Annotated in this window: 125 protein-coding genes, 28 pseudogenes and 1 riboswitch (1 of these 154 cut by a window edge); of the genes and pseudogenes, 87 read left to right on the top strand and 66 right to left on the bottom strand. The window is 66.7% G+C overall.

What is annotated here, in order from left to right:
- On the top strand, window positions 1-365 hold the 3' portion of the coding sequence (locus ACHMWU_RS02565; protein WP_396041526.1) for a hypothetical protein. 43 nt of this gene lie to the left of the window's left edge; only the last 365 of its 408 coding nucleotides appear in the window; its start codon lies beyond the left edge, outside the window; the stop codon is at window positions 363-365.
- Here the strand turns inward: ACHMWU_RS02565 and ACHMWU_RS02570 are convergent.
- From ACHMWU_RS02570 to ACHMWU_RS02585, 4 genes are read right to left on the bottom strand one after another with little or no spacing between them, the layout of a single operon-like run.
- Window positions 317-592: a hypothetical protein gene (locus ACHMWU_RS02570; RefSeq protein ID WP_396041527.1), complete on the bottom strand. Its 276-nt coding sequence runs from the start codon at window positions 590-592 to the stop codon at window positions 317-319. The two genes, ACHMWU_RS02565 and ACHMWU_RS02570, sit on opposite strands and share 49 nt — an antisense overlap.
- A 55-nt stretch (window positions 593-647) precedes the next feature.
- Entirely contained in the window at window positions 648-1,385 is a 738-nt protein-coding gene (locus tag ACHMWU_RS02575) for an IPT/TIG domain-containing protein (protein WP_396041528.1), read from the bottom strand.
- Window positions 1,382-1,768, bottom strand: coding sequence for a hypothetical protein (locus tag ACHMWU_RS02580; RefSeq protein ID WP_396041529.1), 387 nt, complete (start codon window positions 1,766-1,768; stop codon window positions 1,382-1,384). Before ACHMWU_RS02580 ends, ACHMWU_RS02575 begins: the two co-directional genes overlap by 4 nt.
- Complete coding sequence (locus ACHMWU_RS02585) at window positions 1,743-2,138, bottom strand: hypothetical protein (RefSeq protein ID WP_396041530.1); 396 nt, start codon at window positions 2,136-2,138, stop codon at window positions 1,743-1,745. Before ACHMWU_RS02585 ends, ACHMWU_RS02580 begins: the two co-directional genes overlap by 26 nt.
- Window positions 2,139-2,442: 304 nt before the next feature.
- On the opposite strand from ACHMWU_RS02585, the gene ACHMWU_RS02590 reads away from it, so the two are divergent.
- Both ACHMWU_RS02590 and ACHMWU_RS02595 read left to right on the top strand, forming a co-directional pair.
- On the top strand, window positions 2,443-3,483 hold the full coding sequence (locus ACHMWU_RS02590; RefSeq protein ID WP_396041531.1) for a hypothetical protein: 1,041 nt from the start codon (window positions 2,443-2,445) through the stop codon (window positions 3,481-3,483).
- Window positions 3,480-3,644: a DUF1801 domain-containing protein gene (locus tag ACHMWU_RS02595; RefSeq protein ID WP_396041532.1), complete on the top strand. Its 165-nt coding sequence runs from the start codon at window positions 3,480-3,482 to the stop codon at window positions 3,642-3,644. Before ACHMWU_RS02590 ends, ACHMWU_RS02595 begins: the two co-directional genes overlap by 4 nt.
- Before the next feature lie 84 nt (window positions 3,645-3,728).
- Here ACHMWU_RS02595 and ACHMWU_RS02600 read toward each other — a convergent pair whose 3' ends face one another.
- The 7 genes from ACHMWU_RS02600 to ACHMWU_RS02630 all read right to left on the bottom strand — a co-directional run bounded on the left by ACHMWU_RS02600 (window position 3,729) and on the right by ACHMWU_RS02630 (window position 7,923).
- Window positions 3,729-3,866: a hypothetical protein gene (locus ACHMWU_RS02600; protein WP_396041533.1), complete on the bottom strand. Its 138-nt coding sequence runs from the start codon at window positions 3,864-3,866 to the stop codon at window positions 3,729-3,731.
- On the bottom strand, window positions 3,863-4,741 hold the full coding sequence (locus ACHMWU_RS02605) for an Ig-like domain-containing protein (protein WP_396041534.1): 879 nt from the start codon (window positions 4,739-4,741) through the stop codon (window positions 3,863-3,865). Before ACHMWU_RS02605 ends, ACHMWU_RS02600 begins: the two co-directional genes overlap by 4 nt.
- Entirely contained in the window at window positions 4,692-4,982 is a 291-nt protein-coding gene (locus ACHMWU_RS02610; RefSeq protein WP_396041535.1) for a hypothetical protein, read from the bottom strand. Before ACHMWU_RS02610 ends, ACHMWU_RS02605 begins: the two co-directional genes overlap by 50 nt.
- Window positions 4,979-6,304, bottom strand: coding sequence for a hypothetical protein (locus tag ACHMWU_RS02615; RefSeq protein ID WP_396041536.1), 1,326 nt, complete (start codon window positions 6,302-6,304; stop codon window positions 4,979-4,981). Before ACHMWU_RS02615 ends, ACHMWU_RS02610 begins: the two co-directional genes overlap by 4 nt.
- A gap of 2 nt (window positions 6,305-6,306) precedes the next feature.
- Window positions 6,307-6,570, bottom strand: coding sequence for a hypothetical protein (locus tag ACHMWU_RS02620; protein WP_396041537.1), 264 nt, complete (start codon window positions 6,568-6,570; stop codon window positions 6,307-6,309).
- A gap of 152 nt (window positions 6,571-6,722) precedes the next feature.
- Window positions 6,723-7,325 (bottom strand): HtaA domain-containing protein, encoded by a 603-nt coding sequence (locus ACHMWU_RS02625; protein WP_396041538.1) that lies wholly within the window; start codon window positions 7,323-7,325, stop codon window positions 6,723-6,725.
- A gap of 226 nt (window positions 7,326-7,551) precedes the next feature.
- On the bottom strand, window positions 7,552-7,923 hold the full coding sequence (locus tag ACHMWU_RS02630) for a hypothetical protein (protein WP_396041539.1): 372 nt from the start codon (window positions 7,921-7,923) through the stop codon (window positions 7,552-7,554).
- Window positions 7,924-8,397: 474 nt separating this feature from the next.
- Here ACHMWU_RS02630 and ACHMWU_RS02635 point away from each other — a divergent pair, with 474 nt between their 5' ends.
- The 3 genes from ACHMWU_RS02635 (at window position 8,398) to ACHMWU_RS02645 (ending at window position 10,118) form a co-directional block, all read left to right on the top strand.
- A complete protein-coding gene (locus tag ACHMWU_RS02635; RefSeq protein WP_396041540.1) occupies window positions 8,398-8,943 on the top strand; it encodes a hypothetical protein in 546 nt (181 codons plus the stop codon).
- 201 nt (window positions 8,944-9,144) lie between these two features.
- Window positions 9,145-9,615: a TspO/MBR family protein gene (locus tag ACHMWU_RS02640; RefSeq protein WP_396041541.1), complete on the top strand. Its 471-nt coding sequence runs from the start codon at window positions 9,145-9,147 to the stop codon at window positions 9,613-9,615.
- Window positions 9,616-9,764: 149 nt separating this feature from the next.
- A complete protein-coding gene (locus ACHMWU_RS02645) occupies window positions 9,765-10,118 on the top strand; it encodes a DUF3253 domain-containing protein (RefSeq protein ID WP_396041542.1) in 354 nt (117 codons plus the stop codon).
- 10 nt (window positions 10,119-10,128) lie between these two features.
- On the opposite strand, the pseudogene ACHMWU_RS02650 reads toward ACHMWU_RS02645, so the two are convergent.
- The 5 genes and pseudogenes from ACHMWU_RS02650 to ACHMWU_RS02670 all read right to left on the bottom strand — a co-directional run.
- Window positions 10,129-10,512: pseudogene (locus ACHMWU_RS02650) on the bottom strand (DUF2510 domain-containing protein); the annotation flags it as partial.
- A 124-nt stretch (window positions 10,513-10,636) separates the two neighbouring features.
- Window positions 10,637-11,065 carry a hypothetical protein gene (locus ACHMWU_RS02655; RefSeq protein ID WP_396041543.1) on the bottom strand — a complete coding sequence of 143 codons (429 nt, stop codon included), beginning with the start codon at window positions 11,063-11,065 and terminating at the stop codon, window positions 10,637-10,639.
- Between the two features lie 112 nt (window positions 11,066-11,177).
- Window positions 11,178-12,233 (bottom strand): annotated as a pseudogene (locus ACHMWU_RS02660) (GTP-binding protein); the annotation flags it as partial.
- A 9-nt stretch (window positions 12,234-12,242) separates the two neighbouring features.
- Entirely contained in the window at window positions 12,243-12,503 is a 261-nt protein-coding gene (locus ACHMWU_RS02665; protein ID WP_396041544.1) for a hypothetical protein, read from the bottom strand.
- A gap of 16 nt (window positions 12,504-12,519) precedes the next feature.
- Window positions 12,520-13,257, bottom strand: a complete 738-nt coding sequence (locus tag ACHMWU_RS02670) for a 5'-3' exonuclease H3TH domain-containing protein (RefSeq protein ID WP_396041545.1) — start codon at window positions 13,255-13,257, stop codon at window positions 12,520-12,522.
- A gap of 112 nt (window positions 13,258-13,369) precedes the next feature.
- On the opposite strand from ACHMWU_RS02670, the gene ACHMWU_RS02675 reads away from it, so the two are divergent.
- Both ACHMWU_RS02675 and ACHMWU_RS02680 read left to right on the top strand, forming a co-directional pair.
- A complete protein-coding gene (locus ACHMWU_RS02675) occupies window positions 13,370-13,807 on the top strand; it encodes a hypothetical protein (protein WP_396041546.1) in 438 nt (145 codons plus the stop codon).
- Window positions 13,808-13,999: 192 nt separating this feature from the next.
- A complete protein-coding gene (locus ACHMWU_RS02680; RefSeq protein WP_396041547.1) occupies window positions 14,000-14,131 on the top strand; it encodes a hypothetical protein in 132 nt (43 codons plus the stop codon).
- Here the strand turns inward: ACHMWU_RS02680 and ACHMWU_RS02685 are convergent.
- Entirely contained in the window at window positions 14,128-15,285 is a 1,158-nt protein-coding gene (locus tag ACHMWU_RS02685; RefSeq protein WP_396041548.1) for an MFS transporter, read from the bottom strand. The two genes, ACHMWU_RS02680 and ACHMWU_RS02685, sit on opposite strands and share 4 nt — an antisense overlap.
- Window positions 15,286-15,374: 89 nt before the next feature.
- On the opposite strand from ACHMWU_RS02685, the gene ACHMWU_RS02690 reads away from it, so the two are divergent.
- On the top strand, window positions 15,375-15,725 hold the full coding sequence (locus tag ACHMWU_RS02690; RefSeq protein ID WP_396041549.1) for a winged helix-turn-helix transcriptional regulator: 351 nt from the start codon (window positions 15,375-15,377) through the stop codon (window positions 15,723-15,725).
- A gap of 101 nt (window positions 15,726-15,826) precedes the next feature.
- On the opposite strand, the gene ACHMWU_RS02695 is transcribed toward ACHMWU_RS02690, so the two are convergent.
- From ACHMWU_RS02695 to ACHMWU_RS02710, 4 genes and pseudogenes are all read right to left on the bottom strand, one after another.
- Window positions 15,827-16,096, bottom strand: a complete 270-nt coding sequence (locus tag ACHMWU_RS02695; RefSeq protein WP_396041550.1) for a hypothetical protein — start codon at window positions 16,094-16,096, stop codon at window positions 15,827-15,829.
- A gap of 415 nt (window positions 16,097-16,511) precedes the next feature.
- Window positions 16,512-16,811: pseudogene (locus tag ACHMWU_RS02700) on the bottom strand (DUF222 domain-containing protein); the annotation flags it as partial.
- 39 nt (window positions 16,812-16,850) lie between these two features.
- Complete coding sequence (locus ACHMWU_RS02705) at window positions 16,851-17,078, bottom strand: hypothetical protein (protein WP_396041551.1); 228 nt, start codon at window positions 17,076-17,078, stop codon at window positions 16,851-16,853.
- Between the two features lie 69 nt (window positions 17,079-17,147).
- A complete protein-coding gene (locus ACHMWU_RS02710; RefSeq protein WP_396041552.1) occupies window positions 17,148-18,146 on the bottom strand; it encodes a hypothetical protein in 999 nt (332 codons plus the stop codon).
- 496 nt (window positions 18,147-18,642) lie between these two features.
- Between ACHMWU_RS02710 and ACHMWU_RS02715 the strand changes: the two genes are divergently transcribed.
- On the top strand, window positions 18,643-19,119 hold the full coding sequence (locus tag ACHMWU_RS02715; protein ID WP_396041553.1) for a M15 family metallopeptidase: 477 nt from the start codon (window positions 18,643-18,645) through the stop codon (window positions 19,117-19,119).
- Here the strand turns inward: ACHMWU_RS02715 and ACHMWU_RS02720 are convergent.
- From ACHMWU_RS02720 to ACHMWU_RS02735, 4 genes are all read right to left on the bottom strand, one after another.
- On the bottom strand, window positions 19,074-19,730 hold the full coding sequence (locus tag ACHMWU_RS02720; protein WP_396041554.1) for an alpha/beta hydrolase: 657 nt from the start codon (window positions 19,728-19,730) through the stop codon (window positions 19,074-19,076). The genes ACHMWU_RS02715 and ACHMWU_RS02720 overlap by 46 nt on opposite strands.
- Window positions 19,727-19,861 (bottom strand): hypothetical protein, encoded by a 135-nt coding sequence (locus ACHMWU_RS02725; protein WP_396041555.1) that lies wholly within the window; start codon window positions 19,859-19,861, stop codon window positions 19,727-19,729. Before ACHMWU_RS02725 ends, ACHMWU_RS02720 begins: the two co-directional genes overlap by 4 nt.
- Window positions 19,845-20,237, bottom strand: coding sequence for a VOC family protein (locus tag ACHMWU_RS02730; protein ID WP_396041556.1), 393 nt, complete (start codon window positions 20,235-20,237; stop codon window positions 19,845-19,847). Before ACHMWU_RS02730 ends, ACHMWU_RS02725 begins: the two co-directional genes overlap by 17 nt.
- Before the next feature lie 82 nt (window positions 20,238-20,319).
- Window positions 20,320-20,838 carry an NADPH-dependent F420 reductase gene (locus ACHMWU_RS02735; protein ID WP_396041557.1) on the bottom strand — a complete coding sequence of 173 codons (519 nt, stop codon included), beginning with the start codon at window positions 20,836-20,838 and terminating at the stop codon, window positions 20,320-20,322.
- Window positions 20,839-20,922: 84 nt separating this feature from the next.
- On the opposite strand from ACHMWU_RS02735, the gene ACHMWU_RS02740 reads away from it, so the two are divergent.
- From ACHMWU_RS02740 to ACHMWU_RS02765, 6 genes are all read left to right on the top strand, one after another.
- Window positions 20,923-21,075, top strand: coding sequence for a hypothetical protein (locus ACHMWU_RS02740; RefSeq protein ID WP_396041558.1), 153 nt, complete (start codon window positions 20,923-20,925; stop codon window positions 21,073-21,075).
- Window positions 21,065-21,412 (top strand): MarR family winged helix-turn-helix transcriptional regulator, encoded by a 348-nt coding sequence (locus ACHMWU_RS02745; RefSeq protein ID WP_396041559.1) that lies wholly within the window; start codon window positions 21,065-21,067, stop codon window positions 21,410-21,412. Before ACHMWU_RS02740 ends, ACHMWU_RS02745 begins: the two co-directional genes overlap by 11 nt.
- 2,368 nt (window positions 21,413-23,780) lie before the next feature.
- Window positions 23,781-24,233 (top strand): ATP-binding cassette domain-containing protein, encoded by a 453-nt coding sequence (locus ACHMWU_RS02750; RefSeq protein ID WP_396041560.1) that lies wholly within the window; start codon window positions 23,781-23,783, stop codon window positions 24,231-24,233.
- A 159-nt stretch (window positions 24,234-24,392) separates the two neighbouring features.
- Window positions 24,393-25,667 carry a hypothetical protein gene (locus ACHMWU_RS02755; protein WP_396041561.1) on the top strand — a complete coding sequence of 425 codons (1,275 nt, stop codon included), beginning with the start codon at window positions 24,393-24,395 and terminating at the stop codon, window positions 25,665-25,667.
- A gap of 1,513 nt (window positions 25,668-27,180) precedes the next feature.
- On the top strand, window positions 27,181-27,729 hold the full coding sequence (locus ACHMWU_RS02760; protein ID WP_396041562.1) for a hypothetical protein: 549 nt from the start codon (window positions 27,181-27,183) through the stop codon (window positions 27,727-27,729).
- A gap of 1,438 nt (window positions 27,730-29,167) precedes the next feature.
- Window positions 29,168-29,599 carry a hypothetical protein gene (locus tag ACHMWU_RS02765; RefSeq protein ID WP_396041563.1) on the top strand — a complete coding sequence of 144 codons (432 nt, stop codon included), beginning with the start codon at window positions 29,168-29,170 and terminating at the stop codon, window positions 29,597-29,599.
- Between the two features lie 566 nt (window positions 29,600-30,165).
- Here ACHMWU_RS02765 and glnA read toward each other — a convergent pair.
- Window positions 30,166-31,585: pseudogene (gene glnA / locus ACHMWU_RS02770) on the bottom strand (type I glutamate--ammonia ligase).
- Between the two features lie 177 nt (window positions 31,586-31,762).
- Here glnA and ACHMWU_RS02775 point away from each other — a divergent pair.
- Window positions 31,763-32,146, top strand: coding sequence for an RDD family protein (locus tag ACHMWU_RS02775; RefSeq protein ID WP_396041564.1), 384 nt, complete (start codon window positions 31,763-31,765; stop codon window positions 32,144-32,146).
- Here ACHMWU_RS02775 and ACHMWU_RS02780 read toward each other — a convergent pair whose 3' ends face one another.
- From ACHMWU_RS02780 to lipA, 3 genes and pseudogenes are all read right to left on the bottom strand, one after another.
- Window positions 32,147-32,662: a DUF4191 domain-containing protein gene (locus ACHMWU_RS02780; protein WP_396041565.1), complete on the bottom strand. Its 516-nt coding sequence runs from the start codon at window positions 32,660-32,662 to the stop codon at window positions 32,147-32,149.
- Window positions 32,647-32,853, bottom strand: a complete 207-nt coding sequence (locus ACHMWU_RS02785) for a hypothetical protein (RefSeq protein ID WP_396041566.1) — start codon at window positions 32,851-32,853, stop codon at window positions 32,647-32,649. The genes ACHMWU_RS02780 and ACHMWU_RS02785 overlap by 16 nt, the downstream gene beginning before the upstream one ends.
- 58 nt (window positions 32,854-32,911) lie before the next feature.
- Window positions 32,912-33,837, bottom strand: a pseudogene (lipA, locus tag ACHMWU_RS02790) (lipoyl synthase).
- Window positions 33,838-33,911: 74 nt separating this feature from the next.
- Here lipA and ACHMWU_RS02795 point away from each other — a divergent pair.
- From ACHMWU_RS02795 to ACHMWU_RS02815, 5 genes and pseudogenes are all read left to right on the top strand, one after another.
- Window positions 33,912-35,174 carry a sensor histidine kinase gene (locus ACHMWU_RS02795; RefSeq protein ID WP_396041567.1) on the top strand — a complete coding sequence of 421 codons (1,263 nt, stop codon included), beginning with the start codon at window positions 33,912-33,914 and terminating at the stop codon, window positions 35,172-35,174.
- Window positions 35,171-35,818 (top strand): response regulator, encoded by a 648-nt coding sequence (locus ACHMWU_RS02800; protein ID WP_396041568.1) that lies wholly within the window; start codon window positions 35,171-35,173, stop codon window positions 35,816-35,818. Before ACHMWU_RS02795 ends, ACHMWU_RS02800 begins: the two co-directional genes overlap by 4 nt.
- 88 nt (window positions 35,819-35,906) lie before the next feature.
- Window positions 35,907-36,419, top strand: a pseudogene (locus tag ACHMWU_RS02805) (ABC transporter ATP-binding protein); the annotation flags it as partial.
- 419 nt (window positions 36,420-36,838) lie between these two features.
- Window positions 36,839-37,825, top strand: a complete 987-nt coding sequence (locus ACHMWU_RS02810; RefSeq protein ID WP_396041569.1) for an ABC transporter permease — start codon at window positions 36,839-36,841, stop codon at window positions 37,823-37,825.
- Window positions 37,801-38,004, top strand: a complete 204-nt coding sequence (locus tag ACHMWU_RS02815; RefSeq protein WP_396041570.1) for a hypothetical protein — start codon at window positions 37,801-37,803, stop codon at window positions 38,002-38,004. Before ACHMWU_RS02810 ends, ACHMWU_RS02815 begins: the two co-directional genes overlap by 25 nt.
- Here the strand turns inward: ACHMWU_RS02815 and lipB are convergent.
- Window positions 37,994-38,715: pseudogene (gene lipB / locus ACHMWU_RS02820) on the bottom strand (lipoyl(octanoyl) transferase LipB). The gene ACHMWU_RS02815 and the pseudogene lipB overlap by 11 nt on opposite strands.
- 45 nt (window positions 38,716-38,760) lie before the next feature.
- On the opposite strand from lipB, the gene ACHMWU_RS02825 reads away from it, so the two are divergent.
- The gene (locus ACHMWU_RS02825) at window positions 38,761-39,252 is read left to right on the top strand and encodes a hypothetical protein (protein ID WP_396041571.1); all 492 of its coding nucleotides are present in this window, start codon (window positions 38,761-38,763) and stop codon (window positions 39,250-39,252) included.
- Here ACHMWU_RS02825 and ACHMWU_RS02830 read toward each other — a convergent pair.
- Entirely contained in the window at window positions 39,224-39,325 is a 102-nt protein-coding gene (locus ACHMWU_RS02830; RefSeq protein ID WP_396041572.1) for a DUF664 domain-containing protein, read from the bottom strand. The two genes, ACHMWU_RS02825 and ACHMWU_RS02830, sit on opposite strands and share 29 nt — an antisense overlap.
- A gap of 59 nt (window positions 39,326-39,384) precedes the next feature.
- Here ACHMWU_RS02830 and ACHMWU_RS02835 point away from each other — a divergent pair, with 59 nt between their 5' ends.
- Window positions 39,385-39,660: a hypothetical protein gene (locus ACHMWU_RS02835; RefSeq protein ID WP_396041573.1), complete on the top strand. Its 276-nt coding sequence runs from the start codon at window positions 39,385-39,387 to the stop codon at window positions 39,658-39,660.
- 70 nt (window positions 39,661-39,730) lie between these two features.
- On the opposite strand, the gene ACHMWU_RS02840 is transcribed toward ACHMWU_RS02835, so the two are convergent.
- The 5 genes and pseudogenes from ACHMWU_RS02840 to lpdA form a co-directional block, all read right to left on the bottom strand.
- Complete coding sequence (locus ACHMWU_RS02840; RefSeq protein WP_396041574.1) at window positions 39,731-39,973, bottom strand: DUF1731 domain-containing protein; 243 nt, start codon at window positions 39,971-39,973, stop codon at window positions 39,731-39,733.
- Window positions 39,974-40,033: 60 nt separating this feature from the next.
- Window positions 40,034-40,255: a hypothetical protein gene (locus tag ACHMWU_RS02845; protein WP_396041575.1), complete on the bottom strand. Its 222-nt coding sequence runs from the start codon at window positions 40,253-40,255 to the stop codon at window positions 40,034-40,036.
- Window positions 40,249-40,620: an NAD-dependent epimerase/dehydratase family protein gene (locus tag ACHMWU_RS02850; RefSeq protein WP_396041576.1), complete on the bottom strand. Its 372-nt coding sequence runs from the start codon at window positions 40,618-40,620 to the stop codon at window positions 40,249-40,251. Before ACHMWU_RS02850 ends, ACHMWU_RS02845 begins: the two co-directional genes overlap by 7 nt.
- Window positions 40,621-40,624: 4 nt before the next feature.
- A pseudogene (gene sucB, locus ACHMWU_RS02855) lies at window positions 40,625-42,421 on the bottom strand (2-oxoglutarate dehydrogenase, E2 component, dihydrolipoamide succinyltransferase).
- Window positions 42,422-42,435: 14 nt separating this feature from the next.
- Window positions 42,436-43,816 (bottom strand): annotated as a pseudogene (gene lpdA, locus ACHMWU_RS02860) (dihydrolipoyl dehydrogenase).
- A 105-nt stretch (window positions 43,817-43,921) separates the two neighbouring features.
- On the opposite strand from lpdA, the gene ACHMWU_RS02865 reads away from it, so the two are divergent.
- Window positions 43,922-44,497 carry a hypothetical protein gene (locus ACHMWU_RS02865; RefSeq protein WP_396041577.1) on the top strand — a complete coding sequence of 192 codons (576 nt, stop codon included), beginning with the start codon at window positions 43,922-43,924 and terminating at the stop codon, window positions 44,495-44,497.
- Between the two features lie 3 nt (window positions 44,498-44,500).
- Here the strand turns inward: ACHMWU_RS02865 and ACHMWU_RS02870 are convergent, their stop codons facing one another.
- From ACHMWU_RS02870 to ACHMWU_RS02885, 4 genes are read right to left on the bottom strand one after another with little or no spacing between them, the layout of a single operon-like run.
- Entirely contained in the window at window positions 44,501-44,998 is a 498-nt protein-coding gene (locus ACHMWU_RS02870; RefSeq protein ID WP_396041578.1) for a hypothetical protein, read from the bottom strand.
- Window positions 44,952-45,875, bottom strand: coding sequence for a serine hydrolase domain-containing protein (locus ACHMWU_RS02875; protein ID WP_396041579.1), 924 nt, complete (start codon window positions 45,873-45,875; stop codon window positions 44,952-44,954). The genes ACHMWU_RS02870 and ACHMWU_RS02875 overlap by 47 nt, the downstream gene beginning before the upstream one ends.
- 2 nt (window positions 45,876-45,877) lie before the next feature.
- A complete protein-coding gene (locus ACHMWU_RS02880; RefSeq protein WP_396041836.1) occupies window positions 45,878-47,005 on the bottom strand; it encodes a leucyl aminopeptidase in 1,128 nt (375 codons plus the stop codon).
- Window positions 46,903-47,325, bottom strand: a complete 423-nt coding sequence (locus ACHMWU_RS02885; protein ID WP_396041580.1) for a M17 family peptidase N-terminal domain-containing protein — start codon at window positions 47,323-47,325, stop codon at window positions 46,903-46,905. Before ACHMWU_RS02885 ends, ACHMWU_RS02880 begins: the two co-directional genes overlap by 103 nt.
- A 102-nt stretch (window positions 47,326-47,427) precedes the next feature.
- On the opposite strand from ACHMWU_RS02885, the gene gcvT reads away from it, so the two are divergent.
- A complete protein-coding gene (gcvT, locus tag ACHMWU_RS02890) occupies window positions 47,428-48,483 on the top strand; it encodes a glycine cleavage system aminomethyltransferase GcvT (protein WP_396041581.1) in 1,056 nt (351 codons plus the stop codon).
- A 43-nt stretch (window positions 48,484-48,526) separates the two neighbouring features.
- Complete coding sequence (locus ACHMWU_RS02895) at window positions 48,527-48,685, top strand: hypothetical protein (RefSeq protein WP_396041582.1); 159 nt, start codon at window positions 48,527-48,529, stop codon at window positions 48,683-48,685.
- A 25-nt stretch (window positions 48,686-48,710) separates the two neighbouring features.
- Here the strand turns inward: ACHMWU_RS02895 and ACHMWU_RS02900 are convergent, their stop codons facing one another.
- Window positions 48,711-49,268, bottom strand: coding sequence for a DUF3043 domain-containing protein (locus ACHMWU_RS02900; protein ID WP_396041583.1), 558 nt, complete (start codon window positions 49,266-49,268; stop codon window positions 48,711-48,713).
- A 30-nt stretch (window positions 49,269-49,298) separates the two neighbouring features.
- Between ACHMWU_RS02900 and ACHMWU_RS02905 the strand changes: the two genes are divergently transcribed.
- The 11 genes and pseudogenes from ACHMWU_RS02905 (at window position 49,299) to ACHMWU_RS02955 (ending at window position 59,781) form a co-directional block, all read left to right on the top strand.
- Entirely contained in the window at window positions 49,299-50,024 is a 726-nt protein-coding gene (locus tag ACHMWU_RS02905) for a PspA/IM30 family protein (protein WP_396041584.1), read from the top strand.
- A 251-nt stretch (window positions 50,025-50,275) separates the two neighbouring features.
- Window positions 50,276-50,892: pseudogene (locus tag ACHMWU_RS02910) on the top strand (M48 family metalloprotease).
- 22 nt (window positions 50,893-50,914) lie between these two features.
- Window positions 50,915-51,484 (top strand): hypothetical protein, encoded by a 570-nt coding sequence (locus tag ACHMWU_RS02915; protein ID WP_396041585.1) that lies wholly within the window; start codon window positions 50,915-50,917, stop codon window positions 51,482-51,484.
- Window positions 51,485-51,510: 26 nt separating this feature from the next.
- A pseudogene (locus ACHMWU_RS02920) lies at window positions 51,511-52,779 on the top strand (aminotransferase class I/II-fold pyridoxal phosphate-dependent enzyme).
- Window positions 52,776-53,891 carry a glycerate kinase gene (locus tag ACHMWU_RS02925; RefSeq protein WP_396041837.1) on the top strand — a complete coding sequence of 372 codons (1,116 nt, stop codon included), beginning with the start codon at window positions 52,776-52,778 and terminating at the stop codon, window positions 53,889-53,891. The pseudogene ACHMWU_RS02920 and the gene ACHMWU_RS02925 overlap by 4 nt, the downstream one beginning before the upstream one ends.
- 95 nt (window positions 53,892-53,986) lie before the next feature.
- Window positions 53,987-54,364 (top strand): HesB/IscA family protein, encoded by a 378-nt coding sequence (locus tag ACHMWU_RS02930; protein WP_396041586.1) that lies wholly within the window; start codon window positions 53,987-53,989, stop codon window positions 54,362-54,364.
- Window positions 54,365-54,429: 65 nt separating this feature from the next.
- Window positions 54,430-55,035: a PfkB family carbohydrate kinase gene (locus ACHMWU_RS02935; protein WP_396041838.1), complete on the top strand. Its 606-nt coding sequence runs from the start codon at window positions 54,430-54,432 to the stop codon at window positions 55,033-55,035.
- Window positions 54,918-56,249: pseudogene (gene coxB, locus ACHMWU_RS02940) on the top strand (cytochrome c oxidase subunit II); the annotation flags it as partial. The gene ACHMWU_RS02935 and the pseudogene coxB, both read left to right, overlap by 118 nt.
- Before the next feature lie 144 nt (window positions 56,250-56,393).
- Window positions 56,394-58,065 (top strand): annotated as a pseudogene (ctaD, locus tag ACHMWU_RS02945) (cytochrome c oxidase subunit I); the annotation flags it as partial.
- Window positions 58,066-58,147: 82 nt separating this feature from the next.
- Window positions 58,148-58,543: a cytochrome c oxidase subunit 4 gene (locus ACHMWU_RS02950; protein WP_396041587.1), complete on the top strand. Its 396-nt coding sequence runs from the start codon at window positions 58,148-58,150 to the stop codon at window positions 58,541-58,543.
- A gap of 47 nt (window positions 58,544-58,590) precedes the next feature.
- On the top strand, window positions 58,591-59,781 hold the full coding sequence (locus tag ACHMWU_RS02955) for an Ig-like domain-containing protein (RefSeq protein ID WP_396041588.1): 1,191 nt from the start codon (window positions 58,591-58,593) through the stop codon (window positions 59,779-59,781).
- Between the two features lie 16 nt (window positions 59,782-59,797).
- On the opposite strand, the gene ACHMWU_RS02960 is transcribed toward ACHMWU_RS02955, so the two are convergent.
- From ACHMWU_RS02960 to ACHMWU_RS02990, 7 genes and pseudogenes are all read right to left on the bottom strand, one after another.
- A complete protein-coding gene (locus ACHMWU_RS02960) occupies window positions 59,798-60,007 on the bottom strand; it encodes a DUF2804 domain-containing protein (protein WP_396041589.1) in 210 nt (69 codons plus the stop codon).
- 7 nt (window positions 60,008-60,014) lie between these two features.
- A complete protein-coding gene (locus tag ACHMWU_RS02965; RefSeq protein ID WP_396041839.1) occupies window positions 60,015-60,347 on the bottom strand; it encodes a DUF2804 family protein in 333 nt (110 codons plus the stop codon).
- Window positions 60,239-60,823, bottom strand: a complete 585-nt coding sequence (locus tag ACHMWU_RS02970) for a DUF2804 family protein (RefSeq protein ID WP_396041590.1) — start codon at window positions 60,821-60,823, stop codon at window positions 60,239-60,241. Before ACHMWU_RS02970 ends, ACHMWU_RS02965 begins: the two co-directional genes overlap by 109 nt.
- Before the next feature lie 74 nt (window positions 60,824-60,897).
- Complete coding sequence (locus tag ACHMWU_RS02975) at window positions 60,898-62,625, bottom strand: cytochrome bc complex cytochrome b subunit (RefSeq protein WP_396041591.1); 1,728 nt, start codon at window positions 62,623-62,625, stop codon at window positions 60,898-60,900.
- Window positions 62,622-63,671, bottom strand: coding sequence for a Rieske 2Fe-2S domain-containing protein (locus tag ACHMWU_RS02980; RefSeq protein ID WP_396041592.1), 1,050 nt, complete (start codon window positions 63,669-63,671; stop codon window positions 62,622-62,624). The genes ACHMWU_RS02975 and ACHMWU_RS02980 overlap by 4 nt, the downstream gene beginning before the upstream one ends.
- Window positions 63,668-64,492: pseudogene (locus tag ACHMWU_RS02985) on the bottom strand (c-type cytochrome). Before ACHMWU_RS02985 ends, ACHMWU_RS02980 begins: the two are co-directional and overlap by 4 nt.
- Window positions 64,493-64,563: 71 nt before the next feature.
- A pseudogene (locus ACHMWU_RS02990) lies at window positions 64,564-65,140 on the bottom strand (heme-copper oxidase subunit III).
- A gap of 84 nt (window positions 65,141-65,224) precedes the next feature.
- Between ACHMWU_RS02990 and ACHMWU_RS02995 the strand changes: the two are divergent.
- The 3 genes from ACHMWU_RS02995 (at window position 65,225) to ACHMWU_RS03005 (ending at window position 66,681) form a co-directional block, all read left to right on the top strand.
- Window positions 65,225-65,554, top strand: coding sequence for a hypothetical protein (locus tag ACHMWU_RS02995; RefSeq protein WP_396041593.1), 330 nt, complete (start codon window positions 65,225-65,227; stop codon window positions 65,552-65,554).
- A gap of 123 nt (window positions 65,555-65,677) precedes the next feature.
- A complete protein-coding gene (locus ACHMWU_RS03000) occupies window positions 65,678-66,151 on the top strand; it encodes a hypothetical protein (protein ID WP_396041594.1) in 474 nt (157 codons plus the stop codon).
- Between the two features lie 140 nt (window positions 66,152-66,291).
- Window positions 66,292-66,681: a hypothetical protein gene (locus ACHMWU_RS03005; protein ID WP_396041595.1), complete on the top strand. Its 390-nt coding sequence runs from the start codon at window positions 66,292-66,294 to the stop codon at window positions 66,679-66,681.
- An 86-nt stretch (window positions 66,682-66,767) separates the two neighbouring features.
- Here ACHMWU_RS03005 and ACHMWU_RS03010 read toward each other — a convergent pair whose 3' ends face one another.
- The 4 genes and pseudogenes from ACHMWU_RS03010 to ACHMWU_RS03025 form a co-directional block, all read right to left on the bottom strand.
- Window positions 66,768-67,064, bottom strand: coding sequence for an Lrp/AsnC family transcriptional regulator (locus ACHMWU_RS03010; protein WP_396041596.1), 297 nt, complete (start codon window positions 67,062-67,064; stop codon window positions 66,768-66,770).
- Between the two features lie 27 nt (window positions 67,065-67,091).
- Window positions 67,092-67,418, bottom strand: coding sequence for a hypothetical protein (locus ACHMWU_RS03015; RefSeq protein ID WP_396041597.1), 327 nt, complete (start codon window positions 67,416-67,418; stop codon window positions 67,092-67,094).
- Window positions 67,396-68,334 carry a GIY-YIG nuclease family protein gene (locus ACHMWU_RS03020; RefSeq protein WP_396041598.1) on the bottom strand — a complete coding sequence of 313 codons (939 nt, stop codon included), beginning with the start codon at window positions 68,332-68,334 and terminating at the stop codon, window positions 67,396-67,398. The genes ACHMWU_RS03015 and ACHMWU_RS03020 overlap by 23 nt, the downstream gene beginning before the upstream one ends.
- Before the next feature lie 85 nt (window positions 68,335-68,419).
- Window positions 68,420-68,743 (bottom strand): annotated as a pseudogene (locus tag ACHMWU_RS03025) (exonuclease domain-containing protein); the annotation flags it as partial.
- 206 nt (window positions 68,744-68,949) lie between these two features.
- Here ACHMWU_RS03025 and ACHMWU_RS03030 point away from each other — a divergent pair.
- The 4 genes from ACHMWU_RS03030 (at window position 68,950) to ACHMWU_RS03045 (ending at window position 71,696) form a co-directional block, all read left to right on the top strand.
- A complete protein-coding gene (locus tag ACHMWU_RS03030; RefSeq protein WP_396041599.1) occupies window positions 68,950-69,183 on the top strand; it encodes a hypothetical protein in 234 nt (77 codons plus the stop codon).
- Window positions 69,184-69,269: 86 nt separating this feature from the next.
- A riboswitch (cyclic di-AMP (ydaO/yuaA leader) is annotated at window positions 69,270-69,450 on the top strand.
- A 61-nt stretch (window positions 69,451-69,511) separates the two neighbouring features.
- Window positions 69,512-69,676, top strand: a complete 165-nt coding sequence (locus ACHMWU_RS03035; RefSeq protein WP_396041600.1) for a hypothetical protein — start codon at window positions 69,512-69,514, stop codon at window positions 69,674-69,676.
- Window positions 69,677-69,696: 20 nt separating this feature from the next.
- Complete coding sequence (locus ACHMWU_RS03040) at window positions 69,697-70,428, top strand: NlpC/P60 family protein (RefSeq protein WP_396041601.1); 732 nt, start codon at window positions 69,697-69,699, stop codon at window positions 70,426-70,428.
- Window positions 70,429-70,565: 137 nt separating this feature from the next.
- Complete coding sequence (locus ACHMWU_RS03045; RefSeq protein ID WP_396041602.1) at window positions 70,566-71,696, top strand: hypothetical protein; 1,131 nt, start codon at window positions 70,566-70,568, stop codon at window positions 71,694-71,696.
- Here the strand turns inward: ACHMWU_RS03045 and ACHMWU_RS03050 are convergent.
- From ACHMWU_RS03050 to ACHMWU_RS03060, 3 genes are read right to left on the bottom strand one after another with little or no spacing between them, the layout of a single operon-like run.
- Window positions 71,663-72,409 carry an AMP-dependent synthetase/ligase gene (locus ACHMWU_RS03050; RefSeq protein ID WP_396041840.1) on the bottom strand — a complete coding sequence of 249 codons (747 nt, stop codon included), beginning with the start codon at window positions 72,407-72,409 and terminating at the stop codon, window positions 71,663-71,665. The genes ACHMWU_RS03045 and ACHMWU_RS03050 overlap by 34 nt on opposite strands.
- The gene (locus tag ACHMWU_RS03055; protein ID WP_396041603.1) at window positions 72,313-72,828 is read right to left on the bottom strand and encodes a hypothetical protein; all 516 of its coding nucleotides are present in this window, start codon (window positions 72,826-72,828) and stop codon (window positions 72,313-72,315) included. The genes ACHMWU_RS03050 and ACHMWU_RS03055 overlap by 97 nt, the downstream gene beginning before the upstream one ends.
- On the bottom strand, window positions 72,780-73,277 hold the full coding sequence (locus ACHMWU_RS03060; protein WP_396041604.1) for an AMP-binding protein: 498 nt from the start codon (window positions 73,275-73,277) through the stop codon (window positions 72,780-72,782). Before ACHMWU_RS03060 ends, ACHMWU_RS03055 begins: the two co-directional genes overlap by 49 nt.
- A gap of 252 nt (window positions 73,278-73,529) precedes the next feature.
- Here ACHMWU_RS03060 and ACHMWU_RS03065 point away from each other — a divergent pair, with 252 nt between their 5' ends.
- The 5 genes from ACHMWU_RS03065 (at window position 73,530) to ACHMWU_RS03085 (ending at window position 76,242) form a co-directional block, all read left to right on the top strand.
- Entirely contained in the window at window positions 73,530-73,967 is a 438-nt protein-coding gene (locus ACHMWU_RS03065) for an SRPBCC family protein (protein ID WP_396041605.1), read from the top strand.
- Window positions 73,968-74,035: 68 nt separating this feature from the next.
- Window positions 74,036-74,260 (top strand): hypothetical protein, encoded by a 225-nt coding sequence (locus ACHMWU_RS03070; RefSeq protein ID WP_396041606.1) that lies wholly within the window; start codon window positions 74,036-74,038, stop codon window positions 74,258-74,260.
- Window positions 74,257-74,961: an ROK family protein gene (locus ACHMWU_RS03075; protein ID WP_396041607.1), complete on the top strand. Its 705-nt coding sequence runs from the start codon at window positions 74,257-74,259 to the stop codon at window positions 74,959-74,961. The genes ACHMWU_RS03070 and ACHMWU_RS03075 overlap by 4 nt, the downstream gene beginning before the upstream one ends.
- Before the next feature lie 13 nt (window positions 74,962-74,974).
- Window positions 74,975-75,205 carry an ROK family protein gene (locus ACHMWU_RS03080; protein ID WP_396041841.1) on the top strand — a complete coding sequence of 77 codons (231 nt, stop codon included), beginning with the start codon at window positions 74,975-74,977 and terminating at the stop codon, window positions 75,203-75,205.
- Window positions 75,205-76,242, top strand: coding sequence for an ROK family glucokinase (locus ACHMWU_RS03085; protein ID WP_396041608.1), 1,038 nt, complete (start codon window positions 75,205-75,207; stop codon window positions 76,240-76,242). Before ACHMWU_RS03080 ends, ACHMWU_RS03085 begins: the two co-directional genes overlap by 1 nt.
- Here the strand turns inward: ACHMWU_RS03085 and ACHMWU_RS03090 are convergent.
- A complete protein-coding gene (locus ACHMWU_RS03090) occupies window positions 76,148-76,534 on the bottom strand; it encodes a hypothetical protein (protein ID WP_396041609.1) in 387 nt (128 codons plus the stop codon). The two genes, ACHMWU_RS03085 and ACHMWU_RS03090, sit on opposite strands and share 95 nt — an antisense overlap.
- Window positions 76,527-77,291, bottom strand: coding sequence for an alpha/beta hydrolase (locus ACHMWU_RS03095; protein WP_396041610.1), 765 nt, complete (start codon window positions 77,289-77,291; stop codon window positions 76,527-76,529). Before ACHMWU_RS03095 ends, ACHMWU_RS03090 begins: the two co-directional genes overlap by 8 nt.
- A gap of 89 nt (window positions 77,292-77,380) precedes the next feature.
- Here ACHMWU_RS03095 and ACHMWU_RS03100 point away from each other — a divergent pair, with 89 nt between their 5' ends.
- The 8 genes and pseudogenes from ACHMWU_RS03100 to ACHMWU_RS03135 all read left to right on the top strand — a co-directional run bounded on the left by ACHMWU_RS03100 (window position 77,381) and on the right by ACHMWU_RS03135 (window position 83,116).
- Entirely contained in the window at window positions 77,381-78,133 is a 753-nt protein-coding gene (locus tag ACHMWU_RS03100; RefSeq protein ID WP_396041611.1) for a lysophospholipid acyltransferase family protein, read from the top strand.
- Window positions 78,134-78,195: 62 nt separating this feature from the next.
- A complete protein-coding gene (locus tag ACHMWU_RS03105; RefSeq protein WP_396041612.1) occupies window positions 78,196-79,131 on the top strand; it encodes an ABC transporter ATP-binding protein in 936 nt (311 codons plus the stop codon).
- Window positions 79,131-79,907, top strand: a complete 777-nt coding sequence (locus ACHMWU_RS03110; protein ID WP_396041613.1) for an ABC transporter permease — start codon at window positions 79,131-79,133, stop codon at window positions 79,905-79,907. The genes ACHMWU_RS03105 and ACHMWU_RS03110 overlap by 1 nt, the downstream gene beginning before the upstream one ends.
- Window positions 79,908-79,924: 17 nt before the next feature.
- Window positions 79,925-80,071 (top strand): annotated as a pseudogene (locus tag ACHMWU_RS03115) (MerR family transcriptional regulator); the annotation flags it as partial.
- A 64-nt stretch (window positions 80,072-80,135) separates the two neighbouring features.
- Window positions 80,136-80,639: a hypothetical protein gene (locus ACHMWU_RS03120; RefSeq protein WP_396041864.1), complete on the top strand. Its 504-nt coding sequence runs from the start codon at window positions 80,136-80,138 to the stop codon at window positions 80,637-80,639.
- A gap of 101 nt (window positions 80,640-80,740) precedes the next feature.
- Window positions 80,741-81,169 (top strand): annotated as a pseudogene (locus tag ACHMWU_RS03125) (6-phosphofructokinase); the annotation flags it as partial.
- Between the two features lie 64 nt (window positions 81,170-81,233).
- Window positions 81,234-81,758 carry a 6-phosphofructokinase gene (locus ACHMWU_RS03130; protein WP_396041614.1) on the top strand — a complete coding sequence of 175 codons (525 nt, stop codon included), beginning with the start codon at window positions 81,234-81,236 and terminating at the stop codon, window positions 81,756-81,758.
- 21 nt (window positions 81,759-81,779) lie between these two features.
- Window positions 81,780-83,116: pseudogene (locus ACHMWU_RS03135) on the top strand (class II 3-deoxy-7-phosphoheptulonate synthase).
- Between the two features lie 199 nt (window positions 83,117-83,315).
- On the opposite strand, the gene ACHMWU_RS03140 reads toward ACHMWU_RS03135, so the two are convergent.
- Genes ACHMWU_RS03140 through ACHMWU_RS03150 form a run of 3 tightly spaced genes read right to left on the bottom strand, consistent with a single transcriptional unit; the run spans window position 83,316 to window position 84,728 of the window.
- Window positions 83,316-83,768 carry a carboxymuconolactone decarboxylase family protein gene (locus ACHMWU_RS03140; protein WP_396041615.1) on the bottom strand — a complete coding sequence of 151 codons (453 nt, stop codon included), beginning with the start codon at window positions 83,766-83,768 and terminating at the stop codon, window positions 83,316-83,318.
- A gap of 49 nt (window positions 83,769-83,817) precedes the next feature.
- Window positions 83,818-84,318: a PASTA domain-containing protein gene (locus ACHMWU_RS03145; RefSeq protein WP_396041616.1), complete on the bottom strand. Its 501-nt coding sequence runs from the start codon at window positions 84,316-84,318 to the stop codon at window positions 83,818-83,820.
- On the bottom strand, window positions 84,246-84,728 hold the full coding sequence (locus ACHMWU_RS03150; protein WP_396041617.1) for a PASTA domain-containing protein: 483 nt from the start codon (window positions 84,726-84,728) through the stop codon (window positions 84,246-84,248). Before ACHMWU_RS03150 ends, ACHMWU_RS03145 begins: the two co-directional genes overlap by 73 nt.
- A 194-nt stretch (window positions 84,729-84,922) precedes the next feature.
- Here ACHMWU_RS03150 and ACHMWU_RS03155 point away from each other — a divergent pair, with 194 nt between their 5' ends.
- Window positions 84,923-85,171, top strand: coding sequence for a hypothetical protein (locus ACHMWU_RS03155; protein WP_396041618.1), 249 nt, complete (start codon window positions 84,923-84,925; stop codon window positions 85,169-85,171).
- 1 nt (window position 85,172) lies between these two features.
- On the opposite strand, the gene ACHMWU_RS03160 is transcribed toward ACHMWU_RS03155, so the two are convergent.
- Both ACHMWU_RS03160 and ACHMWU_RS03165 read right to left on the bottom strand, forming a co-directional pair.
- Window positions 85,173-85,472 (bottom strand): protein kinase, encoded by a 300-nt coding sequence (locus ACHMWU_RS03160; RefSeq protein ID WP_396041842.1) that lies wholly within the window; start codon window positions 85,470-85,472, stop codon window positions 85,173-85,175.
- Entirely contained in the window at window positions 85,454-85,831 is a 378-nt protein-coding gene (locus ACHMWU_RS03165) for a protein kinase (protein WP_396041619.1), read from the bottom strand. The genes ACHMWU_RS03160 and ACHMWU_RS03165 overlap by 19 nt, the downstream gene beginning before the upstream one ends.
- 166 nt (window positions 85,832-85,997) lie before the next feature.
- Between ACHMWU_RS03165 and ACHMWU_RS03170 the strand changes: the two genes are divergently transcribed.
- Both ACHMWU_RS03170 and ACHMWU_RS03175 read left to right on the top strand, forming a co-directional pair.
- On the top strand, window positions 85,998-86,387 hold the full coding sequence (locus tag ACHMWU_RS03170; protein WP_396041620.1) for a ribonuclease domain-containing protein: 390 nt from the start codon (window positions 85,998-86,000) through the stop codon (window positions 86,385-86,387).
- Window positions 86,384-86,752 (top strand): barstar family protein, encoded by a 369-nt coding sequence (locus ACHMWU_RS03175; protein WP_396041621.1) that lies wholly within the window; start codon window positions 86,384-86,386, stop codon window positions 86,750-86,752. Before ACHMWU_RS03170 ends, ACHMWU_RS03175 begins: the two co-directional genes overlap by 4 nt.
- Window positions 86,753-86,773: 21 nt before the next feature.
- Here the strand turns inward: ACHMWU_RS03175 and ACHMWU_RS03180 are convergent, their stop codons facing one another.
- Window positions 86,774-87,451, bottom strand: coding sequence for a polyprenyl synthetase family protein (locus ACHMWU_RS03180; protein ID WP_396041843.1), 678 nt, complete (start codon window positions 87,449-87,451; stop codon window positions 86,774-86,776).
- Window positions 87,433-87,837, bottom strand: a complete 405-nt coding sequence (locus ACHMWU_RS03185; RefSeq protein ID WP_396041622.1) for a polyprenyl synthetase family protein — start codon at window positions 87,835-87,837, stop codon at window positions 87,433-87,435. The genes ACHMWU_RS03180 and ACHMWU_RS03185 overlap by 19 nt, the downstream gene beginning before the upstream one ends.
- 120 nt (window positions 87,838-87,957) lie before the next feature.
- Here ACHMWU_RS03185 and ACHMWU_RS03190 point away from each other — a divergent pair.
- The 3 genes and pseudogenes from ACHMWU_RS03190 to ACHMWU_RS03200 all read left to right on the top strand — a co-directional run.
- Window positions 87,958-88,056: pseudogene (locus tag ACHMWU_RS03190) on the top strand (methylenetetrahydrofolate reductase); the annotation flags it as partial.
- A 79-nt stretch (window positions 88,057-88,135) separates the two neighbouring features.
- Window positions 88,136-88,330, top strand: a pseudogene (locus ACHMWU_RS03195) (5,10-methylenetetrahydrofolate reductase); the annotation flags it as partial.
- On the top strand, window positions 88,245-88,751 hold the full coding sequence (locus ACHMWU_RS03200) for a methylenetetrahydrofolate reductase (protein ID WP_396041844.1): 507 nt from the start codon (window positions 88,245-88,247) through the stop codon (window positions 88,749-88,751). The pseudogene ACHMWU_RS03195 and the gene ACHMWU_RS03200, both read left to right, overlap by 86 nt.
- A gap of 9 nt (window positions 88,752-88,760) precedes the next feature.
- On the opposite strand, the gene ACHMWU_RS03205 is transcribed toward ACHMWU_RS03200, so the two are convergent.
- On the bottom strand, window positions 88,761-89,294 hold the full coding sequence (locus ACHMWU_RS03205; RefSeq protein WP_396041623.1) for a hypothetical protein: 534 nt from the start codon (window positions 89,292-89,294) through the stop codon (window positions 88,761-88,763).
- Window positions 89,261-90,022, bottom strand: coding sequence for an NAD(P)-binding protein (locus ACHMWU_RS03210; RefSeq protein ID WP_396041624.1), 762 nt, complete (start codon window positions 90,020-90,022; stop codon window positions 89,261-89,263). Before ACHMWU_RS03210 ends, ACHMWU_RS03205 begins: the two co-directional genes overlap by 34 nt.
- A 72-nt stretch (window positions 90,023-90,094) precedes the next feature.
- On the opposite strand from ACHMWU_RS03210, the gene ACHMWU_RS03215 reads away from it, so the two are divergent.
- The 23 genes and pseudogenes from ACHMWU_RS03215 to ACHMWU_RS03325 all read left to right on the top strand — a co-directional run bounded on the left by ACHMWU_RS03215 (window position 90,095) and on the right by ACHMWU_RS03325 (window position 107,746).
- Window positions 90,095-90,865, top strand: coding sequence for a class I SAM-dependent methyltransferase (locus ACHMWU_RS03215; RefSeq protein WP_396041625.1), 771 nt, complete (start codon window positions 90,095-90,097; stop codon window positions 90,863-90,865).
- Window positions 90,866-90,879: 14 nt separating this feature from the next.
- Window positions 90,880-91,254, top strand: coding sequence for a DUF3040 domain-containing protein (locus tag ACHMWU_RS03220; protein ID WP_396041845.1), 375 nt, complete (start codon window positions 90,880-90,882; stop codon window positions 91,252-91,254).
- 239 nt (window positions 91,255-91,493) lie between these two features.
- Window positions 91,494-91,943 (top strand): division/cell wall cluster transcriptional repressor MraZ, encoded by a 450-nt coding sequence (mraZ, locus tag ACHMWU_RS03225; protein WP_367649190.1) that lies wholly within the window; start codon window positions 91,494-91,496, stop codon window positions 91,941-91,943.
- Between the two features lie 278 nt (window positions 91,944-92,221).
- Window positions 92,222-93,193, top strand: a pseudogene (gene rsmH / locus ACHMWU_RS03230) (16S rRNA (cytosine(1402)-N(4))-methyltransferase RsmH).
- Window positions 93,190-94,356, top strand: coding sequence for a hypothetical protein (locus tag ACHMWU_RS03235; RefSeq protein ID WP_396041626.1), 1,167 nt, complete (start codon window positions 93,190-93,192; stop codon window positions 94,354-94,356). The pseudogene rsmH and the gene ACHMWU_RS03235 overlap by 4 nt, the downstream one beginning before the upstream one ends.
- A complete protein-coding gene (locus ACHMWU_RS03240; RefSeq protein WP_396041627.1) occupies window positions 94,259-94,705 on the top strand; it encodes a penicillin-binding transpeptidase domain-containing protein in 447 nt (148 codons plus the stop codon). The genes ACHMWU_RS03235 and ACHMWU_RS03240 overlap by 98 nt, the downstream gene beginning before the upstream one ends.
- Window positions 94,684-94,851 (top strand): annotated as a pseudogene (locus tag ACHMWU_RS03245) (penicillin-binding transpeptidase domain-containing protein); the annotation flags it as partial. The gene ACHMWU_RS03240 and the pseudogene ACHMWU_RS03245, both read left to right, overlap by 22 nt.
- 118 nt (window positions 94,852-94,969) lie before the next feature.
- Window positions 94,970-95,074 (top strand): annotated as a pseudogene (locus tag ACHMWU_RS03250) (hypothetical protein); the annotation flags it as partial.
- Window positions 95,075-95,147: 73 nt separating this feature from the next.
- A complete protein-coding gene (locus ACHMWU_RS03255; protein WP_396041846.1) occupies window positions 95,148-95,360 on the top strand; it encodes a penicillin-binding transpeptidase domain-containing protein in 213 nt (70 codons plus the stop codon).
- Between the two features lie 96 nt (window positions 95,361-95,456).
- On the top strand, window positions 95,457-95,684 hold the full coding sequence (locus ACHMWU_RS03260) for a hypothetical protein (protein WP_396041628.1): 228 nt from the start codon (window positions 95,457-95,459) through the stop codon (window positions 95,682-95,684).
- A 38-nt stretch (window positions 95,685-95,722) separates the two neighbouring features.
- Entirely contained in the window at window positions 95,723-96,628 is a 906-nt protein-coding gene (locus ACHMWU_RS03265; RefSeq protein WP_396041629.1) for a Mur ligase family protein, read from the top strand.
- Window positions 96,525-96,959 carry a glutamate ligase domain-containing protein gene (locus tag ACHMWU_RS03270; RefSeq protein ID WP_396041847.1) on the top strand — a complete coding sequence of 145 codons (435 nt, stop codon included), beginning with the start codon at window positions 96,525-96,527 and terminating at the stop codon, window positions 96,957-96,959. Before ACHMWU_RS03265 ends, ACHMWU_RS03270 begins: the two co-directional genes overlap by 104 nt.
- 124 nt (window positions 96,960-97,083) lie before the next feature.
- Window positions 97,084-98,147: pseudogene (mraY, locus tag ACHMWU_RS03275) on the top strand (phospho-N-acetylmuramoyl-pentapeptide-transferase).
- Window positions 98,129-99,618 (top strand): annotated as a pseudogene (gene murD / locus ACHMWU_RS03280) (UDP-N-acetylmuramoyl-L-alanine--D-glutamate ligase). The pseudogenes mraY and murD overlap by 19 nt, the downstream one beginning before the upstream one ends.
- 50 nt (window positions 99,619-99,668) lie before the next feature.
- Window positions 99,669-100,889 carry a putative lipid II flippase FtsW gene (gene ftsW, locus ACHMWU_RS03285; protein ID WP_396041630.1) on the top strand — a complete coding sequence of 407 codons (1,221 nt, stop codon included), beginning with the start codon at window positions 99,669-99,671 and terminating at the stop codon, window positions 100,887-100,889.
- 3 nt (window positions 100,890-100,892) lie between these two features.
- Window positions 100,893-101,967, top strand: a pseudogene (gene murG / locus ACHMWU_RS03290) (undecaprenyldiphospho-muramoylpentapeptide beta-N-acetylglucosaminyltransferase).
- A 47-nt stretch (window positions 101,968-102,014) separates the two neighbouring features.
- Window positions 102,015-103,367: a UDP-N-acetylmuramate--L-alanine ligase gene (gene murC, locus ACHMWU_RS03295; protein WP_396041631.1), complete on the top strand. Its 1,353-nt coding sequence runs from the start codon at window positions 102,015-102,017 to the stop codon at window positions 103,365-103,367.
- Complete coding sequence (locus ACHMWU_RS03300) at window positions 103,364-104,089, top strand: cell division protein FtsQ/DivIB (RefSeq protein ID WP_396041632.1); 726 nt, start codon at window positions 103,364-103,366, stop codon at window positions 104,087-104,089. The genes murC and ACHMWU_RS03300 overlap by 4 nt, the downstream gene beginning before the upstream one ends.
- A gap of 195 nt (window positions 104,090-104,284) precedes the next feature.
- Complete coding sequence (ftsZ, locus tag ACHMWU_RS03305; protein WP_396041633.1) at window positions 104,285-105,484, top strand: cell division protein FtsZ; 1,200 nt, start codon at window positions 104,285-104,287, stop codon at window positions 105,482-105,484.
- Window positions 105,485-105,495: 11 nt separating this feature from the next.
- Complete coding sequence (locus ACHMWU_RS03310; RefSeq protein WP_396041634.1) at window positions 105,496-106,215, top strand: polyphenol oxidase family protein; 720 nt, start codon at window positions 105,496-105,498, stop codon at window positions 106,213-106,215.
- An 85-nt stretch (window positions 106,216-106,300) separates the two neighbouring features.
- Window positions 106,301-106,774, top strand: a pseudogene (locus ACHMWU_RS03315) (alanine racemase); the annotation flags it as partial.
- A 180-nt stretch (window positions 106,775-106,954) separates the two neighbouring features.
- The gene (locus ACHMWU_RS03320; protein ID WP_396041848.1) at window positions 106,955-107,446 is read left to right on the top strand and encodes a cell division protein SepF; all 492 of its coding nucleotides are present in this window, start codon (window positions 106,955-106,957) and stop codon (window positions 107,444-107,446) included.
- Between the two features lie 3 nt (window positions 107,447-107,449).
- Window positions 107,450-107,746 (top strand): YggT family protein, encoded by a 297-nt coding sequence (locus ACHMWU_RS03325; RefSeq protein ID WP_396041635.1) that lies wholly within the window; start codon window positions 107,450-107,452, stop codon window positions 107,744-107,746.
- The last annotated feature ends 83 nt before the right edge of the window (window positions 107,747-107,829 follow it).

Genomic DNA, 107,829 nt, shown 5'->3' on the forward strand with positions numbered 1-107,829 from the left:
AGGTCGTCAAGACCAACCAGAACGCACGCCTGACGGTGCGGGTCACTGGTCTCCCGACGGTCCCGAAGGGCACCAAGGTCTTGGTGTTCGACGGCTCGAAGGTCGTCCGGACGGTCACCGTCCCGGCCAGCGGACGAGTCAGGGTCACCCTGCCGAAGCTGTCGCGTGGCAAGCACCGGCTGCGGGCCTACGTCGTCGCCGGGAGAGGTGTACCAGGCCGCCTACAGCTCGCGAGTGACGCTGAGGGTCAAGAAGAAGTAGCAGCTCGCAAGTGCGGCGCCGCAGGTCCTGTCCGGATCTGCGGCGCCGCTCGCCTTTACCTGACCTTCTTGGTCGCCCGGGACGTCTTCGCGACCTTGGCGTAGCCGGACTTGGTTCCGGTCACCCTGACCTTGAGGGTCTTGCCCTTGACCTTCTTGCTGATCTTCAGCTTCGACCTGGTGGCGCCCTTGATCGACTTGCTGCCCGCGAACCACTGATAGCGGAGCGTGGTGCCTGGCGTCCACGAGCCAGGCCGTGCGGTCACCGTGCGGCCGACCTTCGCGGTGCCGCCGATCTTCGGGGTCGGGGCCCGAAGCGAGCCGAGGCCCACCTTGGCGGTGGGGGTCGACGTCCTGGCGACGTTGCTCCATGGGCGTAGCGCCCGGTCACCCGCACCGTGATGGCCTTGCCGCGGTGGGCGGACGTGGGCGTGAACGTGCCCTTGCTGGCACCGGCGATGGGCTGGCCGGCGGCGAACCACTGGTAGCTGAACCCGGTCCCGGGGGTCCGGAGCCCGGGACCGCCGTCAGCACGCTGCCCACACGAGGCGCTCCGATGATCCTCGGGATCACGGAGGTGGTGGTGACGTCGACCTGAGCCGTGGCTGCGCCGCTGTCGGTGGTCACCACGACCGGCACGTCGACGGACGACGGGATCGACGACAGGTCGGGCACCCTCACCGTGACACCGGAGTAGCTGCTGCTCACGGTCGTGGCAGGCACCCCGCCGATCGTGACGTCGGCTCCGACCAGTGCCGAACCTGACATGGCGACGGTGCTGCCTGGTGTGGCGGTCGTCAGCGGGTCGACCGTCGGTGCGACGGGGTAGCGCATCACGGTCGTGCCGTCGTAGTTCGGGCCGTCGACCGCGACGTAGAACGCGTTGCCGCTTGCTACGACCGAGTTGAGGTAGGCGGCGTCGGCGCCGGGTGCGTCGACGGGACCCTCGATCCCGGTGATCGAGCCGGGGATTCCGTCGACAGCGGCATCCACGTCGATGACTGCCATGCCCGGGATGCCGTAGTTGACGGCGTAGAGGGTCTCGTCGTCGGGGGAGAGTGCCAGCCAGGAGACGTCGTTGAACAGGTTGTCCGAGGTATCGGCGATGGTGTCGCGCAGCGTCATCGACGATGTGTCGACGACGGCGATCGAGTCGGCGAGACCGACGTAGGCCGTCGCGCCGTCCGAGGAGAAGACAGTCTGCCGGCGCGACCTGATGGCACGCCGGGCGTGGCCTGCGCCGACGCCAGGTCGGCGTCGAGGACGCGTGGTGTGTCTCCGGCGACCCAGACTGATCCGCTGGGCGCGACCGTGAGCACCGACGACGCGTTCTGCAGTGGTGCCGATTCGTGCAGCACCGCGCCGGTCGACGTGCTCAGTGACGTGATCTTGCTGGTCGTCGGCCCCGAAGACGTCGTGCTGGAGACGTACAGCGCGCTTCCGGACGGCGAGAGCGCCACCGACACCGGACGGCGGGTCAGATCAGGGCCTACCGCGAAGTACGTCACCGTCGGATCGGCCGAGAGGGCGGCGGTGATCTTGGCGACCTTGCCGTCGCTGCGCTGGGTCGCCCAGACGGTCCCGTCGGACCCGACGGTGATCCCGTTGCCGGTGCTGGCCAGCGATCGAGCCGACCTGGGTGCTCGAGGAGATCTCGATGATCGTGATCGTCCTCGACTTCTGGTTGGTCACGTACAGGTGCCGGCCGTCCGGCGAAGGTGCCGCCACGAGAGGTGCCGAGCCGTCGGTCGCGATAGCAAAGGGCTGAGTCAGGTCGGGGCCGTCGACGGCCCGCGTCGGTGTCACGGTCGTGCTGGCGAGCAGCAGTGCCAGCAGCGGCACGGCCGTGAAGCGGCGCAGGGCAGGAGAGAGGGGCATCGAGATCGTCCTTCGATCGGGAATGTCCCCCACAATTATCGACGGACGGGGTCAGATGACCTGAGCCAAGCGGTTGAACCTCACCCCCGATGGGTACTGACGCGGTGTGGTGAAGAGCGCGAACGTCCATCGTCCGATCGGCTGGCCCGCATGCGCCTGAGGAGGACGTCGTCGCAGTCACCTGGCTGGTCGCGTCGACGTCACGGTCGCGGGTTCCGCTATCTGGACGCGGACGGTCTGCCGCTCGGCGAGGTCGAGATCGAGCGGTGCAAGCAAGCGCGTCATCCCTCCCGCGTGGACCGAGGTGTGGATCTGCTCGGTGCCGAACGGTCACCTCCAAGCGGTGGGGACGGATGCTGCGGGGAGGCGACAGTACCTCTACCACCCGGCGTGGCGGGAGCGGCGTGATGCCGAGAAGTTCGACCGCATCGTCGACTTCGCCGACGAGCTGCTGCGCCGTCGGGCGCGTGCGAGGCGGGCGTTGGGCGCCGGAGATCTCGGCCTCGAGCAGGTCAGCGCTGCGGCGTTCTGCCTGCTCGACCTGGGGATGTTCCGCGTGGGGTCGGCGATCTACGTCGAGGAGAACGGATCGTACGGTCTGACGACGTTGGAGAAGTCGCACGTCGACATCACGGGCAGCCGGGCGACGTTCGCCTATGCCGCGAAGTCGGGGCAGGACGTCGAGGTCTCTGTCGGTGACCGCCAGGTCGTCAGCGTCCTGACGGCGCTCAGACGTCGCCGCGGCGGGGGCGACCGGCTGCTCGCGTACCGGACGGGACGTACCTGGCACGACTTGACCGCAGAGGACGTCAACGCCTACGTCAAGGACCTCCTCGGGCGAGAACCATTCGGCCAAGGACTTCCGCACCTGGCGGGGTACCTCGGTGGGTGCCCTGGCACTCGCGAAGTCCGAAGCCAGCACCGAGGCCCAGCGCAAGAAGGCGGTCGAGCGCCGCGATGCGCACCGTGTCGGACCATCTCGGCAACACCCCGGCCATCGCGCGCTCGTCGTACGTCGATCCGCGGGTCGTCGACATGTTCCTCGAAGGTGTCACGGTCGATCCGTCGCATCGGGCCGTGTCGCCAGGAGCGGCGATGGGACGCTCGCTGGAACGCGAGGTCGTGGCGCTTCTCCGGGACGGCGCCCAATGAGTATCGTCGGGTCATGAGCGTCGAGTGGCGGGCCGCCTTGGTCGAGAAGATCCGTTCCCTGATCGAACGGGCCGAGCCCGATGTGGTCGAGGAAGTGAAGTGGCGCAAGCCGTCCAATCCCGACGGTGTGCCGACGTTCTCCTGTGCGGGGCTCGTCTGCACGGTCAGACCTACAAGGACAAGGTCAAGGTGACCTTCGCCAAGGGTGCCGCGCTGTCAGATCCCTCGGGAGTCTTCGACGCGAGTCTCGACGCCGGCACTCGGCGGGCCGTCGACGTGCACGAGAGCGACGACCTCGACGAAGCAGCGTTCATGGCGCTGATCCGCGAGGCCGTCGACCTCAACCGTTCGTGACCCGCAGCGCCTTGTAGGTGCTGGTGCGGGCCGAGTGCAGTGCGGTGCCCCCGATCGATGCCCGTAGGTAGTGCTTGCCCCGGCTCAGCTGGGCAGGCGCACGGTGATCTTGCCGCGGTGGGCCGCACGCAACGTCTTGACCGCGATGATGCGTGAGCCGTCCCGGATCACGAGCTGACCGGTCGGATGGAGGCCCTGGGTTCCGGGGATCTTGACTGTCACGGTGGCCTTGCCCCGCTGCGACTTCTTGATGGTCGAGCGATGCAGCTGAGGCTGACCGTGGGCTTGGCCTTGGTGACGGTCAGGGTGCCCTGCGCATTCGACGGCTTGATCCCGGCCGCGCCGGGGAAGGTGACGACGACCGGGTAGCGCCCCGGCTTGAGGTTCTTCGGCAGGGCGACGACGGCCTTCCCGTTGGCCAGGGTGCCGGTCACAGTCTTGCCGTGTGCCTTGACGGTGACCTTGCCGGTGGGCGTGGCGCCGGAGGCCGTGACCTGGACGGTCGCCGTCGTCGAAGTTCCGTACGTCAGTGTCTTGCGGGCCAGCGAGACGGTTGTCTTCGAGGCCACGTCCACCTGTGGAGTGGTCGGGACCGCGTCGGTGAAGTCGACCGTGAGCGCGGTCGGCGCCTTCAGCGGGTCGGCTGCACCACCGGACGAGTACCAGTAGGACGAGAGGCCGGTGTCGAAGTGGAAGTCGACGAATGCCTGCGGCCACGAACCCCAGCCGGCGGACGTCGTGTCCTGCGCGGCGCGATCGGACGGGACGTCGATGTCGACACCGGCGTAGTCGGGGTTGATGGTGATCGTGCCGGCCGGGTCGAGGTCGACGTCCCGGAACGTCGCGACTGTCACGTCCGAGACAGGCGGCAGCGGGGTGCGCGTGTTCGGATCTTCCTGGGACGACGCGTAGCCCGACAGGTCGGCCGTCAACGTCCCGGTGCCGTCCTCGTCGATCTCGAGGTCGGGATCGGTCACGGTGAACGGGACCAGGCCGCCGTAGAAGTTGACTGACCACGAACCCTTCCACCTGACGGTGGCGCTGCCGTCACGGTCGAGGTGCGCCTGCCCTGCTGCGAGCCGGATCTGCTGGATCACGTCGCCGGAGGTCTTGGGCTGCCTTGGTCGCCCAGGTCGCGGGGGAGTCGTCGCCGTCAGGGGAGACGTGCACGACCGAGACGTTGCCGTCGACAGACTTGTACGTGGGCTCCTTTCCGTCGGAGACACCTGCGGAGAAGAAGTTGCTGCCACCGTACGGCGGTGCCTTCTGCAGCTGGGACGATCCGTCCCACTGCATCGTGACGCCGTCGAGGTCGAGGCCGTTCTCAGGGACGGTCACCTTCGGGTTGACGGTGCAGACGTGCAGCGCGGCTGACGGTCGTGGCGATGTCGTTGCTGGCCTTGACCCTGAACTGGGTGCCGGACTGGTCGGTCTGGGTGTCCTCGATGGTCAGGGACGGGCCGTTGACGGTCAGGTCGTCGCCTGACGCGATGTCGGTCCAGAAGCCGTTGACCCGACGCTGCCATTGGTAAGCTCGCCTCTGGGTGGGCGTCGAAGCTCGTCACGAACACGGCGTCCTGACCCTCGGTGACCGACTGGTCACGGGCATCGGCGGCGATCACCGGAGCGAAGTCGACCGAGAGCTTCGCGGTGTCCGAGACGATCTTGCCTGCATCGTTGGTGTAGACCGCGCGGTACTCAGTGCCGTCCATGCCGGGCTTGGCAGTCACGGTCAACGTCTCGTCGGTCTGACCGACGACCGGGGAGAACGTCGACTGGCCGGGGGCCTTCGACTGCCACTGACGCGTCACCGTGCCAGAACCGCCGGTAGACATCGAGGTGAGCTCGACGTTCTTGCTCGCGACACCCGTCGCCAGCTCGACCGACTGCGACTCCGGCGACGTCGTCACGGTCGGCGTGACGCCTTGCAGGTCGAACCGCCTGATTCCGATGTTGCCGCTCGCCGGATCCTTGACCAGCAAGGTCACGGAGCCGTCAGGCAGCACCGAGATCGGGTAATAGCTCGACGACGCACTGTGTCGGGCCACGGACGGGAACTGAAAGGAGGTCACCGCCGCGTCACGGGTGCGCGCCGTGAGAAGCGTCAGGGGCCCACGCATGACGTAGTCGATTCCACGTGATTCATCGGTTGCTGTGTAGCCGAAGCCATTGGTCCCTTCGTCCAGCACATGATCAGTGACGACGACTGCTTCCCCGTCGACGATATCGATGTACCGCTCGCCGTAGCCTGCCAGGAGAACGGAGCCGTCGGAGGCGGTCGCCGCGCTCTGGAAGTAGTTGGCCACATCCGTGCTGATAGGGGATGGGTTCGTACCCGCGATGTAGGTCAGGCTGATGGTGCCGTCGTGTCGGGTCAGATGCATGGCCGGGGTTGCGTACGGCTGGGTGCTGCCCGCCTGACGGTAGTTGGCGTGCAGCATGACGTACGAGCCGTCGCGCAACACTGCAAGGCTGCGGTTCAGGGGGTCAGTCTTGCCTGTGTTGGGTGCATTGGCCGATGTGAGCGTTCCGGTGACCGGGGCCGCGTCGGGCAACGAGATGCTGTGCTTCTCGGCTTGCCACGTCGTGCCGGCCGTAGGGGCGGACAGGAACGAGAGCTCGCCTTGATAGCGGCGATCAGCCGCGACGATACGGTTCATCATCACGGCGAGTCGTGTCGCTCAGGATCCCAGACCATGGTGGTGACGTTGTTCGACGCGGAAGTGTCGATCGGCGCGATGGTGGCGATCACCCGGTTGCTGTAGCTGTGGGTCTGCGGGTCGTAGGTGGCCCGCCGGATTTGTGCACCGGTCGAGTCGGGGTCGCCGTCGGCCAAGAAGATCGAGTCGGTCGCCGGGTCGAAGGCGGCCTTGAACCACTGGCGTGCGTCTGCGGCCTCGATGTCAGTCGATCCCAGTTGCTGCATCGTGGTGGCGTCGAGTGCACGCAGGATGTACTTGGCGGCAGCGGTGCCGAAGCCCGAACGTTCGATGACATGGATGACGTCGTGCTGCTCGGAGGCGAAGACGATACGGGACCCCTCGGTGGCATCGTCGTCGAGCCACGTGGCTCCCGGTGTCAGGACGGGGCACCTTGGTCCTCGAACTTGTCGCCCAGCTCGGGTATTCCGCCAGGTCCGGTGTAGTCGATCGAGACGGGATCGAAGGGCGTGCCTTCCTTGTACAGACCATTGTCTGGGCCACCGAACGTCCGGGCGCTTCCCCAGGTGGTGGCACCGCCACTCACGTCGAAGTCGGCGGAGGTGATGTCTATGGTTGCCAGGACTGCGTCCTCGGTCTCGACTCGATCGCCGCCTTCACGGGGATTGCCCGAGTAGGTTCCCCGGATGGTCTGCTCGGTCGGCGAGATCGTCAGGTAGAGGTCTTTGAACAGCGAGTCGAGGATGTAGCTGCCGTCTGGTGCTTGATGCGACCGGAAGTGCACGCTCCCGGCCAGATCGATCCGCAATGAGTTGGAGATGTCGTCGAACGACCCCGATGCCACCGGCCAGTCGAAGGTCCCGTCGCTGTTGCGGGTCACACCGCCGTCCAAGAGAGTTCCGGTCGAGCCGATGTAGTTTCGCCAGCTCGCCTTGATGCCCCACGTCACGGTGCCGTCGGTGATCTGGTGCTCGGCAGCCATCGACTGTGGCGCAGGTGCCGCGACGAGTCCGCTCAGCACGATCGCGAGGGCGATGAAGAAACCACCCAGCCGTCGCTGGAGGGGACAGGTGGGGGGAGCAGAGGGAGCTTGCGGCAGACATGTGCGGGCCATCCTTGAGGGGAATTCGTCGGGCCTAACTTAGGGCAGGCTATCCATAGGTGTGAGGCTTTCGGTCGAATGTGACCTGGAACACGACGTGCCGGGTGCTCGATGAGCACCCGGCACGTCGCGTTCGTCTACGACGTCAGGGGGTGACGTTGAACTCGACGCTGTCGGCTGCGTGTCCGCCGCCGAAGCCCGAGCCGTGACCCGGGACGAGAACGAACTCGCCGAGCTTCGCGTCGAAGTCGACGTTGGCCGGCTGCCCGGTTCCGACACCTGCGTGAGCGTTGGCCTCCGACGTGACCACAGTGAAGCTCGTGCTGAAGGTGCCCGCGCCGCTGACCGTCACGGGGACGATCGTGGTGCCACACGCCGGGATCTTCACCGGGACCGGAGGGCCAGGGAAGAACGTGTTGTACGAGGTGTACTCGCAGGCCGACAGGTCATAGTCGCCCGGCGTCAGTCCGCTGCCGCTGACCGTGACGGTCTGCGAGTCGCTGTACGGACCGGCCACCGAGACGGTCAGGCTGTCGTAGTCGGCGTACGGCGCATCGAGTGCCGTGGCCGGTGCAGACGACAGGGCAAACGTTGCGCCGGCCGCCAGGAGAGCGCCGACGCCGACTCGACGTAGCGTTCGCTTGCTCGTATCGTTTTTCAGAGTGGCTCCTACCTATACGGTGGGGCCTGGCCTCACGGCCGTGCCCGAGTCGGCCGCATGCTTGTGCATGCGGTTCGGAGGTCAGTGGGGTGGGCCGAGGCGTTGTCCGTCCAAAGTCGACGTCTCGGTTCCCCGCCCTCCGGTGCGTGACCGGCGGGCGTCAGACCTCCACACCAAGTTAGGTAACCCTAAGGTGCGCGCCCAGTGTTTCGGTCGGGGCGAGGCGTGTCAAGAGGGCATGATGATTTTTTGTTGCGGATGCTCGGTATTGAGACAGATCTCCCATTCTGCTGGCCGAATCGACGGGGTCGAGGCGTTAGCATCGCGGACATGACTGAACGTCCGGGGGCTGTCGTCGTCCGACACTCGGCGGGCTATCACGTCTTCTTGTGGACCGTTCTTCCGCTGCTCGGGGTGCTGGCCGGATGGACGCTGTCACGAGTGCCCGACTGGGTCGACGGTCTGTCATGGATACCGTTCCAAGGGCCGATCGAGCTGCTGGACCAGGTGACGGGTCGGGTCGGCACCATCGTCCTGCTCGCTGTCGGTGCCCTCGTCGGAGCAGTCGTCGCGCTGACGGCCTATGACGAGATCATCCGGGTCGAGATCGACCCGAGCGCGTCACGATCAGCCGCGGCGACGATGTCACGGTGGTCGAGCGCTCATCGGTGGGTGGAGTGTTTCACGGACGGCAAGGATCTGGTCCTGACCGGACCGACTGGCGCCGAGGTCGCCCGGAAGACCAGCGACCTCGAGGCCGAAGAAGTACGAGCAGGCGTTCACGGCCATGGGATATCCCTGGCACGACGGCGATCCGTTCGCGGGACGCTACACCCGATGGGTGAGCGGCATGCCCGGCCTTCCTGCGGGGGCTGACGCCTACCTGCAGGCCCGACAGCACGCGCTCGACAAGAACGACAAGGACGATGCGCGCGATCTTCGGGCTCGAGCTCGCAGCCTTCGGCGTCGTCGTCAAGGACGTGAAGAAGAAGCAGCACTGGCGGTTGGCGAAGTCGGAGTAGGTCTCGCGTCTGCTGCCGAATGGCGGCGCACCCAGAGGCTGTCTACTGTGGCCGGATGGAGACTCGAACGATCGTCAGCAGTGTCGGACTGCCTGTCGCTGCCGCAGCTCTTGGATCTGTTGCGACAGCCAGTGGGACGAAGAGCCGTTGGTACCGCTCCTTGACCAAGCCGGCCATCCAGCCGCCGGCCGTGGTGTTTCCGGTCGTGTGGTCGACGCTCTACGCCCAGACCGCGCTGGCCTCGATCGACGCGCAGTCGCAGATGACGGCTGCCGAGGCTCGTGTCTACCGCCGCAAGCTTGCAGTCAACATGGCCCTGAACGCGGGCTGGTGCTGGTCGTTCTTCCGTGGACATCGCCTGGTTCCTTCCATCGCGGTCGCCGGAGCCCTGGCCGCCAGCTCGGCCGACCTGGCCCGGACGGCCGGGGAGTCGTCTCGTCGCGCTGGCTGGTCGCTGGCACCGTATGCCGCCTGGACTGGCTTCGCGACGGTGCTCAACACGGCGATCTGGCGCAAGAACCGCTGAGCAGGGCTGGTGCCCGACTTCTCCATCGACGGAGCGCACGCCGGATGGTCGTTTCCTGATCATCGGCGGACGTCGTTGGCGCGCAAGCGACCCGGGCATCCCCGACAAGCTCCGGCAAGAGCTCGTCGACGAGCTGATGGACGCACGGCGTGGGGTCAAGTCAGGAGCCGAGCACTCACGCCCACGGGTCAATGACGCCAAGATCGCGCTCGGGGAGCGAGGCCATCCGTGGTGGAGGGCTCCCGCCTGATGTGCTCGACGCGCGGATCGAGTCGACGGTCAAGGCGCTCTTGCGACACCGGGACACGTCCACGATCTGTCCCAGTGACGTCGCCAGGATTGTCGGTGGCGAGCAGTGGCGAGCGCGCATGGACGACGTGCGCCGGGTCACGGGCGTGCTCGCCGAGGCCGATCAGGTCGTGGTGACTCAGCGTGGCCAGGTCGTTGACATCAGCACAGCCCGCGGGCCGGTCCGCATCGGGAAGGGTAGTGGTTTCGCCTGACTGACATTCGTCAGTAGCCCAACCGGCTGAACTCCTCGCGTCGTTCGTCAAGCTGGTTCTCGAGATAGAAGACGCTGCCCAGTGCAGCCAACGCCGCCACGACCGAGATGATGCGAAGCCAACTCGGGATCGACTTTCTCAGCACGTAGGTCGCGACGCTTGACGCGAGTGCGATGGCGGCGCCTGTCCATTGGGTGCCAGTCCCACTCAGCAACGAAGCCGACTGCATTGCCATGACCACTCCGACGACCGACGCGGCCAGGACCGCGACGGTGATCAGTTGAGACTGCTGTGGGGGCGTGACAGGTTGCGCCGGTGTCGTGCCAGTCGGTGCGACGTTGTCCGTCCACGACTGCCCGTCCCAATAGCGTTGAGTATTGGTCATCGTGGGATCCGGGTACCAACCAGAAGGAGCATTCGTTGCTCGTCGCTTCGCTCATAGGGACAAATCTAGAAGGCAGCGTGCCCTCATGTGGGCAAAGGCGAAAAGTTCTCACAGCACGCCTGGGCCCTGCGGATCACGAGATGGTGAGCCTCCTTCCTGCTCGACTCAGTTCCCGCCGGCGGGAAGCTCTTCGAGCAGGACGTCCGGGTTCTCGCGGGCAGCGTTGTTCGCACGCCACTTGTCGACGAACAGGGCCAGGTAAGTGCCGTCCGTCCGTTGCAGGACCTCGGCACCGCGGAACCCGCTCAGCGAGCGCTCCTTCGGCGTCAGTGCGGCGCGCTACCTGGTAGTCGAGACGGGTGAGCCGGATCGGCGAGGTGAACTCGTTCTTCATCCGCTCTTCGACGACCTCGAACTGCAGCGGGCCGACGGCGGCGAGGACCGGGCTCTGGTCGCCGCGCAGGTCGGAGCGGAGCACCTGGACGACACCTTCTTGGTCGGGCTGTTCGATACCGCGACGGAACTGCTTGTACCGCCCGATGTCGCGGGCAGTGCAGGTCATGAAGTGCTCGGGAGCGACAGCTCGGCACCGGCGGGTAGTCGATCCGGTCGCCCTCGTAGACGGTGTCGCCGACCCGCAGCGCCTGAGCGTTCACGAATCCGATGATGTCGCCTGGTGAAGCGTGCTCGACCGAGCTGGTCTCGCGGCCGAACAGGGCTTGTGCGTACTTCGTGGCGAAGGGCCGACCCGTCGAGGCGTGGGTCACGACCATGCCGCGCTCGAAGGTTCCCGAGACCACGCGGGCGTAGGCCATGCGGTCGCGGTGCGAGGTGTTCATGCCGGACTGCACCTTGAAGACGAAGGCGCTGAAGTCGTCGTCGACCTGGCGGATCGAGCCGTCGATGCCGGCCGTCGCGCTAGGGGCGGGGGCCAGGTCGAGCAGCAGGTCGAGCAGCTGGGCCACGCCGAAGTTCTGCAGTGCGGACGCGAACATGACCGGGGTCGTCTCTCCGGCGAGAAACCGTTCCTGGCTGTGGTCGGCATCGTCGAGGGTCAGGAGCTCGTGCTCGTCGACTGCTGCGGACCATGCCAAGGCGTCGACCTCGTCGACGTCGGAGGCCGACATCCGGCGCTCAGGTGCCCGGGTCGCTCCGCCTGCGGTGCGGGTGTACTTCACGAACTCTCCGGTGCGACGGTCGAGCACACCTCGGAAGTCTCCGGCCTCACCGACCGGCCAGGTCAGCGGGGTTGGACGCAGCTTGATCTGCTTCTCGATCTCGTCCATGAGTCCCAGTGGTGACATGCCCGGGCGGTCCCACTTGTTGATGACGGTGATGACGGGGATGCCGCGCAGCGCGCACACCTTGAAGAGCTTGAGAGTCTGCGGTTCGAGTCCCTTGCCGGCGTCGACCAGCATCACGGCCGAGTCGACCGCTGACAGCACGCGGTAGGTGTCTTCGGAGAAGTCGCTGTGACCGGGGGTGTCGACCAGGTTGACCACGTGATCGCGGTAGACGAACTGCAGGGCCGCCGATGTGATCGAGATGCCGCGGGCCTTCTCCATCGCCATCCAGTCCGAGACGGTGGCACGCCGGTCGCCCTTGCCGTGCACGGCACCGGCTTCGGTGATGACTCGGGCGTGCAGCGCGAGTGCTTCGGTCAGCGTCGACTTACCGGCATCGGGGTGGCTGATGACTGCGAAGGTGCGGCGGGGGCGTTTGTCGGACACCTGTTGAATTTACCGGTCTTGGCCCATCGCGGCGGAGGCGGGATCGGTGCTGAGCACACGAATCGCCAGGGACGTCGTGGTCTCGACGCCCAGAAAGCTCACGACCTGGTGCACGCGGTGCGGATCGAGCGGGAGGAGGCCCGGTGTGCCGGGTACTTCGGGGGTGATGCCCAGGTCGAGGTCATCGCGTCCCGACATGATCTGCACGTTGAAGTCGTAGCGTTCGCGGGCTTCGGGGGCCGAGAGTCGGCGGACGACCGTGGCGCCCATCCTGCGCGCTCCTGATTCAGCGGCCCACGAGTCGAGGGTCGCGGCAACGACGCGTCCTTGGTTCTGGTCGATGTCTGCCCAGACGCCACGCATCGGACCTGCCTGGGGTCAGCAGCGTCGCCGCCGTCTTCTCGCCGATGCCGGAGACTCCGGGCAGGTTGTCGCTGGCATCCCCTCGAAGAGCAGCGAAGTCGAGGTAGTGCTCGGCAGCGACGCCGTACATCGCGGTGAGCCTCGCAGGATTGAGCAGGGGTGACCCGCTGATGCCTCCGTTGATCAGTCGGAGGACCTGGGTGTGCTCGCTGATGTGCGCGAATGCGTCGCGGTCGGAGGTGATGATGACGCAGTTCCAGCCGTTGTCGCGGGCCCACGTGGCGCCGGTTGCGCTGACGTCATCGGCTTCGAGGCCCGGGGGAGTAAGCGTCGCGAGCCCCAGGGCGTCGAGCAGTGCGCCCGCCCGGTCGAGCTGGTCGACGAGCGCTGCGTCCTTCTCGGACCGGCCCGCCTTGTAGTCGGGGTAGAAGTCTCTGCGTTGGGATGCCGTGCGGTCGTCGAGCCCGAAGATCACTGCATCGGGGGCGAATCCGTCGATTGCCTCGAGGATCTGCGACAGCATCCCGTGAAGTGCCCACGCCGGTCGTCCCGATCGGTCGGTCATCTGCGTGTGCGCCCGCGCGTGGTGGTTGCGGTGCAGCAAGGAGGGGGCGTCGACCACGAGCAACAGCTTGCGGGAACGGCTGTCTGAGGAGGGCATGGGGATCTTCGCCATCCTACGGGCCTGATCGGCGGGGAGGGCGCGGTAGCCTGTCGGTTCGGTCGCGAGGCGGGACCGCTGCTCGTGATCGTGAAGAGGACGGAAATCGCAGATGGCGGCGTGGGATCCGAGTGCCGCCCTGTTCGACTCGCTTCAGGTGCTCGGAGAGTCGATCCCGGGCTTCCAGTGCGACTTCGGCGCCCACGGCGTCGGGTCGATCGACCTGACGACTCCGTTCACGCAGTTCAACGGGGTGGTGACCCGCACGTTGCGGCCCAGCGTGGAGCACCTGAGGAAGTGGGCCGAGTCGTACAGCGCATCCGCGCGTCCATGGAGCATCCAGCTTCGAGGTCATCCGACGGACGAGGTTCTCGCGTTGGCCCAGTCCTACGGGTTGACTGAGCGGCACCGCGAACCGTTGATGGTGCTGCCGGTGCGGCTCCTTCCATCCTCGGCACCGGAACGTCCCTCAGCTCAGGTCACATGCGTCGGGGGTGAGGCGAGCGCGGAGTACGAGCAGGCGTTGACTCACGGCTCGGGGTGCCCCTGAGGGGTCTTTGGCCGCGATCTCGTCGGCCCAGGTGCTCGACCATCCGAAGATCAGTGCCTACCTTGCCCGCGACTGCGGAAGAGCCGTCGCCACGGGGATGACGACACTGGCGGGCTCGACGCTGGGAGTTCTCAACATGTCGACACTGGTCGGCGAGCGCGGACGTGGCCACGCTCGTCGCTGCTGCAGCGGATGCTGGCTGATGGCGTGGGCGCCGGCGCGACTCGAGCGGTCCTGCAGTCGAGTGCAGACGGGCTCGCCCTCTACCGGTCTGTCGGCTTCACGACCGAGGAGACCTGGACGTACCTCGTGGCGCCCGACTAGCCGGTGTGGCTTGATCGACTGCCCACACGATGAGCGCGACCGAGGCGTAGCCGGCACCGAGCAGCGAGGTCCAGCCCCAGCCTGCTGAGTGATACACCCAGGTCGTCGTGACTGCTCCCAGTGCGGATCCGAGCGAGTAGAACACCATGTACGAGCCGACGATCCGTCCGGCCGAGCTTCGGGTCGCCTGCGACGATCAGGCTTTGGCTGGTGACGTGGGCGACTTGGACGGCGCAGTCCAGGATCACGACGCCGAGGACCAGCAGCCACAACGACGTGGTGGCCTGGCCGATGAACCACCACGACACGATCAGCGAAGCGAGCGCGATGGCTGTGGCCGGTGCAGCGCGCCCGCTGTCGGCCCACCGGCCGGCACGGGTTGCGCCTAGTGCTCCGGCCAGCCCGGCGATGGCGAACAGGCCGATCTGTGTCGTGGAAAGGTGCCAAGGTGCTTCGCTCAGCGGGAACGCCAGGCCGCTCCACAGCACGCCGAACGATGCGAACACGAACAGAGTGATCGTGGCTCGGGTGCGAAACTGCCGGTCGGTTGCTGTCAGCACGAAGACCGAGGCAACTGACTTCCGGTAGGTCGTGGGAGATGTGCGGCGGGCATCGCGGGGCAGGATCGCAACTGCCACCGATGCGAGTACCAGCGCCGCGACCGTCGACGTGAGGTAGACGGTGCGCCAATCGGCGACGTCAGCGATCAGGCCTGCAGCCGTGCGAGCCAGGAGGATGCCGATCACGACCCCGGAGGTGACTGATCCGATGTTGCGACCCCTCTCGGCCGGATCGGAGACCGCTGCGGTGTAGGCCACGATGACCTGCACGACGACCGAGAACAGGCCAGCGACCGCGACGCCTGCCAGGAGGGTGAGGGTGTTGGGGGAGACTGCGATGAGCAGGGTTCCTGCTGCCGCCAGAGCGACGTGCAGAGCGATGAGCAGGCGCCGGTTCATCCAGTCGCCGAGCGGGACCAGCGTCATCAACCCGATCAAGTACGCGATCTGTCCCGTGGCCACGACCCATCCCAGCTGTCCTGAAGGGATAGCCAGGTCTGTCCCGATGGCCTCGAGAAGCGGCTGTGCGTAGTAGATGTTCGCGACCGATACAGCGCACAGCGCCGCCAGGGTGAGGCGGAGGGAGGGTGACATGGTCACAAGAATCCAATCGGTAGCAAATCGAGACCAATTGGAGCGTAGGGCACAATGGTTGCAAATCAAAACTCATGGAGGTCTGGGTGATGGAATCCCTTAGGTGGACTGACCCGCAGTGTCCGGTCGCACGTGCTGTCGACCTGGTAGGTGACAAGTGGAGCCTGCTGATCCTCCGTGATGCCTTCGATGGTGCTCGCTCGTTCACCGAGTTTCATCGTCGCCTGGGCGTGGCGAGGAACATCCTGACCGAACGACTCCGCAAGCTGACCGAGTGCGGCGTGCTGGCCCACCAAGTAGCGGAGTCGGGCAAGCGTCGCGAGTACGTGCTCACCGATTCTGGGCACGACCTCCTCGTCGCGATCGTTGCGCTGCGCCAGTGGGGAGCGTCATGCCTTCGAACCGGGCGAGAGCCACTCCACGCTCGTCGACGACATTGACGGCACGCCAGTACCGAGGCTGGTTCTCGCCGCGCCCTCAGGTGTTCCGCTGACCTCAGCGAACTGTCACGTCGAGAAGGTGACCGGCTGATTCACCCCAGCTAGTTGTCGGGGTGTTCGCCGTTCTCCCATCCTGCGTCCCATCCTGCGGTGGGTACGGGGTCTGGGGTTTGTGTGTAGGTGTGCCCGGTGTGTGTGGTCCATTGGAACGTTCCGGGCTGGGGTTGTCGGAGGGTGATGAGCCCTTCGGTCTTGAGGTTGTGGGCTCTGCGGTTGAGGGGGCCGGTGTTGGCGGCGTTGGTGTCGGCGGGCCAGGGTTCGGTGTGGTCGGTGTCGCACATCCTGGCCGGCACCGAGCTGGTCGGGAACACGGAGGTTCCGTCTCTGAATTCGAGGACTTGCTTCAAGCGGGTGGGGGGCGAAGCGGCCGAGCCAGGTGATGGTCATGAGGTTGCCGATGTCGTCGGTGACGAGGCGGTAGAGCAGGGACTGTGGGTCGGCCATCGCGGCTCGGATGATGTGGGCGGGGATGGTCGCGGACCGGTCGGTGAGCTCACCGGGTGCGTTGCTGAATCCCATGAGGGACGACAGGGGGACGGTGATGCCGATGACGGCCTGGTACCCCAGCCCACCGGTCTTGCGGTCGAGGAGGGTGTCGGCCAGCAGGTCGGCTCGGGTCTGGTCGATGGTCCGCGGATCATCGGCAGGGGAGCTGGTGGGCAGTCCCGGTGAGTGATCGCATGATCGCTGCGGCGTCAGCGGCAGACAGGACGGCGGTGAGGCGGGTCATCGAGTCCCGGCCAGCCGCAGGGTCACGCTGCGGTCAGCGAAGGCAGCCTTGTGGCGTTCGGCCGCGGCATCGGGTTCGGTGCGGTCGACCCACCGGTCGAGCCATCGGACAGCCTGCCCGGGGGTTAGGGTGCCCACCCGGTCGACGGCGATGTCGTCAAGCAGTCCGAAGGATTCTGGCCGGGTGAGGCGGCGGGCTGCCCGGTCGATGGCTTCGATGTTGGTGGTGGCCAGGTGTCCGTCGTGCCAGGCCTGCCAGACCGTTGGGAGGTGGGTGCGGAGTCGGCGGGCGCGGGCGACCTGGCGTTCGACGGTCGGGACGGGGGAGCTTCAGTGCTAGGGACAGCCGTGGACCGCGGCATCGGCGCGCCGTCGTCCCTGGGCTTGGCCGCCGTGTTCTTCGCCGGTGGTGCGGGCGCGGTCGACGTAGTCGAGCAGGTCGGCGGCTTCGGCTGCTTCGACCGAGGCGAGGGCTTGGCGACGTAGGACGATCTGATCGATCGTCTCCCGGTCGTCGACCCTCGTACCGAAGCATGGAAACCCCTCGTATTGCAGTGTTTCCATCACTCTACGAGCCGCCACAGACACCCCAACTCGACCAGACAAAGTTGTCCACAGCGAGGGCAGCGAGAGCTACGACTCGTTGTCGCAACGCCATGAGATCGCCAGACCGCTTCCTGGCCAGATTAACGTGTCCTCTGACGACGTCACGTTGATCTCTGTGCCGAGCCCGGGCTTCGCCACTCGCGCAGTGGCAATCTCACCGGTGTGTAGCGCGCGGCCGAGGAACGGGTCCAGCTTTACGACGACGTCGTCGTGCGAGTAGATCCTGACCTGAATCTGCGTCGACCCGATGACGTAGTAGGAGCCGAAGACCACCGGGAAACGACTCTCGACGAGCGGGAAGTCCTGCGACACGACCACGGTGCGTCGCAGGTCGGCCTCGGAGGTCATCTCAGGTGCGGGGAAGTACCAACGGAAGACACCTGGCGGATGCGGAGGCTCGGTGCCTAGGCCCGGAGGTGACGGGGCTCCCTCGAGGCTCATGCCGTCGACGACCATACGTGCGTTCGTCAACGAGGCGACGGTCTTGTGCCAGTCATCGTCGGAGATATCTGGGTCGACGTCGACCACCTCACGGTTCAGGCAGCCGGGCTCGGCGAACTCTCCTCTCAGGAGCTCGGCTCGTCGCACCACCGACACCCAGTAGTAGAGCTGGCCAGCGGGGAGCACACGCTTGGCGCCGATCTGTGCCTCGGCGCGGTGGACCCGGTAGTTCTTGGTCCCGATGGAGAACTCCTGATCGATGTGGATATCGACGGAGTAGCGAAGGTTGACGTAGACGGAGCTGGGGTGATGGGAGGCGCGTATGAGCGGCAGCAGCGCAGACTCGATGGCGCAATCCGCCAGGTGCTGGTCGTCGACCTGCCCCTCGACGAGGGTCCGTTGCAGTGAACGCACCTTGCTCTCAGGGATGAGGTGACGGACGTCGTCCTTGGACAATGTCCAGAGGCTTCCCGAGATGTCCGGCAGGAATATTGCGCCGAGTGCGACCGAGAACAATATGAGGGCCGATTCGCGCAACGTGGTCGCCCGAGCCCAGCTGTCGGGGTACTGGTCGTAGACGACCAAGCAGATCAGCGCGATCGTCCATCCCGCGCGCGCCTGTGTTCGGGTGAGATGTCGCCAGGCCCGGTAGACGAATCTCCTTGCCGCGCCGATGACAGAGAGGTCGTGTGACGACCTCGTCACTCGTGAGGCACTTCTGGCAGGATGGCCGACATGAGGAGCATCGTACAGACGATTCCGGGGTGTAGGGCACGAATTCACCACCTGGGATGCGCAGCGATCGAAGTCATTGCTGACGGGTTTGTCCGGAGTCGTTAGGTGTCCTCTCACGCGTTCCTCGCTCCGACGGCTTCCTTGATCGATCGGCCGACGGTCGACAAGCTCCCTGGGCCCCGTCGACGATCGATTGCTCAGACCGATCCCGCGGGTGCCGGCGACGGAGAACAACATCGGGCAGCTACCTGACGCCGGAGACTCGCGACTGGTCCCTGTGGCAGAGCACGTCGCCACGAAGCCGGCCTACGATGGCGAGAGGCTCCCTCAGGGAATTGTGCCCCTGATGATTCGAGAGGCCGTTGCTCATCGACTCGTCGAGGCCCAGAGTCTTCTGCCGACTGCACTGCGCCTGGTCGTGGTGGACGGGTGGCGAACCCTGGAGGTGCAGCAACGATTGATCGACTACTACGGTCAGCTGACCGTCGACAGGGGTTTCGTGGCTGCGGTGGACTCGGTGAAGGTCCCGCCCCACGTGACGGGCGGAACTGCCGACCTGACGCTGCTCTACCAAGGAGAGGCTCTGGCCCTCGGCACCGATTTCGACGACTTCAACCGAGGGCGCCGCTGCCACGTGGCAGCGCTCGAGGACGAGCCTCAGTCCGTCGACTGCTTGCTGCGACGTCTCCTCTACAACGCGCTGCTTCAGGTCGGCTTCGCGCCTTACACCCAGGAGTGGTGGCACTTCTCCTTCGGTGACGAGAACTGGGCCAGCTTCTACGGTCGTCCAGGGCCGCTGTTCGGCGCGGCCGATAGTTCGTAGATCCAAGCCCCGAGCTCGGCGAGGATCGGGGCGGTGATGCCGTGGCCGCCGGGGGAGCGGCGGGCGACGACCGGCGCGCCGGACTCCTCGGTGAGGTACTGCCAGGTGCGGCTGAGCAGCTCGGCTGGGATGACGTGGTCCTGGTCGCCCTGGGCGACGAAGACTGGCAGGTGCGCGAGCTGGCTCGGTTCGACTGGGACGCCCGCGTCGAAGGGGAGTGTCGCGAACAAGATGCCGGCGCCGCTGAACCGCGCTGGCTCGCTGAGCGCCAGACCTCCGGCGAAGGCGCCACCGCCGCTGAATCCGATCACGATGACCGGACGTCCTGCGGGTGCAGCGGTGTCGAGCCAGTTCCGGAACCAGGCCATTGTGTCGGCGAGCGACTCGGCAACGGGGCGTCCGATGCCGCGATTCGCGAACCAGGCATAGCCGCCGCCCTCGGCGATCGGCGCCTGCACGGCGGCAGTGCCCACGCCGGTCGGCAGGTGGGGTGCCAGCGAGATGATGTCCTGCTCGTTCGATCCTCGGCCGTGGAGCAGCACGACCAGAGGGGCGTCGGGGGACGTCTCGCCGTAGGTCGCGACGACAGGTGCTGCAAACGGCGCGCTCACTGGGTTGCCTCCAGCGGTACGAGCTCGGCCGATGTGCTGACTCCGCTCCACTGCTTGATCTCGGTGGCCAGGTCGAGCCGATCAACAGGTGCCGCGTTCTCGTAGGCGCCCCACTCAGCGCGGGGGAGCATCCACATGACCTCGAACTCGTTGCCGTCCGGGTCGTGGCCGTACACGCTCTTGGTGGCCCCGTGGCTGGACTCGCCCGTGTAGGCGTCGAGGTTCGCGAGCGTCATCCGGCTCAGCTCGCTCGTCGATCGTGTCGACCTGCCACGCGAGGTGGTAGAGGCCGAGTGACCCACGCGGCCGCGGCGGTTGGGCACCGACCTCGAACAGGCCGAGGTCGTGGTGGTTGCCCGATCGCGGCAGCCGCAAGAAGGCAGCGCGGGCGCGCGGCTCCCGTGCCGCGACCTGCATTCCGAAGGCTGCCTCGTAGAAGGCGACGCTGCGGTCGAGGTCGGACACGTAGAGCACGGCATGGTTGAGCCGGACGGCGTTGACAGTCATCGGATGTCCCTGTTCGCGAGTCGTCGTCAGGCGACGGTCGCGAAGCCGCCCGTCCACGAGATCTTCTCGCTGGCAGCGAGCGTCAGCTGCAGGAAGCCGAAGGCTTCGAGCCACGGGCGCGCTTGAGCGAGCCAGCGTCGACGGCCCTGAGCCCGCCTGAGGTGACGATGCCGGCGAGGGTTGACTTGGCGTCGGCGTCGTCGCCCGCGATGAGGACCGTGGTGGTCAGATCGCCGATCGTGCCTGCGGCGAGGGTGCCCGCGAAGGTCGTGTTGAAGGCCTTGAGCACGCGGGAGTCAGGAAGTGCGGCGGCGACCTCGGCGGCAGCAGAGCTGTCGGCCGGGACGGTCAGGGAGTCGAAGGTCTCGAAGTTCAGCGGGTTCGTGATGTCGACGACGATCTTGCCCGCGAGGCTCGCGCCGCGCTCGGCGATGACGGCCGACAGTGCCGGATAGGGGACGGCCAGGACGACGACGTCGCCGGTGACTTGCGTGGCGGCGTCGCCCTCGCCGATGAGCTGGACGGTCGCGCCGCCCTTGCCTGCGACCGACGCGATGGCCTGGCCCATGTTGCCGGTACCGATGATCGAGATGCTTGTCATGAGAACTCCTGAGATAGTTGTTGCTTCAACTAAATAGTAGATCGCTTTGCTTGTAGATACAACCATCATCGGTAAGGTGTGACCATGGACACGAAGTGGCTGACCGAGGACGAACGTGCAGCATGGGTGCGGCTGGTCGCCGTCGTCGAGCTGCTGCCGGGCATGCTCGACACCCAGCTTACGTACGGACTCCGACCTCACACACTTCGAGTACTTCGCACTCGCAATGCTGTCTGAGGCCCCAGACCGGACGCTGCGCATGACCGAGCTGGCGCAACGGTCAAACGCCACGTTGCCACGCCTGTCACACGTCGTGAAGCGGCTGGAGGCCAGGGGATTGGTCGATCGCTTCCCGTGCAAGGAGGACAAGCGGGCGACCAGCGCCAGGCTCACCGATGCGGGCTGGCAGGTTGTCGTCGACGCTGCGCCCGGGCACGTGGAGACCGTCAAAAGGCTGGTGCTCGATGCGCTGACGACCGAGCAGGTCCAGCAGCTGCACCAGATCGGCGATGCGCTCCTAGCCACGCTCGATCCGCACGGCAAGCTCACCGGACTCTACGGCTCACCGGGCTGAGATCCTGGTGGCCTCGATCACGAGGCAGCTCGGGAGGTCCTGTTGGTTAGACGGCGGAAATCAGATGGCGCGAAGGCGCGTAGTCGATCTTCCAATCAACGTAGCAAACCCAGTACGCCGTCCCGATGACACCGCAGCCCAACAAAGACACATCGAACTTCACCATCCGCACCGACCGCACAACCCCCAGCGACCTCAAAGGTCTCATGACCGCAAGGATATGCTGCCTCGCCAAGTTCGGCATCTTCGAGGTAGTCCTGTGAGTCGAACATGGGCACTGATGGATGGCCCTCGACGCATGTCCGCACTGCCACGCCCTCGTCATCGTCAATCTTGACTGCGAAGACGGGGCTCCCGCACTGTTCGCACTGCGCATCAGCTCAGGTCTGTGATGTTCTGACCGACGGACCGCGCGTAGTCCTGCAGGTAGGAGCCGAGATCCTCGCGAGCGTCACCGACGGCCCAGCCACCCGAAGTCGTTATCGCCATGCGGTCTACAGTGCCAGCAATGTGGGAGCCGTGCTCCGCCGGCCGCCCATCTCGTCAGCCAGCGGGGTGATCAGCTGCACCCCCGACGTCGTGGACGCTGAGTAGACGAGGGCACGACAACGAGACAGCGATTTGAACCTGCTTTGAACTTCGGGACCTCATTGGACCCTTGATTCTGTGTGCTATGACTTCGATCAGTTGATCACCTTGAGCGTTACGGGAGGTTCGGCGCTCGGGGGTGGTGAGTTGATGCTCAACGGGATGCTCCTCAAGGAAGGCGGGTTTCTCGTCGCACGATCTTTGTGAGATGTCCACCAACTTCGCATCGTGGGGTCGTTGATCTTGGTTGGAAGAGGCCAGAATTCCGCGGTTCGTTCGAAATCGAGGAGTCCCCGTGCAACAAGGGATAGTTGACCCACGAATGCGGCACACATAAGGTCGAGAAATGACAGTCTGTGCTAATTGTGGCCGGGAGCCAGCGACAAAGTCATCGCCAACCGGTCGCCGGGTGTGTTCGTCGTGTTTTCACGAGCTCACACTTCTGACCGCGACGGGTGGCGCTCACAACGATATGCTGGCGGTTGAAGGCCGTTACCGTGCTGAGCAGCGCGAGAAGCTTGCGCAGACTCAAGGTTTCTGGAGAAGGTTGAAGATTCGTATCATTGGGTGACGTAGAGACTCGTGAGACCGTCCGCCTTCCGGGCCGATGGATTCGTCTCAACCTACGTTCTGCCTACCGCTTGGGTTCTTTCCGTAGTCGGCCCGAATCCGACCCATGACAAGCAGTTCCGCTACTTAACCTGCGACTCTGTGCACTTCGCTGACATAAGTAGTTCGCTCGATGATTCGTAGGCTCAACATTCACGTTGACTGGAATCGCGTTTCAGATCTTGTTTTGGGTACTTTCGAACTCGGCGGTCACGGTGACCACTTTTTGTGTGGCGCCGTCGACCAATGAGTCAGGGTGAGCGCAGTCACTGCCCCGCCCAGTGCGAGCTCATCATCAGCGGGTCGTCGCTCTGTCCGTGGGCACGCGACCGTTTGTAGTCCATCGAAATGTCCAATGGCCGTACCCGGATAGGGGCCCGTATCGCCACGCGAACGGGTGAATCCGCGCAAGAGTGATCACTCGATGGGATGATCATCCAGCTTTTCAAAGCGGTTTCATGATTTTCACAGACAGCGGACAGGGTGTCCGCTATGTTCCTCTACAAGGTTTCGGCGCTAGGCCGAACTGGACGAGTAGATAGGGGCAGTGAATGAAACAATCAATCAAGAGGTTTGGTGCCACGCTCGCAGGAGTCGTAGCGGTGGGCTTTCTGGCTCAGCCGGCAATGGCCACAAATTGGTACTCTGCCGGGTCGCCGCTGCAATGTCAGAGAGCGGAAGCACGACAGTTGGGGCTGCCTACGGCAACTACTACAACAAATCAAACACCTACGCTGCCAGCAAGTCGTTTCGGATCGACCGCAAGGCGGGCGGGAAATGGGATCTTTGTCGCCACCCGTTACAAGTTCTGGGTTTCGGGTGCCTGGGTTGGTAGTACCGAAAAGCAGACTGGCCGGTGGACTGACGCGAGCTGGAAAGAAGCTACATACCAACTGGGTTTGAACGGGTCGGCCAGCCAGTCGCGTGGCCAGATTCACGTTTGCGAGGACCAGACGCTGTCCTCCGATCCCGTGCTCCGCATGGACCTACCCGACATTTAGCTACTAGACGCACGAGGCATGATGAATCAGGGTGAATCGTCACCAAGACTATCTTTGAGCGGCGTCTCCCACAGATACGGGGAGCACCGAGCACTCGACGACTTCTCGCTCAGCGCCGCTGTCGGTGTGACGGGCATCCTGGGCATCAACGGGGCGGGGAAGTCGACACTTTGCAGATAGCTGCAGGCGTTCTTCGGCCAGATGCCGGCGAGGTTTCTGTGGGCGGATTGGATCCGTACAGAGGGGCAGAGCGTCGTGATGCACTGGGAATGGTTGCGTTTGTCCCGCAGGAGTTCGACTTTCCCCGCCGTTACACGCTACAAGAGTTTCTTTTCTATATGGGCTGGATGAGGGGCGTCGCCCGACTGGCGCGCCGGCAGCGCGTACTGGATGCTGTCGAATCTGTCAATTTGGGGGATCGCCTCGGAAGTCGCCTTTCCGCGCTATCGGGTGGAATGCTGCGGAGAGCCGCCGTCGCCCAAGCGCTTTTGGCCAGGCCGAAAGTCCTCTTATTGGACGAACCGACAGCAGGCTTGGACCCGGTACAGAGATCTGAAATTGTGGAGCTGGTTGGCCGCCTGGGGCGTGACACAAGTGTTCTCTTTCGCGAGCCACATCATTGAAGACGTCGAGTTTCTCGCAGATCGGCTCGTCGTCATTCATGAAGGCCGGGTCAGATACGAGGGTACAACGATGGAGCTAAAGGCTCCTGAAGATCAGCTTGTCACTGGGCGGTCGGCCTTGGAGACTGGATTTTTGAACCTGATAACAGAACGGGCAAGATGAGTTACGTGCGTCGGGCGGCAGCCACATACATCCTGCCGCTACTCTTTGCTGCTGAATTTTTCGCACTTTTTTCGAGGGGCTTTCCTTGGGCCTATGAGTGGGATTGGGCGATCGACTGGGCGAACGGGGCGACGTTGCTACTCGGTCCGCTCTTAGCTGGTTGCGTTGCAGCGGACGTGACGATTTGGCGAAGAGATCAAGTCACGGCCTTGACGCGCTCGACCCCTCAAGGCCGTTGGAACCTTGCGCGAGTAGTGACGGGAAATGTGCTGGTCGGGTGGGGTGTCCACCTCGCCGCGCTTGGTAGCGTATTAGCAATCTGCTTGTTTAATGGCGCGCCAGCCTCCCCGTCACTTGCGGCTGTAGGCGGAATAGCTTTGGCCTTTGTGGAACTGGCAGTTGCGGGTGTGGTGGGGGCGCTGGTCGGGGGCGTTCTGGGATCCCTGTTTGCTGCGCCGCTTGCAGCGTTGGTGGTCTTCGCCGGTTCGTATCTGGCGAGCAGTGAAGCCGTACCGACTGTGTTTCGAGTAGGGGGGGTCACAGGAAGTGTCGTTGGCCTTGACCTTGACCTGACACTTGTATTCCTTCTGCTTATCGTCTCAGTCGCGTTCATTGCCACTGCAGGTCTGGGTTTTCTAGTCAAGGATTCGGTTGTTTCGGGGCTTGCTCTTCGCGTTTCGATCCTCATCCCAGGTCTTGTGTTCTTTGGCGGGTTGGCTGCCTTGTATGCGTATGGCGACGAGCGCTTCGAGGTGGCGTCGAGCGCGACTCATGAGTGCAAGGGAACCGAACCGAGAATTTGCCTGGCGAGTGAGACCTCACTTCCGCTTCGCTGGTTGACCCAGGAAGTGCATAAGGGCTACGTGGCTTTGACCGAAATCGGTGTTCGGCCTCCATCCACATTCAGGCAGGCACTCCCTGAACGTCCGCTGCAAGCTTCGGAAGGTCGAATCCATTTGTCGTCTGGGTCTCCGAAGCGTGAGACGGGTGATATCGAGAGAATCGCGGAGATACTGTCGGTTCCTCGCGAATGTCCGCAATTGTCTGGCGCTAACCCTCCGCCGGATGTCTACTTCCAGTCGAAGCAGTTATTGAAACTCTGGCTGATTCAACGTATTGACGCATCTAGTACGGATAGCCTGCTTGATCCGTTTGAGAAGCAATGGCTATCCGCGGATCAGGAAGTCCAAAACGCTTGGATTAAGTCCACATATAACATGCTTCAGTTTTGCAAGTTCGACGGCCTCAAACTGCCAGTGTTGAGTTCATGACGGTTGCCGGCTTCTGGCTTCGTAGGATGCAGATAGTTCCATGTGTTTTGGTGTGCGGGATGGTCGCAATCATCGTGCCGTTCTGGGCCAATGTCAGTGTAGCTGATCCTGTTGGCACGCAGAACCTACCTTTGTGGGTTGTCGTTCCCGCAATCACATCACTTTCTATGATTCCTTCAGTGACGACTAGCATCTCCAAGTTGGAGCGCTCAACCGTTACCTGGACTGTGCAGATGCGGGCCCTCATCGCCCTCGTTGCGGCGGTTCCCCCGGTTTTGGTGTGCTTCGTGTTCGTGGGCACGGCAATGTTCTTGCCGCTCGTGGTTTGGTCACTCTCGCTCCTTGGTTTGGCATTGGCATCAGCGTCTTTGATCGGAAATTTCGCCTGGGCGCCCAGATCTTGGCTTCATTCGTGCTGATCCAAGTCGTCACGTCTGGTTCCAATAGGCTCTATGACTGGGATCGGCAAGCCTTTGGTTCGCGTGCGCATGTGTAAGCTTTTTTGGTTGGCTACGCTCTTTTTGCTCGGAGAGGGACAGCACAGATTCAATTTGTTAGTCCGAGCTAAGCGAATCGCACTGGGTTCCCGTAGCAGGCCCGCCGATGTTGAATCACTCGGAACGAAGTTGGATGTGCCTGAACTCGAGCTACCGTCATGGGCTGAATCTGCACGCGACTGATGACTTGTACCGAGAGGAAAACGTCTCACCGGAGAGATAGGATAGGGCGCAAAGCGCATTGTGAACAGTGCCTCTCCGCGAGCCTTTCGCCGAGTGTCTTCATGATTCCACCCGACCGATAGAGCGCGCTACTCCCTCATCATTGTCGGCTTCCGACAGCGTATTCTGTTGTGGGGTGGGAGTGCCTTGCTGGTGAATCAAAGAACGCCCCCACAGGGGCGGAAACCACTTGGCGGCGCCCCAGCCTAGGTGTACCCGGCCGGGACGTGGGTAGCGGGAATCGCTTGACGTGGGGAGAACCTCCGGGTGGGGTGTGGCTTATCGAAGGCCCACATCCACCACGGAGGTTCTCATGTCCCACGGTAGTGCTCGCACGACGTTTCATGGTCGGCTGCTGATTGTTCAGCGTCATCGGGACGGATGGAAGCAAGCCCATAATGAATCGCCCCGGGTTTCGTGGAGGCCAGAGCCTCCACCAGGCCCGGGGCGATTCAGCTACGACCAGTCGTCGCAACGCAGTACGCCGCTTGGTGCAAGTTGGAACTGTCCCGTGCTCGATTTTCATGAAGCCCTGTTCTGTGGGGTGCCCGGGTCGCCCGGACCTGAGGTGGATTTCGTACAGGGCTACTACTGGGTGAGCTTCCCGTTGAGTTCTGCCATGACTTCGTCGGGGATCGCATACCTGGGCTGAGGATCATCGCCCATCGAGAAGACAGGTGTGATTTCGATGAACGCAGGTGAAGCACACGCAGCCGCTGGCTCTCCGGTTTGTGGGGCGCCGGCAGATATGCCAACCAAACACCGTGGGTCGCTAGATCTGTAAGAATGCCGGGATGCGAACACTTCTTGGGCTGGCCGCAGCGCTCGCCCTGACCGCCGCCACAATGGGCCCCGCCGCCGCTGACACCACGATCCTGAAGAAGAACGATAAGCGCGGTGACGTCAAGATCTACAAGACCAAGGCGATCTCGAAGAGTAAGAAGAAGAGCATCGACATTGACCAGGCATCCATTGTCCAGCTTGACAACGGCAAATTTCGTTACAAGGTGCGCATCAAGAAGATTCACAAGTCCAAGAAGTGGGACCAGATGGTGTTCTTCAAAAGTTACGTGGCCAGGGATGAACGGGGCAGGTTTACATACGCTGGCTTCAGGGTGCGAAACAGTATCGCGGCGTATGCGTCAGACTCGGAAATGGGCACCGATTGCTCCCTGAAGGTGAAACGCAAAGGCCGAACGGTGTGGGTGGACGTGCCCGAGAAGTGCTCACCCTGGGACGGTGACCGAGTCGAGGTCACGACGGCTACCGGCCTCTACCAGAGCGACGAGGACTTGCACTCGCACGACACTCTTCGGCTGGGCACAGTCAACTACGACTACTGATCTCATCTCATACATCGGCGGCCGACGGCTGTCACCAGGTCGAAATGGCCACAGGAGAAGTCCACATCCTTGCCCGTCCTTTGGCGGTACCTCGGAGCAAAACACCTTCACGAAGTGACAGCCCCCGATAGCATCGGCCGGGTGAAGCGAACCCCGATCGTCGCGGCCGCAGCTCTACTGCTCTGCATCGCAGGGTGTACCGAGGCCAAGACTTCCAGAACTGCTGACAACCAGTTCCCGGAAGGCAAGCCACTCACAGAAGCGACCATGTACGCGACGCCGCGTGCTCTCGTCACCGACCCCGCGGTTCGGGCCGAGGCCAACCGAATCATCGACTGCCCAGATTCGATCAGTTGGAAAGACGTCGGCCAGCACATCGGTGAGTACGTCAGCGTTTACGGTTCAGTGAAACAGGCAGAGTACCGACCAGACGTGACCGGACAGCCCACCTTCATCTCGCTGGGGGCAGACTACCCGTCACCTCGTCGCGTCTCAGTTGTTGTTTTCGGTCAAGACCGGTCCGCCTTTGACATCAGCCCTGAGGAACTCGCAGACGGGCAAGAATTATGCGTGTCCGGTCAGCTAGAGCAATACGACCGTGTCGCGCAGATACAGGTGACAAGTCCAGACCAGGTTGTTGTCGTCGGGCAAAGCCAAACGGCAAGACCAAAGCCGAACGTACCTCGGCGGCGTAGTGATTCGGCAGCGCGAACGTCTCAAGTACGGTCCTAAACTTGTTGAGCCTTGACTGATCCGTGAGGGCTCGCAGTGTTGGGTATCGACTGGGATTGAGCATTTCTTGGCCGGCAGGCATTCACGAGGGTCGAGCGGGGCTGGCGTAGCCGCAACTCTCACAAACACGATCGGTTGTGACAGTAGTCGGAAATTGCGATCCTGCCCCTGGAAAGACAGCAAAGAGAATGTGTCAAAACCCCGTCACAAATCAAACTGTCATTTCGGTGCTGGTTGTGACAGTGAGATGACCGGTGTCCAAGATCTTGCCGGATCAACGTCCTCGAGTCGCTGGGTCAGATAAGGTCAGGCGTCGCCATGGCTCACAAGGCTGCCACTGGTTGATCATCCGTCGACCAGTGCATGCTTGGGCGCCGGCGACAGCCGCCACTCAGTGAAGAACTTGGTCAGCATGACAGACAACGGTGTCGAAATTGCGCGGCGGCAGAAGCACCAATGCGCAGCGTGTATGGAGATGATGACATGGAAGACGTGTTCGACCAATCACAGGACCGGCTGGCCAACACGGGCCTAGGATCACGAAGACCACCACGCCGTCTGTACGGGTCCAATGATGCACATTCGTTCTTTAGCTGTCGTTGCCGCGATGGTACTCGCCTTGACCACGGCGTGCGGCGGATCGGACGCTGGGTCTGAGCCTGCGAGCGAACCAGCGGCCGTCGAGACCACAGCGACCACAAGCCCGGTGCCAGAAGTTCCGAAGCCGTACGCGTTGGGTGATCAGGTTGATTTCACGGCCGATGGTGAGTTCAATGTCACCTTCCTCGAGTACAAGAAGGATCAGCCTGACGATGATTCGGTCGAGAACGGCGAGCGTCTTGACCTCCTACTGGTCAAAGTCTGCAACGTATCGAGCGATGATGATCCCAACGACTCGGATCTGGGCTCGATCCTTGCATTCGAGAACATCCAGTTGGCAGACGCTGATGACGGGTCATACGGCGAACTAGACATGACCCCTAGTCCCGCACCGAAACCCCAACTCGACACATTCAAGGTTCTTGGAACGGGGCAATGCCACAAGGGCTGGTTGGCATTCGCCTTACCGGAAAGCACCAAGATGACCTCGGCGACCTACTCGGTTGACGGGGAGAACATGGCGCGTTGGACTCTCTGAGTAGTACAAAGTCACGGAAGCGCCTCGGCGGTGGTCGGGCCAAGGCGTGTGAGGCCACGCAGGAGCATGTCCAGGTGCCCACGGTTCGTCTGGTGTTGGACTCGACAGGTCATCACAAACTCATCAAGAGCGATGGGGGATTATCCAAGGGGGCCGGATATGCCGGAGAACAACGAGTTGTGAATATCCCTGATATGGCGAGGATTTCCTAGGTTTTCCAAGTCTTGAGAAGCGTCGACAAGGGCCCCAGAATGCTCCAGGGGGTCGCAGGTTCAAGACTTCGGCACCGTCGACGGTGCCAGGCCAGTCGCGGGAGTAACTGACAACTGCGGCGCTCTATTTCAACGGGCCTATTGGTCGTCCGCCGGAGGTACGAGCGACCGGCTTGCGGTATCCAATCGTGGAGTTGTCCCCCGAAGACTAGGCCCCATCTCGACGCACTTCTAGGGCCACGCTGGGGCCACATGCCAACGAAAAACGGCGACTGAGCGGAAGACGTTGAAAGACGTTTTCGCAGGTCAGCCGCCGTTTTCGGCAACTACTGGCAGAGGGTGAAGACCCTCAGATCAGATGTCGTAGTACAGCTCGAACTCGTGCGGGTGCGGACGCAGCTGCACCGGCAGGATCTCCTCGTTGCGCTTGTAGTCGATCCACGTCTCGATCAGGTCGGGCGTGAACACGTCACCGGCGGTGAGGAACTCGTGGTCGTCCTCGAGCGAGTCGAGCACCGCGTTGAGCGAGGTCGGAACCATGTTGATGGCTTCGTACTCCTCCGGCGGGAGCTCGTAGATGTTCTTGTCGATCGGAGCGGGCGGCTCGATCTTGTTCTTGATGCCGTCGAGGCCGGCCAGCAGCAGCGCCGAGAAGGCGAGGTACGGGTTGGCCGACGGGTCGGGGCAACGGAACTCGATGCGCTTGGCCTTGGCGTTCGAACCCGTGATCGGGATACGGACACAAGCCGAACGGTTACGGGCCGAGTAGACCAGCGCGATGGGCGCTTCGAAGCCCGGCACCAGACGACGGAACGAGTTCGTCGATGGGTTGGTGAACGCCAGCAGCGACGGGGCGTGCTTCAGGATGCCGCCGATGTAGTGGCGCGCGATGTCCGACAGTCCGCCGTAGCCCGACTCGTCGTAGAACAACGGCTTGCCGTCGTTCCAGATCGACTGGTGGACGTGCATGCCCGAGCCGTTGTCACCGAAGATCGGCTTCGGCATGAACGTGACGGTCTTGTCGTTGGCCCATGCGGTGTTGCGCACGATGTACTTGAACTTCATGACATCGTCGGCGGCCTTGAGCAGCGTGTCGAACTTGTAGTTGATCTCGGCCTGGCCGGCGGTGCCGACCTCGTGGTGACCGCGCTCGAGCGTCAGACCGACGTTCGTCAGGTTGGTCATCATGTCGTTGCGCAGGTCAGCGGTCTGGTCGGTCGGCGCGACGGGGAAGTAGCCACCCTTGTAGCGGACCTGGTAGCCGCGGTTGTCGTCGATCGAGTTGCTGGTCTGCCAAGCAGCTTCGCTGGACTGCAGCGTAGAACGACTTGTTGGCTGCCGTCGAGAAGTTGACCCGGTCGAAGATGTAGAACTCGGCCTCGGGTGCGAAGAAAGCGGTGTCGCCGATGCCGGTCGTGGCGAGGTAGGCCTCGGCCTTGCGGGCGATGTTGCGGGGATCGCGGGAGTACGCCTCACCGGTGATCGGGTCGTGGACGAAGAAGTCCATCGCGAGCGTCTTGGCGCGCTTGAACGGGTCGACGTACGCGGTCTTGATGTCCGGGAACAGCACCATGTCGGACTGGTCGATCGTCTGGAAGCCGCGGATCGACGAGCCGTCGAAGGCCACGCCGTTGGCGATCATGTCGGCGTCGAAGGTGAAGGCCGGCAGGGTCACCTGCTGCTGGATGCCCGGCAGGTCGGTGAAGCGGACGTCGATGTACTCGACACCCTCATCCTTGATGAACTTGAACAGTTCGTCGGCATTGCCAAACATGTGGCCTCCTTGACCGCTTCGTGCGGCCTCGATGTGTCATACGGCAGGTAAGTGCGTCACTGCACCGTATCCCTGACGGTATGCCCGTGCAGTTTCCCGTCGGTCTCGGGATTGTTTCAGGAATGTTACAAGTCCCCGGTCGGGGAGGCGCTGGGCGACGCTCGATAGGCTCACGGGGTGGAAATCCCCTCGCTCGGACGACGTCTTGCCGCCCTGATGATCGACTGGGTCATCGCGATGCTCAGCGCCGTGGCGCTGGCCGGGGTGGAGTTCCCGCCGGCATCGTTGTCCAAGGACCCGAGCCAGACGTTCATCGTGCTCGGCTTCTTCATCGCGGAGGTCGCCCTGCTCGACGGACTGCTGGGCAGCTCGATCGGCAAGCGTCTGATGGGTCTACGCCTGGAGAACCCCGAGGGACGGCCGATCGGCATCCCGCGTGCGGTGATCCGCATGGTGCTGCTGTGCCTGTTCCTGCCCGCGGTCGTCATGACGGACGACAAGCGTGGCCTGCACGACCTGGCCGCCGGGTCGCGCGTCGTGCGTGACCCGGCGCGTGCCTGACTAGCCGCGCATCGCCTTGCGCGAGCCCTTCATGCTCGTCGGCACGGGGCCGCGGGGCATGGGCGCTGCAGGACGGACCTTCTCGAGCGCCTTGAGCTTGTAGATGACGTCGGTCATCTGGGCGGGCTTGATCTTCTTGGGCAGCTTGTTGATGTGCTTGATCAGCTTGGTCAGCGGCACCTGGCCCTCGTCCTTGCCGACGACGATGCCGGTGACGGGAACTTCTTCGCCGCCGATGCGCGCGTGGTTCTTGATCTCGGCCGCCATCAGGCCACGGACGGCGTGCGGGTTGCCCTCGCCGACCAGGATGATGCCGGGGCGACCGACGACGCGGTGCACGACGTCCTGGTTCTTGTTGAACGCGATCGCCGGCTTGACCTCCCAGCCGCGACGCAGCATCTGCAGCGCGCCGGCAGCAGCACCCTTCTGCCCCTCGACCTGAGCGTACGCGGCCTTCTCGGCGCGACGTCCGAAGACGATCAGCACGGCCAGCAGGCCGGTCAGCAGAGCGAACACGACCGTGGCGATGATGCCAATGACACCGTTGCCGAACACCAGGTAGCTAAGGCACCGAAAGCACCGCCCACCACGAGGAAGGTCAGCAGCAGGATCAGACCGATCTTGCGGTCGCTGCGCTTGGTGATGGTGTAAGCCTGGCGCATCTGGCCGAGGCGACCCTTGGCGGGCGTGGGAACGGTGTTGGACATGTCCTACAGTCTACGGCTCGATACCGCGCGCGGCGAAGCGCGTTCTAGAGAGCGTGTTCTACAGAACGCGAGTTGCTGCGCCCATGCCGCGGCCGGAGGCGATGGCCTGCTTGTACAGGTTGCCGGCCCGGTAGGAGGAACGGACAAGCGGCCCGGACATGACACCGGCGAAGCCGATCTCGTCTGCCTCGTCCTTGAGCTCGACGAACTCCTCGGGCTTGACCCACCGCTCGACGGGGTGGTGACGCTTGGAGGGGCGCAGGTACTGGGTGATCGTGATGAGGTCGCAACCGGCCTCATGCAAGTCGGTCAGTGCTTGAGAAACTTCCTCTCGGGTTTCTCCCATTCCCAAGATCAAGTTGGACTTGGTGACCAGGCCGAAGTCGCGGGCCTGCGTGATGACGTCGAGCGACCGCTCGTAGCGGAACGCCGGACGGATGCGCTTGAAGATGCGGGGGACCGTCTCGACGTTGTGGGCCAGTACCTCGGGACGCGACTCGAACACCTCGGTCAGCAGCTCGGGGACGCCATTGAAGTCGGGGATCAGGTTCTCGACGCCCGTGTTGGGGTTGAGCTCGTGGATCTTGCGCACCGTCTCGGCGTACAGCCAGGCACCGCCATCGGGCTGGTCGTCGCGGGCGACGCCGGTGATGGTGGCGTACCGCAAGCTCCATCTTCTGCACCGACTCGGCGACCCGGCGGGGCTCGTCGCGGTCGATCGGATCGGGCTTGCCGGTGTCGATCTGGCAGAAGTCGCACCGACGGGTGCACTGCTCGCCACCGATCAGGAACGTCGCCTCGCGGTCTTCCCAGCACTCGAAGATGTTGGGGCAGCCGGCTTCCTGACAGACCCGTGTGAAGGCCCTCGCCCTTGACGAGCTTCATCAGCTCGTTGTACTCCGGCCCCATCTTGGCCCGGGTCTTGATCCACTCAGGCTTCTTCTCGATGGGGGTCTCGGCATTACGGACTTCAAGGCGCAACATCTTGCGGCCCTCAGGAGCGATAGTCACATAGGCAAGGGTACGCCCGTCCGGAAAAGTGCTTTAGGCTCGGTCGGGTGCTCGATCTCGAACGTCGGTGGGTTCGTCCGGGTCCGACGCCTGCCCAGGTGCGGCACGACACGATCGCCGGGGTGGCCGCTGCCGTCCTGTCGGTCGCATCGGTCGAGGTGTGGCACAGCGGCTACGGCTCGTCGCTCGGCTGGAAGGGTGTCGAGGGCTACCTCCTGTTCGCGGTCGCCGGGCTGCTCCTGGCGCTGCGGAGACGACTGCCGCTCCTGACGCTAGCGGGGGAGTCGGCGCTGTTCATCACGATCGGCATCCGGCTGGAAGAGCTCGGCGTCATCTTCACGATCCAGATGATCCTGTTCGTCTCGCTGTACTCGGCGTGGGCCTGGTCGCGTGCGCCACGACGGCTCTACGCGACCAGCGTGGCGGTGATCCTCGCGATGTTCGGGTGGCTGGCGTGGGAGTTCGCGACGACGACTCCACCACGCATGCCCCACGAGGGACTGATCCCTCCGTACGCCGCGGCGATCACATACTCGCTGATGGTCAACGTGGTCTACTTCTTCGGCGCGATGGCCTGGGGCCACGGCGCGTGGCGCAGTGCGCGCCAACGGGCCGAGCTTGCCGCACGGGTCGACGACGAACGCCGCGCCCAGGTCGTCGACCGCGAGCGTGCCGTCCAGGCCGAACGCGTGCGCATCGCCCGCGACCTGCACGACGTCGTGGCGCACCACGTCAGCGGCATCGGGATCCAGGCCGCTGGTGCGAGCCGGGTGCTCAGCTCGAGGCCGGAGGACGCCGGGCTGGCGCTCGAGGTCATCGAGCGCTCGTCCCGTCAGGCGGTGCAGCAGATGCACCGGCTGGTCGGCCTGCTGCGCGCCGACGACGAGCGCAGCGACCGCGGACCGCAGCCGGGGCTCGCCGACCTCGGCTCGTTGGCCTCGCCCGACGGCCGTCCGGTCGTGACGTTCCGCCAGGTGGGGGAGCCTTTCGACGTTCCTCCCACAGTGGCCCTGTCGCTGTTCCGCATCGCCCAAGAAGCCGTGGCGAACCTCCGCAGGCATGCCGATGCGGGCCACGGAGAGGTCGTCCTCCGGTACGCCGCGGCCAGTGACAGCTGCCCTGCCAGCGTCGAGGTCGAGGTGATCGACGACGGCAAAGCCCTCGGCTCGACCGTGGGACAGGATGGTTCAGGCGGCTTCGGGCTCGCTGGGGTGCGTGAACGTGCCGTCATGCATGCAGGTTCGTGCGAGATCGGGCCACGGCCCGAAGGAGGTTTCAGGGTGCGAGTGCGTATTCCGGTGGCGGTATGACGATCAGGGTCGTGGTCGCCGACGACCAGAAGCTGGTGCGAACTGGCTTCGGCATGATCCTGGGCGCCGAGGACGACATCGACGTCGTCGGTGTGGCCGAGGACGGCGACATCGCGGTAGCCAAGGCCGTGGAGCTCGGGCCCGACGTGATGCTGATGGACGTCCAGATGCCGCGCATGGACGGCATCGAGGCCACCCGGCGGGTCGTGCAGCAGGTCCCCGGATGCCGGGTGCTGATCTTGACGACGTTCGACGATGACGACTACCTGTTCGCGGCGCTCCAGGCGGGCGCGAGCGGGTTCATGCTCAAGAACTGTCCGCCCGCCGATCTGGTCGCAGCGATCCGGGTCGTGGCGCAGGGACACTCGCTGCTCGCGCCGGAGGTCACCCAACGGGTCATCGCACGGTCGACCGAGCGGGAGCGCGGACCTCGACCACCCGGGTTCGACGACCTGACCGAGCGTGAGCTCGACGTGCTGACGGCTATGGGCCGAGGTTTCAGCAACGGTGAGATCGCCACCGAGCTGTTCGTCAGCGAGACGACGGTCAAGTCGCACGTGTCGCGAGTGCTCATGAAGCTCGGCGTGCGCGACCGGGTGCAGGCCGTGATCTTGGTGCACGAGTCAGGGTTGATGGACTCGTAGCTCGTCCAAGCGCGTCCCCCGAACGGATGAGGGCTATCTCGTCCCCGCGACCGATGCCCCGGAGGCCGACTCCGCCTAGCGTGGACTCATGTTGGAGATCAGCTCACTGACCAGGGTCTACGACCAACGCACTGTCGTGGACGACATCAGCTTCGAGGTGCGGCCGGGACGGGTCACGGGCTTCGTCGGTGCCAACGGAGCCGGCAAGACCACCACGATGCGCATGATCCTCGGGGTCCTGTCGCCGAGCTCGGGTGAGGTCCGGTGGAACGGTGCACCCATCAGCACAGCGCAACGTCGCCGATTCGGCTACATGCCGGAGGAGCGCGGCCTGTACCCGCGGATGAAGATCCGCGAACAGCTGGTCTTCCTCGCCCGTCTGCACGGGATGAGCCGATCGGCATCTGAGGCCAGGGCCACGGCGCTGCTGGAGCACTTCGATCTCGGCGACCGGGCCGACGACGTGCTCGACAGCTTGTCGTTGGGCAATCAGCAGCGGGTTCAGATCGCCGCTGCGGTGATCCACCATCCCGACGCCCTGGTGCTCGACGAGCCCTTCAGCGGTCTTGACCCCATGGCCGTCGACGCGATGGCCGAGCTGCTGGTCAAGGAGGCCGGCGACAAGCCGTTGCTGTTCTCGAGCCATCAGCTCGACCTGGTCGAGCGGTTGTGTGACGACCTGGTGATCCTGTCCAACGGGCGGGTCGTCGCGGCAGGTCCGGTCGAGGAGCTCCGTGGCCGTGGCGCTGACCGCTACCGCGTGGTGCTCGACGGTGCGGATGCCGCCTGGATCCGTGACCTCCGGGGCATCGTGGTGCGTGACATCGACGGCTCGACGGCGCTGGTCGACCTCGACGGTGTCACGGCCTCGACGCTCCTCGGCCAGATCGTCGCCCGAGAACCTGTTGCGGAGTTCGCGCAGGTCCGCCAACCCCTGTCCTCGATCTTCCGGGAGGTCATCCGATCAGCACGCAGACATCCACCGCGCAGACATCCACGCCACAGACCGACGACGCCTCGGTGCGTGGGGCCTGGCGGGTCGTCGCCGAGCGGGAGATCACGACGCGGATCCAGCAGAAGTCGTTCCGGTACAGCATCCTGGCGCTGGTCGTCGGCATCGCCGCCATGGTGGTGCTGGCCTCGGTGCTCGGCGGTCGTCCGACCGACTACAAGGTCGGCGTCGTCGACCAGGAGACCGCCGCCATCGTCAAGGCGGCAGCGCCCGCGATCGATCGCGCTGACGAGGGGTCGACGATCGAGGCTCGTGACTTCGACTCGGCCGCCGCAGCTGAGCGGGCCGTGCGCGATGGCGACGTCGACGCGGCGCTCGTCAGGACTGACGCCGGCTACGAGGTCATCGGCGAGAACAAGATCGACGGCACGCTGTCGACCGCACTGACGACGATCGCCTCGCAGCAGGCGCTCGAACGCAATGCGCAGGCGCAGGACGTCGACCTCGAGCAGCTCGTGGCCGGCTCGGCGGTGGCAGAGCGTCTGCTCGACCCGGACGCCGACGATGCGGGAGCGCGTAGCGCCACGGCTTTCGTGTTCGTCCTGCTGTTCTACCTGACAGCGGTCATGTTCGGCATGACGATCGCGCAGAGCGTCGTGCAGGAGAAGGAGAGCCGCGTCGTCGAGATCCTCGCCGCTGCGGTGCCCATCCGGGCGCTGCTGTGGGGCAAGATCGTCGGCAACTCGGTGCTGGCCCTGTTCCAGATCGTGGTGATGGTCGGGACGGGAGTCATTGCGCTGGCCCTGACCGGAGAGAAGGACCTGCTGTCGGCGATCGGCCCGGCTGCGGCCTGGTACATCGCGTTCTTCGTGCTCGGCTTCGTGGCCCTGTCGGGGCTGTGGGCTGTGGCCGGCTCGCTGGCATCCCGCCAGGAAGACCTGGGGTCGACGACGATGCCGGACAGATCATCCTGTTCGCGCCCTACATGCTCGCCGTCACCGCGGGTGCGGGCGTCAAGACCGTCGTGTCGATGCTTCCGGTGGTCTCGGCGATGATCATGCCGTCGCGCATGGCCGAGGGCTCGGTACCGGCCTGGCAGATCGCCGTCGCGCTGGGCGTCAACGTCGTCGGAGCGTTCTTGCTCGTGCGTTTCGCGGCCCGACTCTACGAGCGCACGTTGATGCGGACCGAACGCAAGATCGGCTTCGGGGAAGCGATGCGACTCAGCGAATGACGACCGTGCCGACCGGCACAGCAACGCCGGTCGGCTCGGGCTCGTGCAGGTCGGGCGCCGGTGTGTACGGGTTCCAGGCGAGCATCTCGCGCAGATGCGGCTTGATGGCCTCGGCAGCCTCCCGCACCCTCACGGTGCGGCCCAGCTCGGCCGACAGCGACGTCACGCCGGCATCGGCGATGCCGCACGGCACGAACCGGTCGTAGTACGACAGGTCGACATCGGTGTTGAGCGAGAAGCCGTGCATCGTCACGCCGCGCGAGACCCGGATACCGATGGCGCCGACCTTGCGCTCAGCGCGGGCCGACGTCGCGGCGATCCACACTCCGGAGCGTCCCTGCACGCGACCGGTCGCCACGCCGAGGTCAGCTGCTGCACGGATCATCGCCTCTTCGACCCGACGCACGTAGTCGACGACGAGCACGTGGGAGGGCAGCTTCGTGATGGGGTAGCCGACGAGCTGGCCGGGACCGTGAACGTGATCTTGCCGCCGCGGTCGACGTCGACGACCGGCGTGCCGTCGAAGGGGCGTTCGTGCGGCTCGGTACGGCGGCCGGCCGTGTAGACGGCGGGGTGCTCGAGGAACAGCGCGGTGTCGGCGATCTCGTCGAGCGCGCGCCGGGCGTGCAGGTCTCGCTGCAGCTGCCAGGCCTCCTCGAAGTCGATGGCGTTGCCGCCGTACCAGTCTTCGAGGATCTCGAGCGTCGTCACGTCTTCCAGCGTATCTCTCGCTCCCGATGGCCTGTGGACGGCCAGGTGCAGGATCAGCGGGCACCGACCACAGTGACCGGATGGACCTGTTCTGGGCAGTCATCATGTCGATTCGTCAGCTGTCACCGGCCCCCCGACGACCAGTGGGCGGCCGCGCTGGCCCAGCTGGACGCCACCCGGGCCCGGGCCTTCGCCGAGGCCGACCTGCGTCACCTCGACGAGGTCTATGCGGCAGGCAGCCCGGCGAAGCTCGCCGATGCGGCGACCATCAGCGCCTACGCGCGCCGGGGCGGCCGCGTCCACGGTGCGCAGCTGCGCATCCTGAGCTGCCGGGTCGTGTCGGTCGCCGAGCGACGTGTCCGGCTCGACGTCGTCGAGGAGCTTGGCCCGTCGCGGGTGGTCTGGAACGACACGACGAGCAGCGCGCTGCCGCAGGATCGGCCGTCTCGGCGGGTCGTCACGCTGGTGCGGACCCGTGTGGGGTGGTTGATCGCGGGTTCGCGCGATGTCAGTCCTCGCCGGTCAGCCCGTCGGTGAGCTCACGTGCGATGTCGAGGTGGCCGGCGTGCCGGACATGCTCCTGCAGGACGTGGAACAAGATCGCCAGCAACGTGGACGGTCATCACTGGGTGCGAACCGTCCACCGACGGCTGCGGCTGCGGTCGGGGCGTGGGACGCGACGATCTCTCGGGTGTGCTGGCCTCCCTCGTCGAGCGCCTGCAAGATCTCGTCGAGCGGCCGGACCGTGACCCAGCTGCCGGACGCGTCGCGGTCGCCGTGCGGGTCGGAGACGTCCTCGGCCAAGAAGCCCCACACCAGCCAGCGGCGCTCCATGTGGGCCAGGTGCTCGACGGCTGGGGGATCGTCCACCCAGAGGGGACGAGCGAGCGTTCGAGCTGTGCGGCGGTCAGCCCCGACGCCTTGCGGCGGATCTCAGCGCGGTAGAAGTCGAGGTACTCGACCAGTCGCGCCACCGGATCGGTGACCGTCGAGCCGGGCTCGGGGAGCGACCCGGTCATGGGCGTGCTGTGGCCAGAGCTGCGCGAAGATCAGGTTCGGAGAAGGTGAATCCGGCCTCTGACAGGGCGCCAGGCGAGACTCGCAACGAGCCGAGCAGGTCGTCGGCGATACCCGCCGAGGGCCGCCCTGACCGCGAAGCCCGGAACGGCCAAGAACGTCGGACGGCGAACAGCCTCGCCAAGCTGCCGGGTGAACTCGGCGTTCGTGACGGTCTCGGGCATGGAGAAGTTGAAGGCACCGGACGCGTTCTCGTCCTCGAGGAGGAACGTCACGCCGCGGACCCAGTCATTGCGTGAGATCAGCGACATGTGCTGACGACCGTTGCCCAGCCGAGCCCCGCCGCCGAGCTTCCACACCGGCAGCATGGCTCGAGGACGCCGCCCTGGGGGTCGAGCACGAGCGACGTGCGCACGAAGCAGGTGCGTGCACCGGCCGCGATGGCCGGTGCTGCTGCGGCCTCCCAGGCGTGGCTGACGTCGGCGAGAAATCCCTGGCCGGGAGTGCTGTGCTCGGTCAGCACCTCGTCGCCCCGGTCGGTTCCGTACCACGACATCCCCGAGCCGGAGATGAAGACGGTCGGGTCGTCGATGCTGCGATCGCCTTGGCGAGAGTCGCCGTGGCGTCGACCCGCGAAGCCAGGATCTCCTTCTTGCGGGCCGAGGTGCGTGGCCACTGCGAGATGGGGGAGCCGGACAGGTTGACGACGGCATCGGCCCGGTCGATCAGCACCTGGTCGATACGACCGGCGTGCGGATCCCAGGCCGATGCGTCGTCGGAAGGATGACCCGAGCGGATCAGCCGGGTGACCTCATGTCCTCGCTCACGCAAGGACGTCGTCAGTGCTGCGCCGAGGAACCCCGACGCACCACCGACGACGACATGCATGAGATCAGGACCCGAGCTCTGCTTCGAACGATCCGGCCTCGAGGCGCTGCTTGACGGCGGTCAGGAAGCGACCGGCGTCAGCACCGTCGACGATGCGGTGATCGTAGGTCAGCGCGAGATAGGCCATGCTGCGCACCGAGATGCTGTCATTGCCCTGCGAGTCGGTGACGACGACAGGACGCTTGACGACCGCACCGACACCCAGGATCGCGACCTGCGGCTGGTTGATGATCGGCGTGTCGAACAGTGCGCCGTTGCTGCCCAGGTTGGTGATCGTGAAGGTCGCGCCGGACAGCTCGTCGGGCGTGATCTTGTTGGTCCGGGTGCGCTCGGCCGCATCAGCGATCTTGCGCGCCAGACCAGCGATCGACAGGTCGCCGGCATCCTTGATCGTCGGCACGAGCAGACCGCGCTCGGTGTCGACGGCGATGCCGAGGTGCTCGCCCGCCGGGTAGGTGATCGTCCCGGCCTCGAGATCGAGCGCCGAGTTGAGCTGCGGGTACGACTTGAGTGCCTCGATGGCTGCCTTCGCGAAGAACGGCAGGTACGTCAGCTTGACGCCCTCACGCTCGAGGAAGGCGTTCTTGTGGCGACCGCGCAGACGGGCCACCTCGGTGACGTCGACCTCGTGGACCTGCGTGCGCTGGGCCGAGACCTGCAGCGACTCGACCATGCGCGAGGCGATGACCTTGCGCAGTCGGGTGACCTTCTCGGTCTTGCCGCGCAGGGCCGAAGCCTCGGCAGCGGGTGCTGCGGCGGCCGGAGCCGCTGCAGCGGGAGCTTGCCTCGGCCGGCTTGGCGGCCGCGTCGAGCACGTCCTGCTTGCGGATGCGTCCGCCGACTCCGGTGCCCGTGACGGACGACAGGTCGACGTCGTGCTGCTTGGCGGCTTGCGCACGATCGGGGTGACGTACGAGTCGCCGTTGCTCTCGGCCGGTGCCGCGGCGGCGGGTGCCGGAGCAGCAGCTTCAGGCTCTGCGGCCGGGGTCGGCTCGGGAGCCGGCGGCGGGGGCGGCGGTGCCGGGGTCGGCTCGGGAGCCGGCTCGGCAGGTGCTGCCTCAGGCTGGGCCTCTGCGGCCGGGGCTGCTTCGGGCTCTGGCTCGGGAGCCGGGGCCTCGGAGGAAGCAGCGCCACCCGCGGCGCCGATGACGGCCAGGACAGCGCCGACCTCGACGGTCTCGTCCTCGGCAGCGCGGATCTCGAGCAGAGTTCCGGCGACCGGGGACGGGATCTCGGTGTCGACCTTGTCGGTCGAGATCTCCAGGAGCGGCTCGTCGACGGCAACCTCGTCGCCGACCTGCTTGAGCCACTGCGTGACGGTGCCTTCGGTGACGCTCTCGCCCAGAGCGGGCAGCGTCACGTCGGTGCCCTCACCCGAGGCGGGGGCGGTGTCGGCCTGCGGGGCCGGGGCGGTCTCGGCAGCGTCGTGCTTTTCCTCGGCGCTGTCGTCGGGCTGGTTCGAGCGCTCTTCGGCAACCGCTTCGGGCTCGGGCTCTGCGGCAGGTGCCTCTTCGGCTGCAGGCTCCTCGGCTGCGGGGGCAGCGTCGTCGCCGGCGCTCTCACCCTCTTCACCGATGATCGCCAGGACGGCGCCGACCTCGACGGTGTCGTCCTCGGCGGCGCGGATCTCGAGCAGAGTTCCGGCGACAGGGGACGGGATCTCGGTGTCGACCTTGTCGGTCGAGATCTCGAGGAGCGGCTCGTCGACGGCAACCGTGTCGCCGACCTGCTTGAGCCATTGGGTGACGGTGCCTTCGGTGACGCTTTCGCCGAGAGCAGGAAGTGTGACTTGCGTGGCCATGATGGTCTCCGGTCTCAGGCGTGCGAGTGAAGCGGCTTGCCGGCAAGGGCGAGCGCAGCTTCTCCGAGCGCTTCGTTCTGGGTGGGATGGGCGTGGATGAACTGGGCGACGTCCTCGGGGTAGGCCTCCCAGTTGACGATCAGGGAGGCCTCGCCGACCTGTTCGCCGTAGCGCGCACCGATCATGTGGACGCCGACGATGGGACCATTCTTTTCACGCAGAGCTTGATGCTGCCAGCAGTTCCGAGGATCTGCGACTTGCCGTTGCCGCCGAGGTTGTACTCGACCGTCTCGACACCGTCGTCGCCGAACTTCTCCCGGGCCTGGGGCTCGGTGATGCCGACCGACGCGATCTCGGGATCGCAGTACGTGACGCGGGGGATGCCCAGTCGATGACGGGCTGCGGGTTGAGGCCTGCGATCTCCTCGGCGACGAAGATGCCGTGGGCGAAGCCGCGGTGGGCCAGCTGCAGGCCGGGAACGAGGTCGCCGACCGCGAAGACGCCGTCGACGTTGGTCGCCAGGCGCTCGTTGGTGGGCACCCAGCCGCGGTCGACGGTGATGCCTGCCTCTTCGTAGCCCATGCCGGCGGAGTTGGGTCCGCGGCCGACGGCGACGAGCACCAGATCGGTCTCGATCGTGTCGCCGTTCTCGAGCGTCACGGTGACACCGGACTCGGTCTGGTTGACCGACTGGAACTTCACGCCGGTCTTGAAGTTGATCTTGCGCTTGCGGAACGCGCGCTCGAGCTGCTTGCTCAGCGACGGGTCCTCCAGCGGGATGAGACTCGGCAGGCCCTCGATGATCGTGACGTCGGCGCCGAACGACTTCCAGACGCTGGCGAACTCGACGCCGATGACGCTGCCGCCGATGATGACGACCTTCTCGGGAACTTCGCTCATCGTCAGCGCCTCGGTGGAGGTGATGACCCGTCCGCCGATCTCGAGACCGAGCGTGCGGGAGACCGATCCGGTCGCGAGCACGACGTTGGTGCCGGTGTAGCGCTCGCCGTTGACCTCGACGGTCTTGGCGTCGACGAGCTTGCCCTCACCCTCGACGACAGTGATGCCGCCGGACTTGATGAGGCCCTGCAGGCCCTTGTAGAGACGGTCGATGACGCCGTCCTTGTAGCCATTGACGGCGGGCATGTCGATGCCGTCGAAGGTGGCCTTCACACCGAAGTGTGAGCTCTCACGGGTGTTGTCTGCGACCTCGGCCGCATGGAGAAGGGCCTTGGTGGGGATGCATCCTGTGTGCAGGCATGTCCCTCCCAGCTTGGCCTTCTCGATCAGTGCTACTGACTTGCCGAGCTGCACGGCGCGGAGTGCGCAGGCGTAACCGCCACTTCCGCCGCCGAGAATCACAATGTCGAAGTTGTTGCCGGCGCCGTCCGCCACGGTGTCCTCCTGAGGATCTCTCTTGGCTTCATCTTGTCACTGAGGACAAGGACGCTGCCACCGGGGTTGATCGTGGCCGCCTTGTCGATCGGGCACACTTATGCCATGGGAATCTTCCGTGGCCGAAAGGCTCGCACCGAGGCCGGGGCGGTCATATCCGACCGCAACTCCAGCCGGGCCGACCTCGACTCCTTGCGCGAGTTCGCCGAGTCGCGCCGGGGGGTCGAGGCGTGGATCGAGCCCCAGACCTCGGTGACCCAGACGACGCTGCTTCTCGTTGCCCACGACGGCGAGTCGATCCGACGACGAGTCGCCTCGGCGCAGGCCGGTCACGACTTCGCTCGCAAGAAGCTGCAGATCCCGGTCTACGACTCCAACCTGGTTCCGATCCCGGCGCGCAAGCGCGAGTACGACCTGCGCAAGGCGAAGGTCTCCTCGCCGTCGGCCGCGTCGCAGACGTCAGCTCCGCCCAAGCAGCAGACTCCGCGTGAGCTGGCCGCGATCATGACGTTGGAGTCGATCGCCAAGGTCGATCCACTGCCGACCGATCCGTCGTTCGAGCAGCTGATGAAGCCTTACCGCAGTGCGCGCAAGCAGGCGCACCCCGACCGTCTCGGCGGCGATCGCACCAAGTGGGACACCGTCGAGGACGCGGCCCGCAGCCTCGGCCTGCCCGACTGACGATCACTGACGATCCACGTGCGGCCGGATCAGTGCCAGCCGTCGGGGGAGACGTCGCCAGGAATCTCGACCGTCGGGTCGTAGGGCGTCCGGGTGAACACGAAGCTCGCCAGCACGAGTCGGCACGGTGTGCCGGCGTCGTCCCGCTCGACGACCAGCGGCTCGCCGCGGTAGTAGGCGTCGAGCCCGGTCCAGCCGTCTGCGGTGCGCTCGAACCGAGCGCCTCGGCCCTCGCCCGGGCTCGCCGAGGCGCAGGCCGCCGTCGGCTTCGAGCGACAGGTTGAAGGCGTACGTGCCCCAGTACCAGGGTCCGACGAGGTCGAGCTCATGGCTCTGGGTGCTGTCGGCGCTCCACGGGGTCGGGGCGACGGGCTCGCGCTCGCGCAGCAGGGTGAGCAGATCGGGTCCGAGCGGACCGAGGCCGCTGGTGGCGTTGGCCATCACGACGACGCCGTCACCGGTCTCGAGGTCGACCCGCAGGCCTGCCAGGAAGCCGGGCATCGATCCACCGTGACCGCCGTAGCGGCGTCCGGCGTCGTTCCACATCTGCCAGCCGAGACCGTGCGCGCCGCCCCAGGGTGCGCCGGGGACGTCGTTGACCGCGATGGGATGCAGCATCTCGGCCAGGGTCTCGGGCGCGAGCACCCCCCTCGGTGCGTCCGGCGACGAACGCCGCCCAGGTCGCCAGGTCGTGGACGGTCGACCAGAGCTGACCGGCCGGCGCCATCGAGGCTGCGTCGTGCTCGGGCTCGACGTGCACGAGATCGGACAGGGGATGGACGGCCAGTCCGGGTGCCGCCGGAGCCACAGGTCGCAGCGTCGTGCGCGACATGCCGAGCGGGTCGAGGATGCCGGTCTGGACGGCTTGGTGCCAGGGCACTCCGCGCAGGCGGGTGATCAGCTCGCCGAGCACGCCGTAGCCGACGTTCGTGTAGTGGTACGTCGTGCCGGGCGTGAACCGCAGGTTCAGCCCGCCGGCCAGCAGCTCGTCCCACGGGCCTCCGGCCGTCCGCTCCCACCAGCCACCGGAGGTCTCGGCCTGGAGGCCCGAGGTGTGGCTGAGCAGCTGGGCGATCGTGACGTGCCCGAACGGCAGCTCGGGAAGGTGGGTGCCGATCGTGTCGGCCAGGTCGAGCTGGCCGGCATCACGCAACCGCAAGACCTCGACTGCGACGAACGTCTTGGAGATCGAGCCGATCCGGTACTGCGTGTCGGCGGACGGTGCAGGTCCGTCGGCGCGGGCATCGAGCGTCCCGGCGCCGCCCGACCAGATCAGCTCACCGTCGCGGACGAGCCCGGCCACGACCGAAGGCAGCCGCTGCCGAGATTGCTCTGCTGCGAGCCGTTGGCGCAGGGCGGCCGTCGTCGAGGCGTCCAAGCTCATCGAGCAGCGGCGAGCTCTGTCGCCAGGGCGACCAGGGTGCGGACGCTCGTGCCGGTTCCGCCGACCGGTGTGTAGTCGACCGCGGAGCCCTCGTTGAATGCCGGTCCGGCGATGTCGAGGTGCGCCCACGAGACGTCGCCCACGAACTCCCGCAGGAACGCGGCGGCGAAGAGTGCGCCACCGTAAGACTTCGGGTTGTGCTGGCGCAGGTCGGCGATCGAGGAGGACGTCACGATGCCCTTCATCTCCTCGGTGATCGGCAGCGGCCACATCGACTCGCCGGCCGTCTTGGCGGCCGCGATGATCGTGTCGCTGAGTGCCTCGTCATTGCCCAGGACGCCGGACGTGTTCTGCCCCAGCGCGACCATGCAGGCGCCGGTCAGGGTCGCGACGTCGACGATGTGATCGGGCTTGGCGTCGACCGCCAGCGAGAGCCCGTCGGCCAGCACGAGGCGTCCCTCGGCGTCGGTGTTGTGCACCTCGACCGTCGCGCCGCTACGCATGTGCAGGACGTCACCAGGGCGCGTCGCGGCGCCGCTGGGCATGTTCTCGGCGATGCAGGCGAAGGTCGTGATCTTGATCGGCAGGCCGAGGCGTGCGATCGCGACGGTCGCGGCGGCCACGGCCGCAGCGCCAGCCATGTCGCACTTCATGGTCTGCATCGACGCGCCCGGCTTGATCGATAGTCCTCCCGAGTCGAACGTGATGCCCTTGCCCACCAGCGCCAGGTGGGCCACCGGCTTCTCGGGCTCGTAGGTCATCGTGACGAGGCGCGGGGGAGCGTCCGATCCCTGGCCGACGCCGAGGATGCCGCCGCACTTCTCCTTCGCGAGCCGCTTCTCGTCCCAGACCGCGATCTTGACGTCGCTGCCTGCGTGGGCCGTGATGGCCTCGGCGAAGTCGGCGGGACGCTTGTCTCCGGGAGGGGTGTTGACCCAGTCGCGGGCGACGTTGACCGCGGCGGCCACCGTCGCGGCGCGCTCTGCGGCCTGCGTGGCGGTCGACTGTCGGGCGAACGGTGTCAGGATGACGGCGCTCTCGAGCTCGGGCTTCTTCTTGTCGTCCTTCTTCTTCGTCTTGTACGTGTCGTAGGAGTACGCGCCCAGCGCGATGCCCTCGGCGATCGCCTCGACCTCGTCGACCCGGCAGGATGCAGCGCGAAGGCGATGCTGGTGGCGTTGGTCGCTGCGCGCAGGCCTTTGGCTGCGGCGCGGCGCAGGTCTTCGGCCGTCGGCTCGTCGGGCAGCGCGAGCGCGACGACGACAGGAGCCTTGGTCAGTCCGCCGGACGGGAATCGGACCGACTGGCCCTTGTCGCCGGTGAAACCGAGCAGCTCGAGCAGGGGAGCGAGCTCACCGCGGTCCTCGGTGCTGCGGATTCCGAGCACCAGGACATCGGCGCTGGCAGTGGTCGGCTTCGAAGTGCTGAGGGTGACAGTCGGCATGTCTGCCACTCTAGGTCGCGGCCTGCGGCGATGCGAGTCTCGTCTAGGTTGTGGTCATGGACCTGCTTCATTCCCCGCTGCACGACCGCCATGTCGAACTAGGTGCCAAGCTCGCCTGAGTTCGGCGGCTGGGAGATGCCGTTGGAGTACGCCGGCGGCGGTGTGCTGGCCGAGCACAAGGCGGTCCGTGAGGGTGTCGGGCTGTTCGACGTCAGCCACCTGGGCAAGGCACTGGTCCGCGGGTCCGGCGCCGCTGAGCTCGTCAACGCGTGCTTCACCAACGACCTGGCCCGCATCCAGCCCGGTCAGGCTCAGTACACGCTGTGCTGCGACGACGACGGCGGCACGGTCGACGACCTGATCGCCTACCTGCGCAACGACTTCGAGGTGTTCCTGATCCCGAACGCCGCCAACACCGCGGCCGTCGTGGAGCGCCTGCGGGCAGCCGCCCCGGCCGGCGTGGAGGTCACCGATCTGCACCGGGAGTACGCGATCCTGGCGATCCAGGGACCGTCGAGCGACGAGGTGCTGCAGGCCCTCGACCTTCCGGTCGATCACCAGTACATGTCGTTCGCCGATGCGACGATCGCCGGGTGCGACATCACGGTCTGCCGAACCGGCTACACCGGCGAGCGCGGGTACGAGCTGGTCGTGCCGAGCGCCTCTGCCGTCCAGGTGTGGGACGCGGTCGTGGCTGCCGGTGAGCCGTTCGGCATCCGGGCCTGCGGTCTCGGCGCCCGCGACACACTACGTACCGAGATGGGCTACCCGCTGCACGGGCACGAGCTGTCACCCGAGATCAGCCCGGTCATGGCCCGGGCCGGGTGGGCCGTCGGCTGGAAGAAGCCGACGTTCTGGGGCAAGGACGCCCTCGAGACCCAGCGGGCCGAGAAGACGGTCCGCACGTTGCGTGGGCTTGCGGCTCAGGGCCGCGGCATCCCACGGCCGGGCATGACGGTGCTCGACGCCGAGGGCGTCGAGATCGGCGAGGTCACGTCCGGCACGTTCTCGCCGACGCTGCGCCAAGGCATCGCGCTTGCACTCATCGAGCCTTCCACCCAAGATGGCGCCACGGTGATCGTCGACGTGCGCGGCCGCTCCGAGGCGTTCACCGTCACCAAGCCCCCGTTCGTCGAACCCTCGACCAAGGAGTCATGACATACGCTGGACCTGGACGTTTGAAAGCTCGACCGGCGAGGTCGTGGGACGCTCGGAGACGTTCGAGAGCCGGGGCGACGCCGAGTCGTGGGTCGGCGAGGCCTTCGGCGACCTGCTCGACCAGGGCATCGACCAGGTTCGCCTGTTCGACGCCGAGACCGAGGTCTACGGCCCGATGTCGCTGCACGCCGAGAACAACTGACGCTGGCGCAAGGAGCGGGGAAACCTCAGCGGTAGGTGTCGCTGAGGGTCTCGCCGCGCTTGACCTGCACCTTGGGCAGGCGGAAGCGACGCAGCTGCGTGCTGCGGAGCACGGCGTACGTCGTCGTGCCCTTGAGCGAGTCGTCACCGAACCGGGCCCTGAGCTCGCGCTTGAGCCCGCGCACCATGATGACCTCGTCGACGATGGTGCCGAGGATCACGATCGGGTAGACGACCGAGCTGAGGATCGTGTTGAGGTCTTTGCTGATGCTGCCGGTGACCATGAACAAGATCAGCAGCACGATCAGAAACGGCAGCAAGAACTCGGCGACGTTGAACCGACGGTCGACGTAGTCGCGGCAGAAACGGCGCACGGGACCCTGCTCGCGGGCGGGCAGGTAGCGCTCGTCACCGCTCTTGAGCGCCTCACGCTGCTTGGCGCGCTGCGCCTCACGGGCAGCCCGTTCGCGCTTGGCCTGCTCCTTGCGGCTGGTCGGCGTCTTCATCTGCTTCTTGCGAGCAGCCTCGGCCTCTTTGCGACTGGGGGTCGCGCGTCCCTTGCCTGCTTCTGTCTCGTCTGCCACGGGCGCAACCCTACCCGTAGGCTTGAGGGCATGAGCATCCGCAAGCGCATCGCCAAGTGGTGGGAATCGCGCTCCTCCGCCAGTGCGAGTCCGGAGAAGCTGAAAGAGCGCTTGGACGAGACCTACCGCGAGCAGACCGCGCTGCTCCGCCAGGTGCGCAGGGGAGTGGCCGACGTCGCGACGAGTCGCAAGCGGGTCGAGCTCCAGCTGGCCACGATCGCCCAGCAGGCCTCACAGCTCGACGACCAGGCCCGTCAGGCCGTGGCGCACGGCAACGACGAGGAAGCCCGCGCTCTGCTGATGCACAAGGTGACGTTGGAGAAGTCCGGCGCAGATCTGCAGCAGCGTCACGCCGACCTGAAGGCTGAGGAGTCCAAGCTCGAGCTGGCCGCCATGAAGGTCGAGCAGGAGGTCGAGAGCTTCCGGGTCCGCAAGGACACGCTGTCGGCGCGCCACACCGCGGCGACCGCCCGTGCCGAGATCAACAGCGCGACGAGCGGCATCAGCTCGACGGTCAGCGAGGTCGGACAGGCGATGGAGTCGGCCGAGCGTCGCACCCGTGAGCTCGAGGCGACCGCCGACGCGGTCGACGAGCTCGTCGCCGACGGCGTCGTCGGCAAGCACGGGGTGTCAGACGACGAGCTGTGGTCGCGGCAGTTCGACGCCGCCCTCGACGGGGCCGAGGTCGATCGTCAGCTCGAGCAGATCTCGACCCAGAAGAAGGACGGTCATGGCCCGCAGCAGATTCAAGACTGACCGCGGGCTGTCGCTGCGCATGGGCGGCGTCAGCTTCGGCCTCGGCGCCCTCTACATCGTCTTCGGCGCAGTGCTGTTCACGGTCATGGGCAACGAGCTCGCTGGCCTTGGTCATCGTCCTGGCCATGGCGTGGGGGCAGTGGTACTTCTCCGACACCTTGGCCCTGAAGTCGATGAACGCGCAGGTCGTCGAGCCGGCCCAGGCGCCCGAGCTGCACGCCATGATCGACCGGCTCTGTGCCCTCGCCGACATGCCCAAGCCGCGGGTCGCGATCGCGGTGACCGACATGCCCAACGCCTTCGCCACTGGGCGTTCGCCCAAGCACTCGGCGGTGTGCGTGACGACCGGCATCATGCAGCGCCTCGACGCCGACGGCTCGAAGGCGTCCTGTCGCACGAGCTGGCGCACGTCGCCAACCGTGACGTCACGGTCATGACGGTGGCCTCGTCGCTGGGCCTGCTCGCCGGCTTCATCACCCGGTGGGGCATGTACGCCAGCAACATGTTCGGCGGCCGCAACAAGAACAACGGTGCCGTTTTCCTGGTCGTCTTCCTGGTCAGCATGGTCGTGTACGCCGTCAGCTTCGTCCTGACCCGCTCGTTGTCGCGCTACCGCGAGCTCAGCGCTGACCGCAGCGGTGCCTACCTCACGGGACGTCCGTCCAAGCTGGCCTCCGCGCTGGTCAAGATCTCCGGCGACATGGCCAGCATCCCCAACCGCGACCTGCGCGAGGGACAGGCGATCAGCGCCTTCTTCTTCGCCCCGGCGATCAACCGGGAGTCGATCGGCGCGATGTTCGCGACCCACCCGCCGCTGCAGCAGCGGCTCGACCAGCTGGCCAAGGTCAGCGCCGAGCTCTCGGAGTAGACCGGGCAGATAGTCTCGAGCGATGGGCTTCTTCGACTCGATCCTCGGCCGCAGCAAACCGCCGGAGGCAGACCTCGACGTGTTGTTCGCCGTGCCCCAGGCCGCGATCTCGTTGCAGGTCGAGGGTTTCACCGCGACGGGCTCGGGCTCGGTGTGCTTCCGTGACACCGAGGGCAATGCCGACGACCTGGTCATGGCCGATGCCGAGCGACTGATCACCTCGTCGCCCGGATCGACCGTGACCCGCAGCGACGACCGGTTCGGCTTCCACTGGCTGACGGTGACCCGCGCCGACGGCGACGTCTCCGGGCTCGTCACCGATCTGCACGCCGTCAACACCTCGCTGGTCGACGCTGGCTTCGGGCCGTCCTTGCTGTGCTCGACGGTCACGTTCACGACCGCGGCCGGCAAGCCGTTCGGTCTGGTGTACCTCTTCAAGCAGGGCACGTTCTACCCGTTCGCCCCCGATGGCGAGAGCCGACGCGACAATGCGCTGGAGCTGCAGGCGCGCGGTGTCGTCGCCGGCGACGTGCCGGTCGAGGCCGATCTGACGAAGTGGCTCGCGATCTGGGGTGCGCCCGGTCTGTCGTGATGGGCGACGGACGATAGATTGGCCGCGTGAGCTTCGACGCCTTCTCCCGTGACCAGATCCAGGCCCTCTTCGACGAGCAGACCACGGCATATCGTGCGCTGCAGAACCGTGGACTCAAGCTCGACCTGACGCGCGGCAAGCCCTCGCCAGAACAGCTCGACCTGTCCAGCGAGCTTGTTGAACCTGCCGGGCGACGACTTCGCCTCGGCCAACGGCACCGACACCCGCAACTACGGCGGCCTGAACGGGCTTGCCGAGATCCGCGAGATCTTCGCCCCGATCATGCAGGTTCCGGTCGACCAGATCGTCGCCGGCGACAACGCGAGCCTCGCGGTGATGCACGACAACCTGGTCTTCGCGCTGTTCCACGGCGTACCCGGCTCCGAGCAGCCGTGGGGTGCCGAGGAAGAGGTCAAGTTCGTCTGCCCGGTTCCCGGCTACGACCGCCACTTCGCGCTGCTCGAGGAGTACGGCATCGAGATGATCCCGGTGACGCTCAACGAAGACGGCCCCGACATCGACGCGCTGCGCGAGATCGTCAAGGACCCTGCGGTCAAGGGCATGTGGCTCGTCCCGACCTACAGCAACCCGACCGGCGCGGTCGTCAGCACCGAGATCGCCGCCGAGCTGGCGTCGCTGCAGACCGCCGCCCCCGACTTCCGCATCTTCTGGGACAACGCTTATGCGGTGCACCACCTCACCGACGAGCAGACCAAGACCGCCGACATCCTGGGGCTGTGCACTGCGGCCGGTCACCCCGACCGCGCCGTGGTCTTCGCCTCGACGTCCAAGATCACCTTCGCCGGTTCGGGAGTGGCTTCTTCGGCAGCTCGACCGCCAACGTCGAGTGGTACCTGCGCCACCTGAGCAAGCGGACCATCGGTCCCGACAAGGTCAACCACCTGCGTCATGCTCGCTACCTCAAGAACACCGAGGGCGTGCACGCGCTGATGGACCAGCACCGCGCGATCCTGGCCCCGAAGTTCGAGACTGTCGTGAAGCTGCTGCGTGCGGGCCTCGGCGAGTACGGCGTCGCGTCCTGGACCGAGCCGACCGGTGGCTACTTCGTCAGCCTCGACGTGCTCGACGGCACGGCGACCCGCGTCATCGAGCTGGCCGGTGAGGCCGGTGTCGTCATGACGGGCGCCGGTGCGGCCTTCCCGTACGGCGACGACCCGCGCGACCGCAACGTCCGCATCGCACCGTCCTACCCGTCGCCCGAAGACCTGGAGCTGGCGATCGAGGTGCTCGTGACCTGCGTCCTGATCGCGGCCGCAGAACAGGCCCTCGCCTGAGGGTCCTCGTCGCGCCGGACTCGTTCGGCGGGACGTTGTCGGCTCCCGAGGCCGCTCGTGCGATCGCCGAGGGCTGGCAGCGCCATGCACCTGACGATGTCCTGACGACCGCCGCGATGTCCGACGGCGGACCGGGCTTCGTCGACGTCCTGCACGCCGCGCTCGGCGGAGAGCTCGTCGTCGAGGTCGTGCGCGGGCCCCTGAGCGCCGCGGTGCCGGTCACGGTGCTGGCGGTGGGAGACACGACCTATGTCGAGAGCGCTCAGGCGTGCGGGCTGCACCTGGACGACGTCCGCGATCCGCTCCACGCCACGACCTTCGGGGTCGGCGACGTCATCGCCCGGTCCATCGACGTGGGCGCCCGGCGCATCGTCGTCGGCCTCGGCGGCAGCGCGACCAACGACGGGGGAGCCGGCCTGCTCGCGGCACTCGGCGCGACGGCTGACGTCCCCCTCGACGCCGGCCCCACGGGACTGGCGGGCGTGACCCGGGTCGACCTGGCACGGGCACTGGCCCGGGTGCAAGGTGTCGAGCTCGTCATCGCGTCCGACGTCGACGTCCCGCTGCTCGGCATGTTCGGAGCCACCAAGACCTTCGGGCCCCAGAAGGGGCTGACCGACGACCAGATCATCTCGGTCGACGGCGTCCTCGACCGGTTCGTCGCAGCGACGTGCGGCTCCACCCCGGCCGAACGCCGTCTCGCCGACGCCAAGGGTGCGGGAGCCGCCGGCGGTCTCGGCTTCGCGCTCATGCTGCTCGGCGGCACGCGGGTGTCCGGCATCGACCTGGTCGCCGACCTGGTCGGGCTGACGGCTCAGTCCGCCCAGCACGACCTCGTCGTCACGGGGGAGGGCACGTACGACTTCTCCTCGCGGGCCGGCAAGGTCGTCTACGGCGTCGCGGCCGTCGCCGCAGCCGCCGCCCGCCCCTGCATCGTCCTGGCCGGCCAGGTCGAGGTCGGCTCCCGAGAGATGCGGGCCATGGGTGTCGAAGCCGCCTACGGCGTCACCAGCTACATCAGCCTCGAGGCGTCGATGGCCGCACCCGCACAGCACCTGAGCGATCTCGCCGAACGCGTCGCACGGACGTGGTCGCCCCAGCATCAGGATTGACGGCGTACGATGGAATGGAATCGCTGCGGCACGCGTTGTGGAATGACGAGGGTGCAACGTGACGAGTCCTCAAGACCAGACCATGGGAGTTACACATGACAGTTGAGACCGACCAGTCCAGTGTCGCGGAACCGATCACTGAGGCGGCCACGGGCGTCAGCCTCACCGAAGGCGCCGCATCCAAGGTCGCGAGCCTGCTCGCCCAAGAAGGCCGCGACGACCTCTCGCTTCGCATCGCCGTGCAGCCGGGCGGTTGTTCCGGACTGCGCTACCAGCTCTTCTTCGACGAGCGCTCGCTCGACGGCGACCAGATGTTCCCCTTCGGCGACGTCAGCGTCGTCGTCGACCGGATGAGCCTGCCGTACCTCGGCGGCGCGACGATCGACTTCGTCGACACGATCGAGAAGCAGGGTTTCACGATCGACAACCCCGCCGCGACCGGCTCCTGCGCCTGCGGTGACTCCTTCAACTGACCAGCATCAGTCAAGGTCACACCAACGCCCTCCTGCACCAGCAGGAGGGCGTCGACTATTGTGTGATGGTGCACCTTGCCATCGCTGGATCGATTGCCCATCGACCACCTCATGACTTTCGACGGGAAGTTCGCCGACCCGCTCGTGCCGGACCAGCTCGACAAGATCTCCCTCTCGTCTCCTGGTCAACGACCTCGACGTCCGCCGCGGGGGCGGTGCCGCCAACATCGCCTTCGCCCTCGCGCAAGCTCGGCCACCGGCCGCTCCTGGTCGGCGCCGTCGGTCACGACTTCGACGTCGAGTACCGCGGCTGGCTTGATGCCGCTGGCGTCGACACCAGTGGAGTACAGGTCTCCGAGACCCGCCACACCGCTCGCTGCTTCGTGTGCACCACCACTCCGACATGGCGCAGATCGCGACGTTCTACGCCGGTGCGATGGCCGAGGCCCGCGACATCGACATCACGTCGGTCGGCTCCGACTTCGACCTCGTGCTCGTCGGCCCCGACGACCCCGAGGGCATGCTCCGGCACACCCGGGCATGCCGCGACAACGGCATCCCGTTCGCCGCCGACCCCTCGCAGCAGCTCGCGTGGGCCGAAGGTGACGTCATCCGCGACCTCATCGACGGTGCGACCTACCTGTTCAGCAACGACTACGAGTCGGCACTGATCCAGCAGAAGACCGGCTGGACGGCCGACGAGGTGCGCGCGCACGTCGGCACCCAGATCGTCACCCGCGGCAAGGACGGCGTCACGGTCTATCCCGCAGGCGACGCCGCACCGATCGAGGTCGGCGCCATCGAAGGCGTCGTCGCCGTCGACCCCACCGGGGTCGGTGACAGCTTCCGCGCCGGATTCCTGGCCGGCATCGCGGCCGGACTCACTTCGAACGCTCCGCGCAGATCGGTTGCACGATCGCCGCGAGCGTCGTCGAGACGAAGGGCACGCAGGAGTACGCGCTCGACCGCGACAGCTTCCTCAAGCGGATCGGCACGACCTACGGCGAAACGGCCCGTGCCGACGTCGATGCGGCCCTCTGATCGCATGAACACTCATAGCAGATCCCAAAATCAACACAGGCTTACCTCACCATCTCGGCGGCATAGGTCTGCGTTAAGGTTCTTGAAGTCATCTCGTGACAGTCATGGTCTAGAAAGGCGCCTCGTGGGTCGGATGAAATGGGCGGTTCTACTCGTGGCCGCCGTCGTACTGAGCGGCTGTTCACCAGACGCTGATAATGACTTGCAGCGACTGGGCCTGCCGATCGGCAGCACAGACCGCACCCAAGACATCTGGGAGCTTCGGCTGGGCGCCTGGATCGCCGTGCTGGTCATCTTCCTGGTCGTCTTCGGCCTGATCGTCTACGCCGCGATCCGCTACCGTCGCCGCAGCGACGACGAGGTGCCGGCGCAGATCCGCGACAACCTGCCGATCCAGGCGCTGTACACCTTCGCACCGGTCATCATCGTCGCGGTGTTCTTCTTCCACACCGTCACGTCGCAGAACAACGTGCTCGAGAAGGTCGACAACCCCGATCACACGATCGAGGTCGTCGGCAGCAAGTGGCAGTGGGCGTTCAACTACCTCGACGAGGACGCCACGAACGGCGAAGACGTCTACGACATCGGCACGCCGCAAGATCCCACCGAGCTCTGGCTCCCGGTCGACGAGTCGATTCGCTTCGTGCTCAAGTCGCCCGACGTGATCCACTCGTTCTGGATCCCCGAGTTCTACTTCAAGATGGACGTCGTTCCCGGCAAGATCAACTCCTTCGACCTGTCTCCGACACGCGAAGGTGAGTTCGTCGGACGCTGCGCGAGTTGTTGCGGCCTCTACCACTCACGCATGATCTTCAAGGTGAACGTCGTCTCGCGCGCCGACTACGATAAGCACCTCGCCGAGCTCAAGAAGGCCGGCCAGATCGGAGCCCCCGAGGGCTCCAAGAAGGCCAGCGAGATCGCAGGTCTCGAAGGCGACGTCAAGACTGGGAACGTCACGCGGCGTTCAGGGAGATGGGTCAGTGTCCTGATGACTAGCGACGCAACAGCAGCATTCGACGACGCTTCAGACCGGGCGGTGACGCGCGAGCGCACCCTCGGCCAGAAGATCGTCCACAGTTCTGACGACGACCGATCACAAGGTGATCGGCAACATGTACCTCATCACGTCGTTCGCCTTCTTCATCATCGGCGGCGTCCTGGCGCTGCTGATCCGCGCTGCAGCTGGCTCAGCCCGGCACGCAGATCGTCGACGACGAGACGTACAACCAGCTGTTCACGATGCACGGCACGATCATGCTGCTGATGTTCGCGACGCCGCTGTTCTTCGGCTTCTCCAACGCGATCATGCCGCTGCAGATCGGTGCTCCCGACGTCGCCTTCCCGCGACTCAACATGTTCAGTTACTGGCTGTACCTGTTCGGCAGCCTCATCGTGGTCTCCGGTTTCTTCGTGCCCGGCGGTGCCGCAAGCTCGGCTGGTTCGCGTATGCCCCGTTGAGTGATGCGGTCAACTCGCCAGGGGTCGGCGGTGACCTCTGGGTCATGGGTCTGTGGATGTCAGGACTCGGCACGATCCTGGGTGCGGTCAACTTCATCACCACGATCTTCACGATGCGTGCGCCCGGCATGACGATGTTCCGCATGCCGATCTTCGTCTGGAACACCTTGGTCACCAGCATGCTGGTCCTCATCGCGTTCCCGATCTTCGCCGCAGCGCTGCTCTCGCTCGAGGCCGATCGTCGCCTCGGCGCCCACGTGTTCGACCCCGCCAACGGCGGACCGATCCTGTGGCAGCACCTGTTCTGGTTCTTCGGTCACCCGAGGTCTACATCATCGCCCTGCCGTTCTTCGGCATCATCAGCGAGATCCTGCCGGTCTTCGCCCGCAAGCCGATCTTCGGCTACGTCGGACTCGTCGCGGCAACGCTGATGATCGCTGCCCTGTCGGTCGCGGTGTGGGCTCACCACATGTTCGTCACCGGCTCGGTCGACCTGGCGTTCTTCTCCTTCATGACGTTCCTCATCGCGGTGCCTACCGGCGTGAAGTTCTTCAACTGGATCGGCACGCTATGGGGCGGATCTCTGTCCTTCGACACGCCGCTGATCTTCTCGCTGGGCTTCCTGACGACCTTCCTCTTCGGCGGTCTGACCGGTGTCATCCTGGCGTCGCCGACCCTCGACTTCCAGCTTGTCCGACAGCTACTTCGTCGTGGCGCACTTCCACTACGTCGTGTTCGGCACCGTGGTGTTCGCGATGTTCGCGGGCTTCTACTACTGGTGGCCCAAGCTGACCGGCCGGATGCTCGATCGAGAAGCTCGGCAAGATCCACTTCTGGCTGCTGTTCATCGGCTTCCACCTGACGTTCCTGGTCCAGCACTGGCTCGGCGTCGAGGGCTTCCCTCGCCGCTACGCCGACTACGGTCCGGGCGACGGCTTCACGACGCTCAACGAGATCTCGTCGGTGGGTGCCTTCCTGCTGGGCGCGTCGACCCTGCCGTTCTTCTACAACATCTGGAAGTCGCGCAAGGCACCTCTGGTCGGCCTGAACGACCCGTGGGCTGGGGACGTTCGCTCGAGTGGGCGACGAGCTCACCGCCGCCGCGTCACAACTTCGTGTCGCTGCCGCGCATCAGGTCCGAGAGCCCCGCTTTCGACCTGCACCACCCGGAGGTGGCTGCTCTCGCTCGCCCACAACCCGGGAGAGACATCCAAGTTTGCCGACGCACCAGATGTCGACGGCAAGCAAGAAGCCATCGGCGATGCGAAGGGCGAGCACTGATCCATGAAGGCCGAAACTTGGACAATCCTGTCGTGCGGAATCTTCTTCGCACTGATTGCTCCGATCTACTGGGTGCTGACCAAGGATCCGACCGGTACCACGGCGCTCGTCATGACGACGCTGCTGTGCGTGCTGCTGGGCTTCTACCTGGCCGTCGTGGCCAAGCAGATCCCCGACCGTCCCGAGGACCGCAGCGACGGCGAGATCGCTGAAGGCGCTGGCGAGCAGGGCTTCTTCCCGCCCTACAGCTGGTGGCCGCTGTTCTGCGCCCTGGCGCTGGCCGTCGTCGTGCTGGGTGTCGTCATCGGTTGGTGGCTGTTCATCATCGGCTGCGGCATCGGCGCAGTCATGGTCTGCGGCTGGATCTTCGAGTACTACCGAGGTATCCACGCTCACTGATCGGCAACGATTTTCGATGATTCCCCATCCCCACCTAGACTGTGGAGATGGGGAATCGTCAGTTTCTGGGCCGGTCAGTATGGGCAGGATGGGCCGTCTGTGGTCTGCTGGCGGCGTCGGCCTGCACAGCCGGAGCCACCAAGGATGCCGGCGCTCCTGAGTCGGCCGACGAGCCGATTGCGCTGACGCCCAATGTGCAGCCCGGAGAGACCGACATCGCGGTCAGCACCCGGGTCAAGGTGATTGCCGAGGACGGCAAGGTGACTTCGGGGAGCCTGCAGACCGCTGATGGCGCGACCAGCATCGCCAGTCGGATCGACGACCACGGCTGGACGGCGCGCGAGCGACTCGAGCCCGGCACGTCGTACAAGCTGAAGGTGACCGGAACCGGTGACGACGGCAAGGACGACACGGTGACCCGGTCCTTCACGACCCAGCAGCTGACGCTCGACCAGCAGACCTACCCGTCTGTCGCTCCATTGGCCGGAGAGACGGTCGGGGTCGGCATGCCGGTCATCGTGCGGTTCGACCTACCGGTCAAGAATCGCGCGCTGTACGAGCGACACATGGCCGTCACGACCGACAAGGACGTCGAGGGCTCGTGGACGTGGTTGAGCGACAGCGAGGCGCACTACCGCCCCAAGCAGTACTGGCCGGCGAACACCAAGGTCAACGTGCGGCTACGCCTCAACAGCCTCCCGGCCGGCGGCGGCGTCTACGGCCAGCAGGACCAAGACGTCAGCTTCAAGGTCGGCAGGAAGGCCGTGACCGTCGTCGACGTCGCCAAGCACCGACTGCGGTACACCGTCGACGGCAAGACGATCCGCCGCATCCCCGTCACGACCGGGGACGACGGCCACCGCACCCGCGAGGGCATCAAGGTCATCATGGAGAAGTTCTCGTCGATCGACATGGATGCCGCGACCACCGGAGTCGACTCAGAAGATCCCGGCTACTACAACATCGCCGACGTCCGGTGGGCGATGCGGGTCACCAACTCGGGGGAGTTCCTGCACGCAGCACCCTGGTCGGTCGGCTCGCAGGGCGTCGCCAATGTGAGCCACGGCTGCACCGGCATGAGCACCGCCGACGCCAAGTGGCTCTACGACCGCTCACGTCGCGGTGACGTGATCAAGTACGTCAACAGTCCCCGCACGCTCGAAGATCGCAACGGCTGGACCGACTGGAATGTCTCGTGGCGTGACTGGGTGGCCGGCTCAGCCCTGCAGACGTCCTGAGCGGGCCCCAGGCCCGTCACCACCGGTTGTGGACGTCCTCGGCCCAGCCAGTGACGTCGGCGAGCTCGACCCAGTGGCCTTCGTCGTCCTGTACTCGGCCGGCCCACGTGCCGAAGCACTGGTGCGTCTTGGAGGCGAAGACCACGAAATCGACCGTGGACGCCTTGAGGTGGAAGGGCGTGAACGTGAGCTCCACCGTTGACCCCGTGACCCGCCACGGCGCCATCCAGTCGTCAGGGGGAGTAGTCCCAGACGAGCTCCTCGCTGATCTTGGTCAGGTGCCCGTCGACCAGAAGCGAGTTCTCCACCGAACCGGTGCCATCGGTCCACTGGCCGCCGACCTGGATGCCGATGACCCGGTCACCCACGCGGCCGGATCCGGCACCCCAGTTCCAACAGACCGAGTACGGCCAGCGTCCTCGCCCGTGGTCGAGAGTGGCCCACGAGTCACCCTCCCTCACCTCGACGGCCACGCCATCGATCCAGATCGTGCCCGTTGCGGGTCTGGCGACGTCCTTGACGGTGTACTGGAACAGCCGGTCGGTCCAGGGCACCACGACACCCAGGCACTCATGCCTCGCTGGCCGGTGGGCCACGATGTCGATCCGGACCCGCGAGCCGTGTGCGCGCAGCCGAGTTCCCCGTCGACCTCATCGATGTCGACCGTCACCTGCTTGGTGCGCGAGCGGACCGGGCCCGCTCCGAGCGTGCCGGGCAGGCTCGCACTGCCGCCGAGCAGACCGATCGCGTCATGTGCGATCGTCTCGCCCGTCGTCCGGTCGAGCAGCCAGATGCTGTGCACGGCTGCATAGTCGAGGCTGGACACGACCAGCGCCACGACGTGCGTCGGTGTCGTGACGGCCCAGTACTCCCAGCGCTTGTTGCGGCCCTTGCCTCGGCGGCCTGCTCCCACGCCGTCGGTCGTGATCAGCGGGGTCCTGGTCCACCCCACAGCTGCTGGGTTGAGGCGGCCGTCCGGCAGGGTCAGCGACACCGGCGCGGTGATCTCCCGCTCGTGCACGGCGATGGGGGTGGGGGACACGTCTTCTCGTCTCTTGTGACAACTGTGCACGAAGCCCCCGCCAGCTGCTGCTGACGGGGGCTTCGACGGATGTATCAGTGGACCTTCGGGACTCCGGTCTCGGAGACTCCCTGGAAGTCCTCGCCGAGCTCGACCGGGTGACCGTCATGGCCAGCCAGGTGCTCCTCAGCGTGGTGCACGTCATCGACGGTGGGCTTGTCGAGAGCTCCGTCGTAGTACAGCGTGCGGGGCTTGGCGCGCACCTTGGCCATGCGGCCGTGAGGTGCAGCCACGCCGTTGGCGTCGGTCTCGGCCGGAGCCTCGAGCACCGGCAGGCGCTCGTGAGCCGTCAGCGAGTACTGGTTGCTGACCGGCAGCGGGGCGTGCCGCTCGGAGAAACCGCCATCGGGCGAACGCTCGATGACACCTGTCTCGTAGCCGTGCAGGATGCGGTTGGCATCTGCGCGCTGCAGTCCGATGCAGATCCGCTTGGTGATCATGAACGCCAGGACCGGCACGACGAACAGGCCGACTCGGCAGAACCACGTGATCGTGTTGAGGCTCAGGCGGTACTGCGTCGCGATGATGTCGTTGCCGCCAGCGATCCACAGGACGCCGTAGGCCGACATGCCCGCGACGATGAAACCGGTGCGGAACGGCGCGTTGCGCGGACGCTCGAGCAGGTGGTGATCACGCTTGTCGCCGGTGATCCACTGCTCGATGAACGGCCAGAACATGCCGGCCGTCAGGAACAGACCAGGCAGGATCATGCCGGGCAGGAACACGCTCCAGCTGAACGTCCAGCCGAAGATGTCAGTCTCGAACGGCGGCATGATGCGCACCGCGCCCTCGACGAAGCCCATGTACCAGTCGGGCTGCGAACCGGCCGTGACCTCGGAGGGGTTGTACGGACCGTAGGCCCAGATCGGGTTGATCTGGATGACGGCACCGATGATCGCCAGGAAGCCGAACACGATGAAGAAGAATCCACCGGCCTTGGCCGCGTAGACCGGGAGCATCGGGTAGCCGACGACGTTCTTCTCGGTACGACCGGCGCCGGGCCACTGCGTGTGCTTGTGGTAGATCAGCAGCAGCATGTGAGCGCCGATCAGACCGAGCAGCAGCGCCGGGATCAACAAGATGTGAGCCATGTAGAGGCGCGGGATGATGACGTCGCCGGGGAACTCGCCACCGAAGATGAAGAACTCGGCGTACGAACCGACGATCGGGATCGAGCGGATCAGTCCGTCGACGAAGCGCAGGCCCGTGCCGGACAGCAGGTCATCGGGCAGCGAGTAGCCGGCGAAGCCTTCGACCAGACCGAGCAGCAGCAGGGTCAGACCGATCAGCCAGTTGATCTCGCGCGGCTTGCGGTAGGCGCCGGTGAACATGACGCGCAGCATGTGCACGATCATGGCGGCGACGAACAGCGCTGCGGCCCAGTGGTGGATCTGCCGCATGAGCAGACCACCGCGGATGTCGAACGAGATGTCGAGCGTCGACTTGTAGGCCGCCGACATCTCCAAGCCCTGGAACGGGGTGTAGGAGCCGTGGTACGGGACCTCGACCATGCTGGGCTGGTACCAGAACGTCAGGAAGACGCCGGTCAGCAACAGGACGACGAAGCTCCAGAGGGCAATCTCGCCCAGCATGAAGGACCAGTGCTCAGGAAAGACCTTGCGGAGATTCTTCTTGGCGACGCCGGCCAGGCCGAGGCGATCGTCGAGCCAGCCCACAGGTCCGGCGGCCTTCTTGCCGAACGGAGTGTCCTGGATAGGGGTGCTCTCCGGCTTCTGCGGAGCGCTCTGCTCAGTCGTGCTCATGACTTATCATCCAACTTCTTCTGGTCACGGGCCAGTTCTGGGTAGCTCGGAGCGACGATCTCGGGGAAATCGCTCATCGCGATCAGGTATCCCTCGTCATCGACTCCCAGAGGAAGCTGGGGGAGCGGGCGAGCAGCGGGACCGAAGACGACCTTGCCGTTGTCACCGAGGTCGAAGGTCGACTGGTGGCAGGGGCACAGCAGGTGATGGGTCTGCTGCTCCCACAGGCTGATCGGGCAACCGACGTGCGTGCAGATCTTGGAGTAGCACAAGATTCCGTCGATGCCCCAGTTCTCGCGGCCCTTCGACGGCGTGATGTCTTCGGGGCGCATGCGCACCACGATGATCGAGGCCTTCGACTTGGCCTGCAGCAGCGGGGTGCCGTGCAGCACGCGGTGTCCGTCTTCATCCACTTCGTAGACGATCGCGGGCTGGCCGTTGACCAGCTGGCCGACCTGGAGGTCGGACGGCTTGATCGGGGTTCCGGTGACGTCGTTGACCAGGCGCATGCCCTTGGCCCAGACGGTCTCGCGCTGGCTGTGCGGAAGCGGACCGAGATCGCGCAGCAGCACGATGGCGGGCAGGCCGAGGGCACCCACGGCGCCCAGCAGCGTGTTGCGGATCATCGGACGACGTCCGATGCCAGCTTCGGCAGCGCCGTCGCTGATGTCCTTGAGCACTGCGGCGCGATCTTCGGGAGAGGACGCCGACGGGTGGCGCATCTCGACCATCTCGTGATCGCTCATGAGCTTCTTGGCCCACTGGATGATGCCGATGCCGATCAGCATCATGGCGCCACCGAGGGTCGCGCCGAACGTGAAGTTCTGCGCAGACCAGCCGAGGAAGGTCTGGTCCTTGTCGATCGTGAAGTAGGCGACGCAGAAGCCGACCGCGAGCAGCGTGGCCGCGACGAACATGCCGGAGATGTGACGCTCGGTGCGGCGTGCCGCCGACTCGTCGACGTCCTGCGGGCGGTACTGGTGCTCGGGAAGACCCGGATCCCTGATCGGCTCGGTCTCGGCCACCGGCTCCAACTCGTCGCTCATCGCTTCTTCACCCTTGCTCCGTGTGCGCCGATCCAGATGGAGGCGATGACCAGTCCACCGATGCCGATGATCCAGATGAACATGCCGTCGACGACGGGGCCGTGGCCACCGCCACCGATTCCGCCCCAGTTGGGCTCGTCCTGCACGCGCTTGATGTAGGCGATGATGTTGCGCTTGTCCTCAGGCGTGATGACGTCGTCGGAGAAGACGGGCATCTGCTGGGGACCGGTGATCATGGCGCCCGCGATGTGCTGGGCGCTGACGCCCTTCAACGACGGTGCGTACTTGCCGCCGGGCATGGCTCCGCCGGCGCCAACCGAGTTGTGACATGCCGTGCAGTTGGAGCGGAACAGCTCGCCGCCCTCACGGATGTCTTCGATCGTGGCGTCCTCGATGTTGGTGTACTCCTCGCCCGGGATGGCCGGGCCGGGTGCCAACGAGGCGACGAAGGCCGCGGCTGACGAGTTTCTTCCTCGTCGTACTCGGGGGTCTTGGACGGTGCCTGGGGCGCGGTCTGTGCCATGGGCATACGACCGGTGCCGACCTGGAAGTCGACGGCCGCAGCTCCGACACCGATCAGGCTGGGACCGTAGTTGCCGCCCTTTTCGAGTTTCGATGCCGGTGGCGTTGACGCCGTGGCAGCTGGCGCAGCCGACGAGGGACGAGCCACGGCCGGCCTCGACATCATTGGCAGTGGCTTCGGCGGCCGTGGCCGGCTTCGGCGCGAATGCCGCATACAGCCCTCCGGCAACGACGAGCCCCAGAAAGAGGACGACGAAGCCAGCTAGTGGATGCCGGCGTCTGGTGGACAATTTCCGCACCGAGAACTCCATTCCTGAAAGTAGTGCGAGCGTACCTTTCGGCACACTGGAGAGCTGAACTGAGGCAAGCCTTAACGGATGAGGTAGACCGTGGCGAACAGGCCGACCCACACGATGTCGACGAAGTGCCAGTAGTACGACACGACGATGGCCGAGATGGCTTGCTCGTGGGTGAACTTTCGGGCGGCGAACGTACGGCCGATCACGAGGAGGAAGGCCAGCAGACCACCGATGACGTGGATTCCGTGGAAGCCGGTGGCGAGGTAGAAGAGGCTGCCGTAGGGGGAGCCGGCGATCGTGACGTTCTCGTGCACGCTCGGCGTACTCCAGCGCCTGGCCGCCGATGAAGATCGCGCCCATGATGTAGGTCAGGATGAACCACTCGCGCATGCCCCACTGGCTGAACTGCCAGACGCGGCCGGTGCGGCCGGGCTTGCCCGCTCAGCGGCGAAGACGCCGAACTGGCAGGTGACCGACGACAGCACGAGGATCGTGGTGTTGGCGGTGGCGAACGGGATGTTGAGCTTCTCGGTCTCCTGCGCCCACAAGCTCCCGGAGAAATGTTCCGGATCGTGAAGTAGGCGGCGAACAACGCCGCGAAGAACATGGCTCGCTCGCGAGCCAAACGATGGTCCCGACCGTCACCATCGAGGGACGGCCTTCCTGGCCGTGAAGTCGGGAAGCAGGAATCACAGATGTAGTCGCCACGGGTTCATTATGTACGATCACCTTGTGAGCGAGCACAAGCCCCTGCGTGTCCTGGTCTACAGCGATGATCTTAGTGTCCGCGCTGCGGTGTTGTCGGCGCTCGGCGCCCGTCCTCACCCCGATCTGCCTGCCTTCGAATATGTCGAGTGCGCGACCGAGCCGGTCGTGTTCCAGCATCTCGACGCGGGCGGCATCGATGTCGTGATCCTCGACGGCGAGGCTGTGCCCGCGGGCGGGCTCGGGATCGCGCGCCAGATCAAGGACGAGATCTTCCAGGCACCTCCGGTGCTGGTGCTGACCGGACGCCGCAGGATGCGTGGCTCGCCACGTGGTCGCGTGCCGAAGCGGCGCTGACGCACCCGATCGAGCCCATTCGCCTCGCGGAGGTCGTCATCGACCTCGCGCGTGGTGTGTCCTGCAGCCCAGTTGAGCGGCGATCAGGTGACGCACTCCTGGCCTCAGGTCCTGACAGGGCTGGTGGCCCGATCCGATCTCGACGCCTCGTCGACGTCGTGGGCGATGGACGAGATCTTGTCGGGCAACGCCACGGCGGCCCAGATCGCGGGCTTCGCGACGGCGTTGCGCAGCAAGGGCGAGACGCTGGCCAAGCTGCAGGGTCTGGTCGACTCGATGCTGCAGCACGCCACGAAGCTGTCGGTGCCCGGCCGGGTCGTCGACATCGTCGGCACCGGCGGAGACATGGCCAAGACCGTCAACATCTCCAGCATGTCGGCGGTCGTGACGGCCGGCGCCGGTATCGGTGTCGTCAAGCACGGCAACCGGGCGGCGTCGAGCGCCAGTGGCACGGCCGATGTCTTCGAGGTGCTGGGGGTGCGGCTCGACGTGGCCGCCGACCAGATCGTCGAGGGTGTTCGACCGGGCCGGCATCACGTTCTGCTTCGCACCGGTCTTCCACCCGTCGTTCCGGCACACGGGGCCGGTGCGCCGTGAGCCGGCATCCCCACGACGTTCAACTTCCTGGGCCCTCTGGTCAACCCGGCGCTGCCCGGTGCTTCGGCGATCGGCTGTGCCGATGTGCAGATGGCCCCGCTGATGGCCGGGTCTTTGCCGCTCGCGGCGCGGACGCTTTCGTGTTCCGCGGTGACGACGGCCTCGACGAGATCACGACGACCACCACGACGCGCGTCTGGGAGGTCTCGGGTGGCTCGGTGACCGAAGGGTTGCTCGACCCGCGCGAGCTCGGCTTCACGTTGTCGTCGGCCGATGCGTTGCTCGGCGGTGATCCGACCTACAACGCCGATGTGTTCCGGCGCATCGTCGGCGGCGAGGTGTCGGCGGTGCGCGATGCGGTGCTGCTCAACGCGGGTGCCGCGATCGCTGCCCACGCCGCTGAACCCGGGACGTTGTACGAGCGGCTGGCTGCCGGAATCGAGCGCGCCCGGGAGTCGATCGACTCCGGCGCCGCCGCCGCGACGCTCGACAAGTGGGCGTCGGCCACCCAATCCCTCGCCCCCCGCTGACGAGGTAGTTATCGCCCTCCGACGAGGTGGTTGTTGCCCGGAGGTCAGGGCAGCAAGTGCCTCCTCAAGGGGCGACAAGGACCTCCTCAGCGGGGGGCAGAGGGGGTTAGAGGCCGATGCTGAAGGCGTCTTCGAGGTCGTGGTGGCTGTAGGCCCGGTACGCGATTTGGGTTTGCGTTGTTACCACGCCTTCTACCTTGTTCGAGCTGATCGGCGACGACCTTGGCGACGTCGTCGATGTCGCGGACCCGGACCATGGCGATCAGGTCGAGCTCGCCGGTGACCGAGTAGACCTCGCTGACACCTTCGATGTCGGCGATCTGCTCGGCGATGTCGGACAGCTGCGCGACCTCGGCCTGGATGAAGACGATGGCGGTGATCATGTGCCCACCTTAGCGGCGCGAACCCGATCAGCCCGGCTGCTGGAGCTGCTGCCAGGACGAGCTGGCCTGCTCGAAGGGCTGCAGGTGCCGGGCCGCGCTGGCCAGCGGCGTGTGCCACGCGCCGCGCACCATGCGGACCGCGCCGGAGTCGAGCCAGCGCCGGACAGTCTCGGTCTCCTCGACCGTCGCCGAAGGAGCCGGCCCGAAGCCGCCGGGCACTGTCTCGGCAGCAGCCGTCAGGGTGTCGACCCAGGCTGCGGGGTGGGTGCCACGCGGCAGGATGCCGGCCGCAGCGAGGCGTCCGTGGCGGATGACGTGGATCTCCCAGCCGTCAGGGTGCGGTGCGGCGGCCACGAGCTCGGGCAGCTCGGTCGCTGGCGCAGCTGCTGGGTGCGCACGACACCGCGCAGGAAGGACGCCAACCGGTCGCGCCACATCGCTGCGTCCTCGAACCGCTCGGACCGGGCGAGGTCGAGCATGTGCGCACGGACCGTGGAGACGGCTCGGCCGGATCGCCGGTCATGGCCCGGCGCACCCGGGACACCTCGGCGGCGTACTCGTCGGGATCTGCCGCGCCATCGCACGGCGACAGGCAGTGGCCCATCTCGGCGAGCGCACACGCTGACTTGCGTGACTTCTGGGCCAGACGCGGCGTGCACTGCCGGATGCGGAACGAGTCGTGCAGCGCGGTCAGCGCCCCTTCGGCATCGGAGCGGCCGCGGAACGGCCCGATGTAGTCGGCCTCGTCGTCGAGGACGGTGCGGACGATCGACAGTCGGGGCCACGGCTCTCGGGTCGGCTCGAGCCAGCTGAGGCGTTCGGGGAAGCGCGACCGGCGGTTGTACGGCGGTCGATGCTTGCCGATGAGTCGCAGCTCGCGCACCTGCGCCTCGAGCGCCGTCGCGCAGACGATGCCCTCGATGCGCTGGGAGAGCATGATCATCTCGCCCATGCGGGTGCGCGTCTCGGCCTTGGTGAAGTAGGAGCGGGTGCGGGTGCGGAGGTTGCGCGAGGTGCCGACGTAGAGGATGTCGTCGTTGGCGTCGCGGAACAGGTAGACCCCGGGCTTCTCGGGCAGGTGCTCGGCGAGATGGCGCTTCTTGCGCTGCTCGGGCTTGACCTTGGACGTGTAGCTCGAGACTTCTTCGAGCGTCGTGACGCCCAATGGGCCGAGGCGCTCGAAGAGGCCGTGCAGGACGTCGACCGTGGCGCGAGCGTCGGACAGCGCGCGGTGGTTGGGCGTCGTGGTCGCCGAGAACGCCGCGGCCAAGGTCGAGAAGCTTGCAGTTGGGCACTTCTTCGCGGCTCAGGACCCGCCGGGCGATGACGGCGGTGTCGAGCGTCTCGAAGCCCGGCCACGGGATGCCCAGCTCTCGGCTCGCGTGCTTGAGGAAGCCGACGTCGAAGGGCACGTTGTGGGCTACCAGGACCGAGCCGCGGGCGAACTCGAGGAAGCTCGGCAGCACCTCGGCGATGCGCGGCGCGTCGACGACCATCCGGTCGGTGATGCCGGTCAGCACCGTGATGTAGGCGGGGATGATCTCGTCGGGGTTGACGAGCGACTGGAACTCGCCGAGCACGACGCCGCCACGCACCTTGACCGCACCGAACTCGGTGATCTTGGAGCCCTTGGCGGCCGACCCACCGGTGGTCTCGAGGTCGACGACGCAGAACGTCACGTCGGCCAGCTGGCGGCCGAGCTTCGTCGAAAGTTCCTTGGACTGCTTCCACGTCGCTCAGGCTAGGCGGCGGCACCGACAAGGCCGCTCGTCGACGCGCCGGGACGACCCGCTTCCTGAGTTCTGCGGCGTTTCTGTCGGAGGTGACTCCTAGCGTGAAACACGTTCCCGATCGACGGGATCGCCATCCTCACAGGAGGTGCCACATGCATCAGTCCCATCCCGCTGACTCGGTCGTCGTCGACTGCGACAGCTGCCTCGTCCGCTCAGCCAGCGCGTGCGGTGACTGCGTCGTCACCTTCCTTCTCGGTGCGCCGCCAGCCGGTATCGAGATCGACGCCGAAGAGATGGCCGCGCTCGACGTGCTGTCCGAGGCCGGCCTCACTCCGCCGCTGCGTCTCGTGACCCCGGTTGCCGGACCTGAGATTCAGGCAGGGTGAAGCGGCGGTTCAAAGTTGATCTGCCCCTGCAGGCACCTACAGTGGTGACTTGTGCGTCCGGTGAACACCGACCCTCCAGGCCAGTGTCGGACGCATCGTCGAGTCGCCGCAGTCATGGGGAAGATGTCTGGGACGAACCGGGGAACCACGTAGGTGGGGTGAATCGGTGTGCGCCGGTCCTTGTCGTTCGAAGGATCCAGTGCTCGCCGTAGGGCAATCCGAGGCCCGAACCCGTCAGCTTACCCGGTAGACGTCGAGGATGTAGGAGTACTACGTGCAGATGCCAGGTGCTTGGTCGCCCCGTCGCGGAGCGATCGCAGTAGCAACCTTGTCCATCACGGCCGCGATGTTCGCGTTCCCGTCCGCCCAGGCAGAGCCTGCCGTCACCGTCAAGGACGTCGAAGCCGCCTTCCATGACGTCGAGGCGATGAACGAGCAGGTCAACGCGCCGGCTCCGACGCCAAGAAGACCCAGTCCGAGATCGACGACCTGACGGTCGACATCAAGCGGCACATGGCGTCGTACAACCGGCAGAAGCAGCAGCTCGGCGACGCGATCGTCCAGCAGCAGCTCGACGCGCCGCTCGGCACGACGGCCAGCCTGCTCGGCAGCAACGACCCCGACGAGTTCATCGAGGGCCTCGGTGCCGTCCAGGCGCTCAACAGCACCCGCGCCGATGCGCTTGCCGAGTTCGGCGAGACCAGCAAAGAGCTGAAGAACCGCCGCGCGCAGCTCAAGGACCGCAAGGACGCGCTCGACGAGGCGAAGCAGGACGCCGACGCCAAGCGTGCGCAGATCCGCAAGAAGTACGAGGCCGCCAAGGCCCAGCTCGCGCGACTGGATGCGCTCGAGCAGAAGAAGTTCAACGACAGCGACGTCGACCTCGACTTCGACCCGAAGGCATCGGGCCGGGCCAAGACCGCGATCAACTTCGCGCTGGCCCAGCTGGGCGATCCCTACGTCTACGGCGGAACCGGCCCCAACAGCTGGGACTGCTCCGGACTCGTCATGAAGGCTTACGCGGCTGCCGGCGTCAGCCTGCCGCGGGTCGTCGGTCCGCAGATGTCGGCCGGCAAGAGCGTTCCGTTCAGCGCGCTCCAGCCCGGTGACCTGGTCGCGTACGCGAGCATGTCGCACATCGGCATCTACCTGGGCAACGGCAAGGTCGTCCACGCGCCGCGTCCTGGCAAGAGCGTCGAGATCACGAGCCTGAGCGGCTTCTCGGTCGCTGCGCGGGTCGGCTGACCCCAGCTTGGCTGAGGAGCGCCGTCCGTGGCTGTCGCCCAATGTGGTGGCGCTGCTGGTGCTGGCGCTCCTGGCCGCTGGCGTCGTGCTCTGGCAGCGACCCTGGTCCCGGCCCGGTAGAGCCGGCCGACAGGGTCGTGATCCCGGCCGACGCTTCCTCTCGGCTGACCGCCCAGCTGCGGGCTGCCTCATCCGCCCAGGACGAGGCGTCATTCGTCGAGGCGTTCGGTGACGACCGCCGTGCCCGGTCCTTCGCCCGGACGGCCTGGAGCTCGTTGTCGGCTCTCGATGCGAGCGACGTCGAGCTGCGGTACATCAGCGGCGGCGACGTCGCCGATCGCGACGACGGCTCGGCTCAGGCCGTTGCAGAGGTGAGCTGGCGGCCGGGCGCTGCCAGCGGCCTGTACCCCGGCACGCTGCACCGGGCGTCCGTCGCGTTCCGGGTCGTGCCGCATCGCGACGGGACGTTCGCGATCGTCGACGCCGCTCCCCGCACCGGCTTGCTGCCGATCTGGTTGATCGGCGACGTCACGGTCGAGCAGGTCGACAGCGCGGTCGTGATCTCGATCGACGGCGGACGGGCAGATCACCCGGTCGGTGAGCTCGCCGCGCGCGCCCACAAGACCGTGGCCCGGGTGCTGCCGAAGTCAGCACGCACAGACGTCGTCGTGGTGGCGGCTCGCACCTCGCAGCAGATGGCGTGGGCCATCGGCCAGCCGGTCGACGCGGTGCAGCAGATCGCCGCCGTCACGACCCGCCTCGACGTGGCCGACGCTGCGGCCCAGGACGCCGTGATCGTGCTGAACCCCGAGGTGTTCGCCACGATGGACGAGCGGGCCGCCCAGGTCGTGCTGAGCCACGAGGCCGTCCACCAGCTGACCGCCGCGGTCGGCACGAGCTCTGAGACCTGGGTCGTCGAGGGATTCGCCGACTACGTGGCGCTGCGGGACGACACCGCGCCGCTGTCGGTCAGCGCGGGCCAGATCCTCGCCGAGGTCACGGCCGGCCAGGTTCCGATACGTCTGCCGCGCCCCAGCGACTTCGACGCGGCGGGTCGGGGGCTCGGCGCGGTCTACGAGTCGACCTGGCTGATCTTTCGGATGCTCGCCGAGCAGCACCCCGAGTCAGACCTCGTGACGTTCTACGAGTCCGTCCTGTCGGGCACCGACATTCGCACGGCTCTGCGCGAGACGTTCGACCTGACCGAGCAGCAAGCCACCGCCCAGTGGCGCGACTACCTGACGAAGAGCGCCTCGACCGTGTCGTGAAGATCGCGCAGCACCGCGGTGCGCTTGACCTTGAACGACGGCGTCAGGTACCCGTTCTCCTCGGTCCAGTCCTCGGTGAGGATCTTGAACTTGCGGATCGACTCGGCCTTCGAGACCTGCGTGTTGGCATCGTCGACGGCCTTCTGCACCTCGACCAGCAGATCGGGATCGTCGAGGCTGCCGGTCCACGTCTCGGTGTCGATCGTGATGAGCGCGGCGATGAACGGCTTGCCGTCGCCGACGACGAGGCACTGGCTGACATAGGCGCTGGCACGGACCCGGTCCTCGAGGATCGCGGGGGCGACGTTCTTGCCGCCCGCGGTCACGATGATCTCCTTCTTGCGACCCGTGATGCGGATGTAGCCGTCGTCGTCGATCTCGCCCAGGTCGCCGGTCGCGAACCAGCCGTCGGCGTCGATCGCCTCAGCCGTGGCGGCCTCGTTGCGCCAGTAGCCGGTGAAGACCTGAGGTCCGCGGAAGCTGAGCTCACCATCGTCGCCGACGCGTACCTCGGTGCCGGCGAACGGCTTGCCGACTGTGCCGATGCGGATGTCGGTGGGGCGATTGGCGCACAGGGCGGCAGTCGTCTCGGTGAGTCCGTAGCCTTCGATGATCGTCACGCCGATGCCACGGTAGAAGTGCGCCAGACGTTCACCCAGCGGCGCGCCTCCGGAGATCGCGTACTCGGTGTGGCCGCCCAGTGCGTCGCGCAGCTTGCCGTAGACGGCTTGTCGAACAGCGCGTGCCTGGCGCGTAGCGCGAGACCGGGCTTGCCGGTGTCGAGTGCGCGGCTGTAGGCCATCGCGGTCTGCGCGGCGCGGTCGAAGATCTTGCCCTTGCCGTCGGCGTACGCCTTGCCGCTCGCGGTGTTGAACACCTTCTCGAAGACCCGCGGCACGCCCAGGACGAAGGTCGGCTGGAACGTCCCGAGGTGGGTCACGAGATCCTTGACGTCCGCGGTGTGCCCCAGCTTGGAACCACCGCGGATCGCGCCGACCTGGATGATGCGGGCGAAGACGTGGGCGAGGGGCAGGAACAGCAGGGTCGAGGCGCCCTTGGAGGCAAACAGCTCGGGCAGCTCGTTCAGCGCGCTGCTGAGCCGTAGCGGAAGTTGCCGTGGGTCAGCATGCATCCCTTGGGACGCCCTGTGGTGCCCGACGTGTAGATCAAGGTGGCGAGCGTCTCGCTGGTCAGAGCCGCACGGCGGGCCTCGACGGCCTCGTCGGTGACATCGGCGCCCAGAGCACGGATCTGGTCGAGCCCTCCGCCGTCGATCGTCCAGACCTCGCGCAGGTCGGGGGAGTCGGCACGCTTCTCGGCCACGCGGGCCGCATGTCCGTCGTTCTCGACGATGGCGACGACGGATCCGGAGTCGGACAGGATCCAGGCGATCTGGGACGCCGACGACGTCTCGTAGATGGGGACCGTCACGGCTCCGACCCACCAGATGGCGTAGTCGGTGACAGTCCACTCGTAACGGGTCTTCGACAGCAGGGCGACCCGGTCGCCGGCGGCGATACCAGCACCGATCAGGCCCTTGGCCACGGAGATGACATCGGCATGGAACTCGCCAAGCGTCACGTCGACCCACGACTCGCCGTGCATCCGGGCCAGGGCGACGTCATCGGCATGCGCTTCGAGGCGGTCGAGGACGTCGAGGCTGAGGTTTCCCAGATCTGTCTAAGAGGCTGCGTCACATGCTGAGGCTACTATCACGCGGCTGCCGTGGGCCATGTGGCCGTCAGCGTGTCAGGGGCCGGACTCCCGGCGCGGCTTCAGGGCCGCAGAGCCACTAGCATGGGTGCAACACGGTCGGCCGGACAAGGAGGGGTGATGGCGCGTACCACCAGCGACATCGTCATTGACGCCCCAGCCGCTCAGATCATGGACGTCATCGCCGACTTCGAGTCGTATCCGGTGTGGGCGACGGGGGTCAAGGTCGCCGATGTCCTCGTGCCCGGTGCAGGCGGCCGCGCTGAGCAGGTGCACTTCGTCCTCGACGCAGCTCCGATCCGCGACGAGTACGTCCTCGGCTACACCTGGGAGGGCGACCGCTCGGTCTCCTGGACCCTGGCCAAGCCGGGGGCGATGCTGACCTCGACCGACGGTGCCTACGTCCTCGACCCCTTGGGCGCCGAGCAGACGCGGGTGACGTACCAGCTGGCCGTCGACGTCTCCATCCCGTTGCTCGGGATGTTGAAGCGCAAGGCCGAGAAGGTCATCATCGACGCCGCCCTCAAGGGGTTGAAGAAGCGGGTCGAGGGTCTGTGACCCCACCCGACGCAGACTCCGCAGACTTCGGCGCTGGCCGACCGGACGACTCCGAGGCTGTCGGATCGATGGCCGAGGAGGCCTTTCGGCTGTTTCGTGCCGTCACGTCCGGAGATTCTGCGGAATCGACCGAGCACGTGTGCAGCACGGGCTGGTGCCCGGTCTGCCAGGTCGTCGGCTTCGTGCGCCAGAACCCCGAAGCCGTGACAGCGGTGACCCACTCCGCCGCCGCCTTCGCCAAGTCTTTGCGTGATCTGGCCGACGTGGCCCTGTCTCCCCAGGAGGATCAGTGAGCCCTGCGATCGGCGTCGACATCGGCGGGACCAAGATCGCTGCCGGACTGGTGTCGGAGACAGGCCAGATCCTGGCCTCCGACGCCGAGCCGACCCCCGACGACTCGTCGCGGATTCCTGCGATCGTCGCCGACCTCGTCGATCGGCTGGCCCGTGATCACGAGCCTGTGGGAGTCGGGATCGGCGCGGCGGGATTCGTCGGCGAGGATCGCTCGACGGTACGGTTCGCACCCAACATCGACTGGGTCAGTGAGCCGCTGGGCGCACACGTGCGAGAGCTCGTCGATCTACCGGTCGTCGTCGAGAACGACGCGAATGCCGCCGCGTGGGGCGAGTTCAGGTTCGGCGCCGGCGAAGACACCGACGACCTGCTGCTGATCACTGTCGGCACCGGCATCGGCGGCGGGATCGTCCACCAGGGCCAGCTGTTCCGGGGTGGTTTCGGCGTGGCCGCCGAGATCGGTCACATGCGGATCGTGCCCGATGGCATCTTGTGCGGCTGCGGCCAGCACGGATGCTACGAGCAGTACGGCAGCGGCAGCGCACTCGTGCGGGAGGCCCGCGCCCGGCTGGCGAGCGAAGATCCCGGTGCCGCCGCGCTGGCGGCGCTCGCCGCTGGCGATCCCGAACAGATCACCGGCCCGGCGGTGACCCAGCTGCGCGAAGGACGGCGACCCGCTGGCGATCGAGCTGCTCGGTGAGCTCGGCCGCTGGATCGGAGAGGGTGCGGCGGTGCTGGCCACGATCCTCGATCCCAGCGTCATCGCGATCGGCGGAGGTGTGTCGGCGGCGGGCGATCTGCTGCTCGAGCCTCTCGTCGCCGCCTACGAGGCACATGTTCCTGCACGATCCCATCGACCGGCGGCGGCAGTGCGACTGGCCGCCCTCGGCAACTCGGCCGGCATCATCGGTGCCGCCGATCTCGCCAGAGTGGAGCCTTTGTAGTGGCAGACAGCTCAGCCGTCGGAATCGACATCGGTGGCACCAAGATCGCTGCAGGAGTCGTCGACGAGGACGGACACGTCCTGGCCCGGCTCAAGCGGGAGACGCCGACGACCGACCCGTTGGAGGTCATCGACGCGATCGCCAGCATCACCGAGGAGTTCCGCCGCGAGCACCACATCCGGGCGATCGGCGTGGGCGCGGCCGGATTCGTCGACGCGACGCAGTCGACCGTCCTGTTCGCCCCGCACCTGGCCTGGCGGCACGAGCCGTTGCGCGACTCGGTGGCCCGGCGCACCGGGCTGCCGGTCCTGGTCGACAACGACGCGAATGCGGCAGGCTGGGCCGAGTGGCGGTTCGGAGCGGCCCAGAACGAAGCCGATCTGGTCCTGATCACGCTGGGCACCGGAATCGGCGGAGCGATCGTGATCGACGGTCAGCCCTACCGCGGACAGTTCGGCATCGCCGGCGAGTTCGGTCACATGCAGGTCGTGCCGAACGGCAACCAGTGCGAGTGCGGCAACAGCGGGTGCTGGGAGCAGTACGCGAGCGGACGGGTGCTGACCCGTCGTGCCCGCGCGGCCGCGACCGAAGGAACCGAGTTCGGCAAGATATTGCTGGCCGAGGCCGATGGCGTCGTCGAGCGCATCGAGGGACACCTGGTCACCAAGCATGCTCAGGCCGGTCTGGCCGAGCCCATCGAGTGGATCGCCGACGTCGGTGACTGGCTGGGTGTCGGCATCGCCAACCTGGCAGCGGCACTCGATCCGGGGATGTTCGTGATCGGTGGCGGCGTCAGCGACGCCAACGAGTTGCTGATCGGTCCGGCACGGGCGGCGTTCTCACGCACGTTGACCGGGCGAGGCTACCGCGCCGAGGCGCGCATCGTCCGCGCGCACCTGGGCCCCGAGGCCGGTCTGATCGGTGCTGCCGACATGGCCCGACTCACAGCACGGCGCCGTCGTCCGGCCAATCCCTCCGCGAGGGCCCGTGTTCGGGCAGCTGCAAAAAAAGGTATGTCGCCGAAGCCACGAAGATGAGCGCGGCCGCGGCCAGGACGGGACGGTCGAGGTAGATGTGCGCGACCGTCGCGAGCACCAGCGACAACGGCGCGCCGACGACTCCGGCCCAGGCCAGCAGGATGCCCCGGCGACGGGGGATCAGCGGTGTCGGGTCGACGCGACGGTAGAACGGCTCCTCGTCCTCGATCGGGTCGTCGACCTCGGCCTGGGGGACCGGGTCGGGCACGACCGGGTCGGCGGGCTCGTCGGGAAACGACAGGTCGAGGTCGAGGCCCTCGACGATCTTGTCGAACTCGTCGCGTTCAGCCACGAGCGGACCCCACGTGCTGGGCGATGAACGCGTCGGTGCGTTCGAAGATCAGCTCGGCGTCGTGGTCGAGCGTCGCGACGTGGAAGCTGTCGGTGGGCTCGACGAGCTCGGTGACCTGCGAGGAGACCCCGCCGAGGATGATCGCCTGAGACGTCTCGTCGACGACGTGGTCGTCGGTCGACCGGAAGAACAGCAGCGGCTGGGTGACCTTGCCGAGCCCCGCCCGGACCTCCTTCCACATCGTCACCTGGGACGCGAGCGCCTTCAACGGGGTCTTGTCGTAGCCGATCTCGTCCTGGCCGGGCTTCTTGATGTCGTTGCCGATGCCGGGCATCGCCGGGACGATCCACTGCAGCAGGGGCACGAGCTTGATGTCGAGACGCTTGACGTTGACGGCAGGGTTGACCAGCACGAGGGCGTCGACGTCGTCGGGGCGTTGCTGGGCCAGACGCAGGGCGAGGCAGCCGCCCATCGAGAGGCCGGCGACCACGACGTGATCGCAGCTGGCGCGCAGCTGCGTCAAGGCGGTGTCGAGCTCTCCGTACCAGTCGTGCCAGCGGGTGCGGTTCATGTCCTGCCAGGTCGTGCCGTGGCCTGGCAGTCGCGGCACGGCGACGGCATGGCCCTGGTCGGCCAGGTGCCTGGCCCAGGGTGTCATCGAGGCCGGCGAGCCGGTGAACCCGTGGCTCAGCAGAACGCCGACACGTCCGCCAGGGGCGGCGAAGGGCTCAGCCCCCGGCATCACGGTGGAAGTCATGCCGCCATCATCCATCATCGCGCGGCACGATGTGCAGCCTCGTGCGTAGTGTTGTACAAAACGTGCGCCGGTCAGAGTAGTGTCGGTCCGTGTTCTATTGGTTCTTGAAGTTCCTCGCGCTGGGTCCGTTGCTGAAGCTGATCTTCCGACCGTGGGCCGAAGGCACCGAGAACGTCCCCAAGGAAGGCGCCGCGATCCTCGCGAGCAACCACCTGTCGTACAGCGACTGGCTGTTCATGCCGCTGGTCATCCCGCGGCGGGTCACGTTCGTGGCGAAGGCCGAGTACTTCGAAGGCGTCGGCATCAAGGGCTGGCTGCAGAAGACGTTCTTCTCCGGGGCAGGTCAGGTGCCGATCGACCGCACGAGCGGATCGGCTGCGGCTGGTGCGATCAAGACACAGCTGCGACTGCTCGCCGATGGCGAGGTCTGCGGCATCTACCCCGAGGGCACCCGGTCGCACGACGGCCTGCTGTACCGCGGACGCACCGGCGTGGCCCGGTTGGCGCTCGAGGCCGGGGTGCCGGTCATCCCGTTGGCGGTCATCGGCACCGATGTCGTCGCGCCGCCCGGCAAGATCTTCGGCGAGTTCGCCCGCCCCGGCGTCCGGTTCGGCAAGCCGCTCGACTTCAGCCGCTACGAGGGCATGGAGGACGACCGCTACATCTTGCGCGCGATCACCGACGAGATCATGTACGAGATCATGCGGCTGTCGGGGCAGGAGTACGTCGACCTGTACGCCCAGGACGCCAAGAAGCGCGACCAGGCGCGTGAGAAGGAAGCTGCCAAGGAGGCGGCTCGTGCCGAGGCCGACGAGGTGTGGGAAGAGATCAAGCCCGAGTAGTCCGACCTGGCTGAGACAGCGACTTGACCCTGACGCAGGGTCAACCCGTGACGATGCTGTGCATGGACACATCTCATGCGATCTCAGTCGCCGGCCTGACCAAGGCCTTCGGTGATCACGTCGTCCTCGACGGCGTCGACCTGGTCGTTCCCGAAGGCAGCGTGTACGCGCTGCTGGGGCCGAACGGATCAGGCAAGACCACGACGGTCAACATCTGCTCGACGCTGCTGACCGCTGATGCGGGCCAGGTCCGTGTCGCCGGACATGATGTACGAACCGCAGCCGACCAGGTGCGCCGCTCCATCGGGGTGACGGGGCAGTTCTCGGCGATCGACGAGTTCCACACGGGCCGGGAGAACTTGCAGCTGATGGCCGATCTGTTCCATCTCGACCGGAGCCGGGGCCAGGCTGCGATCAACGAGCTGCTCGAACGGCTCGACCTGGTCGACGCAGCCGGCCGTCGGGCCCAGACCTACTCGGGCGGGATGAAGCGCCGCCTCGACCTGGCCATGACCTTGCTCGGCTCACCGCGAGTCATCTTCCTCGACGAGCCCACGACGGGGCTGGATCCTCGTAGCCGCCGTGAGCTCTGGCAGATCGTCCGGGAGCAGGTTGCGGAGGGGGTCACGGTGCTGCTGACGACGCAGTACCTCGACGAGGCCGACCAGCTGGCCGATCGGGTGGGGGTGCTCGACGGCGGCAGGATCGTCGCCGAGGGAACACCGGCCGAGCTGAAGAGCCAGGTTCCCGGCGGTCACGTCGACGTGCAGTTCACCGATGCGGCGGCCCTGGCGGCCGTGGCAGCACAGGTTCCTCACGCCACCGCGAGCAGCGAGTCCCTCACGCTGCGGATGGCGCATGACGGGGTGGCCTCCTTGCGCCGTCTTCTCGCGCTGCTCGACGATGCCGACGTGGCTGCGTTGAGCATCCACGATCCTGACCTGGACGACGTCTTCCTGGCCCTGACCGGCCACCCGCACCAGACGGAGGCAGCGTGATGATCCGCGACTCGGTGACGATGTTGCGGCGCAACCTGCTGCACTGGATCCGTTATCCCTCGCTCGCGATCATGCTGGTGGCGCAACCGATCGTGTTCCTGCTGCTGTTCGTCTACGTGTTCGGCGCCACCATGGGCGCCGGGCTGCCCGGTGTCGCAGGTGGTGACCGTGGCGACTACCTCACCTACGTCACTCCGGGCGTCATGGTGATCGCCGTCGCGAGTGTCGCTCTCGGCACCGCTGTCGAGGTGGCACTCGACATGACCGGCGGGATCATCGCGCGCTTCAGGACGATGGACATCGCCCGGTCCTCGGTGCTCACCGGGCACGTGCTGGGCGCCGTGCTCAAGACGATGCTCGCGGTCGCCGTGACGCTGGCCGTGGCGATCCTCCTGGGCTATCGCTCCAGCGCAGGAGTCGGCAGCTGGCTGCTGGTCGGGGTTCTGCTCCTCATGATGAGCAGTGCCTTCACCTGGCTGACCGTGGCGATGGGGCTGGCGGCCGACAGCGTCGAGGCAGCCAGCAACACGCCGATGTTCCTGGTGCTGCTGCCGTTCCTCAGCAGTGGGTTCGTGCCGACAAATGCGATGCCCTGGGGGCTGCGGCAGTTCGCGGAGCACCAGCCGTTCACACCGATGATCGACAGCCTCCGAGCCCTGACCAGCGGCGCAGGTGCCGGTCAGGGCGTGTGGCTCGCGATGGGATGGTGCATCCTGATCGGCGTGCTCGGCTACGTGTTGTCGCGCAAGCTGTTCACCAGGGTCCCGACACACTAGAAGGGCAGGCTCCTGACATGCTCACGATCGGTCAGATCGCCGCACATGCCGGTGTCACGGTTCGAGCGGTGCGCCACTACCACGCCAAGGGCCTGCTGCCCGAGCCAGAACGGGATCCCTCGGGATATCGACGCTACGATGCCAAGGCGGTCGTCGACCTGATCAAGATCCGGACGCTGGCCGATGCCGGGGTGCCGCTGGCTCGGGTCGAGGAGCTGTTGCACGCCGATGACACGGAGTTCTCTGCCGCCGTCGCGCAGATCGACATCCGGCTGCGGGCCGAGATCCGGGGAGCGGCAGGAGCACCGTGGGCGCATCGCCAAGCTGGCTGCCGGCGACAGCCTCGCCCTGCCACCGGAGGCGGTGGCCTACCTGGAGCAGCTCAGGTCGCTGGGAGTGTCAGAGCGCATGATCGAGGGAGAGCGAGACGGGTGGATCCTGCTGGCCGCGCACTCACCCGACCAGATGGCGCTGTGGATGGAGTCCAAGTTCCAGCAGCTGAAGGATCCCGAGGTCATCGCGCTCTACCGCACGTTCGAGGACCTGGTCGAGTGGGCACCCGACGACCCCCGGCTGCCCGCGCTGGCCGATCGTCTTGCCGCGAACATCGCTGCAACCGACCTCGATCAGCAGGACGGTGAGCTGACGATCCCCGCCGAGCTGATCGAGCTTGCTCGACCAGTACTTCCTGCAGCTCGGTTCCGGCCGGCGCCACCCTCGTCCGGTTGCTGAAGGAACGGGGCTGGTCCGGATGGACGCAGTTCGAGCCGGTGCCGGTCGACATGGCCTAGGGTCGTCTTGACGACGACTTGGGAGGTCTGATGCGCGTTGGCATGCTTACCGGGGGAGGCGACTGCCCCGGGCTCAATGCGGTCATCCGGGGCGCCGTGCGCAAAGGGGTCGCGACCTACGGCGACGAGTTCGTCGGCTTCCGCGACGGCTGGCGAGGGCCGCTCGAGAACGACACCATGACGCTCGACGTCGAGGCTGTGCGGGGCATCCTGCCGCGCGGCGGGACGATCCTCGGCTCGTCGCGCACCAATCCGTTCGCGGTCGACCAGGGCGTCGAGCGCATCAAGGAGAACCTCGCGGCGCACGGCTGCGACGCCCTGATCGCCATCGGGGGAGAGGACACGCTGGGCGTGGCCACCAAGCTCGCCGAGCTCGGCGTCGCGGTCGTCGGGGTGCCCAAGACGATCGACAACGACCTGTCTGGCACCGACTTCACGTTCGGCTTCGACACTGCGGTCAACATCGCGACCGAGGCGATCGACCGGCTCCACACGACGGCGGAGTCGCACCACCGGGTCCTGGTGGTCGAGGGTCATGGGCCGGCACGCCGGCTGGATCGCCCTGCACAGCGGACTGGCGGGCGGAGCCAACATCATCTTGATCCCCGAGCGCCCGTTCGACATCGACAAGGTGTGCGCGCAGGTCGAGAGCCGGTTCGCGACGCACTACGCGCCGATCATCGTGGTCTCCGAGGGAGCGGTGCCCGCCGAGGGTGGCACGATGTCGCTCGTCAGCGGCGACAAGGACGCCTTCGGGCACGTACGGCTCGGTGGGATCGGCGACCGGCTCGCCAGCGAGATCGAGCGGCGCACCGGCAAAGAAGCCCGCACCGTCGTGCTGGGACACGTCCAGCGCGGCGGATCACCCACGGCGTTCGACCGCTGGCTCGCGACACGGTTCGGGCTGCACGCGATCACGGCAGTCCACGACGGCGACTTCGGGACCATGATGGCGTTGCGGGGCACCGAGATCGCACGGGTTCCGCTCGCCGAGGGCACCGCCGTGCTCAAGACCGTGAGACCAGACCTCTACGAAGAAGCCGAAGTCCTCTTCGGTTAGGGCGCGCCGTAGACTGGGGTGGTGAGCATTCCTAGCCTTGACGAACTCCATGCGATCGGTGCTGCCCAGCAGCCCACGTATGTCGACCCTGCTGCCCGCGACGCCGCGGTGCAGACGTTGCGCCGGATGCCACCTCTCGTTTTTGCAGGCGAGTGCGATGCGCTGCGCGATCGTCTGGCCGAGGTCGCCCAGGGCAAGGCCTTCTTGCTGCAGGGCGGTGACTGCGCCGAGACGTTCGAGGGCGTCACGGCCGAGAACGTCCGCAACAAGCTGCGGGTCCTGCTGTCGATGGCAGTCGTCCTGACCTACGCCGCGAGCGTCCCGGTCGTCAAGGTCGGACGCCTGGCAGGTCAGTACGCCAAGCCTCGCTCGAGCGACACCGAGACCCGCGACGGCGTGACGTTGCCGGCCTACCGTGGCGATGCCGTCAACGGCTTCGACTTCACCCCCGAGTCGCGTGCCCACGATCCGCAGCGTCTCGTCGACGTGTACAACGCGTCGTCGGCGACCCTCAACCTCGCCCGTGCCTTCACGACCGGTGGCTACGCCGATCTTCGGCAGATGCACGCCTGGAACACCGACTTCGTCAAGAGCAGCCCCGTCGGCGAACGCTACGAGCGCATCGGTGCCGACATCGACCGTGCTCTGGCGTTCATGGACGCGATCGGCGTCGACCCCGACGAGTTCCACACCGTCGACTTCTTCTCGTCGCACGAAGCCTTGATCATGGAGTACGAGCACGCGCTGACGCGCATCGACTCGCGCACCGATCAGCCCTACGACGTGTCGAGCCACTTCGGTGTGGATCGGTGAGCGCACCCGTCAGCTCGACGGCGCTCACGTCGCTGGCTGAGCCGCATCGCCAACCCCATCGGGGTCAAGCTCGGCCCGACGACGACCGCCGACGACGCGATCGCGTTGTACGAGAAGCGATCCTTGACCGTATCCCGGCAAGATCACCTTCATCACCCGATTCGGCGCCAAGAAGATCCCGCGAGGGTCTGCCGAATCTGGTGGAGAAGGTCACTGCTGCGGGTATCGAGGTGGCCTGGGTGTGCGATCCGATGCACGGCAACACCTTCGAGACCAGCAACGGGTACAAGACGCGCGAGTTCGACGACGTCATCGACGAGGTCCGCGGCTTCTTCGAGGTGCACCGTGCTCTCGGCACGTGGCCCGGTGGCCTGCACGTCGAGCTCACTGGTGACGACGTCACCGAGTGCGTCGGCGGCGGCGCTCGGCTCTCGGCCGAAGACCTGACCCACCGGTACGAGACGCTGTGCGATCCGCGTCTCAACCGGGCGCAGAGCCTCGAGCTGGCGTTCCTCGTGGCCGAGATGCTCGCCGGTCGCGACTAACCACCCCTCCCACCCCGCTGAGGAGGTAGTTACCGCCCCCTGACGAGGTTGTTGCTGCCCTCAGGGAGGGCCGTAGCCACCTCGCGGAGGGGGCGATAACTACCTCGTCAGCGTGGGGGTGGGCTGGGTTCGGGCTGCACCTTCAGGGTGAGCAGCGTCGTGGCCAGCGAGTCGTACTGGCCGCACAGCAGCAGGAGCTTCATCGACTCTGCTTCGTCGAGATGAGTTCGTAGCGCGGCCCAGGCAGGGTCGTCGACGTACTTCGTCTCGACGAGCTGGGTCGCTGCGGTGAGCAGCGCGGCTCGCGCACCGACCATCCTGGCCACGACAGGTCGTCGAGGTGCTCGATCTGCGCAGGCGTGACGCCTGCCTTGCGGCCGAGCCGGAGGTGGTGACGACGCTCGTACTCGCACGCGCGCAGAGTCGCGATACGCAAGATGATCAGCTCGGTCTCCCGACGTGGCAGCGATCCGCCGGGCATCAGCCGGCCGCTGAAGTGCAACCAGGCCCGGAACAGCCGCCGCTGACGTCCCAAGGTCGTGAAGACGTGCGGTCGCGGTCCGCCGATGACCTTTCCGGCCAGGGTGCTGACGCCGAAGTTGATCAGCCCCAGCTCCTTGAGACCGCCAGGTGCGATACGGGGTTCGTCCATGCGAGGACTCTACGCGAACTGGTACGTCTGTACCGCTTGAGTCGAGAAGTCAGGGCGCGGTGTAGATCGTGACCCGGCTGCCACGCGCAGCCTTCTTGTCAGGCTGCAGCAGCACCGTGCCGTTGCCGCCGAACACCCGGACCCGGAAGCCGGCGTCGCGCAGGATCTGCACGGCCTCGGCGCGAGGCTTGCCGACGACATTGGGAATCGCGATCTGCTCGGCGCCCTTGGAGATCGTCAGCGTGACGGTGTCGTCCTTGAACAGGTTGCCGCCGTCAGGGGTCTGCGCGATGACGTTGCCGCGGTCGACGTCATCGCTGAATGCCTCGTTGGTCGCCACCTTGAAACCGGCGTCCTGCAAGGCGTTGCGGGCCTCGTCGAGCGATCTGCCGACGTAGTTGTTGACCTCGATGGGCTTGCGACCACGGCTCACGATGATGTCGACCGTGTCGCCGCGCTTGAGCGCATCCTTGGACGTCACGCCGTCGGCGCGGATGACTCGCCCCTTGGCGATGCTCTCGTCGTAGACGTTGCTGCGCTTGCCCAGCACGAGATCTTGGGCCTCGAGCAGCTGACGGGTCTCGCTGATCTTGAGTCCCTGAAGTTGCCCTCGGGGATGTAGACCCGGTCAGGGCCCTTCGACACGATGGCCTCGATCGTGCTGCCGGGCAGGATCTTCTCGCCCGGCTTGGGATCGGTGCTCATCACGGTGCCGGCCAGGAACGTCTCGGAGAAGTCTTTGCGGACCTGCTTGAACTCGAAGCCCTCGGCCTCGGCTTCCTTCTTGGCATCGGCGACCGAGCTGCTGGTGAGCACGGGCGTGTCGACGTAGCGGAGATCGGTGATGTACCACGTGAGCAGGCCGGCTGCGACGGCGACGAGGACCGCGAGGATCAGCAGCACCCGACCGCGTCGGCTGTGCCGCTTCTTGGCGCTCTGGCCGTACTGCTCGCGGGTCATCTCGGGTGCAGCCCAGCGGGCCTCGCGGCGTCGCTGGGTCGTGGTGCCGCTGCGGCCTGGGAGCCCACTGCATCGTGTGCTCGGAGGTGCTGGCGAAGCTTCTCGGTCGCTGCGGTGCTGCCGTCGGCCGACGCCGTCGGGGGCAGGCCCATGGCTGAGCGAGGGACGGCGACGGTCGGGGCGTCGGGATCGTCGTGGCCCGGACGAGCGCCGGGCAGCAGGTCGGCGACCAGATCGGGATCGTCGGCCAGACCGGCCTGGAGGGCTCGCTGGACCGAACGGGCTGCTGCAGCATGACCCGAGCGTCGGTCGAGCGCTGGTCACGATCGCGCACCGTGGCCCGGGCGACGAGCGCGTCAACGTACGGCGGGATGCCCGGCTGCAGCTCGGACGGCGGGCCGATGTCTTCGTGCACGTGCTTGTACGCGATCTGGATGGGGTGACTCACCCGAGCTGGGGCTTGGTGCCGGTCAGCATCTCGTACAGCATCGCGCCGCAGGCGTAGACGTCGGAACGGGCATCGGTGCCGTCATTCGTCACGATCTCGGGTGCGAGGTACGACACCGTGCCGATCAGCGTGCCGCCGGTTGCCGTGGTCGCCGCGCTGACCGCGCGGGCCAGGCCGAAGTCAGCGACCCTGACCTCGCCGTCAGGCGTGATCAAGACGTTCTCGGGCTTCACGTCGCGGTGGATGATCTTCGCGGCATGAGCGGCCGACAGGGCGATCAGGATCTGCTCGAGCAGCTCGAGGGCGCGGTACGGGGCATGGGGGCCTCGTCACGCATGACGTCGCGCAACGTGTGGCCGGGGACGTACTCCATGACGAGGTACGTGACCTCGCCGTCGGTGCCTTGGTCGAAGACCGACACGACGTTGCGGTGATTGAGCTTGGCGGCCGACTTGGCCTCGCGGACGAAGCGCTGGGTGAACTGCTGGTCGTCGCCGAGCCCCTGGTGCATGACCTTGATCGCGACCTCACGATCGAGGCGCTGGTCGGTGGCCTTGAAGACGCTGGCCATGCCGCCGCGGGCGATGCGTTCGCCGATCAGGTAGCGGTCGTGGAGGACACGCCCGACGAGTGCTTCGTCGCTGGTCAGTGGCACGTCAACCCTCCCTCGTCATGCCTGGAACCCTCCTGGGTCCTCATCGCAGTCTAGTGACTCTCCCACACAGGAACGCGGGCAGCACGGACACGCGGTGTTTCGCCGACGTGGTGTCGTGCACGTCACGAGTGGTGCTGTGCGGCGGAAAGTGCGGGACCATGGACCCATGCGGGCGAACACGGGATGGCGGGTCCTGCTGGCGGTCGTGGCCGTGGGCTTCGTCATCTGGACCGTGACGACGAGCAATTCACCGGACAGCGGTCGACCGGAGACCTCTGCCGTCTCGACGACCGGCTTGCCTGCGGAGGTCGCCGAGACCCTGACGCTGATCGGCGACGGCGGCCCTTATCCGTACACGCGTGACGACTCGGTGTTCATGAACCGGGAGGGTCGACTGCCGGCGCGGCCGCGCGGCTACTGGCGCGAGTACACCGTGCCCACCCCCGGCGCGTCAGACCGAGGCGCACGCCGGATCGTGCGGGGCGAAGCCGGCGAGGTGTACTACACCGGCGACCACTACCGGACGTTCACGCGTCTCGATCGGGGGAGCGGATGACGACGTCCTATGAAGCGCTGCTGGCAGGCACCGTCGGCCAGGGCCTGTTCAGCTGGCGGGGGCGGTCCGACCGTGACCTGGCCAGCGAGGCGGAGGCGGCCGGCTGGCAGGCGCTGTCGATCGACACCCGCGGCATCGGGTCGATCCCCGACTTCTACTCCGGCATCGCTGCTGCGTGGGGACTGCCTGACTGGTTCGGCTGCAACCTCGACGCGCTGTTCGACGTGCTCGTCGACCTCGCCGCGGCGCCGACCGTCGTGATCTGGGACGGCATGCGCGATCTGGTCGAGCTCGACCCGATCAGGACCGCGGCCATCGTGGACGTGCTGCGCGACGCCGTCGAGAAGACCGCTTGCTGTCGGTGATCGTGCTCGACGACCTGGGGGTCAGCGGCTTCGACGCGTTGCGGTGAGCGCGAGCGGTCCGAGCACGTCTCGGGCCGCTGGGCCGAGCGCGTCGATCGCCGCATCGGCGGCGGCTTCGAGCGCGCTGATGTCGTGCTCGACCGCCTCGAGTGCACCGCACGACCTGATCAGGTCGGCGACCGCAGGGACGCCCTCTGCGGTGCCGAGCGAGTCGCGCAACAGCTGACGTCCGGCGTCGTCGGTCGGCTCGTGGGCGCGGGCGATCAGCACCGTGCGCTTGCCCTCGCGCAGGTCGTCGCCAGCGGGCTTCCCGGTGACGGCCGGATCGCCGAAGACGCCCAGGACGTCGTCGCGCAGCTGGAATGCCTCGCCCAGGGGCAGTGCGACGGCGCTCAGGGCGTCGATGGGCTGGTCGTCGGCGCCCGCGAGCGCGGCACCGATGTGCAGCGGACGTTCGACGGTGTACTTGGCCGACTTGTAGCGCACCACGGTCATGGCCTCGTCCCACGAGACGGTCTGCCGGGTCTGCCCGACGACGTCGAGGAACTGTCCGGCCACGACCTCGGTCTTGCACAGGTCGAAGTAGGTGCGAGCGCGGCCGATGTGCTCGGACATCGAGGGGGAGTCGAGGATCGCCGTGGTCAGCATCTCGTCGCACCACGACAGCATCAGGTCGCCGATCAGGACTGCGGCCGACAGCCCGAACGCCTCCGGATCGCCCGTGGCGCTGCTGGTTGCGGTGGATCGTCTCGAAGGCCCGGTGGATGCTGGGGCGTCCGCGGGCGGGTGTCGGAGCCGTCCATGAGGTCGTCGTGCACCAGCGCGCTGGCCTGCAGCCACTCCAGCGCCGCCGCGGCGGCCACCATGCCGGGGTCGCCCGGAGCGCCGCCGGCGACGAGCCAGCCCGCATAGCTGAACTGCGGCCTCAGTCGCTTTCCGCCGGCGATGAACTCGCCGGAGACGGCGACCATGTGGTCGATCCCGGATCCGAGCGTTCGCAGGTCGGCGGCCTTGCGGTCGACGAAGGCTGCGAGGCTGGCGTCGACCTGTGTCCGGAACTCGAGATCATCTGCACGGGCAGTCACATCGTGAACGGTACCGTTGGGGCATGGCTCGAAGACACCTCCCTCGTAGCAGCGCTGCGCGCACCCACGCCGAGCTGCTCGTTCGAGTTCTTCCCGCCCAAGGACGACGAGGGCGAGGCGGTGCTGTGGCAGACGATCGCCGAGCTCGAGTCGTTGGAGCCGACGTTCGTGTCGGTGACGTACGGCGCCGGTGGCACGAGCCAAGAACGTACCGTCCGCATCACCGCACGTATCGCCGAGCAGACCTCGATGCGGCCCGTGGGCCACCTGACCCTGGTGTCGCAGAACGCGTGGCGAGATCGAGTCGGTCCTCAAGCAGTATGCGTCGGCCGGTGTCGACAACGTCTGCGCTGCGCGGCGATCCGAAGGGTGGTCCTCGAGCGCCGTGGGAGCTGCACCCCGACGGCCTGACCTATGCGATCGACCTCGTCGAGCCGCTGCGGGTCTCGGCGGTTTCAACATCGGCGTCGCAGCCTTCCCCGAAGGACACCCCGACGGGGTCAGCCTCGACCATGACGCCGAGCTGCTCGTCGCGAAGGCCGAGGCCGGCAGCGGAGTATGCGATCACGCAGCTGTTCTTCCGCGCCGACGACTACTTCTCGCTCGTCGAACGGGTGCGAGCGCTCGGCAACGACATCCCGATCGTTCCGGGCATCATGCCGATCCTCAACTTCGCGCAGGTCTCGCGCATGGCCGAGCTGTCCGGGGCGGAGATGCCGGCCGAGGTGCTGGAGCAGATCCTGCCGATCCAGGACGACAAGGCGGCGGTCCGGGCCAAGGGCATCGAGCTTGCGACGCAGCTGTGTCGCGATCTCCTCGCCGGTGGTGCACCGGGCCTGCACTTCATCACCCTGAACCGGTCGAAGGCGACCCGAGAGATCTTCGAGGCCCTGCGGTCCGAAGGTCTCGTCTGACCTTCGCGGTCAGCGCTGGGAGTCGGGTCGCAGGTCCTCGGCGATGGCTGCGGTGGCCATGCCGATCGCCTCGAGCGTTCCGCCAGGATGGGCGTGGGCGCCGGCGAAGTAGAGGCCCCCGGTCGGGGCGACTCCTGGCAGCTCGAGCGCCGTGGTCCAGGTGTTCCATGCCCAGCCCCAGTGCCCCATGGCCACGAGCTCGCTGGGCGACAGGTCGTGCCGCGTCGTGACGAAGGGGCGCAGGTCGAGTCCACCGCGGACGAGTGCGTCCAGCGGGTCCTCCCCGCTGCGGTGCTCGATCGTCCAGTGGCTGCCGTCGGTGGTCCACAGGCGGATGGGCGGATTGGTGTGCACCAGCAGCTCGTGCGGCAGCTCGGGTGCCTGGGTCGACAGCGTGACCAGGGTTCGCGACGCCGGGATCACCGGCAGGGCACGCGGCTGCGGCAGGGGAGCGGGCCAGGTGGGCGCGGCCCACACCACGACGTCGGCCGGCACGGTCCGACGGTTGGTCACGACACCGGTGACCTGGCTGCCGTCGCGCACGATCTCGTGGGCCGACTCGCCGAGCTCGACGGTGACCCGGCGTTCTTGCAGCCGCTTCTCCAAGGCTGCCGCGAGGCCGGGAGGCCGCCGTCGAAGCGCCAGCGTCCGAAGGAGCGCTCGAGGTAGTGGCCGATCGCCACGAACGAGGGTGTCGTGCGCCAGTCCTGCCCGGCGAGTCGTAACGGGTCCAGCGCCATCTTGGCGAGCCGTTCGTCGGCGAAGTCCTTGTCGAGCGAGCGCGCGGCGCGACGCGGTCGCAGGGCCTTGCGGAGCCCGCGGTCTATGACGGGCTTGCCGGCGAAGACCTGGTCGAGTGCGGTGCGTCGCAGCAGGGCCCACTGATCGGCGTACTGGTCGACCCACGGCGACCACAGGTCCTCGCCGAAGGTCTCGCTGATCGCCTCGTGCTGGTCGCCGCGGTTGCCGAGGGGCAGGTCGAGGACCGTGCCGTCGCGGAAGAGGTGCCGGCGCCCGTGGGTCTTGGTGAAGTCGAGGGTCTTGTCCATGGGCCGCCCCGACTTGCGGAACAGGTCGCGGAACACCCCCGGCAGCGTCACGGTGTCGAGCTGCAGCTGCCACGTCTCGCCGTCGATGGTGTGGCCGTGCAAGCGCCCGCCGAGCCGGTCGCCAGCCTCGAGCAAGGTCACCTGGTGCCGCAAGCTTTGGCCGATCCGGGCAGCAGCTGACAATCCGGCGAATCCGCCACCTACGACCACGACGTTCGCCATGCGCGAAGACTACGTGGTCGATCAGGTGGCCCACGGCGATGGGCGGTTCCATGGCTGTGGCACAGTGTGGGCATGGGTCCGGTCCGCTCAGAGCTGATGTGGCAGGCAGTCGTTGATGCGACCGACCTCGCCGGTGCAGGTGCACTTCTCGACGTGCTCGATCTCGGTGGTGGCACCGGCGGCGACGCCGTGCGCCTGGCCCAGCTCGGGCATCGGGTGACCGTCGTCGATCCGAGCCCTGATGCGCTCGCATCCTTGCACCGCCGCAGCGCGGAGGCCGGGCTGGCTCGTCCGGTCACGGGAGTCCAGGGCGACACCGCCGACCTGCTCGACCACGTGCAGGCCGCCTCATTCGATCTGGTGCTGTGCCACGGCGTCCTGGAGCACGTCGACGATCCGGCTGCCGCGCTGGCAGCCGTTGCCACGGTCCTGAGACCTGGCGGGTCCGTCAGCCTGGTGGTGGCCGGACGCAATGCGGCGGTCGTCGCCCGTGCGCTGGCCGGCGACTTCGTCACCGCGCAGACTCTTCTCGACCGGTCGGCGGCGACGTGGGACGTCCGGACGATGGGTCCCCGTCGATTCGTCCAGGCCGAGGTCGAGGCCCTGCTGGACGGGCTCGGATTCTCGGTCACGGCGGCTCACGGACTGCGGGTGTTCGCCGATCTGGTGCCTAGTGCGATCGTCGATACCGAGCCTGGATCACGCGATGCTTTGTACGCGCTGGAGCAGGTGTTGCGGACCTCATCTGATTTCTCAGGCCTTTCCGCTGGTCTGCAATCGATAGCGCGCCTAGACTTGTCAGTAGCATCACCCACATCAGGAGGCGAGAGTGCCACTCTCTGACGAAAGAGGCTCGACTGCTCCATCAGCTTGAACAGTCGCTGGCCGCAGAAGATCCCGACTTCGCGTCGACGTTGCGGGGTTCGAAGTTCATGGCGCGCAACCGTCGCGTCGCGGTGCTGGCTGCTCTGGGATTCATCGGCGGACTCGTCGTGATGTTCAGCGGCACGGTCAGCAAGATGACGTGGCTCGGGGTTGTGGGCTTCCTCGCCATGCTGGTCTTCGCCTATCTGTTCACGACTGCCTGGAAGCGCGGTATCGGTGGTCGCGAGGAGGGCGCGAGCCATCCGTCGTCGCGCAAGGGTCGCAGCAGCGGACAGCCCAAGCCCTCTGGCTCGTTCGTCGATCGCATGGAAGAGCGTTGGCAGCGTCGTCGCGACGATGAGCGGTAGACCTCGCCGATCGTGGCGAGGTGGGGCGTCTGACGCCCCACTTTGCTGCCACCTCCACACCCACCGCCCCTTCGGGGGCGGTTTTTCTTTGCCCTGACGGCCTTTCCAGCGCTCTCCACCCGGTGGGGGAGCGCTTCGTGCTTTCCCGCAAAAGGGCGCGACACGGACCCCCAAAGTGGGGGATCGTGGAGTACAGTGGTGGAGAATGGAGCAAATGGCCGTCGAAGAGGAGGAGCGAGGTGAACCCGGATGTCTCGAACTTTTTCGGCACCTACACCCCTCGCCTCGACGACAAGGGGCGGCTGTTCCTTCCGGCGAAGTTCCGTCCTCGTCTCGAGACCGGCATCGTGCTCACCCGTGGGCAGGAGAACTGCATCTACGGCTGGACGACCGAAGCGTTCAACGCCTTCACCGATCGCATCCGCAACACCCCGTTCACGAACCAGGCGGCCCGCAACTTCAACCGCATGTTCTTCTCCGGCGCCTCGTCCGAGGTGCCAGACAAGCAAGGACGCATCTCGGTGCCGGCGGTGCTCCGCACCTGGGCGCAGCTCGACAAGGAATGCACGGTCGTCGGTGCGATGGATCGCATCGAGATCTGGGACTCGGGTCGCTGGGCCGAGTTCGAGTCCTCCCAAGAAGGTCCGTTCGCGGACATGTCGGAAGAAGTGATGCCCGGCATCTTCTGACGCTCGTGCGGCGAGATCTGCGCCCGCACGGTTCTGACACCACTTCCCCGGTGCCAGACCCGGCGGTCGCGGATCTGGCCACACGACACTCCGCAGCAGAGCAGGCCGAGCACGACGTAACAACATCCAGCAACACGACAGGTGGGGGAACCGCAGCCATGCAGATCGACACGAGTCCGAGACGAGTACGCCACGAGGTGGCGGACGGCGTCCGGCTCATGCTGTTCTCCCTGGGTTCCTCGGTCGTCCTCGCAGTGCTCATCGCGGCAGGCCTGGGGCTGCTGCGCTCGGCACCTGACGGAGCAGCGTCACCGCGTCACGTGCCGGTTCTCCTCGAGCGGGTGCTCGACCTGCTCGAACCTTCTGTCGCGGACGAACGGCTGTCGTCGTCGACGCCACGCTGGGCCTCGGTGGCCACACCGAGGCGATGCTGACCCGATACCCCGAGCTGCACGTCATCGGGATCGACCGCGACCCCGATGCGCTGGCCCGAGCGCAGGCCCGCCTGGCTCCCTTCGGCGACCGGGTGACGTTCGCCCACGCGGTCTACGACGAGATCACCGACGTCGTGCGCGAGGCCGGCTTCGACACGGTCTCCGGCGTGCTGTTCGACCTCGGGGTCTCCTCCATGCAGCTCGACGTGGCCGACCGCGGCTTCGCCTACGCACAGGACGCTCCGCTCGACATGCGGATGAACCCCGGGGACGGCTGACCGCCGCGGGCATCCTCAACACCTACACCGCGCGTGACCTGGCGGGCATCCTGCGCGAGTACGGCGAGGAGAAGTTCGCCAAGCGCATCGCCGACCGGGTCGTCGCCGAGCGCGACAAGGAGCCGTTCAGCAACAGCGCACGACTCGTCGACCTGATTCGCGAGTCGATCCCGCAGGCCGCGCGCCGCACCGGCGGCAATCCCGCGAAGCGGACGTTCCAGGCATTGCGCATCGAGGTCAACGACGGCTGGGCGTCTACCGGCGGGCGCTGCCGGACGCGCTCGAAGCGCTGGCGCCCGGCGGACGGGTCATCGTGCTGTCGTATCACTCGCTCGAGGACCGCATCACCAAGCGCGCGTTCACCGAGGTCACCACGACCGACGTGCCGCGCGACCTGCCGTTCGTGCCAGCCGGGCACGAGGCGAAGTACCGACTCGTGACACGGGGGGCGGAGATGGCGACCGACGACGAGATCGATGAGAACCCACGCGCGCGATCAGTCCGCCTGCGCGTCGCAGAACGGCTGGTGGCCCCATGAGCACCCCCGTGGCACGCGCCTTCGCACCCGTACCGGGCCGCCTCGACGAGGCCAAGGCCGCCGGGCTGCGGCTCGTCCGTCCCGTCCGGAGCCGGGCCCGCAAGGCGCCCTTCGTCGTCGTCGTGCTCACCGTGGTGTCGGTCGGGCTCGTCGGACTCATCATCATGAGCACCGTGCTGCAGGCACAGGCCTTCGAGTCCTCGAGGCTCCAGCGCGAAGCCCGCACCTTGACGACCCAGCAGCAGGCACTGACCCGCGACGTCGAACGCCTGCAGAGCCCGGCCAACGTCGCCCGTGAAGCCATCGCGATCGGCATGGTTCCCAACGCCAACCCGGCCTTCCTGCGGCTCTCGGACGGCAAGGTGCTCGGCAAGCCCGAGGCAGCCAAGCCGGGGCAGCAACATCAAGGCAGTCACGCCGTGACCAGGCAGAAGCTGACGCGTCGTCGTCTGCGGGCCTGCCTGGTGCTCGTGATGTGCATCTTCGGGATCTTCGGTGCCCGGCTGTTCCAGATCCAGGGCCTCGACGCGAGCGCCTACGCCGCGAAGGCCGTCAAGGACGGCACAGCGACCAGGGAGATCCCGGCACCGCGAGGTCAGATCCTCGACCGCAACGGCGTCGCACTCGCGAGCAGCGTCGACGGCCTGACGCTGACCGCAGACCCGACCATGACAGTCGACTTCGCTCCGCAGATCGCGCGGATCCTGCGCGAGACGCTCGGCGACGAGATCGACTACTTCGACACGATCGACAAGCTCCGCAAGCCCAAGACCCAGTACGTCGTCCTGGCTCGTGACGTCCCCAAGTGGACGGCCGACAAGGCGCTCGCCGCACTGGAGAAGTCCGAGCTGCCGGGAGTCTTCAGCGAGAAGGAGACCCTGCGGACCTACCCGGCGGACGGCTCGCGGCCAACCTCCTCGGCTACGTCGACGGAGAAGGCAAGGGCGTCGCCGGGCTCGAGCAGCAGTACGGACAAGCTCGCTGACCGGCACCAACGGCTCCAGCACCTTCGAGGTGTCGCCGACTGGCCAGCGCATCCCCATGGCCGACAGCACCGTCACCGAGATGGTGCCCGGCCAGGACGTCCAGACCACGATCGACCGCGACCTGCAGTGGTACGCCGACCAGCGGCTCGCCGACGCAGTCAAGGCGTCGAGCTCTGACTGGGGTCTCGCGATCACGATGGACGTCAAGACGTGCCAGATCGTGCAGATGTCCCAAGCGCCCACGTTCAACGCCGACGACCGGACGGGGATGAGCGAGAGCAACACCGTCTCGCGATCCATGCAGACCGTGTACGAGCCGGGCAGCGTCCTCAAGACCGTGACGATGGCCGCGCTCGCCGACCAGGGCAAGGTCACCGCCAAGACCCCGATCGTCGTGCCGTCCAAGATGACGATCGACAAGTTCCCGATCGGTGACTACCGGGAGCACGGGACGCTCGAGCCACCGCCGCCGGTGTCATCGCGCTGTCGTCCAACCTCGGCACGATCGTCGCCGCCGAGCAGATGAGCAACCAGACGATGCACAGCTACCTCAAGAAGTTCGGCTTCGGCGAGAAGTCCGGAGTCGGCCTGCCAGGCGAGTCCAAAGGCATCCTGACCAACAGTGACGGCTGGACCAAGGCCAACAAGGCCACGATCTCGTTCGGTCAAGGCATCTCGGTCACCGCGCTGCAGATGGTGCGTGCCGTCGGCGCGATCGCCAACGCCGGCAAGCTTGCGCGAACCCACCGTCGTGACCGACACGATCGACGCCAACGGCGACAAGACGCCCGTGTCGACCGGTGCCAGCAAGCGGATCATCTCCAAGGACGCCGCCGGCAACGTCACCCGCATGATGGAAGCCGTGACAGCACCTGACGGCACCGCTCCTGCAGCAGCCATCAAGGGCTACCGCGTCGCCGGCAAGACCGGCACCGCCTGGCGAGTCGACCCCAGCACCGGCCGGGTACATCCGCGGCCAGAACACCGTCTCGTTCATGGGCTTCGCCCCCGCCGACAACCCACGCTTCCTGACCTACATCGTGCTCGACAAGCCCTACAGCAACGCCGGAGGCGGCTCCACCGCCGCACCGGTCTTCCACGACATCATGTCGATGGCCCTCGAACGGTTCGGTGTCGCACCCAGCGGCTCGAAGGTGCCGAAGGTGGAACAGACCTGGTAGGCGGTGTGTGCTTGTCTCGCTTCGCTCGACCGATGGGTAGGCGGGGGGCGAGACTGCGGACGTGATGGACGACGACGAGTTGGGTAGGGTTTCGGGGTGAGTGAGCAGATGCGGGTGCGGCCGTTCGACAGTCCGCGATGGGGGCTCGGTGAGCTGGCCGCCCTGGTGGGCTCGACCGCCTCGGCCGAGGTCGTGGTCACCGGTCTGGCGCTCAACACCGCAGCACTGGTTCCCGGCGATCTGTACGCCGCGCTCCCGGGTGCCGGACGACGGAGCGTCCTACGTCGACGCGGCCCTGAGCGCTGGCGCAGTCGCCGCTGCTGACCGACCCCGACGGCGCTGCGCTGATCGGAGACCGCGACGTGCCTGTCATCGTCGTGGACGCCCCACGGAGTGTCATCGCCGATCTGAGCGCTGCGTTCTACGGCAGCCCAACGTCCGCGTTCACGACCGTCGGGATCACCGGCACGCAAGGAAAGACGACCACGACGTACCTCGCGGAAGCCGCACTGGGCGATCGACGCTCAGCAGTCGTCGGCACGATCGGCACCCGCATCGGCAAGGTTCCCGCCCCGTCGAGCCTGACCACCCCCGAGGCGCCGCAGCTGCAGGCGCTGTTCGCGGTGATGCGCGAGGAGCAGGTCGAGCTGTGCGCGATGGAGGTCTCCAGCCATGCGCTCGTGCAGGGCCGGGTCGACGGCTTCTCCTTCGACGTCTCGGTGTTCCTCAACCTGGGCCGCGACCACCTCGACTTCCACCACAGCATCGACGAGTACTTCCTGGCCAAGGCAGCACTGTTCACCCCTGAGCACTCTCGCCACGCCGTCATCAACATCGATGACGAGCACGGGCGCCGTCTGGTCGAGCTGACCCCGCTGCCCGTCACGACCTTCTCGACCGACGGCAACCCGGCCGACTGGCGCGCAGCCAACATCCGGCCGCACCGCCTCGGAACAGATCTCGAGGTGCTGGGTCCCGAGGGGCTGGCCGTCGACCTGTCGGTCCCGCTGCCGGGCGTCTTCAACGTGTCCAACGCGCTCGCCGTCATGGCAGCGCTGACCACCGCCGGGCACGACCCCGTCGAAGCTCGCCGCCGGGATCGCCGCGAGCACCGGGGTCCCCGGACGGATGGAACGCGTCGACGCAGGCCAGCCCTACACCGCGATCGTCGACTACGCGCACAAGCCCGATGCCGTCTCAGCAGTCCTGAGCGCGCTGCGACCCGTGACGGCCGGTCGCCTCATCGTCGTGATCGGTGCCGGCGGTGACCGTGATCACGGCAAGCGCCCCTTGATGGGGCAGATCGCCGCACAGCATGCCGACGTCGTGATCGTCACCGACGACAATCCGCGCAGCGAGAGCGCCGCCGCGATCAGGGCCGCCGTGCTGGAAGGCGCAGCAGCCGGTCCGGCCGTGGTCGTCGAGGTCCCCGGACGACGGGAGGCCATCGCTCACGCCGTGGCCATGGCGCACGTGGGCGACAGCCTCGTCGTGGCCGGAAAGGGCCACGAACGTGGCCAGGAGATCGACGGCGTCGTCCACCCGTTCGACGACCGCGACGTGCTGGTCGAGCTGATCGGCGAGCAACGCGGCAGCTGAATCGGTGTGGCAACTGGCACACCGCCCGCGCGCCTGCCCCCGAGGGCGGTGCCGGTTGTGAAAGCATCAGGTAGCGGACGTCTCGAGTGAGACGTGCGCGAGTACGGAAAGGAATCACGACGCGATGAAGGCAATCCTGATCGCGGGAGCGTTGGCGCTGCTGGTGACCCTCATAGGGACCAGATTCGCGATCTCCGTCCTCGTGAAGCAGGGCTACGGGCAGCCATCCGCGACGATGGTCCGACGTCCCACCACACCAAGCGCGGCACTCCGACGATGGGTGGCCTGGTCATCATCGTCGCGGTGGTGATCGGCTACTTCGCCGCCAAGCTGGCGACCCAGACGACACCCAGCGCCTCGGCGCTGCTGCTGCTCTTCCTGTTCGTCGGGCTCGGCGCCATCGGCTTCCTCGACGACTTCATCAAGGTCTCCAAGCAGCGCAACCTGGGGCTGCGCAGCAAGGCCAAGCTGATCGGCCAGACGACCGTGGGACTCATCTTCGCGGTCCTGGCGATCGGCTGGGAGGACGAGACCGGCCGCACGCCGATCACCCATGGCATCTCCTTCACGCGCGACCTGGCCGGCTGGGAGCTTGCCGACCGTGCTGCTGGTCATCTGGGTGCTGGTGCTGGTCGCCGGCTCCAGCAACGGCGTCAACCTGACCGACGGTCTCGACGGCCTGGCGACCGGCGCGGCGATGATGGTCTTCGGTGCGTACGTCGTGATCAACATCTGGCAGTTCAACCAGAACTGTGCGACCAGCCCCGGCATCAAGTGCTACGAGGTGCGCGATCCGCTCGATCTCGCCGTCGTGGCGTCGGCCCTGACCGGTGCGTGCTTCGGCTTCCTGTGGTGGAACGCCTCACCGGCGAAGATCTTCATGGGCGACACCGGTTCGCTGTCCCTCGGCGGCGCGATGGCTGGCTTCGCCCTCATGACCCGCACCGGCTCGCTGCTCGTGATCCTCGGCGGGCTGTTCGTCGCGATCACGATGTCGGTCATCCTGCAGGTCGGCTGGTTAAGCTGTCGGGCGGCAAACGCATCTTCCGCATGGCACCGCTGCAACATCATTTCGAGCTGTTGGGCTGGGCGGAGATCACGATCGTGGTCAGGTTCTGGATCATCAGCGGGCTGTGCGTCGCCACCGGTCTGGGCATCTTCTACAGCGAGTGGGTCACCGGAGTATGACGGTTCCTGATCTGGGTTCGTTGGGTCGGGAGTCGTCGTGGGAGGGCGTCCGCGCTGCTGTCGGCGGTCTCGGCGTCAGCGGCTTCGCGGCGGCCGACACCCTGCAGCACCTCGGCGCGCACGTCGTGGTGATGGACGACGGCGACAGTGCTGGCTGCGCGAGAAGGCGACGCTGCTGGAGATCCTCGGCGTCGACGTCCGTGTCGGTCCGGGCTCGACCCGGGTCCTGCCCGACGACCTCGACCTCTTCGTGACGTCACCGGGCTGGTCGCCGACGACGCCGCTGATCGTCCAGGCGCACGCCAGGGGGATCCCGGTCTGGGGCGAGGTCGAGCTGGCCTGGCGGCTGCGCGGCGACGACCCGACCCCGTGGCTGACCGTCACCGGCACCAACGGCAAGACCACGACGGTGCAGATGCTGGAGTCGATCCTGCGCGCACAAGGACTCAACGCACTCGCGGTCGGCAATGTCGGAACACCGGTGCTCGAGGCGGTCATGAACCCCGATCGCTTCGACGTCCTGGCGGTCGAGCTGTCGAGCTATCAGCTGCACTGGAGCTCGTCGGTGTCGGCGCAGGCCAGCGCGGTGCTCAACATCGCGCCCGATCACCTCGACTGGCACGGCGGGCTCGACGCGTACAGCGCCGACAAGGGCCGCATCTACGAGAACACCCAGGTCGCCTGCGTCTACAACGTCCAGGACCCGGCGACCGAACGCCTCGTCGAAGAGGCCGACGTCATCGAGGGGTGCCGCGCGATCGGCTTCACCCTCGGCATCCCGGCCGCAGGCATGATCGGCTTGGTCGACGACGCGATCGCCGACCGGGCGTTCATCGCCGGTCGGGTCTCGAACGCCGCCGAGCTCGGTAGCATCCGCGACATCGGTCTCGACGCGCACGGCGACGCCGATCGTGTCCCGCCGCCGCACGTCGTGGCGAATGCGCTGGCAGCTTCGGCTCTGGCCCGGGCGCACGGTGTCGAGCCGCGGGCGGTGCGCGACGGCCTGCGCCGGTTCACGCTCGACGCCCATCGCATCGCCGACGTCGCGACCGTCGCCGGGGTCCGTTACGTCGACGACTCCAAGGCGACCAATGCCCATGCCGCGCTGGCCTCGCTCCGGGGATTCGACGATGTCGTCTGGATCGCCGGGGGACTGGCCAAGGGAGCAGAGTTCGACGAGCTCGTCAAGGCCGCGCGCACGCACCTGCGCGCAGCGGTGCTGATCGGCGCCGACCGTCACGTGATCGCCGACGCGTTGCGGCGACACGCGCCCGACGTCCCCGTGGTCGAGGTCGACAGCGGCGAGACTGATCCCATGGAACGTGTCGTGGAGGCTGCTGCATCGCTCGCCCGCGAGGGCGACACGGTGCTGCTGGCTCCGGGCTGCGCGTCCATGGACCAGTTCCGCAACTACACCGCACGTGGCGAGAGCTTCACCGCTGCGGTCCAGCAGCTGCGTGACCAGCCCTGATGGCCCCGTGAGGGTAGTCCACATCTGAGCAAGACGACGATCATGAGGCGGTGCAGGCGGCGATGAGCTCCCGACGTCGAGCGACGACCACCCGCGATCATCGTCGCGGTCCGCTCCATCCTCGAACGTCCGCTCGCGTCGTACCAGATCCTGCTCGGGACGACGGCGCTGCTGCTGGGCATCGGGCTGATCATGGTGCTGAGCGCCAGCTCGGTGTTCGCGCTGATCAACCAAGGCAGCTCGTTCGCGATCATCATCCGTCGCTGATCTTCGCCGTCCTCGGCCTGACGGGCGCCTACGTCATGGTCCGGATGCCCCTGACGACGTTGCGCAAGCTGATCCTGCCTGCCCTGATCGGCTCGGTGCTCCTGGTCGCCGTGACCCTGATCCCGGGGGTCGGGATCACGGTCAACGGCAACCGCAACTGGCTGCCGCTGTTCGGCGGGTTCAGGCTACAGCCGTCCGAGTTCGCCAAGCTGGCCCTGGTGCTGTGGATCGCCGATCTTTACGCCCGTCGGCAAAAATCCCTCGACATCCCGCGCTACATCCTGACGCCGATGGTGCCGGTCGCCGGGGCCGTGGCCCTGCTCGTCGTGGCGCAGCGCGACCTCGGCACGGCGCTCGTGATCTTCGCGCTGACCGTCGGCATGCTGTGGGTCGCTGGCCTGCCGGGACGGCACATGGGCGCGATCCTGGCCGCGCTGTTCCTCGGCCTGCTGGTTGCCGTGGCCCAGTCACCGCACCGGGTCGAACGACTGCTCAACTTCACCAATCCCCAGGCCGATGCCGACAGTGCGGGCTACCAGGCGATCCACGGCATGATGGCGTTCGCCACCGGTGGCTTCTGGGGCGTGGGGCTCGGCGGAAGCCGGCAGAAGTGGGGCTCCCTGCCCGAGGCGCACACCGACTTCATCCTCGCCGTGATCGGCGAGGAGCTTGGCCTGGTCGGTACGTTCGTCGTGCTGGCGCTGTTCGTGCTGCTGGGCTTCGCCGGCATCCGGGTCGCGACCCGCACCCGCGAGCCGTTCGTCCGCTACGCGGCGGCAGGGATCACGATCTGGCTCATGATCCAGGCCGTCATCAACATCGGCATGGTGCTCGGGCTGCTGCCCGTCATCGGTGTGCCTCTTCCCCTGATCTCCTACGGAGGATCCAGCTTGCTCGTCACCCTGGTTGCCCTGGGCATCCTGATCAACTGTGCGACCACCGAGCCCGGGGCCCAACGCGCCCTCGCGGCAGGCCGGGCCAATCGCAGACGAGGGAGGAAGTAGAACATGCGCGTCCTGCTCGCCGGCGGCGGTACCGCCGGCCACACGTCGCCGCTCCTGGCTACCGCGGCCGTGCTGGCCGAACGTGGCGTCGAGATCACCTGCCTCGGCACAGCACGCGGGCTCGAGGTCACCTTGATCCCGCAGGCCGGCTACCCGCTCGAGCTCGTGCCGCCCGTGCCGCTTCCGCGCAAGCCCGGCAAGGCCATGCTGCAGGTGCCGTCGCGCCTGCGGGCTGCGGTCAAGGCGACCCGCGAGGTCGTCGACCGGGTGCAGCCCGACGTCATCGTCGGATTCGGCGGATACGTCTCGGTGCCGGCCTACCTGGTGGCGCGCAGCCGCAAGATCCCGTTGGTCGTGCACGAAGGCAACGCGATCGCCGGAGTCGCCAACAAGCTCGGCGCCCGGTTCACCAAGCACGTCGCGACGGCTTTTCCCGACACCCGAGCTGCGTCACGGCCACTACATGGGCCTGCCGATCCGTCGCGAGATCTCGACGCTCGACCGGGCAGCACGTCGCGCCGAGGCCAGGGAGTTCTTCGGCCTCGACGCCGACCGTCCGACACTGCTCGTGACGGGTGGCTCGCAGGGTGCCCGCCGCATCAACCACGCCGTCTCGGCGGCCTCGCGTGACCTGGCCGATGCCGGCATCCAGGTGCTGCATGCCGCGGGTCGCCCCGAAGAGGTCACGGTGCATCCGCGCGAGGGAGATCCGCCGTACGTCACGGTGCCGTTCATCGACCGCATGGATCTGGCCTATGCGGCAGCCGATCTCATCGTGTGCCGGGCCGGGGCCAACACCGTCACCGAGGCAGCGGCGATCGGTCTGCCCGCGGCGTTCGTCCCGCTGCCCATCGGCAACGGCGAGCAGGCCCACAACGCCCATTCCGTGGTGCAGGCCGGGGGAGCGCTGCTGATCGACGACGCGGCACTGACGCCGGCATGGATCGACAACGTCGTCATCCCGTTGATCTCCCACCCGGGACGGCTCGCCGCGATGTCGGCTGCCGCCTCCGACATCGTCCCGCGCGATGCCGACGTGCGTCTGGCCGAGATGATCTGGCGGGCTGCGGACGCATGAGGATTCCGATACCTTCTGAGATTCCGCCGGCCGCTGATCTGGGCAGCGTGTTCTTCATCGGCGTCGGCGGTGCAGGTCTCTCCGCGATCGCCAGGCTCATGGTGCAGCAGGGCATCACGGTCGCCGGCAGCGATGCTGCCGACTCGGCCGTGCTCGCCGCGCTGCGCGCCGAGGGCATCACGTGCCACGTCGGACATGATGCGGCGCACCTGGCCGGGGTCGACACCGTCATCGCGTCCACCGCGGTGCACGACGACAATCCCGAGATCGTGGAGGCGGTCCGTCGCGGCCTGCGGCTGTGGCCGCGCTCGGCCGGACTACGATCGGTCATGCAGGGACGTCGGACGATCGCGGTGGCCGGCACGCACGGCAAGACCACGACGTCGGCGATGTTGTCGTGCGCGCTGATTGCGGCCGGCGCCGCGCCCTCGTACGCGATCGGTGCCGAGGTCGCGAGCCTGGGAGCCAACGCCAGGCTCGGTGCAGGTGACCTGCTGGTGGCGGAGGCCGACGAGAGCGACGGGGCCTTCCTGGTCTACGAGCCCGAAGGCGCGATCGTGACCAACGTCGAGGCCGATCATCTCGACAACTACGGAACTGCCGAGGCCTACGCCGCGGCATTCGACGAGTTCATCGGCAACATCGGCGACTTCGTGGTGCTCAACAGCGATGACGACGGCGCAGCGGCGCTCGCGGCCAGAGCGCGACAGCGCGGGCTCGACGTGGTCCTGGCCGGCTTCGGCGAGGACGCCGGCTTGCGTGGCCACGCGCTTGTGGTCGAGGGCAGCGTCACGACCTTCACGGTCTCGCACCACGGTGTCGACCTGGGCCAGGTGCGACTTGCGGTCCCGGGGGCGCACTACGCGGTCGATGCGCTGCTCGCCCTGGGGGCCGGCATCGTCCTGGGCCAGAACGTCGACCTGTTGATCGCGGGGCTCGCTGCCTACACCGGAGCAGACCGCAGGATGCAGCTGCTCGGCGCGGCCGGGGGAGTCCGGGTCTACGACTCCTATGCCCACCATCCGACCGAGATCCGTGCCGACCTGGCGGCTGCCCGCGCCATCGCCGGCACCGACCGGCTCGTGGTGGCCTATCAGTCCCACCTGGTCAGCCGCACCAAGATCTACGGTGCCGAGATGGGCCGCGAGCTGTCGGCGGCCGACCGGGTCTTCCTGGCCGACATCTACCTGGCTCGTGAGGTGGCCGATCCGGCCGTGACGCCGCGCCTCATCGCCGACGCCGTGACGGGGCCGGAGGTCACGGTGGCCGGGCCGGTGGCGACCTTGGCTGCTGCGCTGCTGCCCGAGCTGCACCCCGGCGACCTGTTGCTGACCCTCGGCGCGGGCGACATCACCAAGGTCGGGCCGGAGGTCCTCGCGGCGCTCGAGGCACGGGCGTGACCGACCAGCGTTTCATCGAGCGGGCCCGCCAGGACCGCCGCCGCAAGCTCAAGCGCATCGGCCTCGGCGTGCTGATCGTCACAGCGGCTGGCGCACTTGGCTGGCTCGTCTGGTTCTCGTCGGTCCTGGCCGTGAGCGAGGTCAAGGTCGGCGGCCTGACGACGCTTACAGAATCGCGCATCCTGACCGTCGCGCAGGTGCCCGAAGGTGAGCCGTTGGCACGCGTCGACCTGACGCAGATCGAGGAGCGGGTCGCCTCCCTCGAACGGGTCAGCGAGGTGTCGGTCTCGCGCTCGTGGCCCCGCGCGATCTCGATCGAGGTCGTCGAGCGCAAGGCCGTCATGTGGTCGACGATCGGCGGACGGGTGCGCGGCATCGATCGCGACGGGATCGATTTCCGCTCGTACCGCAAGGGGCCCGACGACCTGGTCGAGGCCACGATCTCGATCACCGATGCCGACCAGCGGCTCGAGACGACGCAGTCGGTGGCGTCGGTCGTCGATCTCGTGACGCGCAAGGACCGGGCTCTGCGCGAGCAGGTGCGGACCATCGGGGCGAGCACCAAGGACTCGATCGAGATCGGTCTGACCAAGGGACGCACGGTGGTCTGGGGGAGCGCAGCCGACGGCGAGCGCAAGCTTCGCGGTGCTGCGTTCGCTGCTGGACATCAAGGCGGCGCGGTACGACGTCAGTGCGCCGACCAGCCGACGACCCGGCAGTAGCCAGCGGCGTGTCGCGCCGACTCCCAGCCGACGACCCGGCAGTAGCCAGCGGCGTGTCGCGCCGACTCCCACGAGTCCCACGCGTACCGTTCTTCTTAGGTCAGAGGTTGACATAACTATAACCCTCCACTTGACGGTTAGGGTTTCGCACCTCGGTTCTCCACATTCTTCAAGCATCCTCGGAAGGGACACACGATGGCGGTCCAGAACTACCTCGCCGTGATCAAGGTCGTCGGCATCGGCGGAGGCGGCGTCAACGCCGTCAACCGCATGATCGAGGTGGGGCTCAAGGGAGTCGAGTTCATCGCGATCAACACCGACGCCCAGGCGCTGCTCATGAGCGACGCCGACGTCAAGCTCGACGTCGGCCGTGACTCCACCCGCGGGCTCGGTGCCGGCGCGAACCCCGAGATCGGCAAGCAGGCCGCCGAGGACCACGCCGAGGAGATCGAGGCTGCCATCAAGGGCGCCGACATGGTCTTCGTCACCGCTGGCGAGGGTGGCGGCACCGGCACCGGTGGAGCACCCGTCGTGGCCCGGATCGCCCGCTCGCTGGGCGCCCTGACGATCGGTGTCGTCACGCGTCCGTTCAAGTTCGAGGGACGTAACCGGTCCAACCAGGCCGATCACGGCATCCAGGCGCTGCGCGACGAGGTCGACACGCTCATCGTGATCCCGAACGACCGACTGCTGTCAATCAGCGATCCCAACGTCAGTCTGCTCGACTCCTTCCGCCAGGCCGACCAGGTCCTGCACCAAGGCGTGTCGGGCATCACCGACCTGATCACGACCCCGGGTCTGATCAACCTCGACTTCGCCGACGTCAAGTCGGTCATGTCCGATGCTGGCTCAGCGCTCATGGGCATCGGCTCGGCGCGCGGAGAGCACCGGGCTGCTGTCGCGGCCGAGAGCGCCGTGTCCAGCCCGCTGCTCGAGGCGTCGATCGAGGGTGCCCGCGGCGTCCTGCTGTCGATCGCCGGTGGCTCCGACCTCGGCCTGTTCGAGATCAACGAGGCTGCCGGCCTCGTCGCCGACGCGGTGCACCCCGAGGCCAACATCATCTTCGGTGCCGTGATCGACGATGCACTCGGCGACGAGGTCAGGGTCACCGTGATCGCTGCCGGCTTCGACGGTGGCGAGCCCATGCTGCGCGACGCCACTCGTCCGGCGTTGCTGAGGGACGGGCAGGCACCTGCGGCCGCGTCCGCAGCACCTACCCCGGCTGCACCCCCGGCCGCGGCTCCGCCCACGGCGACGACCTACCTGCCGCCCGATCCCTTCCTCGACGGCCAGAACCCGCCGCCCGAAGATGGTGCCGGCAACTCGACGATTCCTGCCGAGCCGCTGCCCACGACGTACGGCGACGACCTCGACGTGCCCGACTTCCTGCGCTAGCAGCTACGGCGTTGTTCTGGAACTCGCAGACCTCAGGAAAGGTCGACCTCGCCTTCACCGACCGAGAAGGCGGGGTCAGCCACGGTCCATGGGGCTCGTTGAACCTCGGCACGTCCAATGGCGACGATCCGGCTCTGGTCGACAGCAACCTCGCCCGGGTCGCCGAAGCCCTCGGCGTCCGGCGTCTCGTGCGGATGACCCAGGTGCACGGTGCATCTGCGGCCTGGGTCGAGGACGTCGCGCCCGGTGAGATCCCCGAGGCCGACGTGCTGCTCTCGCGCACGCCAGGCGTCGGGCTGCTGGTCCGGGTTGCCGACTGCACGCCGGTCGTGATCGCTGCGACCGACGAGTCCTTGGTCGCCGTGGTGCACTGTGGCCGCGCAGGCCTGCTGGCCGGGGTGGTGCCCGCTGCTGTCGATGAGCTGCGTGCCCATGGCGCAACGGCTCTGCAGGCATGGGTCGGACCTCGCGCCTGCGGTCGGTGCTACGAGCTGCCGCAGGAGATGGTCGACGACGTCGCCCAGACGTTTCCCGACGCACGGTCGACGACCAGCTGGGGCACCCCGGCGGTCGACGTCGGCGCCGGCGTCCTCAGCCGGCTCGCTGCGCTCGACGTGCAGACCACCGATCTGGCCGCCGACGAGTGCACGATCGAGGACGAACGCTGGTTCTCCTACCGTCGGCAGGGCCAGGACTCAGGACGCTTCGGAGCCGTGGCGGTGATCCGATGAACGCGCCGAGTCGTCGCGACGGCTCGCCGCAGGCCTGGCCGAGACGCAGGAGCGGATCGCTGCCGCCTGCGCAGCAGCGGGCCGGGTGCGCAGCGACCTCACGCTCGTCGCCGTCACCAAGACCTACCCGGCCTCCGACGTCGACCTGCTGGCCGACCTGGGCGTCACCGACGTGGGGGAGAACCGTCATCCCGAGGCAGGTGAGAAGGCTCACGCGGTCGAGGCGAGCGTGCGCTGGCACTTCCTCGGCGGCTTGCAGACCAACAAGGCCGGCGCTGTGGCTCGCTACGCCGACGTCGTCCACAGCGTCGACCGGATCAAGCTCGTCAACGCGCTGTCACGCGGAGCCGAAGCGGCACAACGTCGGCTGACCTGTCTCGTCCAGGTCGACTTCGACGCCACCGATCCAGGCCGAGCGGGTGCTGTTCCGGCCGATATCGGCCCAGTGGCCGACGCCATCGCGTCCGCGCCGGGGCTCGTGCTCGGTGGCCTGATGACGGTCGCGCCGCTCGGCGACGACCCGAAGCCTCACTTCGAGCACCTCGCTCGGCTGTCGGCTGATCTGCGCCGTGACCATCCCGAGGCGTCGATCATCTCGGCCGGCATGAGCGGGCGACTTCGAGGACGCGATCAGCTCTGGCGCGACACACCTTCGCATCGGGCGTTCGATACTCGGTGCACGGCCTTCCAACCGGTAACCTCAAGACTGTTACAACCGACTCAGACACACGGAGCAATCATGGCTGGCGCAATGCGTAAAGTCGGCGAATACCTCGGCCTCGTCGAGCAGGCCGACTTCGACGACGAGTTCGACGAAGACTTCGAGACGCCCGAGCCGGCTCCTCGTCAGAGCCGCCAGCCGGCTGTCGTGCGTCCTGCTCCGGTCGCCAACATCGATGAACGCCGTCGCAGCGAGCCGCGCCCCGAGCGCCGCGCCTCGACCGCGTCCGATCTCGCACGCATCGAGACCGTGACTCCCCGCACCTACAACGACGCCCGCACGGTCGGTGAGCACTACCGCTCCGGTGTGCCGGTCATCATGAACCTGTCCGAGATCGACGACGACGACGCCAAGCGCCTGGTCGACTTCGCTGCAGGCCTCGTGTTCGCGGTGCACGGATCGATCAACCGCGTCACCGCCAAGGTCTTCCTCCTGTCGCCCGAGAACATCGAGGTCACAGACGAGGACAAGCAGCGCATCGCTGCCGGCGGCTTCTACAACCAGAGCTGACGCATGACCTCTGCCGATATCGGTCAGGTGCTGAACCTGATCCTGTACGTCGCGCTCATCGTCCTGATCGCCCGGTTCATCCTCGACTGGGTCCAGCTGTTCGCCCGCAACTGGCGGCCACGCGGCTTCGTCCTGATCATCTGCGAAGTGCTGTACTCCGTCACCGACCCGCCGTTGCGCGCTGTGCGCAAGCTGCTTCCGCCGCTGCGTCTGGGGCAGGTCATGCTCGATCTCTCGCCGATGATTCTGATCATTGGCATCTACATCCTCCAGGCGATCGTTCGCAGCGTCTTCTTCTGACCGGCGTCCCAGCCCGACGTGGTGATGACCACGTGTCAGCATCGGGATGCCTGTGGCAGAACTTCAGGATGACCGAGTACGGT

The organism is Aeromicrobium sp. UC242_57, assembly GCF_044452305.1.
Classification (GTDB): Bacteria; Actinomycetota; Actinomycetes; order Propionibacteriales; family Nocardioidaceae; genus Aeromicrobium.

Excerpts from the sequence above, each read along its gene's own strand:
- ACHMWU_RS02615 (WP_396041536.1), bottom strand. The coding sequence starts at position 6,304 with ATGAACCGTATCGTCGCGGCTGATCGCCGCTATCAAGGCGAGCTCTCG.
- ACHMWU_RS02885 (WP_396041580.1), bottom strand. The coding sequence starts at position 47,325 with ATGCCGACTGTCACCCTCAGCACTTCGAAGCCGACCACTGCCAGCGCC.
- ACHMWU_RS02760 (WP_396041562.1), top strand. The coding sequence starts at position 27,181 with ATGCGAACACTTCTTGGGCTGGCCGCAGCGCTCGCCCTGACCGCCGCC.
- ACHMWU_RS02675 (WP_396041546.1), top strand. The coding sequence starts at position 13,370 with ATGGCGGCGTGGGATCCGAGTGCCGCCCTGTTCGACTCGCTTCAGGTG.
- ACHMWU_RS02950 (WP_396041587.1), top strand. The coding sequence starts at position 58,148 with ATGAAGGCCGAAACTTGGACAATCCTGTCGTGCGGAATCTTCTTCGCA.
- ACHMWU_RS02620 (WP_396041537.1), bottom strand. The coding sequence starts at position 6,570 with ATGCAGCAACTGGGATCGACTGACATCGAGGCCGCAGACGCACGCCAG.
- ftsZ (WP_396041633.1), top strand. The coding sequence starts at position 104,285 with ATGGCGGTCCAGAACTACCTCGCCGTGATCAAGGTCGTCGGCATCGGC.
- ACHMWU_RS02740 (WP_396041558.1), top strand. The coding sequence starts at position 20,923 with ATGGACACGAAGTGGCTGACCGAGGACGAACGTGCAGCATGGGTGCGG.
- ACHMWU_RS02960 (WP_396041589.1), bottom strand. The coding sequence starts at position 60,007 with ATGGCGCCGTGGCGGGTCACGGGGTCAACGGTGGAGCTCACGTTCACG.
- ACHMWU_RS03095 (WP_396041610.1), bottom strand. The coding sequence starts at position 77,291 with ATGACTTCCACCGTGATGCCGGGGGCTGAGCCCTTCGCCGCCCCTGGC.
- ACHMWU_RS02915 (WP_396041585.1), top strand. The coding sequence starts at position 50,915 with ATGGGCTTCTTCGACTCGATCCTCGGCCGCAGCAAACCGCCGGAGGCA.
- ACHMWU_RS03210 (WP_396041624.1), bottom strand. The coding sequence starts at position 90,022 with ATGGCGAACGTCGTGGTCGTAGGTGGCGGATTCGCCGGATTGTCAGCT.
- ACHMWU_RS03105 (WP_396041612.1), top strand. The coding sequence starts at position 78,196 with ATGGACACATCTCATGCGATCTCAGTCGCCGGCCTGACCAAGGCCTTC.
- ACHMWU_RS02665 (WP_396041544.1), bottom strand. The coding sequence starts at position 12,503 with ATGGGCGCCACGGTCGTCCGCCGACTCTCGGCCCCCGAAGCCCGCGAA.
- ACHMWU_RS02730 (WP_396041556.1), bottom strand. The coding sequence starts at position 20,237 with ATGACTGTCAACGCCGTCCGGCTCAACCATGCCGTGCTCTACGTGTCC.
- ACHMWU_RS02755 (WP_396041561.1), top strand. The coding sequence starts at position 24,393 with ATGAGTTACGTGCGTCGGGCGGCAGCCACATACATCCTGCCGCTACTC.
- ACHMWU_RS02635 (WP_396041540.1), top strand. The coding sequence starts at position 8,398 with ATGACTGAACGTCCGGGGGCTGTCGTCGTCCGACACTCGGCGGGCTAT.
- ACHMWU_RS03320 (WP_396041848.1), top strand. The coding sequence starts at position 106,955 with ATGGCTGGCGCAATGCGTAAAGTCGGCGAATACCTCGGCCTCGTCGAG.
- ACHMWU_RS02905 (WP_396041584.1), top strand. The coding sequence starts at position 49,299 with ATGAGCATCCGCAAGCGCATCGCCAAGTGGTGGGAATCGCGCTCCTCC.
- ACHMWU_RS02870 (WP_396041578.1), bottom strand. The coding sequence starts at position 44,998 with ATGCCCGGCTTCCTGGCAGGCCTGCGGGTCGACCTCGAGACCGGTGAC.
- ACHMWU_RS03235 (WP_396041626.1), top strand. The coding sequence starts at position 93,190 with ATGAGCACCCCCGTGGCACGCGCCTTCGCACCCGTACCGGGCCGCCTC.
- ACHMWU_RS03215 (WP_396041625.1), top strand. The coding sequence starts at position 90,095 with ATGGGTCCGGTCCGCTCAGAGCTGATGTGGCAGGCAGTCGTTGATGCG.
- ACHMWU_RS02815 (WP_396041570.1), top strand. The coding sequence starts at position 37,801 with ATGCTTCCGGTGGTCTCGGCGATGATCATGCCGTCGCGCATGGCCGAG.
- ACHMWU_RS02725 (WP_396041555.1), bottom strand. The coding sequence starts at position 19,861 with ATGCTCCCCCGCGCTGAGTGGGGCGCCTACGAGAACGCGGCACCTGTT.
- ACHMWU_RS02850 (WP_396041576.1), bottom strand. The coding sequence starts at position 40,620 with ATGCATGTCGTCGTCGGTGGTGCGTCGGGGTTCCTCGGCGCAGCACTG.
- ACHMWU_RS02980 (WP_396041592.1), bottom strand. The coding sequence starts at position 63,671 with ATGAGCGACGAGTTGGAGCCGGTGGCCGAGACCGAGCCGATCAGGGAT.
- ACHMWU_RS02975 (WP_396041591.1), bottom strand. The coding sequence starts at position 62,625 with ATGAGCACGACTGAGCAGAGCGCTCCGCAGAAGCCGGAGAGCACCCCT.
- ACHMWU_RS02735 (WP_396041557.1), bottom strand. The coding sequence starts at position 20,838 with ATGACAAGCATCTCGATCATCGGTACCGGCAACATGGGCCAGGCCATC.
- ACHMWU_RS03065 (WP_396041605.1), top strand. The coding sequence starts at position 73,530 with ATGGCGCGTACCACCAGCGACATCGTCATTGACGCCCCAGCCGCTCAG.
- ACHMWU_RS03030 (WP_396041599.1), top strand. The coding sequence starts at position 68,950 with ATGCATCAGTCCCATCCCGCTGACTCGGTCGTCGTCGACTGCGACAGC.
- ACHMWU_RS02685 (WP_396041548.1), bottom strand. The coding sequence starts at position 15,285 with ATGTCACCCTCCCTCCGCCTCACCCTGGCGGCGCTGTGCGCTGTATCG.
- ACHMWU_RS02745 (WP_396041559.1), top strand. The coding sequence starts at position 21,065 with ATGCTGTCTGAGGCCCCAGACCGGACGCTGCGCATGACCGAGCTGGCG.
- ACHMWU_RS03070 (WP_396041606.1), top strand. The coding sequence starts at position 74,036 with ATGGCCGAGGAGGCCTTTCGGCTGTTTCGTGCCGTCACGTCCGGAGAT.
- ACHMWU_RS02575 (WP_396041528.1), bottom strand. The coding sequence starts at position 1,385 with ATGACGCTGCGCGACACCATCGCCGATACCTCGGACAACCTGTTCAAC.
- ACHMWU_RS02655 (WP_396041543.1), bottom strand. The coding sequence starts at position 11,065 with ATGACCTGCACTGCCCGCGACATCGGGCGGTACAAGCAGTTCCGTCGC.
- ACHMWU_RS03325 (WP_396041635.1), top strand. The coding sequence starts at position 107,450 with ATGACCTCTGCCGATATCGGTCAGGTGCTGAACCTGATCCTGTACGTC.
- ACHMWU_RS02705 (WP_396041551.1), bottom strand. The coding sequence starts at position 17,078 with ATGGAAACACTGCAATACGAGGGGTTTCCATGCTTCGGTACGAGGGTC.
- ACHMWU_RS03040 (WP_396041601.1), top strand. The coding sequence starts at position 69,697 with ATGGCGTCGTACAACCGGCAGAAGCAGCAGCTCGGCGACGCGATCGTC.
- ACHMWU_RS03140 (WP_396041615.1), bottom strand. The coding sequence starts at position 83,768 with ATGGACGAACCCCGTATCGCACCTGGCGGTCTCAAGGAGCTGGGGCTG.
- ACHMWU_RS02690 (WP_396041549.1), top strand. The coding sequence starts at position 15,375 with ATGGAATCCCTTAGGTGGACTGACCCGCAGTGTCCGGTCGCACGTGCT.
- ACHMWU_RS02785 (WP_396041566.1), bottom strand. The coding sequence starts at position 32,853 with ATGTCCAACACCGTTCCCACGCCCGCCAAGGGTCGCCTCGGCCAGATG.
- ACHMWU_RS02930 (WP_396041586.1), top strand. The coding sequence starts at position 53,987 with ATGACAGTTGAGACCGACCAGTCCAGTGTCGCGGAACCGATCACTGAG.
- ACHMWU_RS03110 (WP_396041613.1), top strand. The coding sequence starts at position 79,131 with ATGATCCGCGACTCGGTGACGATGTTGCGGCGCAACCTGCTGCACTGG.
- ACHMWU_RS02800 (WP_396041568.1), top strand. The coding sequence starts at position 35,171 with ATGACGATCAGGGTCGTGGTCGCCGACGACCAGAAGCTGGTGCGAACT.
- ACHMWU_RS03055 (WP_396041603.1), bottom strand. The coding sequence starts at position 72,828 with ATGCATGCTGACCCACGGCAACTTCCGCTACGGCTCAGCAGCGCGCTG.
- ACHMWU_RS03130 (WP_396041614.1), top strand. The coding sequence starts at position 81,234 with ATGGGCCGGCACGCCGGCTGGATCGCCCTGCACAGCGGACTGGCGGGC.
- ACHMWU_RS03150 (WP_396041617.1), bottom strand. The coding sequence starts at position 84,728 with ATGACCCGCGAGCAGTACGGCCAGAGCGCCAAGAAGCGGCACAGCCGA.
- ACHMWU_RS02680 (WP_396041547.1), top strand. The coding sequence starts at position 14,000 with ATGCTGGCTGATGGCGTGGGCGCCGGCGCGACTCGAGCGGTCCTGCAG.
- ACHMWU_RS03240 (WP_396041627.1), top strand. The coding sequence starts at position 94,259 with ATGGTGCCCGGCCAGGACGTCCAGACCACGATCGACCGCGACCTGCAG.
- ACHMWU_RS02715 (WP_396041553.1), top strand. The coding sequence starts at position 18,643 with ATGATTCGAGAGGCCGTTGCTCATCGACTCGTCGAGGCCCAGAGTCTT.
- ACHMWU_RS03120 (WP_396041864.1), top strand. The coding sequence starts at position 80,136 with ATGACACGGAGTTCTCTGCCGCCGTCGCGCAGATCGACATCCGGCTGC.
- ACHMWU_RS02865 (WP_396041577.1), top strand. The coding sequence starts at position 43,922 with ATGGGAATCTTCCGTGGCCGAAAGGCTCGCACCGAGGCCGGGGCGGTC.
- ACHMWU_RS02640 (WP_396041541.1), top strand. The coding sequence starts at position 9,145 with ATGGAGACTCGAACGATCGTCAGCAGTGTCGGACTGCCTGTCGCTGCC.
- ACHMWU_RS02955 (WP_396041588.1), top strand. The coding sequence starts at position 58,591 with ATGGGGAATCGTCAGTTTCTGGGCCGGTCAGTATGGGCAGGATGGGCC.
- ACHMWU_RS03010 (WP_396041596.1), bottom strand. The coding sequence starts at position 67,064 with ATGATCACCGCCATCGTCTTCATCCAGGCCGAGGTCGCGCAGCTGTCC.
- ACHMWU_RS02670 (WP_396041545.1), bottom strand. The coding sequence starts at position 13,257 with ATGCCCTCCTCAGACAGCCGTTCCCGCAAGCTGTTGCTCGTGGTCGAC.
- ACHMWU_RS03175 (WP_396041621.1), top strand. The coding sequence starts at position 86,384 with ATGACGACGTCCTATGAAGCGCTGCTGGCAGGCACCGTCGGCCAGGGC.
- ACHMWU_RS03170 (WP_396041620.1), top strand. The coding sequence starts at position 85,998 with ATGCGGGCGAACACGGGATGGCGGGTCCTGCTGGCGGTCGTGGCCGTG.
- ACHMWU_RS02585 (WP_396041530.1), bottom strand. The coding sequence starts at position 2,138 with ATGCCCCTCTCTCCTGCCCTGCGCCGCTTCACGGCCGTGCCGCTGCTG.
- ACHMWU_RS02935 (WP_396041838.1), top strand. The coding sequence starts at position 54,430 with ATGGTGCACCTTGCCATCGCTGGATCGATTGCCCATCGACCACCTCAT.